Raw genomic sequence first — 115343 nt, forward strand, 5'->3', positions numbered from 1 at the left:
CAACCTGACCGTCAGATCCGGACTGATCTTGAAAAGAAGCTTGTCCCCTTTGAATTGCTGAATGGGAGGTCGAGGGTAATCTGTGGCGAGCTCGAGTACGGCAGGTTCCCGATCAAGCTGCCCGAGCCAGTATTCCTCCTGATTACGCCATCTTCGTTGCCCTCTACTCTTGTTCTCCCAAATCGCATAATCCTTATACTGCACGGCAGGGAGACTCAAATGCTTACCTTGATAGAGCAGGCTCAACTCCTCATTCAAAATATGTTGAGTCGTGCCGTCACCTATGATGTGATGCATGTCAGTAATCAAAATATGACGCTCCATCAACTCATTAGGTGTATCAAGCAGCCGGATCAGCCCAACTCGAAATAACGGTGCTTCTCCAAGATCGAATGGAGCAGTAAATAGTTGAATCAGTCTGTCTGCTTCCTTTTCATCCTCTGCATCCCAACAGATTAATGGCAGTTCTGTGAGGTCATGTACTTTTTGCACAAGCTGTCCGTCTATAAAATGGAATGAAGTGCGCAGACTCTCATGCCTCATCAGCAATGCGTTAATCGCTTTTTGCAGAGCATCCTTATCAAGTTGTCCTGTTATTATCGTCGCCGCTGGCAGATGATAAGCTGAACCAACATTTTGAGTCTGCTCGATAGCATACAGCCTTGTCTGCATAGATGAAGCAGGGTAATGAGGCTGTTTTTCTACCGCCTCAAGCAACGTAGGAACAGCAGAATTTAAACCACTGATATGTAGAGCCATGGCTTCAACTGTCGGTAACTCAAATAAAACTCTAAACGAAATTTCAACACCAAATTCCTGCTGTAATCGAGTAAGCAGCATGGAAGCTTTCAAAGAATCGCCGCCAAGCTCTATAAAACGGTCGTGAATACCGACCTGCTCTACCTGCAGCACCTGCTGCCAGATTTCAGCAAGTGCCCGCTCCACTTCATTCGTCGGTGCTACATAGTCCGCCTCCATTTGTCTGCCCATACGGGGCTCCGGTAGAGCTTTTTTGTCCACCTTGCCGTTTGGCGTAAGCGGTATTTGCTTCACCTCCATAAAGGATGATGGCACCATATAGTCCGGCAGCCTGCTGCGAATATGCTCCCGCAGCTCATGCGCTGTCCATTCCCGCCGGGGCACTACGTACGCGCACAGGATGCTTCGTCCCTCCCCGTCCGTATAGGCTACTACGGTCGATTCGCTTACCGCTCCATGCTCCAGCAGCACTCGTGCTACTTCCCCTGGTTCAATCCGGTGGCCACGGATCTTCACTTGATCATCTATTCGTCCGATATATTCTATGGTTCCATCAGGCAACCAGCAGGCCAAATCTCCAGTTCGGTACATTCGTTCCCCTTGCGCATACGGGTTGGGCACGAACTTCTCCAACGTCAGTTCTTCCTTCCCCCAATACCCTCGGGCCAGACCGTCTCCTCCGATGCACAGCTCTCCCGGCACCCCGATCGGCTGCAACTTTCCTTGTCCATTCACAATATAGATTTTTTTGTTCGCAATCGGCCTGCCAATCGGCGGATTCTCCATCTCCTCTGTGCAGATCCCCACCGTACTGCCTACTGTTGCCTCTGTAGGTCCATACGCATTCAGGAAGGTGCGACCTCGTCCCCACATCCGGACCAAATCCGGTGAGCATGCTTCACCTGCTGTAATAATCGTTGTTAAATCCGGAAGTTCCTCATAGGGTAGTGCGCGCAGAACCGATGGCGGGAAAACCACTGAGGCAATTCGATTCGCCTTCAGCCATGCGGTAAAGCCCGCTCCGCTCAGCAACAATTCTTTCCTTGCCATGTATAGAGTGGCTCCGTTCAGCAGTGTCGGGAAAATTTCACCTACCGATGAATCGAAGCTGAAGGACGAGAACTGCAGCACATGACTCTCGGGCACAATTCCGTATGTTGGAGCAATGAGACAGAAGTTGCTAACTCCCCGATGTTCAATCATCACGCCTTTGGGCTGACCTGTAGAGCCTGACGTGTAGATCATATAGGCCAGATCCTCCGCCCCATTCACTTGCACGGGGTTGCTTCGCTCCTCTTCCTTCCACTCTCCTTCATCCAGTGGAATGACCCTTCCCCTATAGGTTGCCGGCGGCTTCAACCCTTGCTGCACGAGCATATATGCTGCTCCGCTGTCCTCCAGCATGTAGGCAATTCGCTCCTCGGGATAAGAGGGATCGAGCGGCACGTACGCCCCCCCTGCCTTCAATACACCAAACACACCAATGACCATCGCCACCGAGCGATCGGCCAGAATACCTACAAAAGTCTCTCGCCCTACTCCACACGACCGCAGATAATGCGCGAATTGATTCGCTCGCTCATTGAGCTCTTTATAGGTCAGTTCTATGTCCTCAAACACCAGTGCTGTCCTTCCAGGATGCTCGCTTGCCTGACGCTCGAATTGCTGCTGCAGTGTGTCCTCCCTGAAGTAGCTTTGATCCGTCCGATTAAACTCCTCCAGCAGTTGCTTTCTTTCTTCTTCCGTAACCAGTTCAATCTCTCCCAAACATATCTCTTGCTGCTCGCTGATCTGTTCAACAATCGCTATAAAGTGATGCATCATACGGGTAATAAATTCTCCTTGAAACCGCGCTTCCTTGAATATCATCATGAGCTGCCCGCTATCCTCATTCATTTTAAACACAAGATCATAATGATCGCTTATGACTGCATCATCAAACATAACCATATGATTAAAACGTGTAGACCAATGCTCCCGCACGGAATGCTCTCCCACCTGAGAGCCTGTACTTTCCAAAGCGGCAAGGTACGCTGTATTGGTATGTACAATGAAATCAGCCACACCGTCCTCCGAGTTAACGGTAACTGCTATCGGTAGGGTGTTTCCTTTTAATAATGTGCCGAAGAGCACTTCGTCAACATGGTTATAAGCGCTTAACAATATTCCCCATGCAGCAAGCAATACAGATGATGGCTCCGTGTGGAGTTCATTAGCCGCAGCTTGCAGACGATTGATAACAATGGGCTCCAAATTTCCACGACAACTCTTAATTGCGCCCGGAGTATGTGATTCTGAAGTAAATACTGGAATCTGAGTCGCTTCCCCATGAATTTTCTTAAGCATCTTTTGCTCCCTTCTCTTCCCCTGTATCATCCTGTCCTCCTGTTTGCTGCAAGCGACTAACGCTCGGTAATTTTCATCACAATCGGATGTTGATTGTTTAGAGTTGTTAACGTCACCGGAGCTGCCTCGCAATCCCCAGTACTTGCGAAATTATATCGCTGACCGATTGCTGCCATAATCATCACCAACATATTGAGTGAAAGACCTTTGCCAATACAGATACGATTTCCTATTCCAAATGGAAAAAATGCATACTTGTCTAACTCTCTCAGAAAAGTGTCGGAAAAACGCTCAGGAATAAACTTTTCTGGCTGAGAAAAAAAATGAGGGTGACGATGCATCACATATTGGCTGAACATCACAACAGCATTTACAGGGATTACAGTATCGCCCAAAGTTATGTTTTCTGTTACAACACGTCCTATCTGATACGACGGTGGATAAAGCCGAAGTGACTCCAGGATGATCTGGTTGGTATATGCCAAATTAGTTACATCCTCTATTCCAGGCGCTTTACCCTTAAGAACCCGATCAAGTTCCTCCTGCATGCGCAGCTGCACCTCCGGATAGCGTGTTAGGAGATGCAACGTCCAGGTCAAAGCAGTTGCGGTTGCTTCGTATCCAGCCAAAAACAAGGTTCCCACATTATTTCTTATTTCCACGTTTGCTTCCTCAATGCTATCATCAGGCTTCCTCGCTTGGACTAGCATATTCAAGAGGTCGTCGTAGTGCTCAGGCTTCTCCCTCCTCTCCCTGATCTCCTCAAAGATTACAGTATCCAGACTGGTAATAAGTCTCTCAGCTTCTTCATCCTCCTGCTCTGTCAACGGGCGCTGCGTCATAAAGATCGCAAGCAGGCTGTTCAAGGTCTGACTTACAAGTTCCAATTGTTCGGCTCTTCCTTGATCTCCAAGGATATTCCGGCTAATGATCCGTATTGTCAATTCCAGCATGGCTTCAAACACATTAACAGATTGGCTGGTCTCCCAACTCGAAACGTACTGCTGAACCTCATCCCTGATACTATCTGACAATGACTCAAGTTGTTTCTTTTGGAAGACGGGACTCATCCAACGCCGTTGATTTCTGTGCTCTTCTCCGTTACTGACAAAGACGGAGTTGCCAATGAATCGCTCAAGTATCTTATTGCCATGCGGAACCTTAATCAGTTTTGATGCATTCTGTATGAGGATCTCTCCAATCAGTTCCGTATTCAATATGTAGTACATCTCACCAAAATGTTCACTTTTCACCTGCAGCAAATCATAAGAAAGATGGTTTTGCAATATCTGTTGAAAGAGGGTTACAAAATTTCCGTTCATTTCAATATCTGATAGATCAATCTGGCTTATTTTCAACTTTGATAACGATTTCATGTACATTTTCCCCCAATTCTTATTCAGGTAAATTCAGACACAATACCCATTTCTTTAACTTCTTATTGCAAATCTTAAATTATTAGTGTACTATTCAAGTAGTTCAATAATACACAGCATGGCTAATTTCTCACTCCTCTCTATGGCGTTTATTTTAATTTCAGACAAAGGAGACGATTAACTTGATGATTACAAATCAGATTACAAAATGGATATTTATTTTATGTGCGGCTACATTGGTGATTAATGGATTTCTCTACTGGGGCTTCCAAAAGAATGAACTTCTTTATGGAATCTATGGTGCACTTGGACTTGGCACAGTGACAGGGGTTTATTTACTTTTAAATCTAATAAGGAAATAGAAGTAAATAAATTGAATCAAAGTATTTTATTTCCTTATTGGATTCATGCTAACATCTTTTATAATATTTTGGCAATATTTTTAAAAAGTTTTTTATTTGAAAGTGAAATCACTGTGAACAACAGGGGAATCATTAAACACTGATTTCGGGTTAAGCAAACGTTTTATCCAAACATTAATAGTTTCGGGGTGAATTATGTCAAGCATTCCTGTACTGCAACTGAAGCGTTTAATGAAAAAGTCACAAGACCGCACTATCGTAAATGACCTTTCGCTTGACATTTACCCCGGTGAGGTGTTCGGACTCCTCGGACCGAACGGTGCAGGCAAAACAACTACGATACGAATGATCGTCGGATTATCGACTTATAGCACAGGCGAGATCATTATTGGGGGATTTAATCTAGAAAAGCAATTTGTCTCAGCCATTACGCACGTCGGAGCAGTGATAGAGAATCCTGAATTCTATAAATTTCTTTCCGGTTATAAAAATCTGAAACTATTTGCACGCTTGCACCACGGGGTGGATGATGCACGGATTATGGAAATCGTTAGAATGACTGGATTGGAGCAACGCATTCATGAGAAGGTGGAAACCTACTCACTAGGTATGAAGCAACGACTTGGATTGGCTCAGGCGCTTTTACATTCCCCCTCTGTTCTTATTCTGGATGAACCAACCAATGGATTGGACCCGGAAGGAATTCGAGAACTAAGAGATTACCTTACATATCTTGCGCATGAGCAAGGAATTGCTGTCTTCCTGTCTTCCCATATTCTCGCTGAAATGGAGTTACTGTGTGACCGTGTCGGAATTGTACAGCATGGCAAACTGCTAGAGGTTGTAGAACTCAAGGAGTTAAGAGATGCATCAACAGAGGTTCAATCGCTGGAGGAAAAATTTTTGGAGTTGACCCGAGGAAATCAGATATGATCGTTCTCTCGGCGATACGCAATGAAGTAACTAAGCTAGCAGGACAGCGATCCACATGGATTATCTATTCCTGCACATTCCTTATCATGATCTCTACCGCTATGCTGCAGCACATCGCAGGAAAGATCGAAACATCTTCATACTGGAACTACGCCATCTCGTTGTCCCAAACCAGTATTCAACTCTACTCTTTATTTGCTGTTCTGTTATCCATTCAATTGATTCAGGTGGAGCTTTCAACGGGTTCAATTCGTTTACTCCTTATTCATCCCTGCACCCGATCAAAAATTTGGTTTGCAAAATTTATAGCAGCACTTCTATTTTCCCTTGGTGGTTATGTAGTCATCGTTATGCTTTCACCACTATTAGTATTACTCCTATCCAGTTCCGAGGGATTTGCAAAGTTCGATCAGATGATCCTCTTCTTTACTGTCTCAGCCTCCAGATTACCAGATTATCCAATAGCAATTGCTAGTGCGTTTACAATGATCATGCTTACAAGAAATATGGGATTTGCTCTCATATTCAGTCTGATTGTTACGGTAATAAGTTCCAATATTTTGCTTTTCATTAGCGAATTTAGCAGTTGGATAGCTGCCGGATTTTGGCTGATATTCTTAGCAGTCATTACCATACCAGGGTGGAAGGCTTTTATAAGGCAGGAGTTTTAATCCATTATATCTGTGAGGAGTATATACCATGCGTGCTGTTCCAAAACATACGAAGCGTAACCGGATATATATTGCATTAATCGTCACTCTTCTAATAAGCGGAGGAGTTGCCTTCAACAATTTGTTTACCAATAAAATAGACAAAGTAGTCAAGGCTCCTGCCACAGGAATACAGCATCTATTGATCTATAGTCCCATGGTGGAGGTAAGACTCCATCATTCAAGCAATCGTTCAGAGATACAGGCAGTATTATCTGGCATAGCGCCTGCCATGAGTGATTTTGATTTGATTTTGGAGACACGAGATAAAACCATTGAGTTGCGAACGGTCGGAAATAATAACGGATTGGCTGTCCTCAGTACGAGCACTCAAGTTTTTGTCGATGTATATCTGCCCGATATTCGTTATGAAACGATTAAACTGTCCACTCAATTCAGCAGCATCTTCAGCGACTACAGCATTCGCGCACGCCAACTTAACTTCTCCAGTACATTAGGCGGTCTTTCACTCCACAGCTTTGAAGGTGAACAATTGCATGGTCGCACTACCCTTGGTTCTCTGCGAGTAGAGCAGCTTGATGGTAATGCTTCATTGCATACTAGTGCCGGCTCGATCGTCATTGATCGCTGGAATAGCTCACTGACTGACGACAGCCTCATTCATTCCGACAGGGGAAATATATCTATAGGAATGTCTGACCCAGAAGACATAAATCCACTGTACATCAACCTGCGTTCTAACGGGAGGGTTCAAACCGATCTGCAAATCGCCTCAACCGAACCCACTGGTGACTGGAGAACCATTGGTATGAATAAAATCTCGGGACATATCGGCAAACCAGGTAAAGCCTTATCCGAGGTATCGGTTAGCAGCAATACCGGACGCATTACACTATTAAATCTAAAGCAGTCGAATCTGTAAGAGGAGTTGTTCAATCCGAATGCACTATTGGTCTGCAATAAAAAATGAACATATCAAGCTGTACAGTAAACGTTCTACATGGATTACGCTCGGCATCGCATTTGCCTCCACACTGGTCATACTGTTATTGTTTCAGTTAAGCGGACGCCCCTCCATGAGCAGATTGGAACGAATTCTGTTTTTTATACAAACCGAAAATCAGATCATATATCTTCTATTAATTACTGCTGTATCACAAAGCGTTTGCGGCGAACTTTCTTCCGGGACGGCCAGAATGCTCTTTATCCGTCCACTCTCACGAGTGCTTGTCATACTCTCCAAATTGGCGACATCTTTGATCTATGCCGCCAATCTATTTCTGATGAGTATGATGTCCTGCATCGTTATTGCATATCTGGTGCCAGCAACTATGGAACTTAAAATGGACGATCTTGTAGAAATCATGTTTGTAACAAGTGTAAAGCTTGTGTCTATTCTGCTGTATACTTGTTTGTTCTTCTCCATCTCATTACTTGCTAGAAACATGACCATTTCCATTGTAGTCGGAATTATATTTATGAGTTCTATTCAAGCCCTGCCAAGCATGATGATATTCCCTGAAACCAGCTTCTTTATGTCATTTGTAATGTGGTTCTCACTTTGCATTGTCTTATTCATTGGCGCCGTAATTCACTTCTCTAGAAGCGATATACCTTAATATATCTGCTTAAACTGTGCTTTCTTGCTATATCCGACATTAATGAAATAAAGCACCTGCTTCAGCTATAGTAGGCAAACTCAAGCAGCTCCAACTTCAATTCGGGAGCTGCTTTCCCCATCTATGGAAGCTGATTGATAGCAATCTACACGATCCAGCGCACCGGTCGTTCACGCTCCAGAACACTAGCACCAGCGCTTTTTTCCAGGAAGTCCAATACTCTTCCCTATTCTCTCTCGCTAATTTCTTGTGACGTGCACAACGTTATGCATCGACAAAATAAGCCATCAAAATATCATCTACATCCTTGCCGCCGATTCGAAATTCAGATACAAGCCTGCCCTCGGTTATAAACCCGCATTGCTCATAGAAAGCAACTGCTCCCGGATTGCTGGACAACACGCGCAGCCTGAGCTTGCGAATACCCTGCTTCAGCGCATGCTGCTTCATCGCTTTCATTAGAGCTGTCGCCACACCGGAACGGCGATAATCGGGGTGAACTGCAATATGAATCTCATATACGTGGCGGTTCACAGGCATACCTGTCGGGGGATGAAAGCCTACATATCCGCATACCCGGTTCTCCTGAACCGCAATCAATTGACTGCCAGGCGGACAATATTGCAGATACTGCTGTCTGGATCGCCACTGCATAGGTGCAGGCGAGTTGCACGCATTCCAGACCAGCATATCCAGTTCCATCAGTTCATTCGCATCCTTCATCTCGGAAGCCCGTATCTTGTACGTATGACTGGTAAGCATGCCAATTCAACCTTTCGTGTACCCTCATTAAATATCTCTTTGATTTGCCTCATTCGGCTACTTTTTCGTGTGCTTTATTCTGTATATATTGTATCATAGCCGCTGCAAGGACTAAAATTTTGCTTGTGTTTAACCAAATGTGAATGAGACGCTTCACCTTGACGTAACGTCAACGTTTATACTGGGATTAGCGATTATCCATAAGGTAAGGAGGTAGAGCGAGTTGAACATCAAAGAAGCCGCGTCCCGGTTGGGAATATCAGCAAGAGCCATTCGTTTTTATGAGGAAAAAGGGTTAATTCAGCCTGCCAAGCAGGCTGGTAACGGATATCGCACATATACGGAAAATGATATATGGCGATTACAGACGATTGCCGCGCTGCGCGAGATTGGTATGTCATTACAGGACATCACCCATGCGCTGGCCGAGATTGATCAGGGCAACCAGCAGGGACTGGAGGAATACCTGGAGCTGCAGCAAGCGGTAATGTATGCACAGTGGGTGGAGCTGAAACGTATGATGGATACGACCCAGCGAATGATTGATCTGAACCGTCAGGACGGATCGCTGGATGTCAGTCATCTGCATGATCTGGCAGGCAGCGCACGTCGTCTGCGGGAGGCACGGCAGAACTGGCATGACCGCTGGAACTATGATAAACAAGCAGCGATCCATGATCAGCGCGTGCAGGCGGAGTGCAGCAACGATGTCAGCGCTAAATCAGGAGACCATGCTGCCCCTTCATCTATATATGTCCAGGCCCAACCCGCTTCAGCTGCAGATGTGCACACTCGACAAGTGAAGATAACGCCACCTGCAAATGCTTCTTTATCCAAAGTACACACTACAGCAGACAAGCCTTTCAATCTGTACCACAATTACGATGAAGCCCTGGAACAAATTGTGCAGTGGATCTCTCCTGTGTCTGGTAAAGCTGGCTTGGATATCGGGACTGGAACGGGCAATCTGGCTGGCAGAATGCTGAATCAGGGTGCAGTCATGACAGGAATCGATCAGTCACGGGAAATGCTGCGAACGTGCCGCCGGAAATATCCACAGATGCAGGTGAAGCTTGGTAATTTTCTGGCGCTTCCTTTTGCCGATCATTCCTTTGATTTCGTGGTCTCGAGCTTTGCCTTCCATCATCTGGGACCGGATCAACAGCAGCTCGCCCTGGAGGAAATGCAACGAGTTCTCAAGAACACCGACAAGGTTAGAATTTGCCTTACCGACCTTATGTTTACGGATTCCGCGCATCGTGACACGTACATTAAGTACGCTGCCACAGCTGGAGATATAGAACAGCAGCGAGCTTTACGCGAGCGCCATTTCCCGTTGCTGGACGATTTGTGCCGCCGGCTCGGTCACCTGGGCTACGAAACAAAGCATGTAAGGCATAACGAGCTGCTGCATACAGTGCTTGCGGTTCCAGTCAGATAAGCACCGCTATGGAGCAAGAAAATATTACGTTATTTCTTTAGGAAGCTAACGTATCTTAAATGAATCCATGAACGTTGCTGATGTGCATAGTGAAGCTGCTCCCTGAATGAACCGGTTTCCAGGATGGTGAAATTTCTGAAGTGATCCTTTAAATCCATCTCACTAAAAAAGTGAGCAAACTTTCCTGTCTTATATTCATATGTATTTGGTTCAAGCAAAGCACCTTTTCCACAGCTGCTGTCTTCGTCTGAGAATACGGTGAAAAAGCCCACTCCTCTCTCCTGAAGAAGCATGCTGCACTTGTTTATAATTACGTTTCGTTCCTCCTGCTTAAACAAATGGAGCAGGTTATAACAGAAAACAGCATCATACTTCTTAGGCAATTCAACATCCAGTACAGAAGCTTGGATCATATTTGATCGGGTATCCCATTCTCTTGCGAGTTTGACAGCCGATGCAGAAACCTCAATTCCATCTACTTTAAAATATTTAGCCAGTTCCTTCGTATTTCGGCCATATCCAGCCCCTAAGACCAGCACTTGTTTCACATCTCTTTGCTGAAATAATGAGACGGCTTGGGTTGTAATTACGCTGGGGGTCTCTCCCCAGATTTTCCCTTCTGTCTGAAATCGATCTTCCCAGTATAATCGCAACGATAATCCCCCCGTTATATATTAATCTCGATCCTCAAAGATGATGTATTAAACGTTTAGAATAACTCATACAAAAAATACACCCCTTCGCAGTGATTGGATATAAAAAATATCCTAAACGGCATGCTAAGGGGTGCTTGAGTGATCAATCCATGGTGTGAAAATCACGTTAATCTGTTTTTATACGAATACAAACAATTCGTGAAAAGCTTTTACATATAAATATCTACAATTGTGCGTTCAACCGCACCGCTTGCCTGCTTGAACGCATCCAGCGAGATGCGTACCCCACCTTGACGATAACGGTTCGCTGTACGCTCACCTTGAATGTCCTGGCCATTCACCGTCACACGGCTGACTGCTCCCTCATTCAGATGATAGATGAATGTTACCGGCTCGCCTGCATATTCGAATTCAAACTGCATGCCGTCCAGTTCAGCTGGCAATACCGGGTCGATCACCAGATTACCGCCTTCCTGACGAATACCCAGTGCATTCGAGATCAGCTGGTTCATGTAGATTCCAGGGCCGCTGGAGTAGATTCTCCATCCGCCTTTCACCTGTACTGTACCTTTGCGGAGCTGGTCAAAATGCTCCTGCGCTTCGTAACGTGTATTAAATTTGCCGTCCGAGCTGCTGAAGTATGCATTGGCTTGGCGAATTTCTGCATTAGGTACAACCTCGCCAATACCTACTGGATTGATCATCGCCAGACCATTCCATACCTGATCCGTTTTACCGAGCTTCGCCATCGCTTCCACGTAACGGATGTGGGCATGCACATATTGCAAACCGATCTCACGTCCGAAGTTGGACGCTTGCTCTGCACGTTTGAAGTGTGTGCTCACGCCGCCTGCGTATTGCGCAGGACGGTTCATCAGACGTACGCCATCCGGACACAGGAACTGCTCACGAATGAGTGCGTAATGTGCTTCTGCCTGTTCTGCATTCAGCAGCTCACCGATCATGCTGCGTGTCATCGGCAGCAGGCGGTATTGAATTCCTGTTTCGGTGTCTGTCGGATGAAGCATCAGCTTCGCTTGATCTGCTTCTTCCATATATACGAAGCCAGGAATCACATCTGTGCCCAGCATGTAACGGTTGAAGTCCTCGCGAATACCCTCTGCCAGTTCAGCAAGCTCCTGTGCAAAAGCTTCATCTTTGGCTTTCAACGCTTGAGACAATACATTCACAGATTGATACGTCAAAGCTACCGTCCAGCTGCTCACCATGTACTGTTTAAGCTGTGCATTGGCTGGCTGAAGTGTATCATCCCAGTCTCCATCTCCGTAGGAGGACAGGAACGTATCGTGCAGGAAGTGTGCACGGATGTATTCGATCTCTTTTTTCGCGTGCTCCAGTACCGTTGCTGTCTCTTCTGTGAATCCAAAGCTGTGTTTTACTGTATAAGGCACTTTCTCTTCCAAAATCGCATAATCGCGAGTTGCAGTCAGGTAATCCGCCAACACCTTCAGCGGCCATACGATAATATCGCCATGGCTTTCTTCCTGCTGAATGGCAAAGTATTTGTCAAACATGAACCACTGCGGCCAGTTGCCATCGTCCTCGTATTGGTGCGTGTAGACCATTTTGATGATATCGCGAACCTGCTCATATTTCTGAGTAGCCATGAAATACTCCACCGGGCCTTGGCATACATCACGTGTACCCCATGCTGCGCCCCCATATTGCTCCAGACCGTGAGGTACAGAGTAGTGCACCAGCATATTGTGTGTGTACCACCAGGCAAGCGCGTTGACTTTGAACAAGTCTTCCGCATCCTGGCTCTCGCCGCGAGACAAACGGAACCCGTTCATGACACCTGCAAAGAACTCACGGTACGCCTGCACTTCTTCTTCAAAAGAAAGACTCCGGATCGCTGCGTCTGCACCTTCAGCCGCCTGATCTTCCAGTACACCCTGAACCTTCAGCGTCCATTCTGCACTCTCCTCCAGGCTCAGTGTGACGAGTGAAGCAGAGCCGCTGCGAACACCGCTGGCAAGCAATGTTTCATCCCCAGCTTGTGCAACAGCACCTTCGACACTCATACGGTACTCCAGCTCTGGATATGTCCCTGCACTCAGGGATTTAGGATCAGCTTTGAAGATGAGGGTCCTACCATCCTGCGTCATGTGCAGTGGATATTCGTACTCATTCACGTTCATCGTGATCTGGTTCGTCACCAGGTAACGATAGGCTTTTCCACTTGTAGAGCGTACGTTCATGCGTACTTCTGTAGCATGCGTCGTTGTATAGTTGGTCACGATAAGCGTATCGGACTCCATTTTGTAAATCCAGCGAGCATAGTTAAACCCGATCTCGAACAAGGACGGCATCGTCAGCAGACGATATTGTCCATCGATCTCTACATAGATGCGTTGTCCAGCCGTTTTCGGCACGTTCAGAGCATTGCGGGCATTACTGATCATTTTATTAAAATTAGTGTTGCCAATAACAAGCTGTGAGTTGAACATCCCGTACATATACGATGTCGTCGTAATAACCTGTGCTCCCAGCTTTACATTGCCGCCGCTCATGAGAATATGTCCGTGCGGGCGCTCTACCAGCAGTTCTTTGGCTTTCAAAACGATATGCTCGTAAGATTCGGTAAAGAAGGACAACAGTTGATCCCCGCTGCGCTCTTCCTGATGACGATCAGGGTACAGTTCGTTAATCTCTTCTTGTGTCAGATCGAGTGCAGCCAGCGGCTCACCCAGGAAAGAGGAAAGCTTCACTTGTTCCAATACTTCACCCGGCTCTGCGTTCAACGTCTGGACTTCATTCCATGCCGCCGCAACTTCCTCTCCATACTCCAGTGCGGCAATGCCTGTTGCATGGTTTGGCTTCGCCAGTCCGTAGAATACAACCTGTGCTTCACCGTTCAGCTCCACAAGCTCGGATTGCAGTGCCGTATAAGCAAACTCATACTGGTACGTCTCATTCGCCAGGGAAGGACGGCTCAAGCTCTCCGGCTGGTTTGTTTCTTTATAAGACAGTCCAAAGAACTGGAATCCGTCCGTGGAGTAACCGACCGCTTTGGTCAGGGAACCCTGCTGCATGTAAGGGAAAGCCCCACCCTGCGGCTGGTTTTGACGCGAGCATACTACATACCCTTTCGCATCATCCTCAAACACCGTGTGGTCAATATATTGCGACAGATATGCTTCATTGCTGCGTACCGCACCCGGATCGGCCAGTCCGACATCTTGTCCATACACTACATCAACACGCTGCTGCTTCCCTGTAAGCTTCACATCCCAGAACCAGATGCCCTGTGATGCAAGCGTAAATACGACCTCATAGTTAATCGCTTCTGCTGCCAGCTTTGGCTGAACGCTGCCCTTCCAGATCAGCTGCCGATCTGCATGGGATTTGCTTGTAGATAATTGGCTGTTGGAATGCACGCCAAGCAGCGGGAACGAAGTAATCTCTCCACCCTCATGTACGCGCAGGTACAGATTATTCAAAGACCCGTCAATCGGGTTGCTCAGCATTTGATTCAGCATCGTTGTGCCAGAAGTTGCTTGATACAGATCTCCACTGTTTAAAAAAGTAAACGTCACTTCTCCGGCTGCCAGACGAATCGTTTCATTCATGATTGTTGCCATTCTCTCTATCACTCCTTAAATTAGTTTACAGCTAAATATCGAAACGTTTCGATATTATTGAAAAAGAATAGGGCTCCCTTGAACCGGTCTTTACAGCCCCGTCCTAACGATAACCCTCATTCTGCAACTCATCACGTTCACATGCTGATCGCACTTAACCTATTATGTATCCACGAAGGACGCTAGGCCAAACTGCCTCCCCACCAAGTGAACATTATTTGACTGACCCGGCTTCCAGTGAACGCACGGATTCGCGCTCCACCAAATCAATCGTTAACGTATAGGATGGATTCACGTGTTCTCCATTCAGCATCTGGAACAACAGATGCCCGGCCAGTGATCCCGCCTCTTGCTTGGGCTGACGAATCGTGGTCAGCGGCGGACGAACATATTCGGACAGCTGAATATCATCGAAGCCGATCACCGAAATATCTTCCGGCACCGAGATGCCACTCTCTGCCAAAGCCTTCAGCCCGCCGATCGCCATCTCGTCATTCCCGTAAAATACAGCGGACGGAAGCTCACCCTGCATGATCATCGTTTTGGTAGCACTGAAGCCGCCCTCGCGTACGAAATTGCCGTTCAAACGCCATTTGGACTTCTCCTCCAGCCCTGCTTCCCGCATGGCCCGGAGGTAGCCCTGATAACGCAGCGCATTATCATAAGAGTTGGCTGGCCCGCTAATATAAGCGATGTTCTCGTGACCGCTTCTAATCAGGTGGCGCGTAGCAAGGTATCCGCCCTGCTCACCATCCACCAGCACGTTCACCAGATGGTCACCGGACAGCTGGCGGTCCATAACGATGATCGGGAACCGTGTTCCCGCAGATTCCACAAGAATGTCATCGTGAATGTTATGAGCGAGCACAATGGCACCATCCACTCTTTTTTCACGTAGAAAACGTACCGCTGTTGAATCCCTTCCACCCATAGAGCTGCATGCAATCAGATCGTATCCGTTCGTCAGCGCCACATCCTGTACACTGCGAATCAGCTCCGAATAATACGGCCCGGACAGGTCCGTCAGGATGAGTGCGATCGTATTCGTCCGGCTCCGCTTCAAGTCCATGGCAAAGCCATTTTTACGGTAATTCAGTTCCCGTGCTGCCTCAAGCACCTTCGCTTTGGTTTTCGCACTAACCTTGCTGTCCCCATTCAGTGCGTAAGAGGCAGTCGAGAGTGCTACACCCGCCAGCTTAGCCACATCCTTAATCGTTGCCATTCTCCGTTCGCCCCTTCTTGCTTGCTATATAAGTTGAACTAAAGATATTACACAGCCACTCCGATGACAGAATAACCTTCCAATCGCTGTTATCCCCAGATTTTTTGGATTCCCTTCTCCAAAGGGAAAAATCCGGAGATAAAGGCGAAGCTTATGCTTCCGATGCAGCTTTCTTACAGAAAGCTTTTAGCTCCGCTTTTTCAGGTTTTTTCTGTCCTCTCCGTTCACGTGTAAATGAATAGTTCAACTTATATAGTCTGTTGTTCATTATATCTGCATCAGGCAGCATGTATGGCATACAAACCAATACCATGCATACCTGTTCACTGCCTTAGTCATTCCCTTACCCTGCACAATCGAAACGTTTCGAGGTGTTCCCAAAAAAATAATTCCTGATTGCTATGCCAGTCCCCCTGCTTATAAACAGGAAAAACATTCGCCGCAATAGGCTTGTTCATTATTATGTTCTGTTATGCTTCTAAACAAGAACACGGTCTTTGTGCTACAAACGCTAGATTGAAACGTTTCGACATAATCATTATAGTCTCTGGTGATAGCGATTTCAACCATTTTATATTATTTTCGCAGAAATAAGTACAATTTTTGACCGATAGTCCACGATGTTTTATTTTTCGTATATACTGCATAATAGTTCAGATTCAACAATTTGACCAGTACAAGAAGAGCAATACTGTATATAGCCCTTCAAGATCATGTTTAAGGAGAAGGTTACGTCATGAAAAACAACCAGCCTACCGATCCAGTCAACGCACAACATCGGCTTTCCTTAACGTACATGGAGCCTGTTCCTGATGCTCCATTCAAGCTGAGACATCTCGTGCAGATTCATGACCGTGAAACGTTTGCCCATATCGAGGAATCATGGAGCAAACTCCATGTATTATACATCATAACTGCAGGTCAGGCGCGGTTTATTGGAGCAGATGGCAAACTGACACTAACTGCCGGCTCCGCCTTCATTCGCCGGGCAGGCAGCCTGCTGCAACATGACAGCTATCGGGGTTCCCTGTCGCCAGTACAGGGTATTGCCATCGCTTTTGATTTTACCGATCAACAGCATCGCTGCTGGCCATTCTCGTCCCCAACTCCAATATCCAGCCACCTGATTGTAGACAAGGCAGCAGAACTGGCCAAGGTATGCACGACAGGCCACAATTCAAGTTCGTTCAGAGTGCACATTCTTTTCTATGAACTTCTGGATATGCTACAGGATCAAGTTGCTACTACACCTGAACCAGATCATTTCTGGCTTGATGGTGCGCTCCGCCATATTCATAAGATGTATGCACAGCCTTTGACCCGTGAGCAGATGGCTAAGGCCTCTAACGTAAGCCCGGAACATTTTTCGCGGGAATTCAAGCGCTATACCGGCCTTACCTTTGTCGAGTATGTATCCCGTTTGAGGATCAGGATGGCTCAAGAACATCTGCTGCTAGGAAGTCCTACGTTACAGGAAGTGGCCAGACTGACTGGATATAAAGATTCGTTCTATCTGAGCCGCAAGTTCAAACAAATCGTTGGTACAGCACCAGCCCATTACCGGAACACCCCGAAGAAAATTGTCTCTCTGACCTTCAACTACACGGCTTCCCTGCTGGCACTGGGCTGTATTCCCCACATAGGAGCCGTTGCGAGCTGGATGGAATCCGGTCTTGATGAGCATGTACAACACCAGATGAAGCAGTATGCCGAGCATGAATTGTTAGCGCATCCGCAGTTGATCGCAGAGGTGGATCCCGACATCATCATCGGCTATGCACCCCATCCGGCTATGGATGAATTACGAATGATTGCACCTACCATTCTGATGCCGTTTGAAGAACTGGACTGGCAGCAGCAGTTTATCCAGATCGGTAGAATGACGGGACTAGAGTCCAGGGCTCAAGCTATCATTCATCAATATCACCAGCTAGAGCAGGATGCCAATGAGACCTTGGACAACCTGATCGGCGAAAATCGCGGTTCAGCGGTATGTTTGTTCCTGTATGGGGAACAGGGGGCATACGTCTTTGGTCATAGCTGGGGCAGAGCCTCTCATATTCTGTATGAGTCTCTTGGATTTAGACCGCCGACACGAATGCTCAAGGATGGGCGGTTGCCAAACGGATACATCCATGTGCCTTTATCCGACATTCATCTGTATGCCGCAGATTACATATTTGTGGCCTATCCTGAGGAAGCTGCAGAACAGCAAGCCGTGATTTCACGAATGAATGAAGAATCATGGAGCACTCTCGCAGCCATTCGTAACGGAAATTTATATAACATTGATGCGGACATGTTCTACGGTTTTGATCCTGTATCCATAATGAAGCAATTAAAAAACATAATGCATCACTTCACATCACATCTGTCTATGTATTAGTGATCATCGTTGTCCATGTACAAATCAGACATCTTCCTCTATGTTATTAATGAGAATAATAATCATTATTATTTATGAACTGGACATAGGGGGAATCATTACATGTATGCTGTTAAAAACAGATTTTCCGGCTTGTTGCTCATGCTTGCTATGATTATGATATTGACCGCTTGTAGCAGCGGAGCAGGCGGCCCTGCGACCAAACAAACGTCGGCATCCGAATCAGAAACTACATCCGGAACTTCCGAAGCCAACACAGAGACGTCATCCGGTTCGGGTCCGTCCGAAGCTACACGAATCTACAAGTCATTAAGCGGGGATGTTGAAATCCCGGCTGAACCCAAACGCATTGTTACAGACATGTACGTAAGTGATCTGCTTGCACTGGGGATCAAGCCCGTTGGTGCTGTCCAATACTATCTGGAGAACCCGTTCTATTCGGACCAGGTGACGGGCATAGAAAGTATTGGCGATCGGAGCGCTGTATCCTTGGAAAAGGTTGCTGACTTGAATCCGGATCTGATCATTACCTACTCTAACCAGGCCCAGGAGATTGAGAATTATCAAAAAATTGCTCCTACCGTAGTCATTCCTTACGGTACATTTACGAATGTTCATGATGAAATCCGTGGTTTCGGAGAGCTTATGAACAAATCCGAGGAAGCCGAGGCTTGGCTGAAAACGTACGATGAACGGATGGAAGCCGCTCGCTCCAAAGTAAAGGCGGTCATCCGTCCAGAGGAAACCTTTTCGATCCTTGAAGTATCGGACAAGAGTTATTATGGATATGGAGACAACTTTGGGCGAGGAGGACAAGCGGTTTACCGCGCTTTGGAACTTACTCCGCTTGAGCGCACCAGAAAAGAACTGATGGGCGATACCCAATGGAAAGAGATTTCACGTGAGGTTGTTGGTGATTATGCAGGCGATCATATTTTCTTGACCGTTGGTGAGAGCAATAAAAATTATCAGGGTGATTCCATCTGGAAGTCCCTCCCTGCGGTGAAAAACAATCAGGTATACGAATTGCAGGAGGACCGGTACTGGTACTTTGATCCGATTGCAATCCAGGGACAAGCTGAAGAATTCGCAGAAATGATTGTAGAGCGCGCTAAACAGAATCGCAAGTGACGCAATAGAACGTCAAAAGCCTGGAGAGGCTTGCTAGGCCTCCCCAGGCTTTTGGTGTTTTTTATATGAAAGTATCTGTAACATATGATATTTCTGTGTAGTCACTAAGCGCTGCACCTATGCTGCATAGCCCGGTTTCACTTTTTTACCGCATGAATAAAATGGATGGTTTCGAAGGCAGACAAATCGTCTGTGCGATTTCGGAAGTATCGATCCTGAATATCCTCAGGTGTCAGGTGTTCATAGATGAGAAGACCTGCATTCTCCATCAGCAGTTCCATTTCCTTATACGTGAAGCAGGATTGCATCGGCTCCCCTCCCATTTCCGCCATTTTCACCATATGCTCGACCCGATGATATTGACCCTTCTCTTGAAAGAGATGCTCATCTGCGTAATCCAGCACAATAGAGCTTCCAGCAGGCATTTCTGTAAATATATGATACATCAGGCGGGAGATATCGCTCTTGGACAAATAATATGAAACCCCCAGCAGCGTAAACAAGGTTTTCACCTTGCCCAAGCCTGCTGCATCTGTCCAATCTGCACTTACCATATCTCGGGTAAAATCCATAGGTACAAAATGCAGATTCTGTGGAATAACCAGCTTCGCCTGGCGCAGCCGTTCCCTTTTCAATTGTTGTGTGGACGGAAGATCCACCTCGAATACATCCAGCGTATCCTCCAGTTCCGAATGTCTAACCGCAAATGTATCCATACCCGCACCCAAAATGACCAACTGCTTCAAGCCAAGCGTTGTCTCCTGCAATATGACCTGCTCACTATAGGCGGCACGAGATAAGGTGATCGGGGCGAGCTGGACTTGGGTGATCCATTTTAACATGCGATCAGATTGACCTTCGAATGTGCGATCCGCATCCGGGTGAAAAAAGTGAATACCTTGTATCATATTTCTACCAATATCCGCTAACTCCTGTGAAGTGATAAGCTCTCTGGCTGCAAAATCATTAAAAACAAGTGGTTCATCATGTTCAACATGATAGGCTCGGGCAAAAGCTGAAATCAGAGACGTTATGCTGGAAGCTTTCTGGCTCATGACATGTTCCTCCCGTATAAACAAAAATAAGGTTCCCCCTGGCCAGGAGAACCTTAGTATATACGGAAATGTTATATATGTAAATTATAGAATATATAAGTTTTTTTGTCAATCTCATTTATAGATAGATAAGATAAGTTGAACTGTTTTCCTACCTTACCCATTAATACAGATCAAGCCATTCTCCCTAGGAGTCCATGCCATATTCCCGAATTTCGCGGTTGCGATTCAACGCTGCATGCAGTGCAAATCCAAGCAGAGCAATGGCTGCCATGCCTGTCGCCAGCCAAGCCACCGCGATCAGCCCCTGCTGATCATACATGACGCCCATCATGTAAGGCCCGATAACCCGGCCAATGGAGCCGATTCCACCCGACACGCCAATATAAAAAGGGGCTGCTCTTCCGGCATGCTCGGAGATAAAAGCTGGCGTTGCCGGCGAGATCAGCATCTCCCCAAAGGTAGCCAGCACCATCGCAAGCACCATGCCCGGATAGTTGTACATGGCAATCATGACGACATATGCCAAGCCATAAAATACAGCACTGGCTGTCATCTGTGCGGTAGAGGTACGAGCCAGCGTACGTTTAACCCAACTGGTGAATGGCTGTCCCACAAAGATTAATACACCGTTAAGTGTCCAAAGCAGGCCGTACATTCGTTTTTCCATACCCTCTGCGATAATATACGGCGACACTCCCGTATTCCAGATGGAGTTGCCAAACAAAAGGAACAGCACGCCCAGACTCATGAACAGATACAGCCGGGTATTGCCCAGCAGTGCCCAGATGCCTGGACCAGCAGGTAGCGTCGTCAACCGTTTCGTCAGATGCACTTCGCCCTGCTCCGGTTCAATCCGGGATAGATAAAACCAAAAAAATACGGCAAAGCCTGCCGAGGTCACGCCGTTTAGTACAAAGCTCAGGTGATATGAAAAGTCGGCAAGAAAGCCGCTAAGTGCCGTTCCGATCGCCACGCCGATGTTGTTTGCAACATAAATAATGTTAAACAGCTCCCCGCGCCGCTCTGCAAACCGAAAGCCGATAAACGCTTGAATCGCTGGCAATGACAAGGAGCTGAACAGCCCGATCCAGCCCATCGCACAGATAAAGATAACCCAGTATGCACTGATCCAGGGCAGGGCAAACAATCCTGCAGCATTTAATACCAGCGATCCAATGATCAGCTTCTTCACACCTACACGATGGTACAATGAACCACCAAGTAGCTGTCCAACGATGCCGCCCAAGGATTGAATCAAAATGACAAAGCCTGCATTAGCCATCGTTCGTCCGAGCTCGTCAAAAACATACATCGTGGTCAGCGGCCACATCAGGGCACTGCCTGTCGCATTCACCAGACTTGCGAGCAAAAACACCTTCACTTCTTTTGGATAGTTATCCAGCCATCTCATCATTTTCGTTCAGACTCCTTATGTCCACTAGCTGTTTGCCTGTGTCCGCACAAAAGGCTCCCGCATATGTGGCAAGACCAGCCACAGCGGAAGCCTGTAAGTTACAACATATAATATGAATCTATATTACATCAAAAAAATCAGCCTGCAAGCACACTCACTGCCGCTTCACTTCAACAGTGGCCGAGAAAAAGGTGGCCCCATTCCCCATATCGGATAACCGATTGGAGGTCAGCGAGTTCGAGCGCTGCTTCTTCCCCTCGCCGTCCCACCACAAACCTTGGCTGATGACCGTACCCGGAAGCATCGCGTCTGTCACTTTGGCCGTTAACTCGATACGTCCACGTTCGTTCCATACGACAACAGAATCGCCATCCTGCACTTCACGGCGCGCCGCATCCTCTGGATGCATCTGCAATAATGGCATCTTCTCCATCCGCTGATGTTTCGCCGAATTGCCAAAGCTGGAATTCAGAAAATTATGGTTCGGCGGTGAGATAAACATCAGTGGATACGCATCAGCGGGTCCCGCCGGGTTTTCGCCATCATAGCCTTCAACCAGGTTACAGTAGGTTGGCAGCGGCGGCAGTCCCTTTTGTTCCATCTGCTCTGAATATAATTCAATTTTGCCGGATGGTGTCGGCAGATGCTCTAGAAAGGAGGCGTGTACCGACATATCGAGCCTCACAAAACGCTGCTGTTTCAAGCGCTCCAACGTTACCCCGTCCATATACGGGTTCCCCGTATCCTGCAATGCATTCTCAATCATCTGCTCCGGCGTTTCGCCAAAAATGTCCGGGTCATATCCCATTGCTTGTCCAAGCAGCGAGAACAGTTCCACATTGCTTTTGCTCTCTCCAATCGGTGCAATGACCGGCTCCTGCAGCTGAACATACTGATGCCAGTAAGAGGTGTACAGATCGGTTGCTTCAAAGGATGAGGTCGCTGGCAGCACAATATCGGCGTACTTCGCCGTATCGGTCATGAACAGATCATGAACGACGGTAAACAAATCCTCTCGTGCAAAACCTCGCTCCACCCGCTCGGTATCCGGTGCTACCACCAGCGGATTGCTGCAATACACCATCAGTGCCCGGATCGGCTGCTCTGCCTCCAGCAGCGCTTCACCAATCCGGTTCATGTTCACCACTCGCGGCTCGGCGTGCTTCCGCAAGTCCGGGCGCTCCAGCGCATCGCTATTCGTGCTCGCATAACTGTTGGTGCGCACCGCACCGCCGCCGCGCTTCAGCCACTGCCCTGTTATCGCAGGCAGGCAGGCAATGCTGCGCACGTTCATGCCGCCATTGTCATGATGCTGCAGGCCATTGCCAATATGGATATAAGCGGCCTGAGCACCGCCATACAGCTCTGCCAGCTCCACGATGGTTTCCTCGGGTACACCTGTTATACGTGCTACACGCTCCGGAGTATAACTGCGCACATGCTCGCGCAGCGCTTCGTGTCCCACGGTATATTTTTGCATAAACGCTTCATCCGTAAGTCCACGCTCAAACAGCACATGCATCAAACCCAGTGCCAGCGCACTGTCTGTACCCGGATAGAGCGGAATAAACCAGTCTGCCCATTGCGCCGTCCGGTTGCGGTGTACGTCAATGACTACGATTTTGGCTCCGTTCTTGCGTGCCTTCTCTGCAAGCACAACCTGATGCATGTTCGTACTAACGATATTCCCGCCCCAGACAACAATCAGATCGGCATGCTCCGTATCCTCAGGCAGCGTGCCGCGGTTGGCTCCCATCGTATATTTCCAGCCTGTATTGCCCGCAGCATTACAGATCGTCTGCTCCAGCACACTTGCACCCAGCGCATTGAAGAAACGCCGATCCATGCCATCCACTCCGAGTATGCCCATATTGCCGTAGTAGCTGTATGGCAGAATGCTCTCGGGTCCATAGGTTGCGGACAGGTCCTTGAACCTTGTCGTAATTTCCAGAATGGCTTCGTCCCAGCTGATCCGCTCGAACTTGCCTTCACCTTTGGCGCCGATACGTTTCATCGGATATTGAAGACGCTCGGGGTGATATACCCGCTCCGTCATATTTCGAACTTTATTACAGATCGCACCCTTTGTGATCGGATGGTCCGGGTTCCCGGTGACCTTTACAATTTTACCGTTCTCTTTATGTAACAGCAGACCACATGTGTCTGGACAATCGAGCGGGCATACCGCTGGAAACACACCATTCTCCTGATCGATCATCTTCTGGCTCCCCCTCTTTCAACAGCTATCCCTATATGATATCCCTTTTGAAGTCATACCGTAAAGAGAACAGGAACAATTCGCCAAATCTTCATGATTTCAACGCTTTTCCTGCCCTTAGTGCGAGCTGCAAAAAAAGTTTTCACCTGTGTGATTCATTCTTGAAATCAAGGGGTAAATTAAAAACAAGGCATTAGGCTAGTGTTTCCCCACTTCCTCCTCATGCCATATCATGGACCACTCCCGAAATTCGCCATGGACAGGTTTCGTTCCCCCGAACCTTGTCATGGCGAATTTATTTTGTGTTTATTTTAGGATAATACCAAAAAGATGATCACATCTCATTGCGCACAGGACCAATGGTCATGCCATGCATGAGATGAATCATCTTTTGTTAAGCTTGCATATCTGTTTGCTCACCTGCATGTTTGATTGCCTAGCCGCATGCATAGTTTCGTTTCATGAATGCTCTTCCCTTGTGTTAAGCCTGCTTGCTCCACATGCCTCTTGCATCAGCTTCCACAGAGCTGACCGCAGCAGAAGCAGTCGTCTCGGATTTCACTGCCGGCTCTGTCTTGCGCAGATAGACCATCCAGTACGCAGCCGCTACGAATAAAGCCCCGCCTGTCAGATTACCCAGCCACACTGGAATAAAATTCATGACATATTGCCCCCAGGTATAATGACCTTCGAAGATCGCTGCGGGGATCAGGAACATATTTGCTACAACGTGCTGAAAGCCAATGGCGACAAAGGCCATCGTCGGGAACCAGATCCCCAGAATTTTACCGCTCATCGTATCCGCAGCATAGGACAACCACACGGCTAGCGCCACCAGCCAGTTACAGCCAATACCGGATATAAAAGCCTGGAAGAAGCTATCGTGCAGCTTGTGCCCCGCCATATCTACCACCTTGGTGAGATACACGCCGTCTGCAGTAAGGCCCAGCACATGACCAAAGAAAAACGCAACAAACAATGCACCCAGCAGATTGCCAAGCGTCACCAGAATCAGGTTCTTCAGCATGCTTCCCGGGGTAATTTTACGAGTAATTGCTGCAAGCGGCACAGCCATCATGTTACCTGTCAGCAGCTCCCCTCCGCCGATCAATACCAGAATAAGCCCCACCGGGAACACGGCTGCTCCAATAAATGTGGCTATGCTGCCCCATTCCGCAGGCGCAGACGCGATAACACGAATATCCAGCAGAAATCCGAGCGCAATGAATGCCCCGGCCAGAAATCCGAGAATCAGCACCGAGGACACCGGATTCTGCGCTTTTTTCATCCCGGTCTGTGCTGTATATTGTGCAACCTCAAGAGGTGTTTTGGCCGCCATAAGTCATCCTCTCCTTTTTCTTCTATCCGTCTCAAAATGTAATTTTCTATCTATGTATTTATTGTATATCGGCTGAACATAAAACTTTGTGCAAATAATCACAATAATGCGTTGTTCATTATTCAGGATAGAAAAAGAAAAGACTGACGGTATTCCCGCCAGCCCTGGTTCTCCATAACTCCATATCCCGATATGGATGCTTCTCTGCTATCTGTTCTACAGCATTAACTTCTTCGTTTGAATTTGACTACCACCTTATTATCTTGCTGCTGTTGCTTGCTGCCCTTGCCTTTACACCAAAGCTGGTGCTTTGACCTCTACCGGAGGCAAAGCCTGCAAACCTGCCGTGTTCAGGAAGTTCCACGGTTTGTTGTAATGCGGCTGGAAGAAGAAGTCGATAAACGCGAGCTCATCCACCGTCATGTTGTTCTGAATGCAAACCGAGATCGTATTGATCGACTGAGTCAGGTCTACTTGAGACATAATCTGGGCGCCGACGATACGGCGGGTTGCTTGCTCATAGACCACTTTCAACAGCAGCTTCTCTGCGGTTGGCATAAATTCCGGGCGATAGCTGTCCTCCAGCACCACCGCTTCCACAATCAAGCCCTCATCGGCGGCCGATGTCTCGGTCATGCCCGTTCCTGCAATGTTTTGCTCATATATTTTAATGCCCGATGTCCCTTGTGTTCCCATATATGGAGTCGTTGGACGAACCAGATTACGTGCAACGAGTGTACCCATGCGAACCGCATTGGTGGCAAGCGGGATATAGGAAGCTTTGCCTGTTGGATTGTAATGAATCGCACAGCTGTCTCCTGCTGCAAATACGTCCTTTTGGCTGGTCTGCATATATTTGTCCACAATGATTGCTCCGTTCGGCAGCATATCCACCTGGCCTTTGAGCAGCTCCGTGTTCGGGCGGAACCCGATGCAGAGGATGACCAGATCCGTCTCGAACTCCCCTTTGGACGTGATGACTTTGGTGACTTTGCTGTTCTCGCCGCTAAACTTCTGCACGGTTTGACCCAGAGCAAGTGTGATGCCTTTTTCCGTCAAGGTGTGCTCGATTGCATCCGTGAATTCGGGGTCCAGATATTTGTTCAAAATACGATCCACGCTGTCAATCAGCGTCACTTCCTTGCCGTTCATCTGGAACGCTTCAACCAGTTCAACACCAATATATCCTGCACCAACCACGGTTACCCGTTTGGCGTCTTTTGCTTTTTCGATGATCGTATTGGAATGATTGTAGTTTTTGCAGAGCAGGATGTTGTCCATCTCAATGCCTTCCAGCTTCGGAACAACTGGCCAAGAACCTGTAGTCACAATCAGCTTGTCAAATGTATCTTCTAATTCTTCCCCGGTTTGCAGATTTTTAGCCCGCAGCTTGTGGCCTTTGGCATCCACTTCGGTAACCTCATGCAGCATTTTGGTCACCACACCGAGGTCTGCCAATTGATTTGGCGAAGAATAGAACAGGCCGTCCGGGTCTTTGACCACGCCGCCAACGTAGAGCGCAATGCCACAGGACAGGAAGGAAATATTGTCATTGCGTTCATATACGGTAATGGTTGCATCCGGGTAAAGTTTGGCGGTATTCACGATGGCTGCTGTCCCTGCATGTGTACATCCGATCACGGCGATTTTCATAGGTAGTTCCTCCTTGGAGTATATAAAAATGATGAAAGATAAATGTCATTGTAATCACTGCTTGAATAGTTGTGAAACATTTCACTATTAACTCGATGGTTTATGTGATTTATTTCACTTTGTACACTCATTATAATGTGATCTTTTTCACATTGCAAGAGATTTCGCCAAAATCTTTTTTTTTGTCATTTCAAAATTATATCTTGCTGCCTCAATCCTCTTTTTTCAGTACGCTCATTTTTCCCGAACGCCATCTCAGTTATGCCACCCAATATGTTCAATTTTCGCAGAAGTATCACAGTATTCATGAGTTCATATCCATGGAAAACAGAAAACAGATAACGTAGTTGAAGATGTCCTTTTTACGCAGACCGATAAGGCAAAATCAATTATTCATCCTGCATCATCATCTGCATCCCATCTCAGTGAAAACAAAAAAAGCCTGTCCCTCTAATTGCAGAAGGACAGGCTTTTCGTTATGAGTGACCTCACATGTCACACGTTATAACATTCGTACTATGCAAGCAGTTGCTCAATAGCAGCACTCATGGACTCTGGAGATTCCTTAGGTTCGATGCGGCCAACAACTTCACCCTCGCGGTTCACAAGGAACTTGGTAAAGTTCCATTGGATATCACTCGTTTCACCCACACCAGGCTGCTGCTGCTTCAAATATTGAAACAAAGGATGAGCACCTTCTCCATTTACATCCACTTTGGCAAAGACCGGGAAGTTCACGCCATAATTGATCTGGCAGAAGGACTCCGCTTCCTCGCTTGTACCCGGCTCCTGTCCACCAAACTGATTGCAAGGGAAACCTAACACGACCAGACCTTGATCGCGATAACGGTCATAGAGCTTCTGCAAATCACCGTATTGCGGGGTGAGTCCACATTGACTGGCTGTGTTCGCAATGACGAGCACCTTGCCTTGATACATATCCAGCGGCACTTCCTGATTCGCAGTGGTTACTGCTTTGTATGAATATACGGACATTGCTGATTCCTCCTATGACATGGTTTAATTTTTACAATATTGAAAGGCAATCGAACGATAACTAAGAAAGGCACTTGGACTATAACCAGCCTCTGATTAATGAAGCTTGAAAAGATACAGCCCGCACCTGTCTTCCATTATAGCCCTGTTCCATTGCCTACATCAAATTTACCGGGAAGCCACAATCGCCTCATATCGAATTTGCCGCTCAGCTTTACTCAGCTTGGGACAGGTATAACAATAATCCTGACCGCCATACACTTTATAATGCAAACAACAGGTTGATTTCATTAACGTTTTTTCCCCGGGTTGATAGGGACTATCAATCTCTACCGGTTTGAATTTCAGCAGGTTTTTACGCAATCCCAGAATGTCTGGCGACATCGTAATCACATGTTCATATCCCTGAACAACGGCTTCACGCTCATGATCTGTAATGTCCATCTGGGTAGCCAGCGTTTTGAACCATCTCAGGATGGATGCAAGCTGCGCCCACATCTGCCCTATATTTGCCTCGCCAGCCATTGCCACCCCTTCTATTAAAGGCCGGAGCTGGTCTCTGTAATATGATGTGAGCATAACCTGTCTTGCGGCAGAGGCTGCTTCGTTAGAAGCAGATCCACCCTCGTTCGGAGGGGCAGGATGAGCTCGCTCGGTCCGATCTGTCAGTTGAAAAAGGAATGCTGGATATCCGTCCTTGACCACCAGATGCAGCCGGATATTGTCCAGAGAGAGATCTAATACCTTATCACACATGGCATTCATATAATGAATGCCCAGCAGCAATCCGCGAACGGAATGCATAAAATACACAGCTGCAGTTTGCAAGCTGTCCGCACGTAAATGCTCGTTATACGCTGTCAGCATAACTCTCGCCTGTTCCGCGTCGCGCAGCGATGCAAGAGATGCCTCATATGCGGTATCTTGAGGAGTACTCATCGTAAAGCGTGCATACTGCTCTAGCCAGGTATAGTTGATGTCGCCCATAATGGCTGAAACCTCCCATGAATGCGAACGAGCCGCGTGCAAACAACGCACAGCGGCTTCATTCTTATTAATAGAGGACACGCAAGGTCCATTTTAATTCATTAACTGCCTGTAGCCTGAACACGATGCTGCTCTGCACGGCCTGCATGCACCATAGCACTGTTCATCACTTTTTCAGGAGTGACAGGTTTCTGACGTTCACCAGCAAGCGCATATGGCAGACAGAGTGGTACATTCGAACGCGGGTCCATGACGATGTCTGCTTCAATATTAAACACTTCACGCAGTACGTCCGAAGTCATCACTTCAACCGGGGAACCTTGTGCAACGGCTGCACCTTTCTTGATGCCAATCATATGCTGCGCGTAACGGGATGCATGGTTCAAATCATGGACAACCATGACAATGGTACGATTAGCCGTGGCGTTCAGATGCTCCAGCAGTTGTAATACTTCCAGCTGGTGAGCCATATCGAGGAAAGTCGTCGGCTCGTCCAGGAACAGAATATCTGTTTCCTGTGCAAGAGCCATAGCGATCCATGCACGCTGACGCTGTCCACCCGACAGCTGATCAATCGGACGATCATGGAATTCCGTCATGCCCGTCACTTCAATCGCCCATTCAATCATGCGTTTGTCTTCTGCACGCATGGAACCGAATCCTTTTTGATAAGGGAAACGACCATAAGAGACAAGCTCGGTAACAGTCAGACCTTCTGGTGCTGTAGGATTCTGAGGCAGAATCGCAAGCTGCTTGGCAACCTCACGTGTGGATTGCTTATGAATGGACTTGCCGTCAAGTAACACACTTCCTGACTTCGGAGACATAATACGTGCCATCGTCTTCAGAATGGTGGATTTCCCCGAGCCATTGGCTCCAACAAGTGCGGTGATTTTACCTTGGGGAATCTGGATGTTCAGATTCTCAACGATCAGTCTTTCCTCATAAGCGATATCCAGCTTGGACGTCTCCAGACGAAACATGCGATCATCCCTCTCTCATTAATCCCGGTTATGTATTCCGGCTATAGTCACGACAACGAAATTGACAATATATATTGATGTGATATTCTGCATTTTCCGACGCTTCAATCATTTACACGAAAACGATAAATTAACTATACTAAAGATACTGATAATCATTATCACTTGTCAACAGGAAATGCTCTATCTTTTGATAAAATAAGCATTTTCCTAGTCGAATTTGGTGTTCTGCAAGGCGACATGCCACTTATTATATGAGAGTATTTCTCAATGATTCCGTGCTTTTTTTCACTTCGTGAAGCTGTCCTTAGTTTGAATCAATTATTTTATGTCTATATTGTGAACAAACAAGATTATTGGGATGGATTCACCGCAGGTCTTGTTTTATTAAAAAAGATGACCCTGAAACCTGCGCTTCAGGATCACCTCCAGGTACGAATTCTGAATTCAGCTCGGCTCATACATCAAGTCGATTACGATTTTCGAGCCCTGTGCTTCATGCTGAATGCTCACGACATGCTCAGGCTGAACATTTTCCGGCAATGCTATCTGCATGCCATAAGGATACAAACGCTCCGATTCTGCCGCAGTCAGTGGTTTGGAACTGCCTGTGCTGCCGCCAGCAGTCTGACCCTCAGACGAACCCTTGTTATCGGTTTCCCCCTGCTTGCCTGCTTCTGCATTACTGCTGCCTTCCCCCTTCCCCTGATCGGCCTCAGATTGACCGGCTACGGTTGAATCCGACTTCTGTGTTGAACCATCGCTTGGCTGCTGCGTCCCATTCGTTCCGCTAGTTGTGGAATCAGCAGTATCAGCACCCGCAGCACCTTCACTTGTGCCTGACCCGGATTCATTGCTGCTGCCCGCCGAGCTGTCCGGGGACGATGCGGGATCATTCGTTGTGTCCGGCTTTCCAGCAGCGTTCAAGCTTTGCCACTGATCCGTAACGTCGAATTCCTTCATACTCTGATCATCCATGAGCAGCTGCAGTTTACCGCGTTCAAAAGGAATTCCCCCCGTCTCACTTCGAAAACGGATAACCAATTGGGCCGGAGATGCTGTATCTTCCTGCTTAGTGTCAGCAACAATGTAGGCTATATAGTCTGGCAGCTGCTCTTCAGGATTAGCCGGAACCGCAGGCTGCTGCTCGGTAGGGGACTGCGCTTGAGGTTCAGCCTTATTGCTTATCAAGGCATACGATCCACCTGCAATGCCTGCAATGAGGATAATCAGCAGACCAAGCCAACGTTTTTTCTTCCGCCCAGTCAGCATACGCATGAGCGGGGAGGCAAGCTCGGCTTTTGCCCGATCATAGATTGGCTTCATGGCTTTTCCTGCCTTGGCATAATACGGCCTGAATACTGACTTGGAACGAAACGCTTCCCGGTCATGCGACTTGAAGTAGTTGATGATTGCATCTGCATACCCTTTATGTGCATTGGAAGCACGAACAAACATGCGCTGCGAGCCGGACCATTCAAAGAAGGTATACAGGACTTCAGCTTGACCTGTATGACTGCGTACAAATTCGATTAGACCGGAGTAATCCAGCCGATTGCTTCCACTTCCCCCGCGGTAGAATGCCATGGGCAGTGCCTCATACGCTGCGGGTCCCGCATGGCTCTGCAGCTCCGCAGCCAACCAGCGGCGAGTCCAGCGCTGAAGCTCATCACGCTCGGCGAGCGAAAGGGCCTCCATGCTTTCTTCGGCCTTGCCATCCCCGCTGAGCCAGGCTCTGGCGGCCAGCATCATATTGGTTCTTGCCGCAACATCAGAGCCCTGACGTGCAGCCCAATCTCTCACCTCATCTCCATGCTGGAGAATATCAATCTGAAGCAGCTGGTCACGATTCACCCGTTCCAGATCCAGGTCCTCAATCATAAAGAGGTTAATCACATAAGCAAGCTTGTCCGCCAGCTTGGTTAATGCCTCCTGATATACAGGTTGTTTGCCAGAGGCTGTTGCAGTCGGTTGGTCTAATGAATGAGCAGGCTGCTGACCCGGACCGGCCGCAATCGCAGACTGCCCGATATATCCTGTAATCTCTTGCTCCGGTGCGTGATTCCCGGTGATTCGGTCCAGTACACTGACCCGCTGAAGGGCCTTATTGGCAGATTGAACCGGATCAGGTGCAGAGCACAGCCTTTCTCGCAGCTCGGTACAGGATCGTTCAAGTAACAGGGCCGACTGGATGACAGACGGATGAGCTGTAACCCACCGCTGAACCAGCTCAATGATACCAGCGGCGGTCTCCGTTTGTTTCAGTTGATGATCCAGATACGGTTCGAACAGCAGCTTGGTTAACGAGGCATTGGTCAGCACCTTATCAAAGAAGGCTTGATGCAGCTGTACATCACGATCCAGAATGGCATACAGCTCCTGAACAGCACGCATCCGCTTCTGCGCACGCGCATTGTTCACAGCGTAGATAAAATAATCCACAATCCGGATCTTTACCACAGGTGCAGCAACCCGGAAATACTCTCCGATGCGGGAGGCAACCGCTTCCTCGGGTACATTTTCCCGCCGTACGCTGTCCAGCTCCCGGCTGAGCAAGGTCAGAAACAGCTCGTTCAGACGTGAACGCTGCTGCTGTGCACCTTCCGGCTTCAGATACGTCAGCAAACCGCTGAGGACCTCGCTTTTGTTATTCAGATACAAATCCTCCACGCCTTGCTCCAGGCTGTAGAACACGGATAACTCTCCGTAAGCCTCAATGGAAAGGTCGCGTCCAGGCTCCATGCCTGCGAGCATCTCATCGGCAAATTCGTAGAATGCCGCTGCCCTTGCCTGATCCTGCATCAGAAACCATGCGAATTCAGCATATGGCAGCTTCGCTGCCGAAGCATCCGCATGTGTGACACGTCCAGAGACAAGATCAAAGGTGAAATCCTTCTCTGTGTTCCGATCCTTGGGACGCAGTGTGCCGCGCTCTACAAACTGAACGTGAATACCCTTTTTGGCCTGTGGCTCTTTGGCAAAGGTCATGAAGCCAAGCAGCCGGCGGAACGCATAAGGCAAAGCTCTGTACAGCAGACGCAGCAGCGCCTTGGCGGCTGCCGTCACTTCCTCCGCAGCCACATCAAGCGCGATGTAGACCTTGCGGCGTGCAGCGACAGACTGCATCACAGCATAAAGCATGCGTTTGAACATCGTCTCATCAATCTTCAAGGCGCTCAGAATCTGAACAGGTGCTGTGTTCGTTCCGAATCTTTCTTCGCTGTCTGCAGCTGGCACCGATTTTCCTGCTGTTACAGGCAGCTTGCTGAGCGCTGGAAGCTCTGTTCCCTGCTCTATATCATAGGAGGTGGCAAACATCGTATCCAGCCAGTCCACACGCTTCATATACTCTTCCATGGTTGCCGGAGATATAACGTAGTTATGAGCGAAGAAGGCGCTGCGCAGCCCGGTAAAGTCCGCAGCCTGGTACACATTTTGCCCCAGAATCGTCTCGCCGCTCTCCAGATGCAGCATATGCATGGAAGCCGGAAACTTGCTCTCATCCTTCTCTCCTCGACCCGTCAGCTCCGCAGGAGCATCATAGACACAGTAGGGATGAAGCACTTTTTTGATAAAAGAAGGGTCCAGTCCGGGCGAAGCCGCCACCGTATCGAACCCCTCCGTTGTACGGAATACCCCGCGCCGCTCTCTCGTGTACATCTGCTGTTCAATGGGCGGAGTGCTGGAGGAACGCATCATCCCACTCTCCCCTCAATGTATTTCAGCTTGTACAGCAGCCATAGAAAGGGCTCGTCTACCCGGATCGGGCTGACCACACCTTGAATTTTCATATCCACCGGATTGCTGCCCAGTGCAGATACAGCGAAATAAGCGGTGTCCTTGAAGTACACATCCATCGTGCCTTTGAACGGACGATCCACCTTCTCGATAAAACGGCGAATCTCCCCGTCAATATTTTCGAACTCGGTCAGATCAAACCACTCGCGGTGTACCATGTTGCGAAATACGTTACTGTTCGATTTGATGTAATCCCCTTCCTCATCCTTGAGGGAGTGCAGCATGTCACTTTTGGTAAGCACAACAGCTGTCGGGATATTGGTCTTGGCCTTGTCCTGATAAGCGATAAAGTCACCGAACAACGTCAGCACCACATCGCGCGGCTCATCGTATTTGGGCGTCCATTCTCCCGGCTCGCTGCCGAGATTAATCCGAATTTTGTCCCGAATGGAACGAATCTGAAGCGGGTCCACCATAAACAGAATGCCTGCCGAGTTTTTGATATGCTGTCCGTGCAAGCCCAGATAGTCCTGCTCCACCATACCTTCACCTGCCACGTCAAAAAACACCAGCGTCAGCGGCGCTTTATCCTCGTCCTTGAACACAAACTGGAAAATAAAAGGCTCTTGCAGCTTTTCCTTCTGCGTTGAATCCAGCAGATCGCCCCGCTCAAACAGCGGCTCTTCGTAATCGGCACGGAAGCGGCGGCTGATCTCGGCATTCAGCGGCATACACGCAGCATCAAAATGATCGGCTGTATAATGCTGGAGCGTATGAATCAAGGATGTCATATAGACCGATTTACCGACCTGTGATGCCCCGATAATGGATATGATATTGCTCGGGGCCTTGCCCGCCGTTACAGGCAGCTCATTATGACAGTGCGGGCACAAGCGGCGGCGTGTGACTACACCGTAACGATCATTAAGCCCCATCACGATGTTATCCGAATAGATTCGGTGCTCCTCAGGCACGTCATAAGGCGACAACACAGCTTCCATATCAAACACCGTATCCAGCCCAAAGCGCTCCCGGTATCGGTTAAGCTTGACATCTTCCCCAAGGGCGTAGTCCTCGTCATCGTCACGATGATGTGCCGCACGGAACATCACCTCTTCCGGTGAAAATTTGCTGAAGCAGTACGGACATACGATGTCGTAGAACAACGGCCGCTCTTCCGGCTGCTGTCTCTTCAAAAACCGGCTAAAAAAACTCATAGCCACTCCCCTCCCCATATCTGTGTAATACGATCGTCATGAGTGTTCAATCGGATATCAGCCGATAGGCGGCTCCGTATTTAGGGCCGTCCGTGAAGAATAACCTTACATAGTCGTCCTTGGCGACTTCAACGGGCGGCATTTCATTTTTCCCTGGCGCAAAATCACTCACAAACGGATAAACCGTCCCATCCTCCTTACTCAGCGGAACCCCTCCCTGCTTGCGAACATAACAGAGCGCTTCCTTAGGCACAGGTACTTCGGCTGTTACGGTCATGAATACGGTTTTGCGTTTCTGAAAAAAACCGCTCTTATAACGAATGGCAAAGCGGATATCCGCCTTGCCTGCACTTGCAATCCCCTGATTCTCCTCATCCTGCTGACGGATCAGCACAGGTCCGTCCTCCTGCATCAGGCACGCATACACAGTATACTGAATTGCACCAAAACCGGTAATTCGATCTGCATACCCGTTGTTGGCCTTGTATTCCTCTCTCGTATACAGCTTCAGCTTGCCTTGTGCGTGTGAGGACAACGACAAATGCCCCCTATATGAACTCTCGCTGCTGTGATCCTCACTTACTCGATCATCGTTCATTTGGTTGAGCTCAACACGTTCCACATATACCGCCTCCAGCTGTTCCGGCCACAGCCAGCGAAGCGTGCAGCGTCCATCGTCCACCGCAAGTGTCAGCTTGCGAATCCGGGGAGCCGAGGGATCAGCATCTGCATTCATAAACTGCATATTCCATTGACCTCCCCGATGTTAAAATCCTTTGCTGCGTGTGTCTCTTGGTCGTTGACCGAAGCCTTCCGCAGAAGAGGCTCCGCTTCCGGCCTCCCGGCGTCCCCGGCTTTTGCGTGGTGTGTTCTCTTTAATCGGAACAATCCAGGAGAACAGGGTAAGCACCCCTGATAGAATCAGCATTGCGCCCAAACGGACAAAAGCGTCCCCCACGTTGGAGCCGTCCAGTCCCCACTCCAGCAAAAGTCCAGCCAGCAGTCCCGATACGGCACCGCCCACACCAAAACTGAGTGCAAGATGACGGTTATCAAACACAAGTCCTAAAGACACGCCGAGAGCCACACCGATCAACAGCAAGGCGGCAACGCGGAAGATCGCCAGATATACGCTGTGTTCCATCGCACCCGTACGTTCAGTCACCAGCGTACGCTCATCAATCGTATCGTAAATTTGCTGGAACGCGACATTGAGGCCGCCTGCGTCCGGCACATCATAGTACATACCGCCGGTTTGCTGAGCAATGCTCTTGAGCAAATCCGTACCCGAAGGGTCTACCAGGCTCAAACCTACCGTATGGATGGCAACCTGCTCCTGTACATACTGCGGCAAAATGTCCGAGATATCTGCATCACTGAATCCATCGGATAACAGAATAACCACGGTACCTCGTTTCGGGTCCTGTTTTCCCTTGATTAGTTCCATGCCTTCTCTGAGCACCGTGTCAAAATTGGTTCCACCCGATGTGGTCACAATGCTGTCGATCTTGCTGTTCACTTCGTTTTTGGCGGCTTCACTGTCCACAGCAATGAACGGCTGCAGCACTTGTGGCTGATCATGGAACGTAATGACCGCCACCTGCTTGTCACTTTCCATCTGATTGATTAAACTCTTCGCCGCTTCAAACCGCCCGTTATTCGGGTCCGTTTCGCTCATGCTGCCTGAGTTGTCGATCATCAGAATGATATCTTTGACCTGCTTCGCCCCGCCCGGATTGATCTGATACAGCAGCTGCAAGCCGAGTCCAACGACCAGCAGCAGCGCCAGTGTTGCAGGGACAAGCAGCTTCCAGGACAGTCCCAGATATCTAAGCTTCCACGAAGAGCCGTTCAAACGCGGCGAGATCATCTCTGCCAGCAAGCAGAACAGTCCAACACTAAGCGCCACTACGCCAAAATATAATCCCATCAGCAGCAGGCGCGGCATCTCCCCGAGCCACTGACGCAGCATAATTTCTCCTGCCGCAAAACCCACCGCTCCGCCAATCAGGCTGAACAGGACCAGGAGAAGATTGATTTTTCGCTGCATGTCTGCATGCATCCTTTCTTAGAACCTGCCAGAAGCAGGCTGACTTGGTTAACCCTTATCGAAGCGGAGACAGCTTCTCCACAAGCTCCGCAGGGTGAAGCTCATAGCCGTTTTCGGTATACGAATCGTAATACACTTTGCCATTGCGGTAGACCATCAGATCCTCCAGGTGGAATCCGCCCATCAGATTCAGCTTCTCTACACCGCTGCTGCGTTCCTCATATACGACACCCAGCTTGTAGATTCGCGAGGTCTCCTCGGCATGTGCCGCGTAATCCATGAAGGCACTGTGATGATCGCCAAAAAAGTACTTCTCTTCATAGCGATGCTCCTGCGTATAGTCGAATACTCTGATGCGAACTACAGCCTGCTCTTCCAATGTGCGGTACAATCTGCGGAACAGATCATCCCGAGTCAGTACATCCCGATCCCGATAAGTAATCGTCACATTGGCCCGCTGCAGCAGTTCCTCTTCAAATGGCAGCCGCAGCGGCTCCGCAGAGAGCAGCAGTGCACGGCAAACATCCATAAGACGATGCAGCAAGCGGTCACTGCCGATAGCGGCGAGCTGGTTCATATCTCCCATATATCTTTCCTCGAACCATACATCCCGTCCCCGTCTGGCCTCCAGGTCTGCGATCAGTTCTTCCGTCACTTTGCCGTAATACTCCATTACGTTCTGACCGATGTATTCATCGGCAGCAGCAATGCTCTCTTCTGCTGCTGCACGCAGCGTACGCTCCAACGCTTCAAGCGAGACCGTAACCTCGCGGCTGAAGCGGTGCAGCTCTTCCATCTCCGAATCGTAGATACGAAGCAGATGCAGCTCATGTTCCAGCCGTAACAAGTCGACCTTGGGTACGTATACACGCTCCAGCAGACAATCGATCAGATTGCGTACGTTCTGTTTATCACGGAAAAGCGCTCGCTTGATCGGCTGATCCTCTACCCGCTCCTGCTGCCGCTGCTCCAGCAGCGCACGTGCCGATTCGAGCTGCATTGCCTTGTCCCGGATCAGGGCCAGCAGCGCCTCACGCACACTGCCTGGCTCACCGCCGCTCCATGCAGCCCATTGAAAGTAACCCGCCTCAGGGCGTTCCATATGAGACTGCTCTGCCTGACGACGCAGCGACCCGCTGGAGCTGCGCTCACGAACACGCTCCTGCACCGGACGAACAACGTTATCACGGAAGTAGGCTTCCGCTCCCTCTCCATACAGCGCCCGCTCCGCTTCTCGCAAGGAGAGCGGCTTGAGTTCTGCAAAGCTGCGATTATGCGTCATAATTCCGCTCATGCCGCTGATCAGATCATCCCCTGGCAGCAGACCTTCCACTTTCCGCTCCACCGAAGCCGCATCCAGCCCGAAAAAGGCCAGCTTCTCCTTCATGCTCCAGTCCGGCTCCTGCTGCATTCGGCCGAGCAAATAGCGGTACAGATGATATAACACGGTGAGTGCAATCGGTTTGTTCGGCCGCCTGATCTCGGCAAAACCTGCACTTGCATACCCGTGCTGATCGGAGGTGGTGCGGATATTATTTTTGAACGATGTATTGTTGTAGGTGTTTGCTCCTGTGCTGCCGATCGCTGCCCGAGCTTCATGCCCCTCATCCTGCTTGCGATTCTTCAGCAGACAGATGCGGCAGATGATCTCTGCATTTTCGATCCAGCCGCCGGGAACACCGGTGCCGCGTTCGTTTTTGTCGGACAGCACATACACAAGATCATACAGAGGCGCTGCGGCATGTGTGACCGGAATCGAAATCCCGTCCTCTGTCACCAGCAGGCTGCCGCTGAACGTATAGTCCAGCGACTGCATGTAGTCCAGTTCACGCAGAAAGGCAAGCCCTGCTGCGCTCGCATATCCGAAAGACTCCACCTGCTCCATCTCGCTGACCAGTACGTGCAGATCGGTCTGCACCGATTTGAAGGACTGTGCCAGAATCGTCTCGGTCAGCTTGGTGATTTCCGGAAGCAGTACATTCAGCGGATCATCTGCCCGAGTGATTACCGTCACATAAATCCGGTCGAAGGATGAATAAAGACGTCCGTATTCAGCAATACGATTGCTTACCCGCCGCATCGTGCGATTCAGTCCAAAGAGTGCCTCCGCAGACTCATGAAAGCTGAGGTGTACGTCCTTGCGCAGCGTTTTGGAAGGCCGCTGTGCCTGATAGGACGAGAGCGGAAGGTGATGGTATGCTACCTGATCATCATTCGGTGCAGAAGAACTGCCACCTGTCATTTCTTCATATGAAGCATGCATATGAGGCTCAGCCGACATTCGCCCTTCCTTGCGAGATTGCTCCCCGCTTTCTTTTTGCTGCTCCGTGCCGATGTGCACGTAAACTACGCCATCCTCGTTATCCCACTTCAAGCGGTTAATCTGCCTCACGGCAGACACCGCAGGTGCGACCAGATCACCGACAAACAGGAACAGTGCGGGATAATGGATGCTGCTGCGTCCATCCCCCAAGCTGCCCTGGCGTTCTTGTTCAGCCGCATACCGGGCCGCATACTGCTGCAGCTCTCGCTTCAAGCTCATCGCGGTGTACTTGCCAGCATCTGTCCCGGGCGCCGAAGAGCTGTAATTTGCGGCTCCCGCATTGGATCGATCATTCATACGATCAGCCACCTTATTTCAGTCTTCTGCGAATATCGTTCAGCTTCGACGACATCGTTCTGTAGAACTGATAGATGTCTTCCCCGTTCGCCAGTTCAACCCGCTCGTATTCCAGACGATCACGGGATTCCATATACAGCGCAGCCAGATCATCCAGCTTGCTCAGCAGCGGTGTAATATCCTCGGAAGCGGTCAGCTCGTTATCCCGGCGGGAAGCTTTGCGCAGCAGTGTGCTGCGATCCTTCTCGGATAACGCGCGGAAGTTGCCAAACACTTCATATTCCGCGTAGTTGCGGCTCTTCATCAAGTTAGCAAACGGCTCCCATGCGTCCTCCTCCGCATCACGGTCGTAGACGTACAGCGCACCCTTTTTAACAATCGTGTCTGTATACAAGGCTTCGATGAAGCGGTCATACCACTGCTCTTCGTCCTGGTATTGTGCCAGAATGCTTTCCAGCTCAGCCACTTTGGCGGTGATTGCGTTCATCTTGGCCAGTTCCTCACGTACCCGCGCGATCAGCTGCGGAGAGCGTACAAGATTCTCTTTTGCCATATCTTCATTAATGCTTCCGAATATATCTTTTACATCTACTCGCGGCAAACCTTCGGATTGCAGACGCTTCAGTTCAATGACGGCCCGCTTCACCTCACCAAGGTTTGGTGTGCTGGATGTGAGACGCATATCGTATGCAGCCAGCTTGGCAGACAAGTCAAACGGTTCCGTCGTTACGATCGCATACCGATTGCTCGTATTTTCATCCACCGACTTGGCGATGACGATGCGATATCCGAGCGCCTGCTCGAATTCACTGCGAACCCTTGCGTTATACTGCTTCACGCGTGCATTCTCGTACACATCCCCCCAGGATTTCTCCGGAATTGGAGACGGCAGATAGGTCCAGTTATTTTTCTCCGTCTGCACCAAATGGCGTCCAATGCCCTCTTTGTCCAAAATTGTGCGTTCATAGCTCTCTTCATAAACCTTAAGCGGTGTATAAACAAAGAGCGGTACCCCGTTGCGGGTATTCAGCCAGAAAATCCGGTTCCGCACTTCGCTCTCCTTCACGGTAAAGTGGGATTTGCCCACGGCATTGTTCTGGTAGTTGCGAATGCCTTTCAGAATGCCCGGAGCCTGTGCAGGTACGGATACAAATCCCCAGGAAGGGAAGTGCAGACTGCCTGTGCTGTTGCTCAGGTTAAATACCGGCACGGCCTCGTCATCCAGCTTGCCTGCGATGAAACGCTCCACGAATTTTTCAACAGATTCGTCTTTCCCGTATTTAATCACCAGGAAATCCTCCATCGAATGGGTAATCAGGTCACCAAACTTCTCACTCAGAAAGTCGGAGATCGAGCTGACGATATCAATCTCGTTTTCCTTCACCCACTGGCTCGAATTCTCCAGCAGCTCACGCGAGAAGTCGCGGATCAGATCATCCGTATCCCGTTTATCCAGCAGCCCGTCCACCACGCTCACAATATCCGGCACACTTACCACGTTCCAGTAATATGTCTTGTTGCCTTTATGATCCGTCTGCTCTTCGCCGCGTGTTAACAGATCACCGTTCTTGGCAAAGATCGAGCTGAGCGCATTCAGCGTCTCGGTAAATACGTTGTAAATGCGGCTGTTCTCCTGATTCAGCAGTTCATACAGGTCTTCATAGAACTCGATCATCTGGTCATTGCGTTCCACATCGGCATGCAGCCAGTACTCGTGAATTTTAGCTTCTATATAAGCATTCTTTTTCTTCTCTTTGGAGACAAAAGCACTCTTCGCATCACCAAGCTTCTCTTCGGACTGCTCCTGAGCCGCTTCAATATCCCGTGGAATACGGAAGGCATTCTCGCGCAGCGTTTCGATGTACGACTGAATCATTTTCAGTACACAGAAGCCTTTTTCGGTATAAATCAAACGAGATACATAGAATGGCCCCTGTTCAGGATGCAAAAACATACGCCGGATCTGCTCTGTGAATTGACCCGCAATCTCGCCCGGCAGCTGTTTCTTCGCCTTGATGTATTCCTCACGGGCACGTGCCAGGAAGTTCTGCTCCAGCTCTGTATCCATGTTGACGACCTGGGATTTCACCACGTTGCCGTACGATAATCGTTCGCTGTTCTGGTAACCCGGCAGCGGTTCAGGTACACGGGATTCGAAGGCCTTGACCACACTTTCGAGATCGATGCCCAGCTTGCGGGCAAACTTCTCGGTATCCTCCTGATTCGGTGCTTTGGAGAACATGGTGCTCATTTTGTCAAACATCCGGTACGCCAGATACGTGGTCATCTCTTCAATCGGCAGTACAGCAGACGAAGCACCGATGATATTGTAATCATAGTTGGCCGGGTACACCTTGTTCATCTGTGCGATGTTCGTGCGAATGTTGCTGATATAGTCATGGATGGCAAATTCCTCGCCTGACTGCTTCTCTTCGCTGGAGATAAAGTTGGTGATATTCTCCGCGGTAACGTTCATGCAGTAGTCGTATGCGTTCTCCAGCAATTTGCCCTCTGTATTCGTCGCCGAGATCAGGTGACACAGGTTAAATGGCGGCAGCGGCGAGTTTACAGTCAAAATATTGCCGTACTTCTGCGTAAACCGCTCACCGCGGCTGTCCACGTTCATCCAGTAATCCAGCTCTTTGAGCGCAGCATAACCGTTCTTGCGAATATACTCGCGTGTGTGCTCGCTCAGGCTTTTGTTGGACAGGTTCACGTCCGGCGTGAACAAGTAACCGAGCGTGTTGACGCGGTCAATACCAGCCGAGCCGTGATCCCGCTCGATGATGCCGCGCACGATATAGGAAATATCGAGGAAGCAGCCGCTGCCTGTACCCCCGGATAGACCGGTGAGCAGGAATACCATCAGTTTTTTGTTTGTGCCAACGGACAGCGTCTTAATTTTCTTATCGATGGCCTGTACCACTTGATTAATCTTTGTAAACAGCAGCAAACGTCCTGCCTGACGCACCCCTGCTGCTCCGTTCATGCCATCTGTAATGCTTAGCTCAGGGGATAGCCAGTCCGTGATATACGGCTCCAGCACACTGCGATTCTGCAACAGTCCTCCAATCTCGGCATTGGACAGCAGTACAAATTCGTTGATCGGATCAAGTCCGATACCTCTGTATTTCTTCGCCCGATCCTGTTCGTTTGTCTCGAACGCCAGAAATTCAACGTTGTCGGGCTTCTCCATCTTTTTCTTGGACACCGGGTCCTGCGGCAGCTTGAAACGGCGGTTAATCTGGTATTTCAGACGCAACAGCGCGTCAATCCCCGTTCCGCCCAGACCGATAATCAGAATCGGGTTATCAATCGTATCCACTCTGATTTTCTCACTGACAATACCTCCGCCCAGTGATACATCCAGCTGTTGAATATGTTCTCTAACAATCGGTTTCATTCCATGTCCTCCCTTATTTAACGATGAATACTTCAATTAAAAGATTAGAAATGTCATTTACACTTGCCACTCCGATGACAGAGCAACCTTCCGATCGCTGTTATTCCCGGATTTTTTGATTTATTTTTTAAAATGTGAAAATCCGGTAATAACGGCGAACGCTCCGCTTCTTCAGGTTTTCTCTGTCCTCTCCGTTCACGTGTAAACAATTAGCCCAACTTATACTGGTATTCCTTTAAATCAAATCATCCATTTAAAACAAATAATCAATTTAAACCAATATACCTAACAATCAATTTACACCAAATATTCGATCAAAATCGTTTTATCCGCCTGTTGCAGCGGGATGCTCAGCCGATCACCGTTCTTCAGTTCAACGCCTGAGCTTGCATCTACTGCACGCCCGGATTTCTCCAGCGTACCTCCTGCGGTATTGCGGATGATCAATCGGTCTCCATTGCCAGGCGTGAAAATATATTTCTCGGTTTCCTTCAGCTCAGGGTCAAGCTGCAGCAATTGATGCAGGTGGAACTTGCCCCGGAAGGATGCCAGCTTCTTGTATTGCGGATAAGACTTGTCCCCTGTGTTCTCATCCCGAACCTCAACGATGATCTGACCTACAAAACCGCGGTTTTTGCGTTTCAGCCAGCCCATCAGGAACCAGCCTCCTACCGCCACCACGATCAATGCGATCACGCCCAGAATGACAGGCATCCAAGGGAACGGCTTGTCATTGGCAGTCGCTGGCGTTGTCGGCTGTGCCTGACTTCCGCCCGCTCCACCAGCGTTAACGATGATCGGTGTACTTTCACGGTAGAAGCTGTCTTCCTCCGCACGAATAATCAATTCATAGTTATGATTGTCAGGCACCTCGAATGTGCCAGTAAAACCGGAGCCTGTGTTTTTGAGCGACTGCTGCTCGGTCTTGCCTGTATCCTTGTCCTGGACAACCAGCATCGCCTTCATATCCGCATACAGGTCATTATCCTGAAGCGGCTGTCCGCCGTTTTCCAGTCTCGCGGCCAGATCAATCTTGTCGCCTTTCGTATAGGACTTGGTCTTAATTGGGTCCGCAACGAGCTGAAGATCGTAGTTAAACAGCAGGTTGATATCAATGCTGTCTTTCGGAGCCCCTTTAACCCGAAGCTTCCAGTCACCCTCCTGCGGCTTCAGCAGCTTCACAAGAGAATAGCTTTTGGACGTCGACAGCTTGGCTTCTTTGGAATTCAGATTAATGCTCTTGCCGGAAGGATCGGTTAACTGTACCTGTACCGGCTTCGAGGACATGATGGAAATATTGGCTTCGAGCACGCTGTCGTTTGGTACGTTCACGGTAACTTCCTGATAACTGCCGTTTGCGGTTACGGAGGGCAGCTTCACCACATTGAGCTTGGCATGATCGGCAAAGATTTCACTTAAAATCTGAGGCAAATCATCCGGTGTATCGGTAATGAATGACTTGCCTCCTGTTTGCTTGGCAAGGTCTGCAAGTGCATTTTTGTTCAGCTTGCCATCCGCATTCAAGCCAATCGTGTAGACTGGGATACCTTTGGCCTGCGCATCCTTGACGGCTTTCGCCAGATCAGCATCGGATTGAGCCTGTGTGCGTCCTTTGCTTTTGTTAAAGTCGTTGTTGCCATCGGCCAGCAGCACGATCATCGGTGAATGAGACGGATCAGCGCCATGGTTCAAGATGTTCATGGCCTCCGCAACGCCTACTGAAATATCGGTGTAAGGCCCTCGGCCGAGCTGGTCGATGAAGTCCTTCAGATTGCTTTTGTCTGCATCCGACTGAATTTCCAGCATTGCCTTTTCCCGCTCCACCTGATCGGTGTAAGCAACAATGCCTACTTTATCGCCAACGGTTGGCAGCATATCTATAAACATTTTCATCGCTTCGTTACTGATCTTGTCGCGATCACTTGTATTCATGGAGTTACTGACATCGGCGACCAGCACCGCGTCAATTCCACTTGTCTGCGTCTGAGCCGCTTCCGCTTGGGGAAGCAGGGCTGAAGGCAGCAGCAAGGTCAATAATGCCAGCAGAACCAGAGTTCCGCTGAGCCAGCGTATTTTGCGTGTCCGCAGCATGGGGTGTACTCCTTTACGTTTGAGATTAAAATGGGAATAGTTTATTATAGGCGTCAAGCCTTAAAGAAATCTTAACAGTCTTCTAATAAAATCTGAAAAGCACCCCTATTCTGAGTTACAGTTTTGTAATGTTTGACAAAAATCGACGATTCTAGGTCTTTTGTTGGAACTAATATTCCAACTATGGAAATATGATATAGTTATTGCCACCAAACTGCAATATAACAGCGCTTGGTTTCTCAAGCCTTGGAAAGGGACGGATTATGGTTACATACGTATGCCTCGCCATATTGTTTCTTTTTGTCGTTATCAAAATGATCACATTCCAGCTGCATCGCCGGAAGCCGGTTTCCCGTGAAGATACGGACCGCACCCTATACAACATTCTGAATGGCGGGCGTGATGGAGCATGAGCACGAAAAAAGTAGTTTCTATCCGGCCATTTAACCGAACGACATATGCCTTCGAAAAGTTGCACGTATGCAAGCGCTGCGGGCAGTATACTTGCCTCTGGGAAGATCACTGCACCTCCTGCGGGCGCAAAACACTTGTTACCATACAAGAGAAAGCAGGTTCCCGGGTAAAACGCCGCATGGTGCGTGATGTTTTGCTGGTTATGCTCATCGGCGCAGCTGCCGTTTATTTCGGTGAGACGCTGGACCAGTCCATGATTGCTGCTACAGTGACTTTGCTGCTACTCGGCGGCCTGATCTTCTTGCAGCAGCGTGCCTTCCCGATTGAAAAGCTGCGTCAGATGAAACGTATGCTGCAGCTGAACGAAGAAGGCGTGCGGCAGGGCATCAACCGCAACTGGGCTTTGGTTGCCGAAGCCCGCAAAGAGGACGAGGTCCTCGCCTACGAGATGCTGCGCGAGATCGGCTCGCTGGTCAACAATGACCGGATTCGGCTGCAGCAGGTGGCGCTGCTGCAATCGTTTGTCCTGCGCAGCGACATGGATCTGCAGCTCCGGCCACTTCTGCTCCAAAACTTCGAGCGGCTGCTTGCCGAATATATCGGCGAAGTTGCAAAGCTGAAGCCGGAGCTGGTTCGTGAAGACGCGATTCGTTATATCGCGACGTATGAGGTTCACATTTTACAGCTGCATAACGGTATCCAGATTCTGACCGCCGTCGCCGCAGCTGCCGTACGCAAAAGCAAATATATAGAACTGTTTCCCAGCCTGATTACCCGTTACGCTCGCTTTATGCCGAAAGACCGTTTTATGCGGCTCTATCACACCATCGAGCGTTATCCATCCAAAGCACGCGGAGGTCTCGCCGAGTCCGTGGGCCGAGTGTATAACGAGAAGTACCGGGATTCGTATGCCGATGTTCAGATTTGATGAGCAATCAGCCAAGGCTGGCAAAATGGCAGAACACTACGAATGTAAACGGAAGCGTATCATGTCAAACAAGTGAAATAATGCAAAGTTACTCCCTATATATAGACGAGCCTATCACTCCGTATCCCTGCATCCTTGCGATTGTTCCATCCTTAATCATATAAGTTCCAAGCAGAAAACACCCCGTCCTTAGGTCTAGGATGAGGTGTTTTGTTACCTAGACCTGAGAATGAGCTATTTAGTGAAAAAGGGCCGATTGCCGCATGATCGTTGTAATCAGTAATGATTAAACAGATACGGGGATGCGGAAAAAGCGGAACTTGCGAGGTACGTAGATGATGGAGTGCCTGGGGATTGCGAAGCACGAGAAAGCCGCTGGATGGTGGAACGCACAGGATTGCTCAGTTGGGGATGATGTTGGGGGGAGGAGTGCACTGAATTGCCTGGCTTGGGGAAAACCTTGGGGGAGGAGAGTACTGAAATGTTCGGCTTGGGAAAGACGTTAAGGGAGGGGCACAGGAATTGCTTGGCTTGGAGTTGACGTTGAGGGAAGGGGTACACTGAATTGCTAGGCTTGGGGAGAATGTTGAGGGGAGCGGTACACTATCGCTCGGCTTGGTGATGAGTTGGGGGAGGGGGCTCTGAATTGCCAGGTTCGGTGAAGGCCGTTGGGGAGGAGCGCTCGGATTTAGTTTCTCTTTCGGACGCTAACGATTCGAGAACACCTTATTTGCGCCAAATCTGCCTCCTGAAAATTGTAACGATTCTCAGTAACCTTATTTATCCAATATGACCTCATTTTTCTTTTCTTTCGCCCGATATTCGCCAAATAGCGCTCCTACGAATCGTTAAAACTCCCCATCCCCCAAAAATGCCTAAATAAGACTTCTGGGGATCGTTAGCGCTCCAAAGTTCGTTTGGATGAGGCGCATACTAAATTGCCCGGCTTGATGAAGGGTGTTGGGGGAGGAACGCAAGGGATTTAGTTTCTCTGCGGACGCTAACGATTCGAGAACACCTTATTTGCGCCAAATCGGCCTCCTGAAAATTCTAACGATTCTCAGTAACCTTATTTCTCCAAAATGACCTCATTTCGCCCTCCTTCTGCCCGATATTCGCCAAATAGCGTTCCTACGAATCGTTAAAACTTCCTCCCCCCAAAAAATGCCTAAATAAGACTTCTGGGGATCGTTAGCGCTCGAAAGTTCATTTGATGAGGAGTGCACTAAATTTGCTCGGCTTGGGATGACGTTGGGTGGAGGAGCGCTCTGAATCGCTCGGCACGGTGGAGGTCGTTGGGGGAGGAGTAATGTGAACGAAGCTGCGAGATACCAAGGTAATTGTGGAGGGATTATGAGTTGTTACGGGAAGATGTAAAACGGATCAAAGCTCAGTGATTACCGATATAAAATACGATGAGGGTATGGCGGTCACGGCTTGGTCAGATGCAAGGGTTGTGAGCTGGAGCAATATTTACCTGTGTAAATAAATGCATGTGTGTTTGTAAAAAAAGGGCCGCGACGTGGCTCCGTCGCGACCCCTGGTCCGAGCGTTCGGTACATTTTGTACACGAACACTCTCGGTATGTGCCATGCTGCACCCGCTAATGCGGTGGCATGGCTAAGCTTGCTGGCGCAATGTGCGGCTGCTGCCGCTTGCGCCCAAGAAGTTACCGCCCGCGACGAGAATCGCGGCGGTCGCCCCTGCCCGGACCGCGTCCCGCGGAGTCCGGGCGGCCAGTGCCAGCGCCGCCGCGCCCAGCGGTGCGCTTGTCGGCGCTGCGGCCAGCCCAGCCGCTGCTGCTGCGCTCTTCGCCGCGGCTTGCACCACCGCGGCCACCTTGGCCCGTGCCGCGGCTGCTGCCACTGCGGCCCTGGCTTGCGCCGCCGCGACTGCTGTCGCTGCTGCGCGCCGAACCGCGGCCCGCGCTGCGCTCTTCGCCGCTACGGCCGCCACTGCGCCCACCGCTTCGGCCGCCTGCTCCGCCGCGAGAACCCCGGCCGCTGCGACCACCGTCTCTGCGGTCGTTCCGGCCAGAGCCGCGACGGGCACTGCCTGTCCCGGCAGAGCGGCTGCCACGCTCCTCATCGCCTTCGCTATGAATGGAGCGGCGTGCGGCTCCCGTAGAAGCCACTGGACCTTCACTTGTCCACTGGATACGGTTCAGCTTCTGATTCGTGCCTTCCTCAATGCGGGCAAGCTCCGGTCTGTCATGCTGGGTGGCAAATGTCACCGCAAGACCTGTACCGCCCGCACGTCCCGTACGGCCGATCCGGTGGATATAACTTTCCGCATCATGAGGGATGTCATAATTGAATACGTGAGTAATTCCTTCCACGTCCAGTCCACGTGCCGCAACATCTGTAGCGACAAGCACCTGCAGCTTCGCATCACGAAACTTCTTCATGACATTTTCACGCTTCGCCTGCGACAAGTCACCATGAAGCTCATCACTGTCATAGCCTGCTTCACGCAAATCCTCGTTCAGCTTCGATGCCCGACGCTTCGTCCGGCAGAAAATAATCGCCAAATACGGACGATACGTATCAATCATGCCGCAAAGCGCAGCAAACTTGCCACGATCCGTGCATTCCAGCACCTGCTGGCGAATCTGATGGATCGGGATCACTGACTTGGAGGAAACTTTCACGTCCTCCGGGTCCTTCATATAGTTTTTCGCCAGCACACGAATGCCCTTCGGCATCGTTGCCGAGAACAGCATCGTCTGACGTTTATGCGGCAGTTCACGAAGAATCGTCTCCACATCGTCCAGGAAGCCCATGTGCAGCATCTGATCCGCTTCATCCAGCACCAGTTTTCTCACATTATCCAGCTTCAGCGTACCGCGGCGCAGATGATCCAGCAGACGGCCCGGTGTTCCTACAACGATCTGAGTTCCGTTATTCAGCTTGCGCAGCTGCTTCTCCACATCTTGTCCACCATATACGGCAAGCACATGAATCTTGTCATCGTTCGCTGTCAGCTTCTTCGCTTCTTCCGTAATCTGCAGCGCCAGCTCACGCGTTGGAGCAATGATCAGCGCCTGCGGGGAGCGGTCGGATACGTTAATTTTCTGAATGATCGGCAGCAAAAAGGCGAGCGTTTTGCCCGTGCCCGTCTGTGCCTCGGCAATAATATCACGTCCACCCAGCAGTACCGGAATGGAGCGTTCCTGTACCGGAGTCGGCACGGCAATGCCCTGATGCCTTAATACCTCGCACCATTCCGGGCGAATGCCTAATTGTTCAAAGTTTGTCAATCGTTACACCTCTGTATGTTCATTTAGATAAGTTCATTTCATAGAAAAACCCAGTGACCTGAGACATGATGCGCAAGGCATCCCGTATTGACTTGAATTGTCTATTTCCGCGGCTAATTTCCGAATACGAGCATGCACTTATTGCTTACGCCGGGTAATGTAACGCTAGTCACATCTATATCTGTTTCGGAAGGTATACCCACGTTCAAACTAGTTTTCCTGAATTCAACGCTGCTTATGAAATGAATTTTTAAAAAGCAATCCACCGTTGCTCTTCTTCTCCATACCCTGTAGTTTACACGTTCATCCATCAAAACAAAAGCGAAACTGAGCTACCGCACCAACTTGTAGCAAAAGAGCTTACCTGCTCCGGCCATTTTTACAATAAAGTTCAATCCGTCAGATGTAATCAACTCGTACCATGGGCAGCAACGGAAACAAACCGTTAGATGGATAGAGAGTTGGTCACCAGAAGTGAAAAGCATGGGATTGCAGTATAAAAAAAGATTATCTTCGCAGGCCGATGCATTTCGCTGACTGCCCCCTATAAAGGTTCTTGCTGCCTAGCAGCAGCTTGAGATGCTGGTCATACAGTTGTCCGGAAAACGGATTATTTTAGCATTTATTTTGTTCTCCGGAGGTAACTTAACCCGGTAAAATTGCGTTGATTTTAATGTAAGGTCAGCCAGCATACGCCCCTAAAGCCAGTTTTCTCAGTGCAAGTCACCGTTATGGCTATAAGCTGAACCATTTTATTTACACGTTAACGGAGAGAGAAAAAAGCTGAAAAAGTAGAGCTAAAAGCTCTCTGCAGAGAAAGATGTATCGGAAAAATAAGCTACGCCTTTTATTACGGACTCCCCTTCAGAATAGGAAATCGAAAAAATCCGGGGATAACAGTGATTACCGTGATTGAAAGGTTATTCTAGTCATTGAAGTAAACTGTGTAAAATCCTTTAGATATAGAATGGAACAGGAGGAATATTGTTATGCACAAAAACAGTCTACGAAGATGGTTGATGTGGGGACTCCTCGGCATTGCCTTGATGATCTTTCTTAGTTTACTATCCATCCTGAACAATGTCGGTTACAGCAATGTAAAGCAAATCATACGTTTGGAGACCAGCGGCCCTTCCATGATCCGCATCGAACATCCCAAGGAGGGGATGGAACGTTATCTGACCAAAGATGAAAATGACCCTCAAGAGCGATTGAAGTCACGTATGTCACGTGAGGGCTGGGCATATGAACAGCAGGAGGGCTCCGGTTATTTTTTCACCAAAGACGGTCAGCAAACGATTGTGACCCTGAAAAGATGGAACCATTTTTACGTTATCTATAATATCAAGGCGGGAGTTGTGAACCTGGAGGGGTAGCTAAATGAAGTATTGAACCAGCAGGTAAGTTCTAACGATCCCCACAAACCTTATTTGCCTCATTTTTGCATGATCCACAATCTAACGATTTCCAGAAGTCTTATTTCGCTAAAAATATGAAAAAAAGCCCCCGATATCAGCAAAATGAGCTAAATAGCGTCTCTGTGAATCGTTAGAAAATTAACATGCTTGAATTCGCCCAAATAAGGCTTCTCCTGATCGTTAGCGCTCGTGGCTCACAAAAAACGGCCCCCTACCGGGCCTAAACCCGGAAAAGGAACCGATAGAACACCATATGACGTGTTACACCTACCAATCTTGTGCCTGTCAAAACCTGATCCTCTGTTAATTTGTTAATTTGTTACTCGTCTGAATTGTTATTGTTCGTGTGTCCGACACTCTGGCACCTGGTTACTTTAATACTTAGACTTTAATACTCGGTTAATTGTTGTTTGCTCGAAACTTGAACATTTGGGCATTTGGTTACTTTGACACATTGTTACTTTCTTACTTGGTCTAGTGTTATTCTTCGTGTGTTCATCACCCGGACACTTGGATACTTAGATTTTGATACCCGGTTAGTTGTTTGTTTGCCCTAAACTTAGGAACTTGAATATAATGCATTATTTTCCCTTTTGTTCCCACACTCGAGCTACTGCTATTGTTAGTTACTCCCCTACCCAAGCTATTGCTATTGTTAGTTTCTCCCCTACTCGGGCACTTGTTCACTTGGTCAATTCGCTGCTTGCTTCCTTGCCCACCTTGTTGGTTTGTTCCCGACCTGAGCATATCACCTAACTGTAGCTGCGACGTACCATTTTTGCTGCTGAGTCAACCTAACCTGCAACAGATTGCTTACGCACCATGCCCTTCAACACCCGCTCCCGAAACTGCGAAGCCGCTGCGCTCCAGCAGGCGAGAGCTTTCTTCGTTCAAGCCGCGTAGATGTACGGTTTTGCCCAGCTTGGCGTATTTGAATTTGACTTTGCCTATCGCGACAACCGCCGTGTTATCCCAGATATGTGAACCGCCAAAATCGATCGTGATTTCCTGCGGATCAGCCTCTGCGTTAAATTCATCCACAAAATGGGACGAAGAACCGAAGAAGAAAGGTCCATGCACACGGTATACCTTTTGGCCCTGTTCTTTCTCGGCCTGTACACGAATTTTGGTCTGCTTCCAGCCAAAATGAAGCACGCTGAGCACCACACCCACCAGCACCCCAAGGGAGAGATCATGGGTGTAGACAACGATCGCTACAGTTACCACCATGACGATTGCTTCCGCACGGGGCACACGGGCAATATTTTTAACAGAGCTCCAGTCGAAGGTACCAATACACACCATAAACATAACCCCAACGAGCGCTCCCATCGGCACCTGCTTCACCACACCGCTGAGCAGTAACAGCAAAATAGCCAAAAACGCACCAGCTGTAAATGTCGACAATCTTCCGCGTCCACCTGACTTCACATTAATGACCGACTGACCGATCATTGCACAGCCGCCCATGCCGCCAAACAGCCCGTTCACAAAATTTGCAATGCCTTGACCGCGTACTTCACGGTTTTTGCTGCTCTTGGTCTCCGTCATCTCATCCACAATGGTTGCAGTCAGCAGCGACTCCAGCAAACCGACCAGCGCCATCGTAAACGAATACGGCAGCAGAATCATCAGCGTATCCCATGTCCACGCAATATTCGGCAGATGGAACATCGGCAGTGTGCTTGTCAGATTCCCCATCTGGCCTACCGTTTTCACATCGAGATGAAAAACAACCGTAATAATGGTCATAACAATAATCGCAATGAGCGGAGCCGGAACGGCCTTGAAAAAGCGTGGCAAAATATAGATAATCGCCAGTGTGCCCGCCACCATCACATACATGATCCAGTTTGCTCCTGTAAAATGCGTCAACTGCGCCATAAAAATCAGAATCGCAAGGGCATTCACAAACCCGGTCAAGACCGAATGGGGCACAAACGTGATGAATCTCCCTACTTTAAAAATGCCTAAAATAAACTGAATGACACCCGTCAAAATCGTCGCTGCGAAGAGATACTCCACGCCATAATCCTTGACGAGCCCTACCATTAGTACCGCCATTGCTCCTGTAGCTGCCGAGATCATGCCCGGTCTGCCGCCTGCAATGGAAATGACGATGGCAATCGTAATGGATGCATATAACCCGACCATGGGATCAACTCCTGCAATGATCGAGAAAGCGATGGCTTCCGGAATAAGCGCCAGCGCTACCGTAATGCCTGCGAGCACATCTCCGCGGATATTGCCAAACCACTGTTGTTTTAACGTATTCATATATTGTTGCCTTGCCTCCTAATGTATATCTCGTATTTGCACGAGCGATCCAGCTGAAGAATAACAGAAGCCGTAAACACCTGATCGATCACACGACAGAACCTCAGGTCGTCCACTGGCATAAACAGCACAAAATTAAGGACGAGCTGCGCAATCAACGCACACTGTCCTGAGTTATCACAGACTGCCCCCATAAAGCTTAGCTATACCTATTAACCCAGAGAGGGTTATACAGCACTACGGAAACAGAACCGGAATCGTTAAACTCTCCAGCTTCCCTATCCATGATACATTATGCCGACCGAGCTAACTGTTGGTATTGTTTACGTTTGATATCGCTCTGTATGTTTGGTATTGCTCTGTACATGCAGCATGGTCCACACTTCTACATTCCGTTCCGCAAACGTTTGGTAAAAGCCACCATACCATTGCCGTTCCTGGTTGTACTGACTGCACTTCCATTAAACTGTTCAGCTGCGCTCCTGCTTGTAACATCATTGAATATGGGTTTGACCTTATTCCTTAATGAATATTGGCTCGTCCCTGTCCCCTTAGTGACTGTTGATTCACTTCTATCCCGTCAATGAATGTTGGTTTGCCCCTGTTCCTCCAATGATGTTCTGTGGTTTTCCTCTTTCAGAAAAACCGGGTCCGTTCATCTACTGACCTATTATTATAGTCATATCTGTCCATATGTACGAATGCGTTTATCTGCAAAAATAACCCCTCATCTTCTCTTATCTCTACGTTGCGAGCATTATCTCTTTATTTCGATATATATCTATACTATCACTAGTCTTATTCCTATGAGTTTATATGAGGTCAATGGTGCCTCCACAGCATCCAAAAACAAAAAAACGCAAGGAACCTCTCCAAGAGATTGTCCTTGCGGTGTCTTATTGCTGTATACATGAACGATCTGGCCTTCTGTCAAAGATCTGTAAAAACACAGTCCCATGCATGCGACCACAGTAGCTCAGTAGCTTACCACATTATCATGAACATAACGCCGGGGAGCAGCATGTGCCGGGAGCTGCACGCTGTGCGCCCCTTGCTCTTACACCTCTCCACCATACTACACCCGGCTAGAACCTGCCCGATTTAAATATCGAATACAGCAGAAATGCCACCATAAGGATCGCCACGAGAAAACCAAGCTCAATCACCGGAATATCCCACAGCATCGTGGACTGGTGACTGATTGAAGAACCGATAATAAGTCCAACCATGATGATACAGAATGCCAGCAGGACGATGCTGAATGATAAACGATTACTGATCTGATCCAGTCGGCGCATAAGCAACTCCAGCTCGGGTACACTGATCTCCAGCCTGAGCTTGCCTTTACTAATAATGGAGGAAAGCTGGCGCAATTGCTCTGGCAGTCCCATGACACTTTCCGCCATATCTGCCGCGCTGCGGAACAACCGACTTTTGATGCGTCCTGCGCTAAAACGTTCCTTCAACAGCTTTCGCCCGAACGGCTCCGCCATATCCACGATACTCAAGGTAGGATCAAGATGTTCAATAACCCCTTCCACGGTCAGCAAGGATTTGCCCATCAGCAGAATGTCGGCTGGCATGACCACGCGATGCTTCTGCGCAACGCCGAACAGGTCATTCAATGCCTGGCCCACACTGATTTTGGAAAAAGAAATATCATAATACTTGGAGCGCAGCTTGTCCAAATCACCATGCAATCCGCGTATATCCATATCATCCGGCATCATGCCAAGCTTCTCAATTGCCCGGATCATGCTGTCGGTGTCCTTGCGCATCAGCCCGATAATCAGCGAAGCAAGATGTTGTCTCATTTCTTCACTCAGACTGCCCACCATGCCGAAGTCAATAAAAGCCAGGCTTCCGTCCTTGAGCACCATCAGATTGCCTGGATGCGGGTCGGCATGAAAGAAACCATGCATAAAAATCTGATTCAGCAGTGCATCAACCAGCCGCTGTGCAATGTTGTTCAGATCATGACCTCGCTGGATCAACTGCTCCCGATCATTCAGCTTGATGCCTTCAATGTATTCCATGGTCATTACGCGAGAAGACGTCTGATCCCAGTAAATGACCGGAATTTTCACCTTGTTATCCTGTAAATATTGCTGCGCGATCTTCTCCGTGTTACGCCCTTCTACTGTGTAATCCAGCTCTGCCAGCAGTGCCTGGGCATACTCTTCAACCATCTGGGGAATCTGATACTGCTTCACCCAATCCCAGCGCTTCTCCGCCATCGCGGTCAGTTCACGTAAAATATCCAGATCACGCTGCACGATCCGCGATATACCCGGGCGTTGAATTTTGATCGCGACAGCCTCACCGCTTCGAAGCTTGCCCAGATGCACCTGACCGATGCTGGCCGCTGCCACCGGGGTATCCTCGAACCGGGAAAAGATCTCCTCCAGCGATGTATCCAATTCCTGTTCCAAAATACCCCGTGCCGTCTCTGAAGAGAACGGCGGGACCTGATCCTGTAATTTTACCAATTCATGAATAACAGACTCCGGCAGCAGATCTGCTCTTGTACTCGCAAGCTGCCCCAGTTTGACGAATGCTGGCCCCAGCTCCTGAAGCACCAGCCTGATGCGCTCGCTCAGCGTTTTGGTCGGCTGCGCTTCACGCGACATCCATCGTCTTGGCAGTGCGAGCAGCTGGAATAATCCAAGCTCCTCGACCATATAACCGAAGCCATGACGCACCAGCGCCATGGCAATTTCCCGGTATCTGCCGACATGTTTGATCCGCACAGCCATCTATTCGATCTCGTTCCCTTTGAGAGGAGGTGAATCTTCGGAAGGAGCCGGGGTTTCATTACCTTGAAGCTGCGGGGTCTGACTGTGACCGAGTTCAGCCAGCTTTTTCTCAAGTACAGCCACGCGCTGCTCCAGACTGGTCACGTCACTCTCCGATGCAACGCCTGCTTCCTGAAGCACACGTTTGACCTGCTCCTGAATGACACGTTTCAGCTGGCTCTGTTCTTCATCTCCGCGCTCCATCAACCGTTCAATAAAGGCTTTGGATTCACCAGGCGCAAGCTCTCCTCGTTTAACCAAATCATCCACGGCTTTTTCGATTTTTTCCTTGCTGACTACGGTAAGACCAAGACCTAACGAGAACGCCTTCTTGAACAAATCGCTCATCTTATTCATCCTCCTCTTTGTTGTTTATATATTATACCTTTTCAACCCCTGCATGCAAAAAGGAGACCGCGATTACACGTACCGTGCTGCCCATTTGCCTGCCTGCAATACCAAACGACGATACATTTCATTAGAAAAGGATGGAACAGAATGTCCTGGCATTAAATATACGATTCGACCAAGCCCATATTTATGAGCCCAGGCTGCCGGCTTTGGACCTTCTTTGGACTGATACTCCAGCAAAATTTTCGTTTCGGCAAAGGAGCCAAATTCAAACTCGTACGGCTCTTCTTCCATTGTGAAATCGGATATGCCCTCCGTGACCGGATGACTCTCCGCTGTCACCGTAAACTCCAGCGGTGCGTAAGGCGGATGATGCAGAAACTTGGCACCGATCATCTGCTTTAATTCATAACGATTCTGGAGCGAAATTCCGTTATGTAAAATAACCAGCCCGCCCCCGTTGCTCACATAGGATAACAGCCCTGCTGTCTGCTGAGGGGAGACTTTCCCTCTCCAATCGTCCATGTATGAAATACACACATCAAACCCGGAAATATTTTCAAGCAGAAGCATGTTGCGGTTCTCACTGCACTGAACTGTAATTGTATCCTGAAAAATCCGGCTGATCTCCGCATCTACCCCTTGCAGCGGATGCCAGTCTGGATGAGTATAATCCCCTATTAATAATGCCTTTTTGCGATGATCCATCATCATCATCTCCTTTCATGTCGTCCCGGCTCGTCTGAACTCTTCTTCATCAGCACCATCGGTAATCTATCCGTAAAGCACACGTAGAAGAACCACTACCAGGGCAGCCTTTCCCCTCTGTAATCTACATATGCGGGCTGTTCTCCCTTGAATTGTTCATGGGTCGATCCGTGCTGCAATATGCTGTGCTGACGCACCAGGTGTCAGATCAGCGGAAGCATCCAGTTTGCCCCTCATATAACTCTGTACCCAGCCCGGATGCACCAGTATCACTTGTCCGCCCTCTTGCTTCAGTCTATTGTGTATCAAACGTGCCTGCATATTCAAAGCCGCCTTCGACACGCAATAGGCAAACCAGCCATCCCGGCTGCACTGCTTAATACTGCCTGCCTCGGAGGAAATATCGACGATCAGCTTGGTCTGGCCTTGAAGAAGGAGGGGCAGCATCGCTTGTGTGACACGCAAAGAACCCAAGGTATTGACGTTAAATACCTCTGCCATCTCTGCTATGTTAAGCGGTCCGCGGATATGATCGGTAATACTTCCTAGTATAGCCGCATTATGGATCAGCATATCCAGATGGCCGGTATCCAGCTCACCGTTTCTGTGAGGAACAATGTCCCTCCTTCACCAGATACTCCATCCCTAACACATTCCACATGCTAAACCAAAAACCTCTAATCCCACAAGCTGCAAGCCAACTTCACGACCAAAGTCTCAGGAATGCAGCGCAGGATGCATACGCCATACGTCCCTTGTCGAAACTCGAGCTAAAGGGGAGAATCCTTACCCATGCACGCAATTACAGCAGCATTACGAGTACAGAAGCAATAAGGATAAACAAGGACAAACAAGCCGAATTAATCTTTGAGCTGAACAAACTAAAAATAAGATACATGAATGAGAAGATGGATCATCGTATCATAGCAATTCTCAATCAGGTGACTATAGCGTCCGCTGCTGGCGATATTCCTGGCAGTGATGCACCCAGCGCTGTGCCGCTGCTGGATACGAGCCAAGATGAATATGGGTGTACCCTGCCACAACACTGCCTGCTGCGTAGCCCTCCTGCTTCAAACCACGCAGTCCCTTTGTCTCATATGCGTAAGGAATCTCGTCATCTGCACGGTAGGTCATCGTAGAATAATGGAACTCATGTCCCCGAAGCACTTCACCTTGTTTCAGCAAAAAGGAATCCTGAACCGCACTCGCCTCCCGGTACCCCAGCGCAGCTCGCTTCTTCTGCATCTGCACCTGTGCAGGAATAATGCCTGCCATGGTATAGGTTACGCCTTCACGGTCTGTGAGCGTTTCGCCAAGCACCATATAGCCGCCGCACTCCGCAAACAGCGGCATCCCTGAACGGACTGCTTCGCGCAGCCCTTCCAGAAAACGTTCGTTTCCGGCAATCACTGCCGCAAACTCCTCGGGAAAACCACCGCCAAGGTATATACTGTCTGCTTCAGCCGGTATGCTCTCACCCGCCAGCGGACTGAAATACTGCAGCCGGGCTCCGGCCGCTTCCAGCAGCTCCAGATTATCGGGATAATAGAAGTTAAATGCCGCGTCCCGCGCTACGGCGATAACGGGCTGGTACGTGTCTGATGCGACATGCAGCTCGATGGATTGAGAAGTAGCCCCAACCTCGTTCGCATGAACAACGTCTTCTGCGCTAATTTTACTTCTGGTGCGAACTTCGCCAGCCGCACCAGCCAGGTTGAGTATGCCGCTGCTGTGAGCAGTGTTATTTGCACGGATCGAACTTGCTTGGTCACAGCTCTGACCAGCTTGATCTGAACTGCTTGAACTCGCTGTGTCACTGTTGTGAGCGGCACTGTTGGCCGTATCGACGAGGCTCACATCATTCGTACTCGCAGCATGAGCTGTATGATCTTCATTAGTAGTACCAGCTGTCTTTGAGCGGTCTGCACCATACTCGCGTCTTTCTGTACACTGGAGCGGTGAAGCACTTGCTGCCAGCTCCAGCAGCAGATCCAGATCCGTGCCTTCCAATAGCACATTGGCTGCCCGCTGGAACAAAGGCTCCAGTTCACCGCGTTCAATTGCAGGCACCAGTCCGAGATGTCTCTCCGGGATGGACATGTCCTCATCACGCTTCAGCCAACCCACGACCGGAATGCCGCACATTTGCTCAATGGCTTTTTTGACAATCGTATAATGCCCTGCACTTCCGCATCGGTTCACAATGACACCTGCGATATGCAGCTCGGGCTCCAGCTGTTGGAAGCCCAGGACGATGGCCGCTGCACTGCGCGCCATACTACGCACATCCACTACCAGAATTACAGGGGTTTGCGTGACCATGGCAATCTCCGCTGTAGAGCCTGTGTTGCTGAGCGGGTCCTTGCCATCGTAAAGTCCCATCACACCTTCAATAATCGAAATATCATGTCCCGCGGATGCTCGTGCAAACGTCTCCCGCACATAGTCTGGCGAGGTCATCCAGGCGTCCAGATTACGGGAAGCTCGGCCTGTAACTGCCGTATGATAGGTCGGATCAATATAATCGGGGCCACATTTGAAGCCTTGTACGCTCAATCCGCGCTGCACAAGTGCCTTCATTAGACCGAGCGTAACCGTTGTTTTGCCTGCACCACTGCCCGTACCTGCGATGATTAGCCGAGGTGCGGCTTGGCGATCGGAAGCTGTCGTACCTGCTACTTCGTTCGTAAATGTTGCTGGCACGTTCTGATTATGAGAGATATTCCTCTCGGCTTGGTTATTGCATGTTGTGGTACCAGCCTGACTGCCTGATATCGTTGTCACAGCCTGGTTACCAGATGTTGTTGTGACAGCCTGGTTGTTGGATAAAGTAGTTTTAGTGTTCATCATGAATCCCGCCTTTGACCTGAATATAACAAATAGACCATCCCATATCGGTTCCAACGGCCTGGGACGGTCATTTACATGAGGTGGTATAGCATCATTTTTTAGGGTGCACGCTCTAACGATCTCAGATGACGCTATTTGGCGCAAAATGGGGGAAAATAAATTCTAACGATTCCTACAGACGTTATTTGATCCTTTTGGGCCGTAAATAGCCATAATTGAGGCTTTTCTTCCCAAATAGCGTTGCTCAGAATCGTTAGAATTGAAACGTGTGCTTTTTTCACGAAATAAGGTCTCTGGGGATCGTTAGCGTTGGAGGGTGGTGCATCAATGTATAGCAGGTACTCGGTAACACCAGCCAACAAAAGCCTGTTAAGCCGAAAGAATATTCGTTGTCTGCAAAGCCGGTTCTCCAAGGCATACAGATGGGTGCACACGCCGCCGCTACCCCCTCTTAATCAAATGCAACTCTCGCTACGGAAATAGTCAGGTTACCGCTCTTTTTCTTTTCCAGCAGCCAGTGGTCAGCCCCTGAAGAAAGCAGCGCAGCAGGTTCACTCACGCCATAGGCTCCAGTATATTTAAACACCGTTTCCGATGGATTCGGCAGATTGACTGTATTCAACTCTGCAGGTGTATAGGTTACGAGTTCCCAGCCGTATTTGGCACATAGAGCGAGCAGGCCTGCTTCATCCTTTTTCAGATCAATCGTGGCAATGTTGCGCACGCTCTTCACGGATAGGGACAGCTCTTCCAGTGTCGCCAAAACTTCCTGCTCCAGCTCTTCCAGTGCAGTGCCGCGATTGCAGCCCATGCCGAGCACAAGACTCTTCGGGCGATACAGCACACCGTTTGCGAGAAAACGTTCCTCTTCGGCAGCCGTAAGCAGACGATCGCTGACCACCAATGCAGCATTAAACGCAAATGTTTCAGCCTCCTGCATGCTGCGGAAGACCCGGATATGATCCGGCACAGGTTTGTTGTACCGCCACCAGTTGCGTTCACCCGTCTCTTGAATGAGCGCAACCGGCTCCTCGTTCACCACCGCCGCACTCACCGGGGTTGCTTTATCAAAGCTGTCCACGATCCAGCCCAGCTCACGTCCGAACATATCCACCGGGATCGTGCCCTGCACGTCCGAAGCTGTCGTGATAACTGCACGCGCACCAAGCACTTCAGCCACTTGACGCGTAAGTTCATTGGCACCGCCAAGGTGACCGGACAGCACGCTAATGACGTTCTCGCCGCGGTCATCGATGACCAGTACAGCAGGATCGACTTTTTTGTCCACCAGCAGCGGAGCAATCATGCGTACAACGGCACCTAGAGAGATAAACAGAATGATGCCGTTATATCGTTTGAACAGGTCTGGCAGAATCAGCTTCACCGAGCCTTCGAACAACGTGTATCCCAGCTGCTCTTCATCCCCACGCGCAAATTTGCTCATATAATAAACGTCTGTGCCCTGAAACTGTCCTTCCAGATTACGCACCATCTCCACACCATGCTTGGTAATCGCTACAGCAGCAAATGGATTACTCACCGGACTTCACTCCCTTGCGGTAGCCGTGGGTGAAAGACTTATCGTAGAGCTTCGAGCGGTGTGCATCCCGGTTGACCAAATCAGGATCTAGTGCCCAGCCTGCCAAAATCATCGCATGCATCGTAATGCCTGCGGCACGCAGATCCGCAGCCAGGTTGGCCAGCGTGGTACGCACAATTTTCTGATCCGGCCAAGTTGCCCGCTGCACCACCGCGACCGGTGTATCTTCACTCCAGCCTGCGGCGAGGAATTCCACCACGACTTTCTTTGCCAATGTTGCACTCAGGAAGAGCGCTACCGTACAGTGGTGGGATGCCAGATCGCGCAGCTTTTCCCGTTCAGGCACAGGCGTACGTCCTTCAGCACGTGTCAGGATGACGGTCTGCGTGAGTTCGGGTACAGTCAGTTCCGCTCCCAGTGCTGCTGCTGAAGCAAATACCGAGCTAACGCCAGGAATAATCTCGTATTCCACACCCTGCTGCTTTAACAGAACCATTTGTTCCAAAATCGCACCATACATCGCCGGATCGCCTGTATGTACACGAGCCACACTGCGTCCTGCCCCGACTGCGTTGCACATCAGCTCAACCTGCTGCTCCAGATCCATACCTGAGCTTTGCAGCACCTCGGCTTCGGGTTTGGCTGTCGCAATCAGTTCGTCATTCACGAGGGAATCCGTGTACAGAACGAGATCGGCATTTTTCAAAATATTCGAACCCTTTACCGTAATCAGCTCGGGGTCTCCCGGACCTGCACCGACAATGTAAACTTTCGGTTCCAATGTTTTCATTTGCTCACCACCATCAGGCTCAAATATTCCAGCTCCTGCCCTTTCAGTTCACGTGCGTCACGCCAAACCAGTTCATAAGGGGAAGTGACTTTGGTGACCACCGACGCTTTGCCGCCCAGTCCCATCTCGTCCAGCAACTCCAGCATCGGGTCAAGCACCTTCGCTACTTTGATAAACACAATTGTATCGTGATGCTCAATCGCCTGCCGCATCGCTTCTTTGTCCGCTGTAGCCGGAATAATACCAACTTGCTCATCCCCATCAGCCAGATGGATATCCAACGCTGCCGCCGCACCAAGGACAGAGGAAATGCCAGGGATCGAGCTGATTGGCACTTCAGGATGCAGTTCACGCATCAGACGTGCAAGGTGAATAAACGTACTGTACAGGTTCGGATCACCTTCCGTTACAAACGCTACGTCCTTGCCTTGCTTCAGCGCCTCCCAGCAAGCTTCCACGGTTTTGCCCCACTCCCGCTCCAGCACAACCGGGTCTTTGGTCATCGGAAAGATCAGACCCAGCATCTCTTTCTCATCTGGATTCACATAGAGTTCCACGATCTCGTGAGCGTAGGATTTACCGCCTTTGCGTTTCTTCGGGTAGGCGACCACCGGGCACTCGCGGATCATCCGGTAGGCTTTGACCGTAATCAGCTCCGGGTCTCCCGGCCCAACGCCCACGCCGTACAGCGTGCCAATCGTTTTGCCCTCCGATGGTGCAGCTGCCGGTAGTTCTGACAACGCAGCCGCAACTGAGGAGGACGTGTTTGCAATCGCGCTGTCAGTTGTGCCGACAACAGATCCAGCTCCTGTTCCTGGCACGCTCTCCGTTTCGCTTGCTGCTCTTCCTGCTGCGCGACCTTCCGAGTTCATTTCTGTGATGCCTGCTGCACCGCTCGCAGTTTCGCTTACGGCCGCAGTGCCATGTGCTGCCACATTACCTGACGTATCCCTTGTGTTGTTTCCTGTTGTTGTGCTAATGCTTCTCTCCCCCTTTGGTTCCTTGCCAAAAAAACTACTCTGCTCCGTTCACTGCTTCCGCTTCGTCTACTGCGATAACTTGCCCTGTAATCACGTAGATCGGGTTCAGTCCGTCAAAACGGGTCATGTTCAGGATCGGCTTGCTCCGCGCCGTCTGCAGCAAGGTCACGGAGGCGTCCATGCCCGCATCGCGCATCGCCTTCATGCTGTCATGTAGGGTTTCGATGGTCGCTGCATTGACCACGAGGCGTCCCTCGGGGCGCAGCCGGGACGCACACAGGGCGATCAGCTGCGCGAGTTCGCCGCCGCTGCCGCCAATGAACACCGCATCCGGATCGGGCAGTTCGTCCAGCCCCGCTGGTGCTTTGGCATGCAGGACGGTGAAATCGGTCCGGAATTTGACACGGTTGGCCTCGATATTCACGAGGTCACCCTCGTTTTTTTCGATGGCGAAGACCTGGCCCCGCGGCGCCAGCCGCGTGCACTCCACCGCCACCGAGCCCGAGCCTGCGCCGATATCCCACACGATGCTGTCCTCGCCCAGTTTCAGCTCGGACAAGCTGAACGCGCGGACTTCACGCTTGGTGATGAGGCCTTTTTCGGGTTTGCGCTGATGGAATTCTTCATCTGCAAACCCGAAGCCTTTGCGCGGCGCCGGTGCATCCTTGCGGCGCAGCAAAATGACGACGTTCAGCGGGCTGCACTCAGCTGCTGCCAGCTCGTCCAGGGTGTAGTGGCGGGCACGTTCATCTGCCGCGCCCAGGTTCTCTGCAACGTAGGCATCATACTCGGTCATGCCGAACTGTTGCAGGTACGCCCCGATTGCAGCGGGGCTGTTGTGCTCGTCCGTAAGCAGCGCGACTTTGGCTTTGCCATCGATGCGCTGGGCGAGGCCTTTGAGCGGGCGACCGTGCACGCTTTCGAGCACGGCGTCGTGCCAGCTCTCGCCAAGCTTGGCGAATGCCAGCTGCAGCGAGCTGAGATTAGGCCGGATGTCCAGCTGATCCGGGCCAAGCTTACGCGCGAAATACCCGGCGATGCCGTAAAACAGCGGGTCTCCCGAGGCGAGCACAACGATGTTGTGTGAGTCCTGCAACGCTTTTATTTTCACAACGAGATCGTTCAAACTGCTCTTGATCACAATCTTCTCTCCCACAAACGCCGGGAAAAATTGCAGCAAGCGCTCGCCGCCTACAAGCACATCAGCCTCCTGAATGAGATTCAGGCTCTCCGCTGTCAGTCCCGCTGCGCCTTCTTCGCCTACGCCAATGATGCGGATGTTACGATTCTTTGCTCCAGTTGTTGTGTTCGAGTTCACTGATTTCCGCCCTCCCCAGTTCCATTCCTTTCATGGTGACCAGCACCACTTCCACCGTTACGCCGCCGCCCGCATGTTCCAGACAGTGCTGGCAGGCATATAGGCATAACTTTTCAAAATAAGGCAAATATCCCGCTTCGGTCATCATATCCGCCACCTGAGTCGCCGTGTTGGCTTCCTCGATCGCTTGCGCCAGTTCATCTCCAGCCCCGGTCTCGCGAGCCACGGACGCAAGAAATCCAAAATCCACCGGCGCACTCTTGGAGTGCACCATCATGACCCCTTGAGCCACTTTGGCAAATTTGCCCGGCATCCCAACCAGACTGATGCGTTTCATGCCCAGCCGTTTCCCATGTTTGATCGCAAAGCCGACAAAGTCGCCCATCTGAATAAAGGCTTCCTCCGGCAGTTCGGGCATCATTTTCATTGCATACTTCTCACTGCTGCCGCCTGTTGTCAGCACAATATGCTCGCAGCCGGAAGCCTGAGCAACGGAGATGGCCTGCACCACACTGGCTTTGTACGCTGAAGTAGAGAACGGAACCACCACGCCGCGTGTGCCTAAAATGGAAATACCGCCTAGAATGCCAAGCCGCGCATTGAGCGTTTTTTTCGCAATCTCTTCGCCGTCCGGCACGCTGATCACTACTCGCACCCCTCTCGCGGTGCCATGTTCGGTCAGCACTTGGGTCACGGCTTCGGTGATCATACGCCGCGGCACGGGATTAATTGCTGCTTCGCCTACGGGCACGGGCAATCCCGGTTTGGTGACACGGCCTACACCGATGCCGCCATCCAGCTCCACTCCAGGCTCGTCCCGCCAGGACACATGTGCAATGATCTTCGCCAGATGGGTGGCATCCGGGTCATCCCCGGCGTCTTTGATCGTGGCACAGGTTGCCGTGCCGTCCGTCATCAGCCCCTGCTCGATCAGCTCGAACGAGTGGTCAAAGCCTGCAGGCAAGGAAACCACGGCTTGCGCAGGGATATGTCCCGTTAACAGGAGCTGTGTCGCGCCTTTGGCAACCGCCGTAGCACACGCCCCCGTCGTAAAGCCGGAACGCATCGGTTTATCCGGGTCTGGTGCTTCTCCGCTTTTCATGCGTTTCTTTTCCATAGCTTTGAACCTCCCGTCCTTCTTTTTACTGTTTTTTGTTGGTCTTGCGTCAATGGTTGGTTGGTAACACACACTACTCTCACGCCTACGCGCTAACGATCCCAGATGACGTTATTTAGACTAATTTTCCCTCGCTGTAATTCTAACGATTTCAGGAGACGCTATTTCACCAAAAAGGTGCAATTTGCAGTGCTTTGGGGCGTTTTTCAGCCAAATAGCGTTCCTCAGATTCGTTAGAATTTGAAATAGGCGATTTCACCTCAAATAAGGTCGCTAGGAATCGTTAAAAGTTGCTGGACTGGAAGAAGTGGTACTAACAGATGCGGACATCGCTTTGCTCCGACCTTCGACTTCTACAATGAGGACAGCCTGAGTACTCCCGCCGATCTATGCCTTCACAGCCATAAGCGAAATGGCGTTAAGAGCAGCCACAACGATGGTGCTGCCGCCTTTGCGGCCGATGTTGGTGATAAACGGAATGTCCAGCTTGCGCAGCTCGTCCTTGGACTCGGCGGCGGATACAAAACCTACCGGCATGCCGATGATCAGACCCGGCTTGGCCTCGCCCTCTTTTACAAGACGAATTAACTCCAGCAGCGCAGTTGGTGCGTTACCGATGGCGTAGATACCACCTTCATACATCTGGGTTGCTTTGCGCGTAGAGATGATAGCACGGGTGGTGTTAAGACGTTTGGCTTCCTCCATCACGTCCGGGTCGGAAATATGCACATGCACGTCACCGCCAAATCCACGAATGCGATCCTTACTCACTCCCGCCTGAATCATCTGCACATCAGCAATGACCGATTGGCCTGCACGCAGCGCTGCAATTCCTGCCTGAATGGCATCAGGGTGAAATACCATGCTGCGTCCCAGTTCAAAATCCGCCGAAGCGTGAATAACACGCTGTACAACTGGATATTGCTCCTCTGTGAACGGATGCTCCCCCAGTTCCTCGGTAATCATTTCAAAGCTTTTGCCCTCGATCTCCTGCGGCTGCACCGTCAGTGGTTTAAACTCCGTTTTGAAATCCATGTACTCACACCACTCCCTGTAAAATATTATTGGACCAATATTATCATCATATAGGTACTGTCCCACGCTTCAAGCACGCCAACCCTTCAAAGCTGAACTATTCAAATTAGGCCTATCAGACAGAGAACTACTCCCCTAAAATTCCTCTGAGCTCGTGTAATACACCGTCAAAATGATCAAACACCGTGCCAAACTCCGCCTCCGGACGTGAGATCAGCACAACATGAATACCAAGCTCCAGTGCAGACTGGATTTTCTCGTCCACTGCTCCGGTTTTGCCGCTTTCCTTGGTGACCATCACGGTCGTTGCATAATGCTTGTAAAGGGCCTCGTTCATTTCTCGGGAAAAAGGTCCCTGCATCGCAATAATATTGCGCTGCTCCACGCCCAGCTCACCGCATTTCTCCATATTGTCGAGACGGGGGAGCATGCGTGCAACAAGGCGTATATCCGGATCACCGAGCAGGTGCTTGGTGAAGATTTGCAAGGTTTTGCTGCCTGTCGTCAGCATGACAGAGCCTTTGAGCTCTTTGGCTTTGAGCGCCGCTTCATCGTAAGATGACACCACATGCAGCAGTGCATGGTCATCGTAAGCAAGCCCGGTACGTTCATAACGAATGTAAGGGATGCCCGCCTGCTTCGCGGCTTCCATGGCATTCGCATGGGCTTCCTCGGCAAAAGGATGGCTTGCATCCACAAGGACAGGGCTGTTTTTTTCACGAATCAGCTCGATCATTGCCTCTACTGTCAGACGGCCCGTACGAACCGGGAGACCGGCTTCTGTCAGACTTTGAGCTGCGCTTTCGGTTACAACGGAAGTCAGCACGTTATGGCCTTGCTGCTGAATTCGAATCGCGAGCTCGCGCGCATCGCTGGTGCCACACAGCATAAGGATCATGAGCGTTTCACCTGCTCTGAAGCTGATGCCACCTGTGCCTGAGCGGAGGATGGGTCAAGTTGTGCTTTTGATGCTGCGTGCTCTGCCTCCAACTGCCTGCTGTTCCGGTTGCCTTCATGCTGTGGATGCGCAAGGTGCAGTTCTTCATCATGGTCATGATGGAAATCAGCCGTGCGGTGAACAGCAGTCTTTGCAGTGTGATCATGTGCATGCTGTTGTTCTTGATGTTTCTGGTTCGAGTGTATATGTTCCGCTCCTGAGTCACCGTGATCGTGATGCGCGTGCCCATCATGGCTGTGGACATGCCCGTGCTCGTAGTGGTCGTGTCCATGGCTGTGGCTGTGATCATCGTGGTGATGGTCATGTCCATGCTCATGAGTATGATTCTGATGATGGTGTTCATGGTCATGTCCGTGCCCATGACCGTGGTCATGGTGATCGTCATGATGGTTGTGCTGATGTTGATGGTCGTGATGGTGATGATGGTCATGGTCGTGTTCATGATCGTGATTGTGGTGATGGTCGTGCCCGTGGTCATGGTCATGATGGTGGTGGTGATGCTTGGCTGCTTCAAGTCTGAATTGGCAGTTGTCACAGTTTGCTGTAACCCGCCCGTATAATCCCTCATGCGCACGCTCCAGCACCAGCTCGACCAGCTTCGGATGGAAACCGAAATATCCGCCGATTTCAACCTGGATGTCAGGGTGCGCGGCTGCAAATTCAGCCGTCATCTCATCAATGCGTTTAATCAGCACACCGGTAAAGAGGAAGTACGGCATGATGATGATTTTTTTCGCACCCAGCAGGAGACAACGCTCCAATCCATCCGGGAAGGAGGGCTGGGTTACCCCGATAAAGCTGCTTTCCGCCCATCTGTACGGCAGCTTCTCCCACAGCATGCGGGTCATTTTGAAAAAGTCACTGTTGGCATCCGGGTCACTGCTTCCCCGTCCAAGCACAAGCACGGCGGTTTCCTCATCCGTTACGGTTACGGGAGCAGGAGGGGCAGCAACGGCTGTGGCGGTTCCCCCTTCACTGTGAGCTGCAATCCGCACAGGCTGCGCTTCTTGCAGACGGGTCTGCATGATTTGCACGACTTTTTCATGCACACCAATCGGACGACCATATATAAACTGCACCTGCGGATAACGTGCTTTGGCACGGTCAATCGCATTCGGAATATCAATCTTGGCATGACCGGCTGCAAACAAAATAATCGGTACCAACACGACACGTGTCGCCCCTCGGTCCACACAAGCAGTCACACCATCAGCAATACTCGGTCTGGTTAATTCCAGAAAACAGGTCTCCACCAGTGTATTCTCTGGCGCTTGTTCAGCAACCTCACGTGCAAACTCCTTTAACTCGCGATTCCCCTCAGGATCACGACTCCCGTGTCCCACCAACAAAATTGCATCCATCTTCTTATTTCCTCCCCTGCCCGATCCACAGATCAGATTTCTCAAGTCCGATTTCAATTCCATATATTTGTAAGGCTCTTCACCCGGTTCCAAGGAGGAGCATCTATTAAGACATATATCAAGTGACCCATATTAGGTTAATTACCAAGCTTCTACTGAGCTAGTAACGAGCTTCTTATGAGTTTCAATTTAGCTTCTATTGAGATTCTATTGAGATTCCATAGAGCTACCACCGAGTTTTTACTAAGCTTTTACTGATTCTTACTGAGCTTTTATTGAGCTTTATTGCGCTTTCACTTATGGGGAAACGTAAGTCTTCTCCGCGGTTGTCTACGACACTTGTGATTACCTGCACTAAGCTTTTACGATCTACTACCGAGTGCTCGCTGCGTATCTACTGGGATTTTCTAGTTTTCTACTGGTTTTAATCAGGCTTTTGGAGTTTCTACCGGGATTCTACTGAGTTTTCACTAGACTTCTACTTGGCTTTTACCACTACTAGATCATCCAGGAACACCGTATCTCTCGCGCTAACCGTCAACCATCTCACTTACTTCAAACCACTACGCTCACACCCCCGCGCTAACGATTCCAGATGACGTTATTTGCACCGATTTACCCCCGCAGGAATTCTAACGATCTCAGGAAACGTTATTTCACCAAAATGATGCCTTTCACCCCAACTTTAGGCGGTTTTTAATGAAATAGCGTTCCTACGATTCGTTACATTTTCAAAAAGGCCTTTTTTCGCGATATAAGGCTCCTAGGAATCGTTAGCGCTTCGGGACGCGTTCCGGTCTAAATAAAACTCGGCTGCGCCGGTAATTGACCAGTACCTTCTAACTCCCTGATCTTCCTAGTCGGTGATCGAACTGTATCCTCCGACTTCCTGATCCTCCTAGTCGATGATCGAATCGTATCTCCAGCTTCCTGATCCTCCTGGCCAGTGAACAAACTTTGTCATCTATCTCCTATCTTTCTTTCTATCTTCTATCCTGTATCCTCGTTCTCTTAGTTATCACATCAGTTACTGCATTAGTTACTACATCAGTCACCGCATACCGGGTTAACTTCCACGGTGACTGGTGCATCCACGTGGCGGAAGCCTTGAATGATACCCACCCGTTTGAAAAACTTGTGGAATCGCTCGTTTGGATGGCCTTTTTCTTTGTACTCCGCCACAATACGTTCTACGATGCCGCCAATCTCGTCTCCGGGAATTCCTTCTGCTACGGGCTGAGCCGGGTGCGCGTTGCGCCCGAACTTTTTGCCGCCAAGGAACAGATCGTACGCGCCTTTGCGGTAGACGATGCCGATGTCCTCCAGCACCGCCCCGTAACAAGCCATGCCGCAGCCGTTCAGCGCTACACTTGTTTCCTTGGGAGCGGATAAACCGCCAATGACTTCCTGCAGATGATTAGCCATCGGTACAGCATCGTCCTTCTCCAGGTTGCAGAAGTCACAGGCCTTGACCTTGATGACATCACCGATCGGCACCACGATAAAGTTCGCGGCACGCAGCTGCTCCACAAGTGTGTCCGGCTCAAACGTCGGCACCCGCAGAATAATTTGGTGCTCGGGTGTATACTCCAGCTCGCCGTCCTCGTTTGCACACTGCGCCAGCAGGGCCATCTGGGCGGCGGTGAACTTTTTGTTGCCCACGCCGGGCGATACGCCGATCTCAAAGAGCGGCGCCTTGCGCCCCGGCACGGGCCGAGCTGCGGTGCCAACCGCCGCAGCGCCGCTGGCGCCTTGCGCGCCTGCGGCTGCCGGGCCTGACGCAGCTGCGTCCAGCCAGCGGCTTGCCGCTTCGCCCGCGAGCGCGCCGCCTGCCGCGAGCCGCGTCAGCGCCTCGGCGGCGAGCTCCGCTGCGCCGGCGCGTGGCGCCACAGCGGCTGCGCGCGGTGCGGCCTCCGCCGCCGCGGACGCGGGCCGCTCTGCGGCAAGCACGGCGGTGCCAGCGGCAGCGCTCGCCGGGCTTGCCGCAGGCGTGGCGGCCGCCCATGCGCCTGCGGGCGGCGGCCCTTGCGGAGCCGTGCCCGCTCCGGCGCTGGCGCCGCGCAGGGCTGGCTCCGCCGATGGCGCGGCTTGCGCAGGGCGCGCCGCGTTATCGCCCGCTGCCTCGCCGGAGGCGGCAGCGCGGGCTTCCCGAGCGCCGAGCGACCATGGCTCGGCTTCGGTGCGCAGCCGCTCATGCGGTCTGAGCGGCTGTTCCGCGGAGTTCAGCGTATATTTCCGCTGATATCCGCGCGGGGTGACCATGATGCCTTCGTACATCATGGTGGAGGAATTGCCGATAATCACGGTGGTCAGCATGCCGATATCGTGATTCAGCATATCCTCCAGCGTGGTCATGACCACGTCCTGACGCTCGCGGTATGCACTTTTGACCAGACCAACAGGTGTCTTCGGATCACGATAACGCAGCAGCATCTCCTGCGTCTCTACAATCTGGCGTGTACGCCGTCCACTCCGGGGGTTGTACAAAGCAATGACAAAATCAGCCGCTGCTGCCGCTTCAACCCGGCGAATAATCGTCTCCCATGGTGTCAGATGATCGCTAAGGCTGATCGTACACGCATCGTGCATGACGGGTGCGCCAAGCAAGGAAGCACAAGACTGAATCGCAGATACACCGGGAATTACCTCGACAGCTACCCCCGTATCCGGTGTCCAGCCCTGCTCGATCAGCACTTCATACACCAGCCCGGCCATACCGTATACCCCTGCATCTCCACTGGAGATAACCGCTACGATATGACCTGCCTCAGCCTGCTTGACTGCCTCCTGCGCTCGGCTGACCTCCTCCGTCATGCCTGTACGTACGATGGCTTGTCCGTTCAGCAAAGGCCGAATCAGATCAACATACGTGTTATATCCGATGATGACCTCGCTTTCCTGCAATGCATCCAGTGCACGCTTCGTAATATGCTCCATCGCACCCGGACCAAACCCGATGATGAGCAGCTTGCCTTGCTTTTGCATACTACTTCCTCCCTCATTCCACTTGTCTTGCTGTTCATGTCCCTTGCCGATCGATCTGAACATGCCAAAACTTCTACCCGCCTCTCCAGGCAGCCGATGTCCAATATTCCGAAATGCACTGCACTACTCTTCTTCGGATACAGCCCCGATTCAATAGCTCCCATGCATTCAGCATCACTTGTTATTTCAAATATCCCGATTGTGTCCATCATTTTACGATGATAAAAACAAAAAAATCCCATCCTGATCACGGATGAGATACGCATGTACGTACACTCAGGAAAGCCGGCCTGGGCTTCCCTCTGAAGGAACACACACAGCCACGAGGCCCCTGTGGGGCCTGCTGAAGCAAACCGATGTTTGCCCATTTCCTGAATTATCGTACACCACTCCTTTCCGCGAAGGGTTTGGTGACACATGCAAGGTAGGTCTCCTGGCTCTGGATCATCAGCTGTCTTTTCTGTCTTCCCCGTTCAATTCGAGTGACTTGTATCGAAAAGTGCTTCACCATTACAGTGGCGGGACCGCTCGGGACTTGCACCCGATTCCCTGTTACCTCTTGCTTTATGCAAGAGCACCTTGCTGCTTTCATATTGTCTTCATCATAACATCGGTCAGGAAATAATGTCCATGCTTGTCCTGATTACAATTCATGCCTGTCCTGATTTACAATTTATGTATGAAACACTTCACTTTCATACCTTTCCTGATCACTCATTATGAATAAAACAAAAAAGATTCCGATCCGCCAAACGGACCAGAACCTCAACTTCTTCAGATATAACTACTCCTTAAAATCTTCCATACACTCTTCCTAGAAATTCTTCCATAAAGTTATTCCTAAAAATTCTTCCATATACTATTCCTTAAATTCTTCCATAATGCTATGAAAACATCTTTCATAATATCATATCAGAAAACATCTTCGATCTGTCATCTCCGAAAACCATCTTCCATTTACCTGTGCTTTAAACCACTGCCGTATGCTATTTCCCAAAACCATTTTCTATATCTTACTCCCGGACACCCACCGGATGTGCTGCGAAGTAACGACCAAGCTCAACAATTAAGGCGCCCATCTTCTCTTCCTCAGGTACAACGATGGCTTCAATGCCTTCCTCACGCATTGCATTCGCGGTTACCTTACCCACAGAGGCCGGGACTACCCCTTCCTTGAAAGCTGTCAGCATCTGCTGCAGTTTACCTTGAGCAGCTGCATATTCCGTCAAGAAGCGAACCTGCGGACCGCTGGTAAAGGCTACTGCATGCAGCTCATGCCGAATGATCTCATTCAGTAACTGCTCAAGCTCTGCTGTTTCCGGCGGTACATGACGATATGGCAGCACCTGCCTCACGGCAGCCCCCTGCTCCTCCAGCCAGGCCACCAGCTTCGGAGCGGTTTCACCGTGAAGCTGCAGCATGACCTTTTTACCAGCAAGATCATGTGAGCCAAGCTCACGAATCAACCCGTCTGTACTGCCATCATCATCCCGTACGAGCGGTGTCAATTTCAGCTTCTTGAGTGCATTGACCGTTTTATATCCTCTGGCTGCAATACAAGATGCAGCAATGACATCCCGTAGCTGCGCGGCAACATCCATATCCTCAGCCATGTTAAACAAAGCGTCCAACCCCATGCCGGTCGTAAAAATGGCCCAATCCGGCGGATCGGATATCCAGGAGACCAACCCGTCTCTAATATTGCGATCATCCAGAAATACCGTCCCCTGTGCAGGCCGCACGAGTGGAACTCCACCCATCTTCTCTACCAATATAGACATCTCTTTGGATTTTCGCGGTCCGGTTAATGCAACACGTACCCCTGCCAAATGCTGTGCCATGTAAGCTCCCCCTGTTCGTTCAGCCGAATGTTCATTAGTCTGACTACAGTATACAGGCTGCTTCTGCGGAGGGAAACCATGACCGCTCTCTTTTTGCCCTCATCAGCTATAACGATTTTTTATGGTATATATCAGGAAGGCTGCAGATTTCCGCCACCAAGGGTATCCTTGCGTTTCTGATCTCCAGGCTTTTCGTCCGTCTGATCATCCGATTCCATTGATTTCTGCTCACGTTCCTGTCCGTGCTGCTCGCCTTTAGACGTACGCTCCCCGGAATCAGAATGCGGGGCATGCTGTGCTTCCTTTTTACGTGGACGCAGAAACAGAAAGAATACCATCGGAAATATTACCTCAAATACAATGGCAATCCATGTCCACTCCCGGGTAAATCGATTCAGCTGTATCGCATTGCGGAAAAACCAGAATGCACAGACAAAACCCATCAATGCAATCGGCCCTGTCAGCACCTTGCCTGACACTTTGGGAATCATTCGTTTCAGTCCCCAGCACACAAAGTACAGGTCAAACGCAATCTTCGTTATAATACAAGGCAAGGTTGCCGCCGCAAGCGCCAGATCAAACCGATCCAGGAAATCACTGATCTGCAGCTGCCTTGCCAGTTCATACGATGGATACACAAGTCTGGAGGCAATCGGGACTCCAATCGAAGTAATCGTTTCAACAACAATTAACATCATCAGCAGTCCCGTGATCACGTTACCTGAGAAAATCGACTTTACCTTAAAGTCACTGCCCCTGACCACAAACGGTAAAGCAATCATCTCCCCGTAAAACGAGAACAGATACCAACTTCCCCTTCCCAATCCTGCGAAATCAATATCAAAATAGGGTTTCAGGTTATCTATATTGATCTGTTTAATCAGCATAAACGGCACAATGATGGAGTTTAACAGAAAAAGAGCCACATACAGCTCCACCATCCCGATCAGGGAACCCAGACCCCCGCGCACAATAAATATAGCCATCACAATCAAAGAAAGCACAATAATGGATATAGGCGTAGTTTCCAGCAGTGTGATGCTTACATAGTCACCCGTCAGCCGAATATCTCTTGCAAATACAAAGAAAAAAAACGCAATGTACATAAATCCGGCGAGCCTTCCCAAAAAAGGATATCGCGTCACAAGTGATTCAAACAGATCCTTATCTGGAAAGCGCCGCTGCACACGACTAAGCATCCACATCGACGTAAACATAATTAGAACAACGGGTACGTAACACAGATAAGCATGCTGTTGTGCATAGAAAATCGCTTGTGCATGAGGCTGCAGCAGTGTACCCGTAATACTCAGCAGCATAATGATTAACACCATTTGCCGGTGGGTTACCTTCTGATTCATTCTGCCTCCTCCTTTCTCTCAGGGTAACGGAAGCAATCGCTGAATGATATGACTCATCCATACCGATAGAAAAACCGTTTTTTTCAATGTCGTCACATAAAACCAGATGCCTGTTGCCAGGACGATGATTCCGTAAGACAGCCAGCGATTAACGGGGGCCGCCTGCTTCAAATGGCGAAAGTCCAAGATCAGCACGACCACTACCATGGCCAGATACGTGTACAACAGAGGTTTAATCATGCACAATATCCTCCTCTACGACCCCGATTGGTTTATTGATAATGCCTACATTTTCAATAATGACGTGTGGTACCACATGTACCTGAACGTCCGGATAGATGACATCCCATCGATCCTTGATTTTGTCCCACTCTTTGGGTAAATGCTGGTGGATGGAGCGGCCTATACCGAGAATGTCTGCTTTGAATTTCTTCTGAACCAAACGAACGCCTTCCTCAATATCTTTTTTAATCTTCAGATGTATTTCTTCATTTAGTTTCATAATTTCATTCTCACGCCGGTCACCGTAATCAGATTCATTGTCCACGATGACACCTTTGGCATAGAGCTGAATCGTCACACTCACCTTGCCATTAACCACTTTGGGGTGAAGAGACGAGTTATTCTCATTCAGTTTAATGAACAGATCACCTTTCCCGCGCGGGGCTTTAACCATAACCTCAGGTTCATTGGCTTCACCCATGGCCAGAATGAGCGCATCAGCAGGAGCCTTGTCCATCATGCCCACCAGCTTGTCTTTTTTGAAAATAGCCAGCCCGTCGAGCTTGATATTGGTTTTGGAGTCCTTCCAATCCTTAGGCACACTGTCCGAGACGGACGCGATGGGCAGGAACGGGTCCACTCCATCGCTTAGTATCGAATCGATGAACGTTTTGAGCGAACGCGGATTTCGCATGTTGAGAAAACATAATTCCCGTACCATCTCGGAGGGGAACTTTTCGATCGGTGCATCCGTATCAATGACCTTATACGCTTCTCCACGTGTAACGACCGGCAATGCAGACAACCGGTTAAGAGGGTATCTTGTAAACAAATCCAGCATGGGAGCAACACCGTCACGTGCAAGCTCCTCACCAATCAGGATGGTGCGGCGGTGCGCATAATAAATTCTGCGCGAGAGTGATTTCTGACCTTCCAGCGATGTCCCGCGCAGTGTGCTCGCTGTATTGGAGAGGATAAACCATGGTTTGTCACCGCTTGTTCCACCACCGCCACCCTCGCTTCCGGATGCCCCGGATTGTCCAGGAAGAGCAATTTGCAGACTTGATCGGTAATCATCATTTTCCTTATCCACAGCTATGCCAATGACAAAAGCAATATCATTGATCTCTTCACGATCCCAGCAGCCAGCAAGCAGAGAGGTGCATAGGAGGAGTGCAGCGACAGCTCTGTATTTTATTAAAAAACGCATGGGATTACCATCCTTCCTCCGCTTCCGGCGAACCATTAATATCTCTAGTCATCCGCTTCCGGTCCCGATTGACCGTTGAAGGACGATTGATCATTTTCCACCAAGGCACACGAACCAGAATGTCTTTGGTATCTTTTTTGCTGTACGGGCTAACACCTGACAGATACGGCACGCCGAATGACGTCATCTGTGTGAGATGCACCGAGATTAGCACAAGACCGATGACGATACCGTACAGCCCCAGCATACCTGCCAACAGCATGATCGGAAATCGCAGCAGCCGAACAGTGATCGCAAAGTTGAAGCGGGGAATCGTAAACGAGGCAATACCCGTCATGGATACGATAATCACCATCGGTGCCGATACTATACCTGCCTGCACAGCGGCTTGCCCAATCACGAGGGCACCGAGAATACTGACAGCTTGACCGACTGTCTTGGGGAGCCTTACCCCTGCCTCTCGCAAGGCTTCAAAGGACAGTTCCATGATAAGTGCCTCGATAAGTGCCGGGAAAGGGATAGCTTCCCTTGCACCAGCTATGCTGAGAATCAGTGTAGTCGGCAGCATGTCCTGATGAAACGTTGTAATTGCAATGTAAAGGGCCGGCAGGAACAGGGCAATCGCAACAAATAGAAAGCGAATCCAGCGAATGAGATTACTAATAAAAAAGCGTTCATAATAATCCTCGCTGGCCTGTAACATCTGCCACATCGTCACAGGAGCGATCAAGGCAAAGGGTGTACCATCCACCATAATCGAAAAACGTCCCTCCAGTAGGTTCCCGGCTACGGTATCAGGGCGTTCCGAATAATGCATCTGTGGAAACGGAGAATACGGATGATCCTCTATAAGTTCTTCGATATATCCTGACTCCAGAATGCCGTCAATTTCGATCTTTTCCAGACGTTTCTTGGCATCCTGAATCATTTTGGGATCAGCGACGCCCTCCAGATAGATCAGGACCACATCTGTTTTGGTATCCGTGCCCAGCGTCATACTAACCATTTTAAGTGCAGGAGTCTTCAGCTTGAAGCGAAGCAAAGCCGTATTCATCCGCAGCGTTTCCGTGAAGCCTTCTCGTGGTCCACGAATAACGGACTCTGTCTGCGGTTCCTCTACGCCCCTTCTTACTCCGCCTTTCACATTGAAAAGCCATGCTTCACTCTTGCCATCCATCACCAGCAGTGCGGAGGAAGCCAGTACACCTTCTGTTGCAGCATCCCATGTCTTGACACGTTTCACCTGGGTCAACTCAATGCGTGTATCATCAATGGGCACATCCGGTTCATCCGATCGCTGCTGCACAAGTCCATGAATCAAGGGACGGAGCATGTGCTCCTGAATATCTGACGAATTAACGATACCCTCCACGTATACCATAAGGCCTTGCGTCTCCGGTGAAATCATGACATTACGGAAAACCACGTCCGAGCAATCCGAGAAAATCTCCTTTAACGCCTGAATCTGATTGGAATGAACCGCACTGATGGGCTGTTTCAGAATAGGCGGAGACGGCAGCCCCAGTGGAACATATTGGCCATGATTGGAGACCGATCCCGAAGCTTTGGATTTGTTACTGCCCGATGATGATTTATCTGCCATATGCCGCCCCTCCATTCTTGTTTTTATACAAGGTAGCTTGTGCCAGAGGGCAAGGAATTATGTGGTCTTTTTTCACAAAAAAAAGCCTTCCCTAAGGAAGACTTGTTGAACAAATGTGCAGAGCACACATGTTTTATTTTGATACCGGTTTAGGACGTGTCTTGAAACCTACTGAAGTGCATCTTTTACCGCCTTTTCGCCCCCTGCTGCGTCACTTTCCCTCGACGTGCCCCGGCACGCCTGCGGAAAACTTCCTGGCTTGGAACGAAAATTCAGCAAAATTGGCTTCCTTCAGCGTTTTCAGACACGCTCTAGTCAGCAAAATAATCATCTGGAATATATTCAATTTCCGATTTGGCGTAAATCGTGAGTGTACACCGCTCGCTGTCATACGTGACACGGTCGCCATCGACATAATACCAATTCTTCGTCAGCGGGCGATCTTTGCGTTGTACAAAGCGAAATACGTTCAACTCCTGTTTCAGGTCAATAATCCTGGCAACCGTCTGCTCGTCCAGCCCCGTTACGGTGAACACGTAACCCGTGCCTTGCTTCTGAAAGCGATAAGACAGTTCTGCATCTGTTTTACTGTTCGCCAGGCCGCGCCCGGTTACGCCGTGCTTTACCATAAACCATTCCTGCTGTGCCATAGGTGTGTTTCCTCCTTTGATCTTGGCGTGAGAATCAGTCCTTCTGCTTGTTACGGCAGATCAATCAACATATAAAAAGTGTCCTCATGTCCTTCCAGCTTCATCGAAGGGGTCTGCTCCACTCTTGCCGTATCTCCTGTCTGCAGCACATGTTCATTTTGCAGACCAAGCTTGCCCTCAATGGAGAAAATGTACATCCGGCGTCCGGCATGCTGCTCAAAATCAAGCGTCTTTCCTTTAGCCAGACGCCCAAGATAAATCGTCATATCCTGATGCACTGTGGCGATTCGTGGCCCTCCCTCGGAAGATGCAACAGGTACAAGAGCTCCCTCCAGAGCTGCTGTATCAAAGGAGGTGGTTTCGTAGGATGGCTGCAGCCCTTTGGTATGCGGCATAAACCACAGCTGCAGCAGTCTGACATCTTCCGTATCGGAGGCGTTGTGCTCGGTATGAATCACACCACTTCCTGCCGACATTCGCTGAATGCCGCCAAAGCCGGTTACAGCCACGTTACCAAGACTGTCTTCATGTCTCAGCTTGCCATTCAGTACGATGGATACAATCTCCATATCACTATGGGGATGTGCACCAAAACCGCGACCGGGGGCAATGACATCATCGTTAGCAACCCGCATCGGTCCAAAGGCCGTATTGTCCGAATCGTAATACTCACCAAAGGAAAAGCTGTGGCTTCCGCGCAGCCACCCACGGTCAAAACTGGAACGTGCTTCAGATGGAATGATCTTAATCATATCGTGCAACCTCCTCATATCTATTGTAATGCCTGTCTTATTTTTTCTAATGTTTTGCCTGCTGGTTTGTTCTTATCTACTCTTATTTTTTCTTAGTAGCATACTTATTCTCATTATATCAGACATCAAGGGCATTCGTCCAAACATCAGATACTATTGCATGAACGAAAAAAAGCCCTTGACCCCTCCATTCGATCAGGCAAACCTCGTTACCTGATTGAATGATTAGGTCAAGAGCATCATTAAGCTGGCAATTCCCTTTTCCAAAGGGAAAATCCGGTGCTAAGCGTATGCTTCCGATGCAGCTTTCCTCCAGAAAGCTCTCTTGCAGAAAGTTTTCAGGCGACTGGTCCGCTTTGCCAGTTTCTTTTCTGCACTCGCCTTACACAGATCAGGCGCTCACGTTCTGTCGTGCATTCCCTTGTCTGTTAAACAGATAATCCACTGCCAAGAAACGACTCCCGGTCAGAAGCAGCGTTAACGATCCTGCCATCAGCATATAATCCAGCTCTGTCCCATTCAGGAACGGCTGACCTGCCTTGGCCGTGAACAACGCTCCCACCATTACAGCGATGAATAAAGCTGCAAATATACGTGTACCCAGACCAAGAATAACTGCTGCACCACCTGCAAGCTCAATAATAGCAACGACAGATGCCATAAAACCCGGAATGCCTATACTTTCAAAGAAACCTACCGTTCCGCTAATTCCACCCTCGAATTTGCTCCATCCGTGCAGTACAAAGATCAAACCAATCATAATTCGTAAGAAAAAGAGGCCCATTTCAATACTTTTGTTATTCATCATTCATCTCCCCGTTTCATTCATATTTAGTTCATTATGTCTCTTTCGTGATCCAAACACTCCTATCCGATCGACCAGACAAACAGAATGGACAGCAACAGAAATACCGTTGCCGAGATGAGAATCGCATAACGCGGTAAACGTAGCTTAACATCCCGTTCAGGGTCCAGCAGCCGTGAGATGCGCACGTTCACTGACGTATCGGCAAACGAAGACTGAATGATCTGCGTTCTGTTTTCTCCCGTTGATGGTGAACATGCACGCAGCAGCTTCAGGAGAGCACTGCCAATACCAACCGCATTCCCTGTTCGTTCAATGGCTTCGTTGTCTGCCAGAATCTCTCTCACAATGCGATATTGCTGTGACGTATGCTTGAGCACAGGGATATAAGGCATCATCGCAGCAAAGACGGAAAGCAATGTCGTTTTGAGTGGATCACGATGCCACAGATGATGAACCTCGTGATATACGACTGCCTTCTCTTCTTCCGTATCCAGCATGTGCAGCAAACCTGTGGAGAGCACAATGCAAGGCCGCCACAACCCGATCGTAAAAGCAACCGGAGAGGACTGTTCTACCACAAGAAACCGCGGCCTTCTCAGATGCTCATATCTGGCATTCAGCCTTGCCGACCAGATGTGATTCTCCATTGAACGCAGCTTGGTCACCGCCGCGCGTGTTTGAATCATTCGTACAGACAGCAGCCAGCTTGTCCCGGCAAACGTCAGCAGCACCAGCAGCAGCAGGAAATGTCCTACGGACATCCAGCCCATGCGGCTCATCCAGTGATTGCACAGCCACAACAGATTGAGCCGGATGTCCCACCCAAATAATTTGTACATCGCATACATAAACATCTGCACCAGCACCAGCAGCGGAATACCAAACCCGACGGTGAACAACATCTTGGAGCGGGTCCTCCACATATTACTCGTTATCCTTTTTCCACTGTTTGATCTTCATTTCGAGTCGTTCAATCAAACCCTCGTCAGCTTCTTCGAGCGCGTCCAGCATATGATTCAATGCCAGCGTCCCGAATTCGTCCACCAGTTCCTGGGACAATTCCTTGGATTGATCGTTCATAAATGCCTCCTTGCTCTGAACGGGCTGATACAACGATGTGCGGCCCTTTTGTGTTTTGCCGAGCAATCCCTTATCCACCAAACGATTCATTACGGTCATGACGGTATTAAAGTTGACGTCTTTGTCTTGTTCCAGTGCAGTCTGTACTTCGCGAATGCTGCTGCCGGGACGAGCCCACAGAATGTCCATAATCCTGGCCTCCAGCGGACCAAAGAAACGGTTCAGCCCACGCTCACCCACTTTGAAATTGTGTATTCTCATATTCTGACACCCCTCACACTACCCATTGTAGTGTCCATAGATAAGAAGTCAACCTCTATGTCAGCTATTTTTATGTAAATGATTAGTAAAATTGTTTTTCATTTGAGTAAAAACAATGCAAAAAACCGGGCCGTTCCGCACAATGCGGTCCTGCCCGGTGCATATGACAAACCTTGATGTATTGTTCTGAACTTTCTTTAATGGATGCCTTCGTGGGAGCGTTACTTCGGCATATGCCCTGAAATGTCTACACCCAGACCGTGAGCGAGTCGCCCACCAAGCTGTGCATCCGCACGGAAGAAGTGGCACAATGCTCTCATCTGAATATCGACCGGCACTGCTTTAAGATCATTCGTCAGATTATCCAGCAGATGCTGCTGCTCCACAGGTGTGAATGAACGGAACAGTTCCCCTGCCTGCGTATAATCATCTGTCTTCTCGATTTTTTCTCTTGTTACATGACCGTGTAAAGGAACCTGGCTATCCCGGTAAGCCGGGTCCTCCTGCGGGCTGCTGCCAGAGCTGTTAGGCTCATAGTTCACCGGGGACGGGTCCTGATTCACATTCATCAAGCCATCGCGCTGGTGATTACGGACTGGCGCATAAGGGCAGTTAACCGGAATCTGAAGATAGTTCGGTCCAAGACGGTGACGCTGTGTATCCGGGTAAGAGAACAGTCGGCCTTGCAGCAATTTATCCTCAGACGGCTCAATACCTGGCACAACTGCACTTGGTGAGAACGCCGCCTGTTCCACTTCCGCGAAGAAATTCTGCGGATTGCGATTTAAAGTCATCGTGCCCACGGTTTGAAACGGAAGGACGTCCTCTGGCCATGTCTTGGTCGGGTCCAGCGGGTCAAACGAGAAATCATTCATCTGTTCCGGCTTGAGCAGCTGCACCTGCAGCTTCCACTGCGGATAATCCCCGTTTTTGATATGGTCATACAAATCACGTGTTGCATGGTTAAAATCCTGGCCCTGAACTTCAGCAGCCTCCTGACGGGAGAAGGCACGAACGCCTTGGGCAGATTCCCATTTGTATTTTACATAGTGCACTTCGCCTTGGGCATTGATCCATTTAAAAGCATGCACTCCGAAACCATCCATCTCGCGGTAACTTGCCGGAGTTCCCAGATCAGAGAACAGCCAGGTCATCATATGCGTGGATTCCGGTGACAGCGTCATAAAATCCCAATAACGTGCCGGGTCCTGAATGTTGGTATCTGGAGCCGGCTTGAGTGAGTGAACCATATCCGGAAATTTAATCGCATCCCTAATGAAGAAAACCGGCAGATGGTTTCCGACAAGATCATAATTGCCTTCATGTGTATAAAATTTAACGGCAAATCCGCGCGGATCCCGCGCAGTCTCGGGAGAACCTGTGCCGTGGATAACGGTCGAGAACCTTACAAGCACATCTGTTTCGATACCCGGCTCTTGCAGAAAGTCAGCTGTAGTATACGCCTTCATGCTCTGCTCCAGCTTGAACACCCCATGTGCTCCAGCTCCTCTTGCGTGTACAACGCGCTCAGGAATGCGTTCACGGTCAAAGTGTGCAATCTTCTCGATAAGGTGGTAATCCTCTAACAAGGTTGGCCCTCTTCTGCCCGCTGTTCGTGAATTCTGGTTATCTCCTACGGGCGCTCCCTGATTAGTCGTCAAACGATCTGTCATCCTGTCGTCCTCCTCTGATTTGGATATTTCTCTGTTGTATCTATCTACTGATTCAAATCTTATTCATCATCTAATTCCAATCATATTCGTCATCGGCTTAAATATACATTTAGACTTGATCTAACTGTTAAATTGATTCTAGCATGTCCTATGCTCACACTGCATGAGGTTTACATGAGGTTAAGATGAGATTGCTTCACCAAAAATGAATGAAGTATGAAGGGTCTGAACAGACATGCTGTCATCTCGTGAAACCTATTCTAAAATATAAAAAAGCGCTGATCGTTATTACACGATCAACGCCAGGTTCAAACCATCTTTTCACTATGAAAGGTTAATCCGCAAGGCGGTAACCTACACCTCTTACCGTAACGATGTACTGCGGCGAAGACGCATTATCACCCAGTTTCTTACGCAAGCTCTTGATATGAACATCGACTACGTTGCTTCCACCCGTAAAATCAGTCTCCCAAATGTCACTGAGCATCTCTTCACGCGAGATGACTGCACCCTTGGCATCAATCAATTTGAGCAGCAGATCATATTCCGTCTTGGTCAGATGAATCCGGGTATTGTCACGCTGTACGCTCATCCGTTCCCGATCCAGCAGCAGATCCTTAAAGCCGATTCGCTGTCCCTCTTCCGGCAGGAATGCACGCTTTGGCAGGACAGGACTGCTGCCAATCATGCGCTGGACCCGGTAAAGTGCTTCCTGCGGGCGTGCCGGCCACACGAGCAGCTCCTCCTGCAGCATAGGTCCGCTAGCACTGCCAATCATCTTCTCACCAACCAGGTAGAGACAAGGTGTCGTATGCTCGGCCTCACGATTCAAACGACTGCTGATTCCCGTAAACGCATCAATAGTTCCGGCCACGGACAAATCATAGATCAGCAGATCAAATACCAAGCGTTCATGTAGGTCCGGTTCCCAGCGATGGAACACAAGCACGTCAAAGCAGCTGTCGGTCAAGGCTTTCACCAGTTCATGCACTTGACCAGGCATTGGACTAATCAGGATGACACGTCGGGTAATCGGACAATTATCCACTAACGGTGCAGGCTCGGTCTCAGCCAGGGCAGGCTTGACCCGGAGTGGGAGCCGGCGGCCCGACCATTTCACTTTTACTTGATCCGTTTGTTTCTGCATTCCCCGCAGACACCTCCAAATACCACATGAGCGTGATCAATTGCATAACCGGTCTCTGCAGCAACCTGCTGCATCCATTGTGGAGGGACCTCTGTCATCACCTCGTCCACTTTACCACATACTTCACACATAATATGCTGGTGATCGTCCATCCGGGCATCATATCGGCTTGCTGTTTCGCCAAGCTTAAGCTCTCTGATCAGCTCTTTATCTGTTAAATAACGAAGTGAATTATATACCGTACCATAAGCCAGATTATACCCTTGCTCAACCAGCCGATTCATCACATCGGCAGCGGTCGGATGGTCCTCTGATTTACGCACGACATCATATACGGCTTGCCGCTGTATTGTCAGATTTAATGTTTTCACAACCCATACCCCTTTATATTATTTTCAGAAAATATATCGAATTTGAACATTCTTATCGTTAATTTACTTATCTATACACAACATTTATTTATTTTGATTTAGATTAAGTATAAATCTTAATGTATATCGAGTCAATATTGTGCTGTTTATATTTGCTTTTGGAATTTTATAACGACTAAGAACCAAACCCTTCAAACATTTGGGATTATATGGTTCGCTAGAGTACCGATTTTCAGATAAAATAGAGTGATGTGCGTAAAAGGGGGGATGCTGGTTGTTAAGCACGTTTTTTGTAAATCTCTGTGTGATAATTACCTTTATGTACTTGTCAGGAATTGTCGCTAAATTCTACAGCATTCGGTTGCCTTTTCCCTCGCTGCGCGTTCAGATGATTGGCGGATTGTTATTTGGTTTATACGGTACTGTTCTTATGAACTACTCCTTTCATATAAATGACAGCACCCTTGTCGATCTGCGGCATTTGGCTGTTGTGACTGCAGCAGTATATCTTGGCGGACTTGCTTCCGTTATTTCTGGTGTCATTATCGCGATTCTTCGCATCCTTATGTTTGGCATAACCTCATCTGCTATTGATGGAGCATTCATCATGATACTGCTTGGACTATCGGGCGTATACTTCGCCTACGCTTCATGGTCCAGATTAACCAAGATTATCACCATGAACCTGCTAGGCATGATGCTGATTTTTGTCGCGCTCCTGATGAATACGAACAGCATGAGCACCTTAATGAAGGTTTATCCCATACAGATGACCATTGCCTTTGCCGGCGGTATTTCCATTTATTTCATTGCCGAATTCATTAACAGATCCAATGAGATGTTATTTATGCTGGAAAGACGAGCATCAACGGATCACCTGACAGATTTGAGCAATCGGCGGCAGTTTGAGCAGTCCCTTCGGGCTGAGCTCCAGCATGCAAGACATTATCATCAGAAGCTGTCTCTGCTGGCGATTGATATTGACCGTTTCAAAATAGTAAATGATACTTACGGTCACTCTGCTGGAGACGCTGTACTCAAGCAGCTCGGGCAGCTTCTCGTTGCGCATGCACGCTCTACTGATCTCGTCTCTCGCCATGGCGGGGAAGAATTCGCCATCCTGCTGCTCGATTGCGGATACCATCAATCCATAACCATTGCAGAATCTGTGCGGAAAGCTGTCGCCAGATTTTTGTTTGCACTGCCTGACGGTCAAACCGTAAAGCTGACTGTCTCGATCGGTATCGCCGTCTACCCTGATCATTGTGACGATCACGACGACAATGATCTGTTTGACCAGGCTGACCGTGCTCTGTACGAAGCCAAAAATACGGGACGTAACAGGGTGTGTTCATTACCCCCTCGTAATACTATCGTTGCTGACGAAGACTGGTTATAGAATCTGAATTTTTTCCACAACAAAAGGGATGCCATCTGCCTATTCACAGGCAGATGGCATCTCTTTTATACTTCATTACACTCTTTTTTTTCGTATATATAATCTGCCTCGCTTCTTATCTTAAACCAGAATCTGTTCAATCCTCTCAATCACAGAAGCGTCCAGCTTCACTCCCGAAGCGGCTGCATTCTCCTTCACCTGCTCCGGGCGGCTGGCCCCGACCAATGCACTGGAAACATTGCTCTGGCGAAGAATCCAGGCCAAAGCGAGCTGGCCTACCTTCAGATTCAGCTGATCTGCAATCTCAATCAATTGACGAATCTTGCCGATTCGATCTGCGCTGATCTTGCCTTCATCCCAGCCAAGCTTCGCAGCACGGCTGTTCTCCGGAATATCTGAGACCGATGTATATTTGCCTGTCAGCAGCCCCTGTGCGAGCGGGGAGTATACCACTTGTCCTATGCCTTTACGTTCACCCAGAGGAATAATTTCTTTCTCAATGTAGCGGTCAAACATGTTGTATACCGGCTGGTTCACCACAATGCGGTCTAATAGCAAGCGGTCCGCTGTACCTAGTGCATCCTCCATCTGAGCTGCTGTCCACTGGCTAACGCCGACATACAGCACTTTACCATGCCGCACCAGATCATCCAGTGCACGAAGAGTCTCCTCAATCGGCGTCTCCGCATGATAGCGATGGCAGTAATAGATATCAACATAATCCGTGCCGAGGCGCTTCAAGCTGGCCTCACACTGCTCCATAATATGTTTGCGGGACAATCCGTGATCGTTAGGCCCATCACCCATTTTGTTAAAAACCTTGGTTGCGAGCACATACGAGCTTCGCGAGTATGCTTTCAACGTTTGACCCAGCAGCACCTCGGCAGCTCCCCGTTCATAAGCATTAGCCGTATCAAAAAAATTAATGCCTTCATCAAATGCAGTTTCAATTGATTTAACCGCATTCTCCCGTTCAACATATCCGCCGTACGTCAGCCAGCTGCCCAAGCTGATCTCGCTGACTTTCAATCCGCTTCCACCCAATCTACGATATTCCATTGAATGCTTGTCCTCCTCTTCATGAGATGATGAAGTCCCACATCCTATTGTAACCTAACTGGAGCATCGTGAAAACGTTTGCAGTAATAAACGTAACAAAGGAGAGCACCGAAGAACACATTCAGATTGAATGTGCCGCTTTGTGCCCACAGACTCCAGGGACCGACAGAGATCTTCGCCGAGCAGCTCATCGATAACCGCTTCTATGGCAAAATACTACTTAGTGCATTCAACAGTTCGGTCTGTCTCACCGGTTTGGTTAATACGGCATCAAAAGCCTGCGTTTCATGCAGATCCATATGCATCCCATAGGGAACAAGCATAATGACAGGCAGAGCTTCAACCTGCCGTTTCAAGTCCATAACGAAATCGACCGTAATTCCTTCACGCAGACCCATGTCCACAACGGCAACGTCCGGCTTGAAGCCTTCTTTGAGCCACTGGTAAGCAGCAGTGGAATCAGAAGTCATGTGCACATCCATCTCCCATCTGCGCATCAAGGAGGATACACCCTGCAAAATATCAGGGTCTTTGGCAAGCAGCACTTTTTTCCCTTTTAATCGTTGCTGTACACTGGTGACTTGTGGCAAATCCCAATATCTGCGCAAGTGAAGGGAAATCTGAAATTCGGTCATCATCCCATCAAGCGTATTTACCTGAATACGTCCATGCATCAAAATGGCCAGGTTCTGACTGACAGCCAGCCCCAGATTACTGCCAATGAGCTTTTCCGTGCTTACTGTCTCCGCCGTTTTAGCAGTGGAAGCACGCAGACGATTGTCCGATATCATCTGCCCTGTATATCGAACCCGAAGCAGGAGAACATCTGTATCCTCGTTTGCCTCTTCATCGAGATCGGCTGTCACAAGCACAGCACCCTCCCGGGTGGAATCCATTGCGTATTGCATGACATGACCGAGCAGCTGACCAAGCTTGATCTCATCTCCAATGAAAACCTGCGATACATTCAGATTCAGGTTTAACCCCAGTTCTATATTTTTGCTGGTTGCTGTACCGGCATAAAGATAGACCGTGTTCTCAATTGTGCTGACCAGATCGAAGGGGTCATCATGAATCACCGTTTTGCCAGCATCATTCGTGTTAAAGTTCATCATATTGTTAAGCAGCGAGAGCAGAATGTTACCGCTCGTTTCGATCATGTTGACATACTCGGCTTGTTCCTCCGACATATCGGGAGTACGCATCAGATCCGTCAATCCCAAAATTCCGTTCAGCGGATTACGAATCTCATGGCTCATCAGCTTCAGCATCTGTGTCTTGGTCAACGCTTCGGATTCGGCACGTTCTTTCTCCGCTTGCAGCTTCTCCTGCAGCTGTTCTGAATCGCTCAGCTTCTGCTCCTGAGCTCGCAGCGTACTCTCCAGATCAACTACATATCCCAGAAACACGGCCATCGCTTCCAGGGTCTTCATGTCCTTCTCATGGATCACATATCCTGGATCATCCATTATGCATATTGTGCCGAAGGCTTCACCTGATCTTCGCATGATCGGCACACCCACAAAAAATCGGTTCCCCAGTCCGGTCGTAACATCCATTGAACGTGTGACAGAATGCTCACAGGTATTCTGAATCGTAACAACACTGCCGTTATCCTTCAATACCAGGCTGCAGTACGATTCCATAAATGGAAGTGCTGTTCCTTTAACAACTAGTTTCTCCTTACGGTTGAAGGCTTCAAGAATGACATTGGTCACTCCGTCATTCGTGGCTACGAAGATGGTATTCACTCCTAATATGCCACTTAATACGTCCACGATATGGGCCGCTGCTTCTTCAATGTTTTTATAGAAGCCTTGGTGTCTGCCTTCTACCGTCTCCATGATCCACCCCACTTTGTTTGTCTTGGCTGCTATATTTTAATTCACGAATCAGACTTTTACATAACATGCAGGGCTCTAGCGGATTTATCACAAACTATACTTATATGTTTAACACCACAGAAGTATAAGAGAACCATACTGATATCCATAATCTGTTTTATCATTAAAGCTCTGTTTATAACATTTCATTAAAGCTCTCTTCAAAACATTTAATTAAAGCTTTTTTAAGCACTCCAATAAAGCGTTTGTACAAAACACCCCGATAAAGCGGCTCGGTTCGCGTACTTTAATCTATGATCTCTGACGTGGAAGTTTATACTTGCAGGATAAGTAGAGATTATACGCCTCCGCTTCAATTTTGGAAACCTTTAAACCCGCATCAGTTCAAGGCAAATGCTGCCTCCTCATTAGGAGTGTGATGATAATCACACCCAAAAATCCACATATAGTTTATAAATGGATAATATCAATCTACATCTAGTATATAACATCCATATTTATCGTATATAACGCAAATGTTTATAAGCTTATACAATCTCAAAAAATCCATTTAGGAGGCACGTTACATGACTATGCTTGAGTATGCCGCACCACCGGCACCTGATCTATTATCCGACCTGGGAAGACGTATTATTGGCGCTGAAGATGCCGATACGCTGAGAGAGAATGCCAATCTGAACGGAGATTCCTTCAGCGGAAAAATGAGCAGGCTCGGTTCGGAGACGGCAAAATGGCATGCGATGCGTCATGTGCTGCCTGAGGCGCTTGCAGAAGCCGTTGAACAAGGGGATTTGTATGTGCATGACCTGGATCAGTACGCCCTTGGCACAACCAACTGCATCTTTATTCCGTTTGATCGACTGCTGGCTTCCGGCTTCAATACAGGCAATGGCTCCGTCCGCACACCACAGACGATTATGTCAGCCATGGCCCTTGTCGCTATCATCTTCCAGTCCCAGCAAAACAGTCAGTACGGCGGTGTGTCTGCCAACAAGATCGACTGGGACCTCGCCCCTTATGTGAAGCGTTCATTCGTCAAACATTTTCGCAAAGGGCAGCGGCTCTTTAACGAATCTGCCGTCCTTACAGATGAGCAGCTGCATCTGGACAGTACGGCAGCCAAGCAGCAATGTCCACGATCCTTTGCGTTTGCTTGTGAAGAGACTGAAGTCGAGACTGGACAGGCTGCAGAATCTCTTATACATAATCTCAATACGATGAGCAGCCGGGCAGGGGGCCAGATTCCTTTTACCTCACTCAACTATGGAATATGCACCTCGGCAGAAGGACGGCTCGTCTCCCGTTCCTTGCTGGAGGCCACGATTCGGGGACTGGGTCATGGGGAAACACCTGTGTTCCCACAGCATATCTTCCAGTGCAAGCAGGGTGTTAACCAGGCTCAAGGTGACCCCAACTATGATCTGTTCCGATTGGCGGTAACCTGCTCCTCGCGGCGCATGTACCCTAACTTTGTCAATGTGGATGCTTCGTTCAACTTGCCTTATTACCACCCGGAGGACCCGGATACAATCATTGCAACGATGGGCTGCCGCACACGCACCCTTGCGGATCGGTTTGGACGGAATCGTCAGAGCGGCAAAGGAAACCTCTCGTTTAACACCGTTAACCTGGTCAAATTGGGCATTCGATATGGTATCTGCCGGGGAAACCGGGCTGTCGCGGATCGGGATGGCTTCTACGCGGCATTGGAAAAGGTTATGCATACGGCGGTAGACGGCTTATTGCACCGATACGCTATTCAGACAAAACAGCCCGCCAAATCATCCGATTTCATGATGCGGGAGGGAGTGTGGGAAGGGGGCGAGCAGCTCGACCCCAATGAACCTGTTGCGGATCTGCTAAAACACGGAACGTTATCGCTCGGTTTTATCGGGCTGGCTGAGTGTATGACGGCCATGTATGGACGACATCACGGACAGGATATGCATGTGCATCGCGAAGCGCTAAACATCATTCGTACGATGAGAAAATTCTGTGATCTCATGAGTGAGCACCATAACCTCAACATTACCCTGTTTGCTACTCCCGCAGAAGGTTTGTCTGGCAAATTCACCAAGTTAGACCGGGCACAGTATGGCCCCATCACTGGCGTAAATGACCGTGAGTATTATACCAACTCATTCCATATTCCGGTCTATCATAATCTTCCGGCCTATCGCAAGATCGAGCTGGAGGCTCCGTTCCATACCTTATGCAACGCCGGAGCGATCTCTTATGTAGAGCTTGATGGCAATGTACGGGCCAACACGGCAGCCTTTATGCGCATCGTGCAGTATGCACTCGCACAGGATATCGGTTACTTTTCCATCAATCATCCGATAGATCGCTGCCCTGAGTGCGGGTATGAGGGGGTTATCGGGGATATCTGTCCGGGATGCGAGGTTCATGAAAATGAAGTGCACTTCCAGCGCCTGCGCCGCGTAACCGGCTATCTGACAGGTGACTATAAGGTACGCTTCAATGCTGCGAAGCAGGCCGAGGTGCGGGATCGGGTGAAACATCGGTGAATCTGTACGGTTACATCCCCGAGTCAGTCAATGAAGGCACGGGCCTGCGTGCTGTATTGTTCATCAGCGGATGCAGACACGCTTGCCCAGGCTGCTTCAGCCCGGATTCATGGAGCTTTCGAGCCGGCGAACCCTTTACGGAAGAGCGACAGCAGCAGATTTTGCAGGAAGTGACGAACCATCCCCTGCTGGATGGCGTGACATTATGCGGCGGTGATCCCTTTTTCTCCGCACCAGGCTGCAGCCGCTGGGTTCGACAGCTCCGGGAAGCGCGCCCTGACCTGACGGTGTGGGCTTATACAGGATTCGAATACGAGGAACTCGTTGCCGATCCGGGAAGAGCCGAGCTTGCACAGCTATGCGACGTCATTGTTGATGGACGTTACCTTGCAGCGGAGCGCGATGTGTCCCTGCCCTTCCGCGGAAGCCGAAATCAGCGTTTAATCAATGTGCGTGCCACCCAGGCCGCCGGAAGCATCGTTACATTGCAGCTGGATGCAGTGTAACGATGTTTTTGTTGTCTTTTAATAACAAAAAAACAGGCTCTGCCACGATTCAAGTGTTCAGAGCCTGCTTTTATATAGCTGTATCGTATGTTACCTGTATAACCTGCTTGTTACACCTGGAACCTCTGTATCACCTGATTCAGCTCGTATGCCAGGCTTCTCAGCTCTTCGGACAGACTGGATACTTCCTGCATCAAAGCAAGCTGCTCCTCTGAAGAAGCACGCGCTTTATTCGCGTTGCCAGATGAGTCGGCTGCTGCGATACCCAGCTGGGCCAACGAAGTAGTAATCTGATCACTGCTGGCAGACATTTGCTCTGAAGCGGCAGATACTTCATAGACCTGGCCCGAAACCTTTTGAATCGCGTCAACGATCTGGCGGAAGGTTTCAGCCGTGACTTCAGATGTCGCAGCACCTTTCTTGGCTACCTCAACCGATTCTTCAATAGAGTCTACGGCTCGTTCTGTATGATGAGATATCCCTTTCAGAATCTGGTCGATCTGATCGGAGGAATCTTTGGATCGAGCGGAAAGCTTTTGAATCTCCTGGGCGACCACAGCGAAACCTCTGCCAGCATCTCCTGCTCTTGCCGCCTCGATGGAAGCATTAAGTGCAAGCAGGTTCGTTTGATCCGCAATTTCACGGATCATCGACATAATTCCGGCAATATTACTGTTCAGCTGCCGCAGATCATGAAGAACCGTAACTGTGCCTGACATGTTATGTTCAATCTGCTGCATCTGCTCCACCATCGATGTAATATCGGCTTCACCCTGACTGGCACGATCCGTGGTGTCCGCGGCCAGCTCGGCAACCACCTGACTGGACTCCGCAACACGCCGGATACCGGTGACCATCTCGTTAATCGAGACCTGGCATTCATTCGTAGACTCGCGTTGCAGCTCGGCCCCGGAGGAGACCTGCAGCATGGATTCCGTGATCTCTTGTGATGCTTCAGTCGTTCGTGCTGCACTTAATTGCAGGTCCGACGCTGAGCGTGTCACATTGGAGGAGGTCGACTGGATTCCCGTAATCAATTGCTGCAGGGCACCAATCATGTGGTTAAAGGCTTTCGCTGTCTGACCAATCTCGTTCTGATTGCCTACAGTCAGGCTTACAGTCAGATTTCCTTCCGCAGCCTGATTGGATACAACCGCCAGATGCTGTAAAGGTCGAAGCACAATACGCAGCAGAATGATCACCAGCACGATCAGCACTGCTGCTGCAAGCAGTCCTCCGCCCAGATTGTACAAGAACATCCACAACTGATCCTGTTTTACTTTGGCCGCATCCAGATCCAGACCAAATATCGCTATAGCTTGCCCTCGATCATCCTTAATCGTGCTCAGATAGGTTACCCAGGTCCCTGCACTATCCGTGTACGGTTCTGTCAATGCGGTCCCCTGCTGCAATACAAGCTTGTATGTATTTTGAACCAACGCCGGAATTTCATATTTTACACCGGGCACCATATCCAGATCATAAAGGGCCTGATTGACTTGTAACCCCGTGAGAATTTGCTTGCCGTCTTGCTCCCTAATCGTGGATTGAAAAATATACGCGTTCGCGATGGAAGCAACGCCAGTCATGGCGTCCAGTTGTTCCTTGAGCGCCGTTAGCTCGGGAGATGATGGCTTAGCTGAAGCTGACAGCTGCCGGTTAGCCTGCTCTACCTGTCCGTGGTTGACTTGAAGCTGATTCGACAGCGCTTTGCCAACCTGATTAATCTCTTCATAATAAGCCTGCTGACTTTGCCTGAAATTCATATAACTCATGGCAACGATCAGAATAAGCAAAATACATGCAATCAGGACAGAACTCGTAACAACCAAACTTCTATTGCGAAAGTAGCGTAACATCGGAGATTCCCCTTTTCCTTAACTTATATAGCTTACATATCTGTCCTAATGAAAAATCAGACCGGTATCCCCCTGCTTCAACTTGGCATCCCAATAACGATATAAGAACATGATATAAGAACATATAGTATATATCGTTATATAAAAGCTGTTTTTGAATGGCATTATGTAAAAACAAAAAGGCCAACCCGCATATGCAGGCTGACCCTCGTAATATCTAAGTTCAATGAGGCAGAATCTCCTCATAACATTGGCAATAATTTTAACGAATCTCAAAATGACGAACGCGCACACCTGCTGACATCAGCAGAAAGACATCCTGTACTCCCGCTGGAGCGGTTAGCTCAGCCTTCACCGTAGACCACTGTTGGGCCCCGCTTGCTGTCAGCTCTGCATGCCCTGCGAGTGTACCGTCCGGCGCACCCAGCCTCACTTCCAGCACAGCTCCCGGCTGTTCTGCGGATACACGCGCTTCGAGGACAGATGCACCACTGCCAAGGTCTGCATCCTTGAAGGCAATCCATGCCTGTTCTCCGGTCACGCGGACAGCTGTCCCGCCTTCTTTGCACTCATCCAGCTCCACATTCCGGTAAGCATCATAGTTCTCGGCTCTTGTGGTCACACTCAGATTACGTGCAGGGATAGTCTCACCTGCAACCTTCAACTCTGCTACCAGCTGCACATCCGAAGAGGACTTGGCAGCCATGATGGAGTAGATGCCCTCCTCCACAACATACCGATCACGCGTAACGTCCCAGATCGCCAGCTCCTGAACAGGCAGGTCAAAACGTACTGTTGCCGTTGCTCCGGCTTCGATATGCAGGCGGCGGAAAGCCTTCAGCGTTTTCAGCGGACGTTTCACACGGGACTTGCCTGCACGTACATACAGCTGCACCACCTCGTCACTGGCAATCGAACCCGTATTCGTCACGTCCACGCTAATTGCAACCTGCTCATCCTGACCCGTTTCCGCAGGGGTTACCTGCAAATTGCTGTATTTAAACGAAGCATAGGTGAGCCCGTGTCCGAACGGATACAACACATTTCCTTCAAAATACTGATACGTACGGCCCGACTGTATAATGTCATAGTCCTTGATGTCTGGAAGTTGATCCTCCGATTGAACCCATGTCATGTTCAGCCGGCCTGCCGGTGCATAATCCCCATACAGCACATCCGCCACTGCGTTACCCAGCTCTTGTCCTGCATGTGACGTATACAAAATCGCCGGAATGTTCTCCTGAACCCAGTTGCACGTAAAAGGATAGCTGCCAACGATGACAACAATCGTGTTCGGATTGGCTTCGTATACGGCCTGAATGAGACGCTGCTGGGATTCAGCCAGGTCCAGGCCGGGGCGGTCAATCTCTTCCTTACCGTTGACAAGCGGATTATTGCCGACAAATACAATCGCCGTCTCCGCTTCCTTGGCTGCGGCTACAGCTTCCTCAAATCCATCCACTACGACATTGCGCTGGAAAGTCTCGGCTGCACCGAAGGTTTGCTGATCTTGGCATACCTTGAGGGCATCGTGACCCTCATTTGCTGCTGTCACGATTTTGCCATTCCATGTCGTCAGTCCCACACTGCCGTCCGGCTGCGGAAGAAGGTGGAACACTTCTTTTACGAACCATCCATATACTTCACTCGCTGACGCCGTAACAGAATCTTCATCTGTCGTTACATATTTGCCATTGCTTTCGGCCTGCAGAGTACAGCTGCCAAAACCCCAATCCGTCACCCTGAACGTCTCCGCTTCCTCCGAGGCTTTAACCACCATCTCTGGTGAATTCTCGGCTCTGACAAGCCCTATTTTCTTGCCGCTTGCTGCGGATGTAAGTGTGATGCGATCGTCACCGTCTCTAAACGTGACATTGTCACTGCCCACCTTGCTGCGGATGCCGTCCACAGGGGTTACACGGTACGGCAGCGTTCCTGCATACCAGTCCCGGTAAACGGTACCGCCAAGCTGACCGATCACAGCTACTTTGCCTGCTTTGGTCTTGTCCAGTGGAAGAGTTGCATTGTCATTTTTAAGCAATACCACTTGTTCTCTCGCCGCTCGAAGGGACAGCGCTTTGGCTTTATCCGTCATCATGGCCTCCTCTCCAATGCCAGCATACGGATTGCCTTCTTCCGGGTCAAATTCGCCCAGACGGAACCGCACGCGGAACGTGTTAAACAAGGCTTTGTCGATATCCTCCATCGTAAGCAGTCCTTGCTCCAGCCCTTCACGAAGCGCTTGCTTGGACAGCTCCGCATCATCGGTGATGCTGTCGATGCCTGCTTTGACCGACTCCACCGTACCCGGTGTGTGCGAATCATAGTAATGGTGATCATTTTGGATACCCATCACGTCGCCAGCGTCACTAACGATGAAACCGTCCATGCCCCACTCCCCTTTAACAATCTCGTTCACATAAGGATGCAGGAGAGCCGGTGTACCGTTTATCGAGTTGTAGGCTGTCATCATCGACTGTGCCCCGCCCTCCTTAAAAGGCTTCTCGAATGCTTTCAAGTAATATTCACGCATATTACGTGGATCAATGCTGGATGAGCCGCTGCCCCGGTCCACCTCGTTGTTGTTGCCGAGGAAATGCTTGAGTGTGGCCACTGCTTTGTAATACTTGGGATGGTCGCCCTGAATGCCCTTAACCAACGCTGTGGTCAGCTCCGCTGTCAGTTCCGGGTCCTCGCCATAAGCCTCTTCATTCCGTCCCCAGCGCGGATCACGCTCCATGTCCACCGTTGGCGCCCACAGCGTAAGACCGTTAACGGCGGGGTTTCGTTTGTAAAATACACGTGCCTCATCTCCAATTACAGAGCCGATCTGCTGCATGAGCTCCGTATCCCACGTACATGCCAGCCCGACAGGCTGTGGGAAGGATGTCGCTTCACCAAGCCAGGCCAGACCATGTGCAGCTTCGGTTCCATGCTTGTAGGCTGCAACGCCCAGACGCTCAACGGCTGGCTGGTATTGCAGCATGGATTCTATTTTTTCATCAACTGTCAGACGGGATACAAGGTCCTCCACCCGGGTATCGAGCTCAAGAGCTGTGTCTTGAAACGGATATTTCGTTTGATGAGTTGTCATGTGTAATCTCCTTCGATAAATGAATTTATAATCGTTATGATAGCGAATACATTTTAAAAGGTTAAAAACAAGCGTATCTCTTGAATTACATCTCGGAAATATACGTTAAAATCCCGAACACAAGCACTTAATTAGAATAAAATCAATTAGACGAAATTAATCTAAAACGATTTCGTTAATCCTACTATAAAACATATTGACCCAAAAAAACAGAGGTACGTCTCAGGAAAATATAAACCTTCCTCCCGTTAAATATGCATATACTCGTTTTTTTCTGGCACACTCTGGCAATCCTGATGAGAAAGCACAAGGACACAGGCCCCTTCATGTCTTAGTGTCCTATATTATGGTCTGATCAAGATCGAGGAGGAAGAGAATCAATGAGTGACAATGAGCCGTTAAAAACAAATCTACCGCCAGCTCCGGAGTCTCTATGGCGTGCAGCGAATACATTCGATACCTATCCCAAGCTGACAGAAGATACTACGGCAGACGTAGCTATTATCGGAGCGGGAATTGCAGGCATTACGACAGCCTATCTGCTTGCACAGTCCGGGCTGAGTGTAGTTTTGCTTGAAGCGGGGAAAGTGCTTGACGGTACGACTGGTCATACGACGGCCAAAGTATCCGCACAGCATGGAATGATCTTTGATGAAATTATGCATCATTTCGGGCATGAACAGGCACGGATGTACTATGAAGGCAACGCCGCGGCCGGGGATTGGATGCGCAAGCTCGTTAAGGAAAAGCAGATCGAATGTCAATGGGCCGATGAGGATGCCTACGTCTATATTCAGTCAGAAGATAACATCAAAAAGCTGGAGGTGGAGCTGACCGCGTATGGCAAGCTGGGTGTTCCCGGAGAATGGGCAGACCCGCTCCCCATCCCGGTTCCGTCCAGAGCAGGAATTCGCATGCCGGGACAGGCCCGATTTGATCCTCTTGCTTACCTGCACTACCTTTTGACATCAGCTGTCAAACAAGGTGTACGTGTCTATGAGCATACAACCGTAACCGATGTAGAGGAAGAAGCTTCGCTGCGTATCAGAACGTTTGGCGGCTCATTTGTCACAGCAGAGCATATCGTGGTTGCTTCTCATTTCCCTGTATACGATCCGGGGTTTTACTTTACCCGGCTGCATGCCGAGCGTTCCTATGCGGTAATGGTTGAACCCGAGAAACCCTATGCAGGGGGCATGTACATCTCAGATGATAATCCGGCCCGCTCACTCCGCGCTGTCATGCATAACGGCAAAGAGCATATTCTCTTCGGCGGGGAAAACCATAAAACCGGACAAGGCATCTGCACCTTCGGACATTATGAGCGGCTGGAGCAATACGCGGCGGAAACCTTCGGTATTCGCAACATCCCGTTCCGCTGGTCCGCACAGGATCTCATCTCCATTGATAAAGTGCCTTATATCGGACCTATTACCGGGAGACATGAACGAATCTATGTCGCTACCGGTTTTGCCAAATGGGGGATGACTACAGGCACGATGGCTGGACATTTGATGGCTGATCGCATTACCGGACGGCATAATCCGCATGCAGACGTTTTTGATCCCGCAAGATTCAAGGCTGACCCGGGCATCAAAAACTTTATTGTAGAAAATGTAAATGTGGCGAAGGAGTTAATCGCCGGCAAGGTCGGCATCGTACACAAAAATATAAATGAGCTTGGCAGCGACGAGGGCGCTGTCGTGCGTTATAACGGCAAACGTGCTGGTGCCTATAAAGATAACAGCGGCAAGCTGTTCCTTGTGGATACAACCTGCACCCATCTGGGATGTGAGGTCGAGTGGAATAAAGGCGAGCGTTCCTGGGACTGTCCATGTCACGGCTCGCGTTTTAATTATGAAGGCCATGTCATTGAGGGACCTGCGATAGAAGACCTGCCCCTCCTGGATGTGCAGGAACAGTAATCTTTTAAGCAGACGTAACTGACTGCAGCATCAAGATGAACATCCCAGCTTGGGCAGCCAAAATAGACACCATGTGCAAAAAATGTACGGACTACATGCGTACATTTCATCTCTTAGACCGGATCGGTTCTCCGTCTCCAGACGGAAGCAAACGATCCGGTTTTCTCGTATGCTTAATTCTATAGGTGAGCAGCAGCAGCCAAAAATGATTCAGAACTAATTTATAGACACTACCTTGCATTAAATAGTACCGGGTGCTATGATGACTCCAACACTACTGAATAATACATACTAGTATCATTGAATCAACCAAGGAGGAACCTGTGTGAACGTAAATACCCAGTTCAAAAAAGGAGTGCTGGAGCTGTGCGTCCTGGTCTTGATCCATCGTCAGGATCGGTACGGCTATGAACTGGCCCAGGCGGTCTCCAAGCATATCGAAGTGGCCGAAGGTGCACTATATCCTTTGCTTCGCCGGCTGGTGAATGAGGGGTACTGCACGACCTATCTTCAAGAATCAAGCGAAGGTCCTCCGCGCAAATATTACCGCTTGTCTGATACAGGCCATGAATATATGACGGCACTATCAGCAGAGTGGAACGCCTTTGTGCGCAGCGTGACCAACCTAATGGAGGAAGGAAATCAAGATGAATAAAAAACAATTTATGCAGTCGATGGCCCTGTATTTACGTCCGATGGACGAAGCCGAACGATCTGAACTGCTCGCAGATTACGATCAGCATTTTGCCCTTGGGCTGCATGAAGGCAGAACCGAGGAAGAGATCGCACGGGAGCTGGGGCACCCGGAGCAGATTGCACGAGAAGCACTCGGTGACCGTTATGATGCATACATACATGCTGACTTGCCTGCTACGGACCCTTTCTACGCATCAACGTTCAAAGAGATGAAACCCGCGAGCAACCCTACAAGAGCCACCCGCAATTTCTTCACAGCTGTCGGACTGCTTTTTCTGAATCTGATGTTCGGCATCCCCATCGGTTTAACCCTGTGGTCGGTGTGGCTCACCATTGCAGGCATGTCTTTGCTGGCTCTTGCCCCTGTCGCTGCCGCTGTAGATGCTCTATTTCTGAGCCAACTTGAAAAAGCAGAAATTTTCGTATCCATTGGCCTGTTTGGTCTCGGCATTCTTTTTGCGATTGCATCCAAATATGTTTTCAGAGCATTCAAAGTCCTTACTATAAGCTATATTCGATGGAATCAAAAAGTAATGAAAGGGGATGCTCCTGCATGAGCACGAAAAAATGGCTGGCACTCGCAATCATCTGTATCGGAATAGGTTTGTTTGGAACGTCTATGTACGGCTTTCAGTTCGGAGATGAACGGGAGGCATATAACAAACGGTGGGATTTCAAGCCTGGGGAGCTGCAAAATGTCCGAATGGATGGCGACTTTAATGCCGATATCGAATTCATGGTCAGCCCGAATCAGAATGCGTATATCGAAGTGGATGGCCAATGGGATCAGGATATGATCAAAAGTTTCGAACAAGCGAAATTTGCCAATGGTACATTTGAGCTCTCGCAGAATCAGCGCATACGCTGGCAATTTTTCAACCTGAATTGGGATAAACAGGAGGCACGGATTACGGTAGCTTTACCAAAGGGATATCCACTGAATGATGTTGTCTTGAAATCCTCTTCAAGTGACTGGAATCTGACCGGGCTGAATGCTCAATCACTGGAGATGAAAAACTCGTCAGGCTCCATTCGTTTACAAGAATTAAATGTGCCCAGAATCGAATTGTCACTCACCTCTGGAGACATCGCAGCTTATACCATTCATGGCGATATGACGGTCGAACAAACATCTGGCAGCTTCAATGCAGAACAGGTTACGGGAAAGGTGAACAGCCAGATTCATTCAGGAGATATCGAGATCACCCGATTAAACGGTGCTACTAATGTCGAATTCACCTCGGGCAGCATTTATATTGAGCAGTCACAATCCGCTCCCGTAAATGTATCAGGAACATCGGGAGATATCTTCATTCAGGCAGCGCCTGATTTTGACGGTATTTATGATGCCAGAGCGACTTCAGGTGAGGTTAACGTGCCGGAATCCCCGATGGTAAGTCAGGAACTGATCAAAGCACGTACCACCTCAGGCAGCATCAGGATTGTGCAGTCACGCTAGATTGTTTTATGCAGTTAAGTTAGATTGTATTGTACAGTCCGCATTAGATTGTAATGACGCATATTTCCGATCGTTGGGTAAAGTATAGTATAATCAAAAGCCAACCCAAATGCTGAGGAGGATTATTCCCATGGAACTTAAAAATAAAACAGCCATTATTACTGGAGCAGGTAAAGGCATTGGCCGTGCCATCGCTGAAGCACTTGCCAAGGAAGGTGTACATCTTGGACTGATCGCCCGCACAGCTTCCGATCTGCAGGCCCTGCAGGAGTCTTTAAGCAAGGAGTATGGCGTGAAGGTAACAAGTGCAACAGCCGACATCTCCGATCGTTCACAAGCCGAAGCCGCTGTAGCAGCGATTGAACTGGAACTTGGAGCCGTCGATATCCTGATTAACAATGCAGGCATCGGCAGCTTTGGTACGCTGCTGGATATGGACCCTGAAGAGTGGGAACGCATCCTGCATGTCAATGTGATGGGTACATACTACGTGACACGCGCCGTTCTTCCAAGCATGATCAAGGAGAGCAGCGGCAGCATCATTAATATTGCTTCTACTGCAGGTGAGCGTGGATTCGCTACAGGCTCTGCTTACTGCGCTTCCAAATTCGCAGTACTTGGCATGACCGAAGCCCTGATGCAGGAAGTTCGCAAATCAAACATTCGTGTAACGGCACTGACACCAAGCACGGTGAATACTGAGCTCGCTGTGAATGCCGGACTGAAAATCGGAGATGAGGATCGCATGATGCAAGCCGAAGACGTAGCCGAGCTTGCGCTGGCAACACTCAAGCTCTCCGACCGTGTCTTCGTAAAAGCGGCAGGGATCTGGACAACCAATCCACAGTAAGTTTCAAGTGCTTTTTTGGATTAAAAGAATGAAGCTACCACTAGAACTCTGGTTGGTAGCTTCATTCTTTTGTTATATATGTTACAATCTGAAACTGCATTTGATATAATACTGAGATAGGTATTAGTGTACGAAAGGTGGGCAAGCTAAATGAATATAAATGTTGTAAAACGTTATGAGAAGAGGGTTTTGTCCGTGAAAAAATACACTCATAAGAAAAAGCTTATCGCATTTATGAATGCCAAGGCCTCACTTGCAATTGAAGGGATGCATCTTACACCTTCAGAAGAGAAATTAATATTGGAAAGATCAAACGGTAAGATGAAAAATGATGAATTCCTTGCTCACGCAATAGAACTTGCACGAAATGTATGAGCAAAGCCATTCAAAATATTGTTATCCCGACAGTGAAGTACTAATAAATGTTCCTGGTTTCAAAGAACAAAAGCAATTAGATGCTTTTGACAGGATATTAACAATGGATCGGCTTAGATTATTACATTTAAAACCGTTAAAAGGTAATTTTGATCGTTTACACTTATGTAATATTCATAAATTTTTATTTGAAGGTATATATCCTTTTGCTGGTGATTATCGAACTGAGGAAATTGGGAAAGGTTCCTTTCGGTTTGCAAATGTACACTATTTAGTACCTGAAACTGATCGATTACTTCAGGAGCTAAAACTTGAAAATTTCCTTATAAATTCAACTTATGATGTATTTACCGAAAGATTAGCTTATTATCTTACTGAATTAAATGTCCTTCACCCTTTCAGGGAAGGAAACGGAAGAACACAACGAGAGTTTATTCGTACGTTGGCTCTTGAGTCTGGTTATCATCTTGATTTTACGTCTGTTAAGGCGGAGGAGATATTGCAGGCTATGATCGAGTCTCCTTATAAAAATTATAAATTAATAGATATTTTCAGAACTATCACTAAGAAATTAGATGAGTGATTCTCTTAATTATTGGTGATTAAGATAACAGAAGGTGAGGGGCAGACGTCTCTCACCTTCTGTTATCTTAACTGTGAGCCCGACTTCGTTTGCAGAACAGAATACAGTATTTCCTACCATGTTTCTCTCCCACCCCTGCACTTACCTATCCAACAGATGATCCAGCTCCAACTCCTTGGATACCGCAATCAAGACCACCGCTGGCTCATCACCTATATTGGTAACCTCATGAGGTACGATCGCATTCCACGTAAATGAATCTCCCGCTTCCAGCGTTTCCTCATCTTCTCCCTGTTTGGCCCGAATCACCCCTTGCATCACCAGATGGCTTTCCTCTCCCGCATGTTTGCTGATACCTGTAGAAGCCCCTGGCGGTAGTTCTACTATCGACATGCGCATAGCACCTTTCGCTGTTAACTGCTGTACCTTGATCTGCCCGCTGCCTGCTGTGGTCTCTTTACGCTCATGCTTGCGCACTACATTCATACGCTGCTCCTGCGTTAACAGCAGGTAAGGCAGCGGTACGTCGAGATAGTCCGCAATGCTTTCCAATGTAGCAATGGACGGTGAGGTTTTGTTATTTTCCACGTTGCTGATAAAACCTTTGGACAATCCTGTCCCCTCACAGAGCTGCATAATCGTAATCTGTTTCTGTTTGCGTATCGTTCGAATGGCCAAGCCAATATCCATGTTACCGCCCTCTCTTCTATCTTACTGCCGTTTCCTTGGAATCAAGATTCAACCGTTGACTCTACAAAAACAAGGCGATTGCCGAATGGATCAGTAATGGTCATTTCCCGTGAATCCCAAGGTGTTTCTTCAATACCAGGTCTCGCATATTTATATTTTTGCAAAGAAATCCGCTCATGCAGCTCCTCCAGATGCTCCGTCTCAATGCGTAAGGCTGCACCAGGAGTACAGTCTCCGTGATGTTCGGACAGATGAATGACAATATCATCCTGAGAAACCTGCATGTACAGCGGCATATCAGCCTCAAAGCGATGTTCCCAGTCCACTTTGAACCCCAAGTAATCCGTGTGAAATTCCCTAGCCTTCGCTTCATCAAAAATTCTAAGAATAGGTACGATATGTTTCATCATCTTCTTCACGTCCTCCTCTACAGAAATAAAAGTACAATACCGATGTTCGTTCCAAGTTCCCTAATACAAAACATATTTTCATCATACAAAATAAGTGTTGACCCTACAATGAAATCATGATAAATTTTGTTCATCAATAAGAATATTATTTTCACATCAGTGAACTTTATGCTACAGGTCTATTTGTTCAATCGGCATTGAAGTTGCTTGTTTTATACAAAAAACTCACACATAACCCTTATTCCATCAGGAGGTGCATTGGTTTGAGCTCTTCTTATATTCATGAGGTGAAGCTGCCTCTTCATTACGATAAAAACAAGCAGTATCCGGTTATTTTTGCGCTGCATGGCATGGGATCGGACGAACGGGACATGCTTCAATTAATGGAGCCTTTGTCTTCCGATTTCATTATCATTGCCATCCGCGGTCCTCTTGTACAAGGCGGAGGATATGCATATTTTCAGATTAAAAGTATAGGAAACCCTATCCGCGAGCTGTACGATGCCTCGGTTCAAGGGCTACAGCACCTCATTCTTGAGCTGTCGGCTCAATATGCAATCGATCCTGCTCGTCGTTATATTGTTGGCTTCAGTCAGGGCGCCATCATGGCGATGACGCTGTCCCTGATCATGGGGGATGCCATTAAAGGCATCGTTGCTATGAGCGGATACATTCCGCAGTTCGTAAAAGAGGAATATACGTTGCAGCCTTCTCCTAACCTGTCCGCATTGATCTCACACGGCGATCAGGATCACCTTTTCCCGTTACACCTGGGTGAAGATAATGCTGCATTTTTCCGTAGCTACACCAATCATGTCACTTATATGCCTTATAAGGGCGGTCATACAGTCACTCCTGAATTATATGCCAAACTCCAACACTTCCTTCGGACGGATGCTCAGGTAACTGCCGAAGATACGAAAGGAATGAACGAATGATGATGCCATCCCTATTTATTGCTCATGGCGCGCCTTCACTGGCGCTGGAGGAGAATGTATACACTGAGTTTTTGCAAAAGCTTGGACAGGAGCTGCCGAAACCGAAAGCCATTGTCCTGTTCTCGGCACACTGGGAATCGACTACACAGCTTGTATCGTCAGTCCCTGACACCTACGAAACCATCTATGATTTTGGCGGTTTTCAACCTGAGCTGTATCAGATCAAATATCCGGCTAAGGGTCATGCCGAGACAACGTCCGAGGTTGTGAAGCTGCTCACCGAAGCAGGCATTTCTGTACAAACGGATGATACCCGCGGCCTGGATCACGGCGCTTGGGTTGTGCTGCGCCTGCTGTATCCTGAAGCAGACATCCCGGTGGTTGCCCTGTCCGTCAACCGTTATCTGACGGGTGAACAGCAATATCAGGTCGGGCAAGCTCTCGCTGCTCTGCGTGAACAGAATATTCTTGTCATTGGCAGTGGAGGTACGGTACACAATTTGCGCCGCCTGAATTGGGAAAGTCAAGGCGTTGATTCATGGGCCATGGAATTCGACAGCTGGATTCAGGATAAGCTGGAGCGCTGGGATACGGAAGCCCTCTTCGCTTATGACAAACTCGCTCCATCCGCTCAGGCAGCGGTCCCTACACCAGAGCATTTCGTGCCGCTTCTGCTGGCAATGGGTGCAGGTGATGAGAAGAAACAGGCCTCCCTCTTGTTCCGGGCGTATCAGCTCGGTAACCTGAGCCTATCCTGCTGGAAATTTGAATAAATAAATTACATGTGAAAACGTGAGTTGCAGGGTTTCCCTGCTGCTCACGTTTTTTTGGATTGTTTGGAGATGAGAAACTACCGATGACACCGACTTCAGCTGCACTTTTACACATTCCCATTAGTTCATTCTATAGAGGCACCACTTGGGTCTATAGTTTCTTGTACGTGCTTTTGGAGTAATTCTATACTAGTAGAGAGAAGATCATGCTGTAGATGAACCGCCTGAACCAACTGAGCTAGTATGGATAAAATTATTGAATGATCTGAAAATCACTCTCTCGGGGAGGAATGCATGATGTCAGGACCAACGCCAGAACAACGTATGGATGAACTTATGGATGAGTTGCTGGAGCTGCTGGAAGAGAAGGTACAGGACGAGGAAAACCTGGAATTGCTCGAAGCCTACAGGGAACGTGAAGGGGCAACAGACGAGCAGCTGGATGCGTTCGAGCAGCATTACGGCATTCGTCTGCCAGCAGATTTACGGGCATTTTACAAACGCAAAAATGGCAGCGGATATGCCTTTCATGTCCTGTTTCCAGGCGATGCGGCACAGAATGAGGACCACGTCTTCTATATGTTATCGCTGGAACAAATGCAGCAGGAAAATGACGGTACGGTTGAGATTCGTATGCAAGACTATTTTACCCCGGATGAGATGCATGAACTCGATCCCCGGATCAAGCCCTATCTTCATCAGAAATCGTGGATTATCTTTGGCAAGCTTGGAGGCGGCTCGCTGTATCTGATGCTGGATTTTGACCCGACAGAGCAAGGAACGTACGGGCAGATCATTATGTTCGAGCATGACCCTGACTTTGTCTATTATGTCGCTCAAACGTTCACGGAGCTGCTGGAGCAATCCAATCGCAATCTGCGTGAGATAGAGATGATTGAATATTAACTTGAGGTAACTGGAGAATGCCTATGTCGAACAGATGATGATATGACCATTTTTTCATAATGCTGGGAGATGTAAAGGCGGTTATAATAACATTTAGTGGAAATGCACAAGCTACCGGAATAAAGATTGTCTTTCTACATCAACTACATCTCTGGGAGGAACTACCGAAGTGGCTGAACAACCGAAGTCTGAGAGCTTTATGTCTCTCGTCAAAAAAGGAAACACATCCTCCGCTGTAGCCATGGCCGGAAACGCCATACTTGCGCTCTGTAAAGGGGGAGCCTTTTTGCTCAGTGGCAGTGGCGCCATGTTTGCATCAGCAATGCACTCTCTGGCCGATGCCATTAACCAAGGGTTTGTTTTTGTCGGCAGTGTGTTATCCGAAAAGCAGCCTACACGCCGCTTCCCGACCGGATTCGGACGGGTCATCAACATTTTCTGCATGATTGCTGTCATTGTGGTGACCATCATGGCCTATGAAACGATTCACGAAGGCATTCATCTGCTCCGGCATCCTGCCGGGCACTCGGGGGATGGTCTGTGGATCAACATTGGCGTACTTGTGCTGAATATCCTGATTGATGGGGCTATCCTCATCAAAGCGATGAAGGAGATTCTCAAGGAAGCCCGTGCTCCGAAAGCAGCAGGCTTCGGACTCGTTCCGGCCGCAATTAAAAATGTAGGACGCGCCGCGCCTCCAACCCGCCTCGTATTCTACGAGGATGTCGTAGCTGTACTCGGGGCAACCCTTGCGCTGGTATCTGTCGTGGTCATTGCACTGACCAACTTTGCCCTGCTGGACGGTATTGTCACGACCATCATCGGATGTTTGATGATCGCTGTAGCTTTCCGTGTCGGCTATGACAACATGATTGGTCTGATCGGTGTCGCTGCACCGCAGGATATCGAGGACAAAGTGTCCCAGATCATTCTGGCAGACAGCCATGTGGCTGATATTCAGATGATGCGTATCGTTCAGGAGGGCCGCTATTACCATGTCGAGGGCCTGATTGAGCTGACGAAGGGACTCACCTTGGCCGATGCCGATGATATCAAATTCCGCATACAGGAGAAGCTGATGCTGGACCCTGATATTGCCGACGCGGCGATCTCTATTATTGAGGATGACGGCGTAAGCAGCTGGGACAAGAAATCTTCGGATATCGAAAAATAAAGAGATCACTCACCAGCGCCCTGCAAGCCGCTGAATAACGTGAGATGATCAACAATCTGTACGGAGGACAAAGAGACGAAACAGGCGCTTTATCCTGTATCGTCTCTTTTCTTTTACGTTCCACTCTCTTCGCGCAATTATCGCCCCTGCTTCATACCCATTTGCATCACTTTATCCAGCCACTTCTGCCGGAATGCTTCCGTGGAATTGCGGACTGGACTAATGTCGGTCACGCGTACCGGGGATACACCGCTGAATTTAAGGATGTTGTTTTTCATGAGTCTGTGACCCGCGTTTCCGTATACCAATGCATTGTACAAGCGGGGCGTGTCGGAAGTTACGATGAGCTGTGCAGACTTGCCTTTAAGCAATTTGTCCCAAAGCACTGAGTTTTCCCGATATCTCATGGCAAATCCGGGCAGGAATATCCGGTCAATAAACCCTTTCAGCACAGCAGGCATCGTTCCCCACCACATCGGATAAACAAACACCAGATGATCCGCCCAGCGGATCAATTCCTGAGCTTTCAGCAGATCGGGCTCCAGCTCTGTCCGCTGACGATAGCCATATCGCAAATTTGGATTAAACTCGATCTCGCTGAGATCGATCAGTTCCACAGACGCTCCCGATTTTCTTGCTCCCTCTGCGTATGACGTTGACAGTGCTTTACAATAACTTTGCGGGTCAGGGTGACCGTTAATGATCAGAATTTTATTTGCATTCATCCTTGTGTTCCTCCTGTATAATAGAGTTCATAAAAGCCGATGAAACGGACATATCACAAGCATAGAATGAACGAAGGCATATACCAATGATCAACGGCGCTGAATCATTGCGGATTCGCGCAAACGGAGGAATTATGAAACATCTCAATCAAAGCGTCTCGATTAGCATGGTGTACCCCATTCTGAAAACGCTGGTGCACAAAGGCTTCGACCCCGAATCTTTTTTCAGAGACATGGCAATTGATCCTGTCATGACGGAGAACCCCGATGCACGAATTCCCGTCAACGAACTGGAACGAATCATGCGCCGCGCCGCCGAGTATACAGATGATCTGTATTTTGGGTTAAACCAGGGGCTAACGTTGGATTTTGCGGACCTGGGCCTGCCCGGATACGTCATGATGCATTCCAAAACGATCGGGGATGCGCTATCAGCTTATCAGCGGTATAACGATATTATATATAGTGGATTTCAACTGGAGTGGGAGATAAATGGACCGGATGTAATCATTCAGCTGTCTGTGCAAAATGACAATATGCCCATGTCCCGTCATTGTGTCGAGGATATGGCTGTTTCGGTGCTGCATCTGATCAACAAGCTGGCTAATCGCCGGGCAGTCGTGAAAGAGGTGCTTTTCTGTCATGATGCGCCTGATGCTGCTGGTGACCTGTCTCCTTACATCACTTCATTCGGGGTCACCCCTCAATTCGGTGCTGCTCACACGCGCCTGCGGTTGTCCCGGGATATTCTGACACAGCCTGTATTGTATTCGGATGCCAGAATGCTGAAGGTTTTTGAATCTATGGCGGAGGAGACCAAAGCCGATTTGTATGCTTCACATCCCTTCTCAAGCAAGGTGAGTGGCTGGATCATGGAGAGTCTGCCCTCCTTCTTTCCCACATTACAGCATACCGCAGCGCATCTTGGCGTGAGTATTCGCACACTTCAGAGCAGATTGCGTGAAGAGGGCACCACCTTTAACGAAATTTCTGTCCAGGTACGGAAACAAATCGCACTTCGATATTTACAACGAGGAACCTACTCTGTCGGAGATATTGCGTATGCCCTGCATTTTTCAGAGCAAAGTGCCTTTCAGAATGCGTTCAAAAAGTGGACTGGACAAACCCCCGGACAATACCGGGCAAGTCTCGTCAAGACCGGGCTGTAACGGTCTGGATGCACGTCCAGTCGTTATAATTAACGATACAAGTTGAACGATTCATTAACAGAGTAACGAAGAGGAGCAGAACATCAGGACATATGATGGGGCGATTACAGATACGGCATGACTTCAGGCAGCTTACCTAGACTTTAGTCTAGGTTAAGTTTAACGCCAAAGACGGAGGTTGTTGTTTTCCAGTCCATGGTATGCTGTGAGTAACGAAAATCATAAATACATACGTACGGAACGATGATTCCATATTCAAAAAAAGGAGAGACATTATGGCTAAACGTACAATTCTCGCGCCTGTCCTGATTCTGCTTGGTGTATACCTCATTCTGAATCAAGGGGGCAGCCTGGGGCCGGGCACGATCTTTGCGACCTTCTGGCCCACACTGTTTGTTATTCCGCTCGGACTGTTCTTTCACTGGATGTACTTCTCCATGATCGGCCGAGGGGTCGGGATGCTTGTTCCCGGCGGCCTGCTTCTGACCGTAGGTATCGTCTGTCAGATCGCAATGCTGTTTGATAACTGGGGTACGATGTGGCCGGGCTTCCTTCTGGCACCAGCTGTAGGTCTGTTTGAGCTCTATTGGTTCGGGGGGCGTAATAAATGGCTGCTCATTCCGATTAACATTCTGACGGTTCTTTCGCTGTTATTCTTCACTGTCATGTCCATCGGCTCGGTATTAAGCAACATGAGCTATGTTCAGCCTTTTGTGGCTATTGCGTTGATTGTGGGTGGGGCTTGGATCATCATGGGCCGCAAAAAGCATATGTAGTGGCAATGATGTAAGATGCAAAGGCTTAATTACACTAGGCCACTCCGCGCGCAGAGCAATCTTCCGATCGCTGTTATCCCCAGATTTTTCTGAATCTCATATCATATGAGAAAACCCGGGGATAAAGGCGAACGCTTCGCTTCTCCAGCTTATCTCTGCCCTCTCCGTTAACGTGTAATTTCTCGTTGAATCTAATATCGCACTTCAATGCTTTTTGCTCTGAAGCAGGGTAAAAGAAATGGGGGGCTGTCCCAAAAGGTACCGACGGATAAGCCAGTCCCAAACGTTGAACGAAAAAACCTTCAAACCCACTGCTAAAGTGGGTTTGAAGGCTTCTCTATTGCTTGGAATCCTGTCTAAAGTGGGGGCTGAAAAATCATAAAATGACTTTTGGGACAGCCCCTTTTGTGGTTATATGAGCCCCATTGGCGTGGGAATTACCCTTGACCTTTGATTTTGTCTCCATCCGTGCTGCTCATTCCTGAAGGGTTTGAGCTTTACTTTAGTCGATCATTATAACCTTCCAATCCCCTGATGCATCCTTTTTAAAATTGTACATAATCCCCGTTTCCTTAAAGTTCTCTCCCACTTCAGACCCTTTTACCCTATATCTTACACCAACATCAATACGGTCTTTATCTTCCTGCTCTATTATGGTCGGTTTCCCTACAAACTGGTACCGATCCTGAGTATCCAGAAAGAAGCGGTTACTTTCAAAATCCTTTTGGGATAGAAATGTTTTTTCAAAAGCAACAGCATCTTTTTTTACCATAGCGTTCATGTTACTTTCCAACGTTTGCAGCAGCTCCTTATATTTTTGTTCGTTCTTATAGGCAGAAACATCAATCATCACACCTTCTCGAAATGTGTCTGTTTTTTTGTCTACTACCGTCTGCGGCGAAGACTGTCCGACTTCATCCGTATTCTTTGGCGTTCCTGCATCAGGATTGTGTTGGGAACAGCCGGTCCCAATAACGAGTAACAGCGTTAAGAGAAAGATACTGGACCTGATTTTATTCTTTTTCATGCATCCACCTCCACAGTTATATTTACAGGAACAAACAACATTTTTTATCTATAAGTTTACTATGAATTCTGTGAGCTTTTGAGTAGCTATTAATAACCGTGCATGAAAAAAACTAAACGAAAATACAAAGAAGCAGCCCCCCCATTGATGCAGGAGCTGCTTCTTTTTTGACAGAATATATCCGAAAGCTGAAGGTCAGCAGTCAGACGTTTGTTGCTGGACTCTGTCTGGCATTTTAGATGATCTATATTGCCAGCTATTTGCTGTGCATTTTAAACTCCAGAAACAGGTCGTTATAATGTGACAGCATTTTTTTGCCCAGGTTGTTGTAGACCTCCAGCTTGCTTGTCAGCGTCTCGTCCGGGTAGAAGCGCTCATCCTGCGAGATATCTTCTGGCAGCAGCTTGAGTGCCTCCGCATTTGGTGTGGAGTATCCAACATACTCGGCGTTGCGAGCAGCATGATCCGGGTCCAGCATGAAGTTAATGAACTGGTGTGCACCCTCTACATTTTTGGCTGTTTTCGGGATGACCATGCTGTCGAACCAGAGGTTGGAGCCTTCCTCCGGGACCTTGTAATCCAGCTTGTCGTTCTCATCCATAATCTCGGACGCATCGCCTGACCATACCAGCCCGACTGCCGCTTCTTCATTGGCGAGAAGCATTTTGATCTCATCCCCGACGATGGCTCTTACGTTTGGCGTCAGGGTTGATAATTTTTTCAAAGCAGCCTGAAGATGATCCTCGTTGGTATCATTGAGCGAGTAGCCCAGACTGTTCAGGCCCATGCCGATAACTTCACGAGCACCATCGAGCAGCAGGATCTGGTTTTTCAGACGGGGGTCCCACAGGTCATTCCAGCTGTCAAACGTCAAATCACCCACCAGCTCCGGGTTGTATACGATGCCAACCGTTCCCCAGAAATACGGGATGGAGAATTGGTTGTTTGGATCGTAGTTCAAGTTCAGGAACCGGGCATCGATATTTTTCAGGTTGGGCAGCTTGTTGTGATCGATCGGAACGAGCAGGTTTTCTTCCTTCATTTTGCTAATCGCATACTCGGAAGGAATCGCCACATCAAACGTCGTGCCGCCCTGCTCAATCTTGGTCAGCATCGCTTCGTTGGAGTCAAACGTCTGATAGATGACCTTCAAGCCTGTCTCAGCCTCGAATTCCTTCAATAGCTCAGGATCGATATAATCGCCCCAGTTGTAGATCGTCAGCGTGTTGCCGCCGGAATACCCCTGGCTTTTGTTGAGATAGGAAGCCAGAATCATCAGGGCAAAGGCGGCCACAAACACAAGTGCAAATGTCCGTACCAGCTGTTTCATGGACGCAGCCCCTTTCCTCCAGGTGGTATGCGTGTTGCCCGGCGGTTAATGAAGTAATATCCAACCACCAGCAGCACCGTGAGCAGGAACAGCAGAGTGGACAACGCATTGATGGAAAGTGACACACCCTGTCTTGCTCTGGAGTAAATTTCCACTGAAAGCGTGGAGTATCCGTTGCCTGTCACAAAAAACGTTACAGCAAAATCATCAAGCGAGTACGTCAGTGCCATGAAAAATCCGGCAAAAATGCCGGGCTTCACATAAGGCAGCACGACACGCGTCAGTATCTGCCATGACCCTGCGCCGAGATCGCGAGCCGCATCCATCAGGGTTGGACTCATCTCCTGAAGCTTCGGCAGCACCATGATGACCACAATCGGCACGCTGAATGCGATATGTGACAGCAGCACGGACGTAAAGCCCAGCTTGATGCCAATCATCGTAAACAGAATCAGGAATGATGCACCGATAATGACATCCGGGCTAACAATCAACACGTTGTTCAGGGATAACAGCGTATTTTTGGTGCGTTTGCGACGTACATGGTAGATCGCCAGTGCCCCCGCCACACCCAGAATGGTTGAAATAGCCGAGGACAGCAGCGCGATAATAAACGTATTTAAAACAATAATCAGCAGCCGGGTATCCGCAAATACTTCCCTGTACCATTCCAGCGTAAAGCCTTCAAACCCGCGCATATGCCCGCCGCTGTTGAAGGAATAGAAGATCAGATAGGCAATCGGTGCGTACAAAATGGCAAATACGACGGCCAGATAGACGTTAGACAGTTTACCGTTTCTTCCCATTTCGCACCTCCTTCTTGCCTGATCCGGTCAGAAACATAATGACTGCCATGGCGATAATCAAAAAGACGGCAATCGTCGAGCCCATGCCCCAGTCCTGGGTGACAAGAAAATGCTGCTCAATCGCTGTACCCAGCGTAATAACACGGTTCCCGGCGATCAGACGGGTAATCATAAACAGGGACAGGGCCGGGATAAATACCGCCTGACAGCCCGATTTCACACCGCTCAGCGTCAGCGGGAAAATGACACGCCGGAACGTCAGCCATGAGGAAGCCCCAAGATCCCGTGCAGCATAGATCAGGGACGGATTCATCTCTTCCAGCGCGTTAAAGATCGGCAGAATCATAAACGGAATGAAGATGTACACCGAAACAAAGATAAAGCTGAAGTCGGTGAACAAAATCTGCTGTGTGCCAATGCCCACCACTTCCAGCAGGGAGTTGGTCAGCCCGTATGTACCGAACAGGCCGATGAAGGCGTACGCTTTTAACAGCAGGTTGATCCAGCTTGGCAAAATGATCAGCAGCAGCCACAGCTGCTTGTGCTTGGTCCGGGTCAGCATATACGCTGTCGGATAAGAGATGAGCAGTGAGAAGGCTGTAATCAGAAACGCATACCAGAACGAGCTGAGCGTCATCTGCATATATACCGGAGTAAAGAACCGCGCATAGTTGCCGAATGTGAAATTACCCTCCACATCAAAGAACGAATAATAGATCACCAGCAGCACAGGCGCTACAACGAACAACACCATCCATAACACATATGGAATCAGATACGCATTGCGCGTGCCGGCTTTAGTCTGCATGAGCGGCCTCTTGGTAGGCTTCGAGTCGTCTGTCGAACTCTTCCTCGGTTTCATTGAAACGCATTACATGAATGGCTTCCGGGTCAAAATAAAGCCCGATACGCGATCCCACGACCGCTTTCTTCGTGGAATGAATCAACCATTCGTTACCTGCGTCATCGTAGGTGGAGATTTCGTAGTGCACGCCGCGGAACAGCTGGGAATCCACCTTCACCTTGAGCTTGCCCTGTTCCTCCGTAGTAATCTCCAGGTCCTCTGGCCGAATGACAATCTCAACAGGCTCGTCCGGTTGCAGCCCCTGATCGACACATTCATACTGTGCCCCTGCAAACTCAACGACGAAGTCCTGCTTCATCTTGCCTGCCACGATATTCGACTCGCCAATAAAGTCTGCGACAAAGCGGTTAATCGGCTCATCATAAATATCGTTCGGCGTGCCGCTCTGCTGAATGACACCGCCATTCAAGACAAAGATTTCATCAGACATTGCCAAGGCTTCCTCCTGGTCATGCGTGACAAAAATAAATGTAAT

At 49.3% G+C, this 115343-nt stretch carries 88 protein-coding genes, 1 pseudogene and 1 riboswitch (2 of these 90 cut by a window edge); of the genes and pseudogenes, 27 read left to right on the top strand and 62 right to left on the bottom strand.

All coding sequences use genetic code 11. The features are described from left to right. On the bottom strand, positions 1–3105 hold the 5' end (the start) of the coding sequence (locus ACQSGY_RS12685; RefSeq protein ID WP_427052135.1) for an amino acid adenylation domain-containing protein. The gene continues 3792 nt to the left of window position 1, outside the view; 3105 of the gene's 6897 nt are visible here — the first part of the coding sequence; the start codon lies at positions 3103–3105; the stop codon falls past the left edge of the window. 56 nt (positions 3106–3161) lie between these two features. After that, entirely contained in the window at positions 3162–4481 is a 1320-nt protein-coding gene (locus ACQSGY_RS12690) for a cytochrome P450 (RefSeq protein ID WP_427052136.1), read from the bottom strand. A gap of 182 nt (positions 4482–4663) precedes the next feature. Between ACQSGY_RS12690 and ACQSGY_RS12695 the strand changes: the two genes are divergently transcribed. The 5 genes from ACQSGY_RS12695 to ACQSGY_RS12715 all read left to right on the top strand — a co-directional run bounded on the left by ACQSGY_RS12695 (position 4664) and on the right by ACQSGY_RS12715 (position 8066). After that, positions 4664–4843: a hypothetical protein gene (locus ACQSGY_RS12695; RefSeq protein WP_427052137.1), complete on the top strand. Its 180-nt coding sequence runs from the start codon at positions 4664–4666 to the stop codon at positions 4841–4843. A gap of 231 nt (positions 4844–5074) precedes the next feature. Further along, the gene (locus ACQSGY_RS12700) at positions 5075–5776 is read left to right on the top strand and encodes an ABC transporter ATP-binding protein (protein WP_427052138.1); all 702 of its coding nucleotides are present in this window, start codon (positions 5075–5077) and stop codon (positions 5774–5776) included. Further along, positions 5773–6447, top strand: a complete 675-nt coding sequence (locus ACQSGY_RS12705; RefSeq protein WP_427052139.1) for an ABC transporter permease — start codon at positions 5773–5775, stop codon at positions 6445–6447. Before ACQSGY_RS12700 ends, ACQSGY_RS12705 begins: the two co-directional genes overlap by 4 nt. Before the next feature lie 28 nt (positions 6448–6475). Further along, positions 6476–7369, top strand: coding sequence for a hypothetical protein (locus ACQSGY_RS12710; RefSeq protein WP_427052140.1), 894 nt, complete (start codon positions 6476–6478; stop codon positions 7367–7369). 19 nt (positions 7370–7388) lie between these two features. Continuing rightward, entirely contained in the window at positions 7389–8066 is a 678-nt protein-coding gene (locus ACQSGY_RS12715; protein ID WP_427052141.1) for an ABC transporter permease, read from the top strand. A gap of 264 nt (positions 8067–8330) precedes the next feature. Here ACQSGY_RS12715 and ACQSGY_RS12720 read toward each other — a convergent pair whose 3' ends face one another. Beyond that, complete coding sequence (locus ACQSGY_RS12720) at positions 8331–8828, bottom strand: N-acetyltransferase family protein (RefSeq protein WP_427052142.1); 498 nt, start codon at positions 8826–8828, stop codon at positions 8331–8333. Positions 8829–9051: 223 nt separating this feature from the next. Here ACQSGY_RS12720 and ACQSGY_RS12725 point away from each other — a divergent pair, with 223 nt between their 5' ends. Further along, entirely contained in the window at positions 9052–10269 is a 1218-nt protein-coding gene (locus tag ACQSGY_RS12725) for a methyltransferase domain-containing protein (protein WP_427052143.1), read from the top strand. Positions 10270–10298: 29 nt separating this feature from the next. Here ACQSGY_RS12725 and ACQSGY_RS12730 read toward each other — a convergent pair whose 3' ends face one another. From ACQSGY_RS12730 to ACQSGY_RS12740, 3 genes are all read right to left on the bottom strand, one after another. Beyond that, positions 10299–10817 carry a class I SAM-dependent methyltransferase gene (locus ACQSGY_RS12730; RefSeq protein WP_427052144.1) on the bottom strand — a complete coding sequence of 173 codons (519 nt, stop codon included), beginning with the start codon at positions 10815–10817 and terminating at the stop codon, positions 10299–10301. Positions 10818–11134: 317 nt separating this feature from the next. Next, on the bottom strand, positions 11135–14530 hold the full coding sequence (locus ACQSGY_RS12735) for a GH36-type glycosyl hydrolase domain-containing protein (protein WP_427052145.1): 3396 nt from the start codon (positions 14528–14530) through the stop codon (positions 11135–11137). A 214-nt stretch (positions 14531–14744) separates the two neighbouring features. Further along, positions 14745–15752: a LacI family DNA-binding transcriptional regulator gene (locus ACQSGY_RS12740; RefSeq protein WP_289376648.1), complete on the bottom strand. Its 1008-nt coding sequence runs from the start codon at positions 15750–15752 to the stop codon at positions 14745–14747. A gap of 736 nt (positions 15753–16488) precedes the next feature. Here ACQSGY_RS12740 and ACQSGY_RS12745 point away from each other — a divergent pair. Together ACQSGY_RS12745 and ACQSGY_RS12750 are read left to right on the top strand one after the other, a co-directional pair. Further along, a complete protein-coding gene (locus ACQSGY_RS12745; protein ID WP_427052146.1) occupies positions 16489–18138 on the top strand; it encodes a helix-turn-helix domain-containing protein in 1650 nt (549 codons plus the stop codon). 102 nt (positions 18139–18240) lie between these two features. Beyond that, on the top strand, positions 18241–19269 hold the full coding sequence (locus ACQSGY_RS12750) for an iron-hydroxamate ABC transporter substrate-binding protein (protein ID WP_427052147.1): 1029 nt from the start codon (positions 18241–18243) through the stop codon (positions 19267–19269). 137 nt (positions 19270–19406) lie between these two features. Here the strand turns inward: ACQSGY_RS12750 and ACQSGY_RS12755 are convergent, their stop codons facing one another. The 15 genes from ACQSGY_RS12755 to ACQSGY_RS12825 form a co-directional block, all read right to left on the bottom strand. Further along, positions 19407–20324 (bottom strand): class I SAM-dependent methyltransferase, encoded by a 918-nt coding sequence (locus tag ACQSGY_RS12755; protein ID WP_427052148.1) that lies wholly within the window; start codon positions 20322–20324, stop codon positions 19407–19409. A gap of 187 nt (positions 20325–20511) precedes the next feature. Further along, positions 20512–21738, bottom strand: coding sequence for an MFS transporter (locus ACQSGY_RS12760; RefSeq protein WP_427052223.1), 1227 nt, complete (start codon positions 21736–21738; stop codon positions 20512–20514). Between the two features lie 157 nt (positions 21739–21895). After that, positions 21896–23959 carry a molybdopterin-containing oxidoreductase family protein gene (locus ACQSGY_RS12765; RefSeq protein ID WP_427052149.1) on the bottom strand — a complete coding sequence of 688 codons (2064 nt, stop codon included), beginning with the start codon at positions 23957–23959 and terminating at the stop codon, positions 21896–21898. 481 nt (positions 23960–24440) lie between these two features. Further along, a complete protein-coding gene (locus ACQSGY_RS12770) occupies positions 24441–25298 on the bottom strand; it encodes a formate/nitrite transporter family protein (RefSeq protein WP_427052150.1) in 858 nt (285 codons plus the stop codon). Positions 25299–25589: 291 nt separating this feature from the next. Then, positions 25590–26951, bottom strand: a complete 1362-nt coding sequence (locus ACQSGY_RS12775; protein ID WP_427052151.1) for an FAD-dependent oxidoreductase — start codon at positions 26949–26951, stop codon at positions 25590–25592. A 516-nt stretch (positions 26952–27467) separates the two neighbouring features. After that, complete coding sequence (locus ACQSGY_RS12780) at positions 27468–27947, bottom strand: glutathione peroxidase (RefSeq protein WP_111268999.1); 480 nt, start codon at positions 27945–27947, stop codon at positions 27468–27470. 168 nt (positions 27948–28115) lie between these two features. Further along, positions 28116–28934, bottom strand: coding sequence for an IucA/IucC family C-terminal-domain containing protein (locus ACQSGY_RS12785; protein ID WP_427052152.1), 819 nt, complete (start codon positions 28932–28934; stop codon positions 28116–28118). Positions 28935–29035: 101 nt separating this feature from the next. Continuing rightward, entirely contained in the window at positions 29036–29917 is an 882-nt protein-coding gene (locus tag ACQSGY_RS12790; protein WP_188593872.1) for an ABC transporter ATP-binding protein, read from the bottom strand. 447 nt (positions 29918–30364) lie between these two features. Further along, positions 30365–33616, bottom strand: a complete 3252-nt coding sequence (locus tag ACQSGY_RS12795; RefSeq protein WP_427052153.1) for a hypothetical protein — start codon at positions 33614–33616, stop codon at positions 30365–30367. Continuing rightward, positions 33613–34872: a TRAFAC clade GTPase domain-containing protein gene (locus tag ACQSGY_RS12800; protein WP_427052154.1), complete on the bottom strand. Its 1260-nt coding sequence runs from the start codon at positions 34870–34872 to the stop codon at positions 33613–33615. Before ACQSGY_RS12800 ends, ACQSGY_RS12795 begins: the two co-directional genes overlap by 4 nt. A gap of 46 nt (positions 34873–34918) precedes the next feature. Beyond that, complete coding sequence (locus ACQSGY_RS12805; protein WP_427052155.1) at positions 34919–35617, bottom strand: beta-mannanase; 699 nt, start codon at positions 35615–35617, stop codon at positions 34919–34921. Positions 35618–35638: 21 nt separating this feature from the next. Continuing rightward, positions 35639–36922, bottom strand: coding sequence for a vWA domain-containing protein (locus ACQSGY_RS12810; protein ID WP_427052156.1), 1284 nt, complete (start codon positions 36920–36922; stop codon positions 35639–35641). A 55-nt stretch (positions 36923–36977) separates the two neighbouring features. Beyond that, entirely contained in the window at positions 36978–39464 is a 2487-nt protein-coding gene (locus tag ACQSGY_RS12815) for a transcription initiation factor TFIID (RefSeq protein WP_427052224.1), read from the bottom strand. A 91-nt stretch (positions 39465–39555) separates the two neighbouring features. Next, positions 39556–42945 (bottom strand): tubulin-like doman-containing protein, encoded by a 3390-nt coding sequence (locus tag ACQSGY_RS12820; protein WP_427052157.1) that lies wholly within the window; start codon positions 42943–42945, stop codon positions 39556–39558. A gap of 297 nt (positions 42946–43242) precedes the next feature. Continuing rightward, positions 43243–45036, bottom strand: coding sequence for a vWA domain-containing protein (locus tag ACQSGY_RS12825; protein WP_427052158.1), 1794 nt, complete (start codon positions 45034–45036; stop codon positions 43243–43245). Positions 45037–45299: 263 nt separating this feature from the next. On the opposite strand from ACQSGY_RS12825, the gene ACQSGY_RS12830 reads away from it, so the two are divergent. Next, a complete protein-coding gene (locus ACQSGY_RS12830; protein ID WP_167433930.1) occupies positions 45300–45449 on the top strand; it encodes a hypothetical protein in 150 nt (49 codons plus the stop codon). Continuing rightward, positions 45446–46378: a hypothetical protein gene (locus ACQSGY_RS12835; RefSeq protein ID WP_427052159.1), complete on the top strand. Its 933-nt coding sequence runs from the start codon at positions 45446–45448 to the stop codon at positions 46376–46378. Before ACQSGY_RS12830 ends, ACQSGY_RS12835 begins: the two co-directional genes overlap by 4 nt. Before the next feature lie 1669 nt (positions 46379–48047). Here ACQSGY_RS12835 and ACQSGY_RS12840 read toward each other — a convergent pair. Continuing rightward, the gene (locus ACQSGY_RS12840) at positions 48048–49637 is read right to left on the bottom strand and encodes a DEAD/DEAH box helicase (protein WP_427052160.1); all 1590 of its coding nucleotides are present in this window, start codon (positions 49635–49637) and stop codon (positions 48048–48050) included. A 989-nt stretch (positions 49638–50626) separates the two neighbouring features. Here ACQSGY_RS12840 and ACQSGY_RS12845 point away from each other — a divergent pair. After that, positions 50627–51013 (top strand): hypothetical protein, encoded by a 387-nt coding sequence (locus ACQSGY_RS12845; protein ID WP_145404493.1) that lies wholly within the window; start codon positions 50627–50629, stop codon positions 51011–51013. 855 nt (positions 51014–51868) lie between these two features. On the opposite strand, the gene ACQSGY_RS12850 is transcribed toward ACQSGY_RS12845, so the two are convergent. From ACQSGY_RS12850 to ACQSGY_RS12985, 28 genes and pseudogenes are all read right to left on the bottom strand, one after another. Continuing rightward, positions 51869–53332: a SulP family inorganic anion transporter gene (locus tag ACQSGY_RS12850; RefSeq protein WP_427052161.1), complete on the bottom strand. Its 1464-nt coding sequence runs from the start codon at positions 53330–53332 to the stop codon at positions 51869–51871. A 1085-nt stretch (positions 53333–54417) separates the two neighbouring features. Then, positions 54418–56088 carry an ABC1 kinase family protein gene (locus ACQSGY_RS12855; protein WP_427052162.1) on the bottom strand — a complete coding sequence of 557 codons (1671 nt, stop codon included), beginning with the start codon at positions 56086–56088 and terminating at the stop codon, positions 54418–54420. Beyond that, positions 56089–56475, bottom strand: a complete 387-nt coding sequence (locus tag ACQSGY_RS12860; RefSeq protein WP_188594164.1) for a phasin family protein — start codon at positions 56473–56475, stop codon at positions 56089–56091. It lies immediately after the preceding gene. Between the two features lie 72 nt (positions 56476–56547). After that, a complete protein-coding gene (locus ACQSGY_RS12865) occupies positions 56548–57186 on the bottom strand; it encodes a ThuA domain-containing protein (protein ID WP_188594163.1) in 639 nt (212 codons plus the stop codon). A 156-nt stretch (positions 57187–57342) separates the two neighbouring features. Beyond that, positions 57343–57804 (bottom strand): SDR family NAD(P)-dependent oxidoreductase, encoded by a 462-nt coding sequence (locus tag ACQSGY_RS12870; protein ID WP_427052225.1) that lies wholly within the window; start codon positions 57802–57804, stop codon positions 57343–57345. A gap of 327 nt (positions 57805–58131) precedes the next feature. Further along, a complete protein-coding gene (locus ACQSGY_RS12875; protein ID WP_427052163.1) occupies positions 58132–60039 on the bottom strand; it encodes a cobyrinate a,c-diamide synthase in 1908 nt (635 codons plus the stop codon). A gap of 451 nt (positions 60040–60490) precedes the next feature. Further along, positions 60491–61579: a cobalt-precorrin 5A hydrolase gene (locus ACQSGY_RS12880; protein ID WP_427052164.1), complete on the bottom strand. Its 1089-nt coding sequence runs from the start codon at positions 61577–61579 to the stop codon at positions 60491–60493. After that, positions 61572–62369 (bottom strand): precorrin-4 C(11)-methyltransferase, encoded by a 798-nt coding sequence (cobM, locus tag ACQSGY_RS12885; protein WP_427052165.1) that lies wholly within the window; start codon positions 62367–62369, stop codon positions 61572–61574. Before cobM ends, ACQSGY_RS12880 begins: the two co-directional genes overlap by 8 nt. Then, a complete protein-coding gene (gene cobI, locus ACQSGY_RS12890) occupies positions 62366–63067 on the bottom strand; it encodes a precorrin-2 C(20)-methyltransferase (protein WP_427052226.1) in 702 nt (233 codons plus the stop codon). The genes cobM and cobI overlap by 4 nt, the downstream gene beginning before the upstream one ends. A gap of 316 nt (positions 63068–63383) precedes the next feature. Continuing rightward, entirely contained in the window at positions 63384–64667 is a 1284-nt protein-coding gene (cbiE, locus tag ACQSGY_RS12895) for a precorrin-6y C5,15-methyltransferase (decarboxylating) subunit CbiE (protein ID WP_427052166.1), read from the bottom strand. Continuing rightward, positions 64630–65784 (bottom strand): cobalt-precorrin-5B (C(1))-methyltransferase, encoded by a 1155-nt coding sequence (locus ACQSGY_RS12900; protein ID WP_427052167.1) that lies wholly within the window; start codon positions 65782–65784, stop codon positions 64630–64632. Before ACQSGY_RS12900 ends, cbiE begins: the two co-directional genes overlap by 38 nt. Positions 65785–66171: 387 nt before the next feature. Next, positions 66172–66819 (bottom strand): precorrin-8X methylmutase, encoded by a 648-nt coding sequence (locus ACQSGY_RS12905; protein WP_184181180.1) that lies wholly within the window; start codon positions 66817–66819, stop codon positions 66172–66174. 127 nt (positions 66820–66946) lie between these two features. Then, entirely contained in the window at positions 66947–67717 is a 771-nt protein-coding gene (gene cobK, locus ACQSGY_RS12910; protein ID WP_427052168.1) for a precorrin-6A reductase, read from the bottom strand. A gap of 362 nt (positions 67718–68079) precedes the next feature. Further along, positions 68080–69138, bottom strand: a pseudogene (locus ACQSGY_RS12915) (sirohydrochlorin chelatase); the annotation flags it as partial. A 1047-nt stretch (positions 69139–70185) separates the two neighbouring features. Continuing rightward, entirely contained in the window at positions 70186–72123 is a 1938-nt protein-coding gene (gene cobJ / locus ACQSGY_RS12920) for a precorrin-3B C(17)-methyltransferase (RefSeq protein ID WP_427052227.1), read from the bottom strand. Between the two features lie 406 nt (positions 72124–72529). Further along, positions 72530–72720, bottom strand: a riboswitch (cobalamin riboswitch). A 416-nt stretch (positions 72721–73136) separates the two neighbouring features. Beyond that, the gene (locus ACQSGY_RS12925; RefSeq protein ID WP_427052169.1) at positions 73137–73964 is read right to left on the bottom strand and encodes a uroporphyrinogen-III synthase; all 828 of its coding nucleotides are present in this window, start codon (positions 73962–73964) and stop codon (positions 73137–73139) included. A gap of 131 nt (positions 73965–74095) precedes the next feature. Beyond that, positions 74096–75325 (bottom strand): GerAB/ArcD/ProY family transporter, encoded by a 1230-nt coding sequence (locus ACQSGY_RS12930; RefSeq protein WP_427052170.1) that lies wholly within the window; start codon positions 75323–75325, stop codon positions 74096–74098. Between the two features lie 18 nt (positions 75326–75343). After that, complete coding sequence (locus ACQSGY_RS12935) at positions 75344–75565, bottom strand: hypothetical protein (RefSeq protein WP_427052171.1); 222 nt, start codon at positions 75563–75565, stop codon at positions 75344–75346. Continuing rightward, on the bottom strand, positions 75558–76757 hold the full coding sequence (locus ACQSGY_RS12940; protein WP_427052172.1) for a Ger(x)C family spore germination protein: 1200 nt from the start codon (positions 76755–76757) through the stop codon (positions 75558–75560). Before ACQSGY_RS12940 ends, ACQSGY_RS12935 begins: the two co-directional genes overlap by 8 nt. Before the next feature lie 4 nt (positions 76758–76761). Continuing rightward, a complete protein-coding gene (locus tag ACQSGY_RS12945) occupies positions 76762–78360 on the bottom strand; it encodes a spore germination protein (protein WP_427052173.1) in 1599 nt (532 codons plus the stop codon). 311 nt (positions 78361–78671) lie between these two features. Further along, positions 78672–79010, bottom strand: coding sequence for a hypothetical protein (locus ACQSGY_RS12950; RefSeq protein ID WP_216515065.1), 339 nt, complete (start codon positions 79008–79010; stop codon positions 78672–78674). 50 nt (positions 79011–79060) lie between these two features. Further along, positions 79061–79762, bottom strand: coding sequence for a pirin family protein (locus ACQSGY_RS12955; protein ID WP_427052174.1), 702 nt, complete (start codon positions 79760–79762; stop codon positions 79061–79063). 391 nt (positions 79763–80153) lie between these two features. Next, entirely contained in the window at positions 80154–80570 is a 417-nt protein-coding gene (locus ACQSGY_RS12960) for a DoxX family protein (RefSeq protein ID WP_427052175.1), read from the bottom strand. 59 nt (positions 80571–80629) lie between these two features. After that, positions 80630–81472: a M56 family metallopeptidase gene (locus tag ACQSGY_RS12965; RefSeq protein WP_427052176.1), complete on the bottom strand. Its 843-nt coding sequence runs from the start codon at positions 81470–81472 to the stop codon at positions 80630–80632. A 22-nt stretch (positions 81473–81494) separates the two neighbouring features. Next, the gene (locus tag ACQSGY_RS12970; RefSeq protein ID WP_216515067.1) at positions 81495–81911 is read right to left on the bottom strand and encodes a BlaI/MecI/CopY family transcriptional regulator; all 417 of its coding nucleotides are present in this window, start codon (positions 81909–81911) and stop codon (positions 81495–81497) included. A gap of 221 nt (positions 81912–82132) precedes the next feature. Next, entirely contained in the window at positions 82133–83584 is a 1452-nt protein-coding gene (locus tag ACQSGY_RS12975) for a catalase (protein WP_427052177.1), read from the bottom strand. 334 nt (positions 83585–83918) lie between these two features. After that, the gene (locus ACQSGY_RS12980; protein WP_184181150.1) at positions 83919–84731 is read right to left on the bottom strand and encodes a winged helix-turn-helix transcriptional regulator; all 813 of its coding nucleotides are present in this window, start codon (positions 84729–84731) and stop codon (positions 83919–83921) included. Next, entirely contained in the window at positions 84707–85102 is a 396-nt protein-coding gene (locus ACQSGY_RS12985) for a Fur family transcriptional regulator (RefSeq protein WP_111272302.1), read from the bottom strand. The genes ACQSGY_RS12980 and ACQSGY_RS12985 overlap by 25 nt, the downstream gene beginning before the upstream one ends. Positions 85103–85406: 304 nt before the next feature. Between ACQSGY_RS12985 and ACQSGY_RS12990 the strand changes: the two genes are divergently transcribed. Beyond that, positions 85407–86501 carry a diguanylate cyclase gene (locus tag ACQSGY_RS12990; RefSeq protein WP_427052178.1) on the top strand — a complete coding sequence of 365 codons (1095 nt, stop codon included), beginning with the start codon at positions 85407–85409 and terminating at the stop codon, positions 86499–86501. A 120-nt stretch (positions 86502–86621) separates the two neighbouring features. On the opposite strand, the gene ACQSGY_RS12995 is transcribed toward ACQSGY_RS12990, so the two are convergent. Together ACQSGY_RS12995 and ACQSGY_RS13000 are read right to left on the bottom strand one after the other, a co-directional pair. Continuing rightward, positions 86622–87560, bottom strand: a complete 939-nt coding sequence (locus ACQSGY_RS12995; protein ID WP_427052179.1) for an aldo/keto reductase family protein — start codon at positions 87558–87560, stop codon at positions 86622–86624. Between the two features lie 203 nt (positions 87561–87763). Continuing rightward, a complete protein-coding gene (locus tag ACQSGY_RS13000; RefSeq protein WP_427052180.1) occupies positions 87764–89404 on the bottom strand; it encodes an ATP-binding response regulator in 1641 nt (546 codons plus the stop codon). 566 nt (positions 89405–89970) lie between these two features. Between ACQSGY_RS13000 and ACQSGY_RS13005 the strand changes: the two genes are divergently transcribed. Beyond that, entirely contained in the window at positions 89971–91932 is a 1962-nt protein-coding gene (locus ACQSGY_RS13005; protein ID WP_427052181.1) for an anaerobic ribonucleoside triphosphate reductase, read from the top strand. Further along, the gene (nrdG, locus tag ACQSGY_RS13010; RefSeq protein ID WP_427052182.1) at positions 91929–92438 is read left to right on the top strand and encodes an anaerobic ribonucleoside-triphosphate reductase activating protein; all 510 of its coding nucleotides are present in this window, start codon (positions 91929–91931) and stop codon (positions 92436–92438) included. Before ACQSGY_RS13005 ends, nrdG begins: the two co-directional genes overlap by 4 nt. A 110-nt stretch (positions 92439–92548) precedes the next feature. Here the strand turns inward: nrdG and ACQSGY_RS13015 are convergent, their stop codons facing one another. After that, on the bottom strand, positions 92549–94297 hold the full coding sequence (locus ACQSGY_RS13015) for a methyl-accepting chemotaxis protein (RefSeq protein WP_427052183.1): 1749 nt from the start codon (positions 94295–94297) through the stop codon (positions 92549–92551). Positions 94298–94559: 262 nt separating this feature from the next. Next, positions 94560–97391, bottom strand: a complete 2832-nt coding sequence (locus ACQSGY_RS13020) for a glycoside hydrolase family 3 C-terminal domain-containing protein (RefSeq protein ID WP_427052184.1) — start codon at positions 97389–97391, stop codon at positions 94560–94562. A gap of 380 nt (positions 97392–97771) precedes the next feature. Between ACQSGY_RS13020 and ACQSGY_RS13025 the strand changes: the two genes are divergently transcribed. The 7 genes from ACQSGY_RS13025 (at position 97772) to ACQSGY_RS13055 (ending at position 103279) form a co-directional block, all read left to right on the top strand. Beyond that, complete coding sequence (locus ACQSGY_RS13025; RefSeq protein ID WP_427052185.1) at positions 97772–99316, top strand: FAD-dependent oxidoreductase; 1545 nt, start codon at positions 97772–97774, stop codon at positions 99314–99316. Between the two features lie 325 nt (positions 99317–99641). Continuing rightward, complete coding sequence (locus ACQSGY_RS13030) at positions 99642–99971, top strand: PadR family transcriptional regulator (protein WP_248063169.1); 330 nt, start codon at positions 99642–99644, stop codon at positions 99969–99971. After that, positions 99964–100569 carry an HAAS signaling domain-containing protein gene (locus tag ACQSGY_RS13035; RefSeq protein ID WP_427052186.1) on the top strand — a complete coding sequence of 202 codons (606 nt, stop codon included), beginning with the start codon at positions 99964–99966 and terminating at the stop codon, positions 100567–100569. Before ACQSGY_RS13030 ends, ACQSGY_RS13035 begins: the two co-directional genes overlap by 8 nt. Continuing rightward, complete coding sequence (locus ACQSGY_RS13040) at positions 100566–101471, top strand: DUF4097 family beta strand repeat-containing protein (RefSeq protein ID WP_427052187.1); 906 nt, start codon at positions 100566–100568, stop codon at positions 101469–101471. Before ACQSGY_RS13035 ends, ACQSGY_RS13040 begins: the two co-directional genes overlap by 4 nt. A gap of 130 nt (positions 101472–101601) precedes the next feature. Then, the gene (locus tag ACQSGY_RS13045; RefSeq protein WP_427052188.1) at positions 101602–102321 is read left to right on the top strand and encodes a 3-ketoacyl-ACP reductase; all 720 of its coding nucleotides are present in this window, start codon (positions 101602–101604) and stop codon (positions 102319–102321) included. A 150-nt stretch (positions 102322–102471) separates the two neighbouring features. Next, the gene (locus ACQSGY_RS13050; protein ID WP_427052189.1) at positions 102472–102696 is read left to right on the top strand and encodes a hypothetical protein; all 225 of its coding nucleotides are present in this window, start codon (positions 102472–102474) and stop codon (positions 102694–102696) included. Then, the gene (locus ACQSGY_RS13055) at positions 102689–103279 is read left to right on the top strand and encodes a Fic/DOC family protein (RefSeq protein ID WP_427052190.1); all 591 of its coding nucleotides are present in this window, start codon (positions 102689–102691) and stop codon (positions 103277–103279) included. Before ACQSGY_RS13050 ends, ACQSGY_RS13055 begins: the two co-directional genes overlap by 8 nt. 141 nt (positions 103280–103420) lie before the next feature. Here ACQSGY_RS13055 and ACQSGY_RS13060 read toward each other — a convergent pair whose 3' ends face one another. Beyond that, positions 103421–103969 (bottom strand): helix-turn-helix domain-containing protein, encoded by a 549-nt coding sequence (locus ACQSGY_RS13060; protein ID WP_427052191.1) that lies wholly within the window; start codon positions 103967–103969, stop codon positions 103421–103423. Between the two features lie 41 nt (positions 103970–104010). Further along, on the bottom strand, positions 104011–104379 hold the full coding sequence (locus ACQSGY_RS13065; RefSeq protein ID WP_427052192.1) for a glyoxalase superfamily protein: 369 nt from the start codon (positions 104377–104379) through the stop codon (positions 104011–104013). A 263-nt stretch (positions 104380–104642) separates the two neighbouring features. Between ACQSGY_RS13065 and ACQSGY_RS13070 the strand changes: the two genes are divergently transcribed. From ACQSGY_RS13070 to ACQSGY_RS13085, 4 genes are all read left to right on the top strand, one after another. Next, complete coding sequence (locus tag ACQSGY_RS13070; protein WP_427052193.1) at positions 104643–105317, top strand: alpha/beta hydrolase; 675 nt, start codon at positions 104643–104645, stop codon at positions 105315–105317. Then, entirely contained in the window at positions 105317–106090 is a 774-nt protein-coding gene (locus ACQSGY_RS13075) for a DODA-type extradiol aromatic ring-opening family dioxygenase (protein WP_111270622.1), read from the top strand. The genes ACQSGY_RS13070 and ACQSGY_RS13075 overlap by 1 nt, the downstream gene beginning before the upstream one ends. A 294-nt stretch (positions 106091–106384) precedes the next feature. Further along, positions 106385–106996: an SMI1/KNR4 family protein gene (locus ACQSGY_RS13080; RefSeq protein WP_427052194.1), complete on the top strand. Its 612-nt coding sequence runs from the start codon at positions 106385–106387 to the stop codon at positions 106994–106996. A gap of 199 nt (positions 106997–107195) precedes the next feature. Continuing rightward, entirely contained in the window at positions 107196–108170 is a 975-nt protein-coding gene (locus ACQSGY_RS13085) for a cation diffusion facilitator family transporter (RefSeq protein WP_253299142.1), read from the top strand. Positions 108171–108307: 137 nt separating this feature from the next. Here ACQSGY_RS13085 and ACQSGY_RS13090 read toward each other — a convergent pair whose 3' ends face one another. Beyond that, entirely contained in the window at positions 108308–108895 is a 588-nt protein-coding gene (locus ACQSGY_RS13090) for an NAD(P)H-dependent oxidoreductase (protein ID WP_427052195.1), read from the bottom strand. Positions 108896–109029: 134 nt separating this feature from the next. Between ACQSGY_RS13090 and ACQSGY_RS13095 the strand changes: the two genes are divergently transcribed. Both ACQSGY_RS13095 and ACQSGY_RS13100 read left to right on the top strand, forming a co-directional pair. Further along, on the top strand, positions 109030–110064 hold the full coding sequence (locus tag ACQSGY_RS13095) for an AraC family transcriptional regulator (protein WP_427052196.1): 1035 nt from the start codon (positions 109030–109032) through the stop codon (positions 110062–110064). A gap of 275 nt (positions 110065–110339) precedes the next feature. Continuing rightward, on the top strand, positions 110340–110840 hold the full coding sequence (locus ACQSGY_RS13100) for a hypothetical protein (RefSeq protein ID WP_111270627.1): 501 nt from the start codon (positions 110340–110342) through the stop codon (positions 110838–110840). A gap of 502 nt (positions 110841–111342) precedes the next feature. Here the strand turns inward: ACQSGY_RS13100 and ACQSGY_RS13105 are convergent. The 5 genes from ACQSGY_RS13105 to ACQSGY_RS13125 form a co-directional block, all read right to left on the bottom strand. After that, entirely contained in the window at positions 111343–111867 is a 525-nt protein-coding gene (locus tag ACQSGY_RS13105; protein ID WP_427052197.1) for a hypothetical protein, read from the bottom strand. 256 nt (positions 111868–112123) lie between these two features. Next, positions 112124–113197, bottom strand: a complete 1074-nt coding sequence (locus ACQSGY_RS13110; RefSeq protein WP_427052198.1) for an ABC transporter substrate-binding protein — start codon at positions 113195–113197, stop codon at positions 112124–112126. After that, entirely contained in the window at positions 113194–114003 is an 810-nt protein-coding gene (locus ACQSGY_RS13115; RefSeq protein WP_110895773.1) for an ABC transporter permease, read from the bottom strand. The genes ACQSGY_RS13110 and ACQSGY_RS13115 overlap by 4 nt, the downstream gene beginning before the upstream one ends. Continuing rightward, positions 113987–114811, bottom strand: a complete 825-nt coding sequence (locus ACQSGY_RS13120) for an ABC transporter permease (protein ID WP_145404555.1) — start codon at positions 114809–114811, stop codon at positions 113987–113989. Before ACQSGY_RS13120 ends, ACQSGY_RS13115 begins: the two co-directional genes overlap by 17 nt. Then, positions 114801–115343, bottom strand: partial view of an ABC transporter ATP-binding protein gene (locus tag ACQSGY_RS13125; protein WP_427052199.1) — the end only. The gene runs 567 nt beyond the window's last position; 543 of the gene's 1110 nt are visible here — the last part of the coding sequence; its start codon lies off the right edge, out of view; the stop codon is at positions 114801–114803. The genes ACQSGY_RS13120 and ACQSGY_RS13125 overlap by 11 nt, the downstream gene beginning before the upstream one ends.

The organism is Paenibacillus sp. TC-CSREp1, assembly GCF_050171015.1.
In the GTDB taxonomy this organism is placed as follows: Bacteria; Bacillota; Bacilli; order Paenibacillales; family Paenibacillaceae; genus Paenibacillus; species Paenibacillus silvae.

Excerpts from the sequence above, each read along its gene's own strand:
- ACQSGY_RS12690 (WP_427052136.1), bottom strand. The coding sequence starts at position 4,481 with ATGAAATCGTTATCAAAGTTGAAAATAAGCCAGATTGATCTATCAGAT.
- ACQSGY_RS12700 (WP_427052138.1), top strand. The coding sequence starts at position 5,075 with ATGAAAAAGTCACAAGACCGCACTATCGTAAATGACCTTTCGCTTGAC.
- ACQSGY_RS12705 (WP_427052139.1), top strand. The coding sequence starts at position 5,773 with ATGATCGTTCTCTCGGCGATACGCAATGAAGTAACTAAGCTAGCAGGA.
- ACQSGY_RS12710 (WP_427052140.1), top strand. The coding sequence starts at position 6,476 with ATGCGTGCTGTTCCAAAACATACGAAGCGTAACCGGATATATATTGCA.
- ACQSGY_RS12715 (WP_427052141.1), top strand. The coding sequence starts at position 7,389 with ATGCACTATTGGTCTGCAATAAAAAATGAACATATCAAGCTGTACAGT.
- ACQSGY_RS12720 (WP_427052142.1), bottom strand. The coding sequence starts at position 8,828 with ATGCTTACCAGTCATACGTACAAGATACGGGCTTCCGAGATGAAGGAT.
- ACQSGY_RS12735 (WP_427052145.1), bottom strand. The coding sequence starts at position 14,530 with ATGGCAACAATCATGAATGAAACGATTCGTCTGGCAGCCGGAGAAGTG.
- ACQSGY_RS12740 (WP_289376648.1), bottom strand. The coding sequence starts at position 15,752 with ATGGCAACGATTAAGGATGTGGCTAAGCTGGCGGGTGTAGCACTCTCG.
- ACQSGY_RS12745 (WP_427052146.1), top strand. The coding sequence starts at position 16,489 with ATGAAAAACAACCAGCCTACCGATCCAGTCAACGCACAACATCGGCTT.
- ACQSGY_RS12750 (WP_427052147.1), top strand. The coding sequence starts at position 18,241 with ATGTATGCTGTTAAAAACAGATTTTCCGGCTTGTTGCTCATGCTTGCT.
- ACQSGY_RS12755 (WP_427052148.1), bottom strand. The coding sequence starts at position 20,324 with ATGAGCCAGAAAGCTTCCAGCATAACGTCTCTGATTTCAGCTTTTGCC.
- ACQSGY_RS12760 (WP_427052223.1), bottom strand. The coding sequence starts at position 21,738 with ATGAGATGGCTGGATAACTATCCAAAAGAAGTGAAGGTGTTTTTGCTC.
- ACQSGY_RS12765 (WP_427052149.1), bottom strand. The coding sequence starts at position 23,959 with ATGATCGATCAGGAGAATGGTGTGTTTCCAGCGGTATGCCCGCTCGAT.
- ACQSGY_RS12770 (WP_427052150.1), bottom strand. The coding sequence starts at position 25,298 with ATGGCGGCCAAAACACCTCTTGAGGTTGCACAATATACAGCACAGACC.
- ACQSGY_RS12775 (WP_427052151.1), bottom strand. The coding sequence starts at position 26,951 with ATGAAAATCGCCGTGATCGGATGTACACATGCAGGGACAGCAGCCATC.
- ACQSGY_RS12780 (WP_111268999.1), bottom strand. The coding sequence starts at position 27,947 with ATGTCCGTATATTCATACAAAGCAGTAACCACTGCGAATCAGGAAGTG.
- ACQSGY_RS12785 (WP_427052152.1), bottom strand. The coding sequence starts at position 28,934 with ATGGGCGACATCAACTATACCTGGCTAGAGCAGTATGCACGCTTTACG.
- ACQSGY_RS12790 (WP_188593872.1), bottom strand. The coding sequence starts at position 29,917 with ATGTTTCGTCTGGAGACGTCCAAGCTGGATATCGCTTATGAGGAAAGA.
- ACQSGY_RS12795 (WP_427052153.1), bottom strand. The coding sequence starts at position 33,616 with ATGATGCGTTCCTCCAGCACTCCGCCCATTGAACAGCAGATGTACACG.
- ACQSGY_RS12800 (WP_427052154.1), bottom strand. The coding sequence starts at position 34,872 with ATGAGTTTTTTTAGCCGGTTTTTGAAGAGACAGCAGCCGGAAGAGCGG.
- ACQSGY_RS12805 (WP_427052155.1), bottom strand. The coding sequence starts at position 35,617 with ATGCAGTTTATGAATGCAGATGCTGATCCCTCGGCTCCCCGGATTCGC.
- ACQSGY_RS12810 (WP_427052156.1), bottom strand. The coding sequence starts at position 36,922 with ATGCAGCGAAAAATCAATCTTCTCCTGGTCCTGTTCAGCCTGATTGGC.
- ACQSGY_RS12815 (WP_427052224.1), bottom strand. The coding sequence starts at position 39,464 with ATGAGCTTGAAGCGAGAGCTGCAGCAGTATGCGGCCCGGTATGCGGCT.
- ACQSGY_RS12820 (WP_427052157.1), bottom strand. The coding sequence starts at position 42,945 with ATGAAACCGATTGTTAGAGAACATATTCAACAGCTGGATGTATCACTG.
- ACQSGY_RS12825 (WP_427052158.1), bottom strand. The coding sequence starts at position 45,036 with ATGCTGCGGACACGCAAAATACGCTGGCTCAGCGGAACTCTGGTTCTG.
- ACQSGY_RS12830 (WP_167433930.1), top strand. The coding sequence starts at position 45,300 with ATGGTTACATACGTATGCCTCGCCATATTGTTTCTTTTTGTCGTTATC.
- ACQSGY_RS12835 (WP_427052159.1), top strand. The coding sequence starts at position 45,446 with ATGAGCACGAAAAAAGTAGTTTCTATCCGGCCATTTAACCGAACGACA.
- ACQSGY_RS12845 (WP_145404493.1), top strand. The coding sequence starts at position 50,627 with ATGCACAAAAACAGTCTACGAAGATGGTTGATGTGGGGACTCCTCGGC.
- ACQSGY_RS12850 (WP_427052161.1), bottom strand. The coding sequence starts at position 53,332 with ATGAATACGTTAAAACAACAGTGGTTTGGCAATATCCGCGGAGATGTG.
- ACQSGY_RS12855 (WP_427052162.1), bottom strand. The coding sequence starts at position 56,088 with ATGGCTGTGCGGATCAAACATGTCGGCAGATACCGGGAAATTGCCATG.
- ACQSGY_RS12860 (WP_188594164.1), bottom strand. The coding sequence starts at position 56,475 with ATGAGCGATTTGTTCAAGAAGGCGTTCTCGTTAGGTCTTGGTCTTACC.
- ACQSGY_RS12865 (WP_188594163.1), bottom strand. The coding sequence starts at position 57,186 with ATGGATCATCGCAAAAAGGCATTATTAATAGGGGATTATACTCATCCA.
- ACQSGY_RS12875 (WP_427052163.1), bottom strand. The coding sequence starts at position 60,039 with ATGATGAACACTAAAACTACTTTATCCAACAACCAGGCTGTCACAACA.
- cobM (WP_427052165.1), bottom strand. The coding sequence starts at position 62,369 with ATGAAAACATTGGAACCGAAAGTTTACATTGTCGGTGCAGGTCCGGGA.
- ACQSGY_RS12900 (WP_427052167.1), bottom strand. The coding sequence starts at position 65,784 with ATGGAAAAGAAACGCATGAAAAGCGGAGAAGCACCAGACCCGGATAAA.
- ACQSGY_RS12905 (WP_184181180.1), bottom strand. The coding sequence starts at position 66,819 with ATGGATTTCAAAACGGAGTTTAAACCACTGACGGTGCAGCCGCAGGAG.
- cobK (WP_427052168.1), bottom strand. The coding sequence starts at position 67,717 with ATGATCCTTATGCTGTGTGGCACCAGCGATGCGCGCGAGCTCGCGATT.
- cobJ (WP_427052227.1), bottom strand. The coding sequence starts at position 72,123 with ATGCAAAAGCAAGGCAAGCTGCTCATCATCGGGTTTGGTCCGGGTGCG.
- ACQSGY_RS12925 (WP_427052169.1), bottom strand. The coding sequence starts at position 73,964 with ATGGCACAGCATTTGGCAGGGGTACGTGTTGCATTAACCGGACCGCGA.
- ACQSGY_RS12930 (WP_427052170.1), bottom strand. The coding sequence starts at position 75,325 with ATGAATCAGAAGGTAACCCACCGGCAAATGGTGTTAATCATTATGCTG.
- ACQSGY_RS12935 (WP_427052171.1), bottom strand. The coding sequence starts at position 75,565 with ATGATTAAACCTCTGTTGTACACGTATCTGGCCATGGTAGTGGTCGTG.
- ACQSGY_RS12940 (WP_427052172.1), bottom strand. The coding sequence starts at position 76,757 with ATGCGTTTTTTAATAAAATACAGAGCTGTCGCTGCACTCCTCCTATGC.
- ACQSGY_RS12945 (WP_427052173.1), bottom strand. The coding sequence starts at position 78,360 with ATGGCAGATAAATCATCATCGGGCAGTAACAAATCCAAAGCTTCGGGA.
- ACQSGY_RS12950 (WP_216515065.1), bottom strand. The coding sequence starts at position 79,010 with ATGGCACAGCAGGAATGGTTTATGGTAAAGCACGGCGTAACCGGGCGC.
- ACQSGY_RS12955 (WP_427052174.1), bottom strand. The coding sequence starts at position 79,762 with ATGATTAAGATCATTCCATCTGAAGCACGTTCCAGTTTTGACCGTGGG.
- ACQSGY_RS12960 (WP_427052175.1), bottom strand. The coding sequence starts at position 80,570 with ATGATGAATAACAAAAGTATTGAAATGGGCCTCTTTTTCTTACGAATT.
- ACQSGY_RS12965 (WP_427052176.1), bottom strand. The coding sequence starts at position 81,472 with ATGTTGTTCACCGTCGGGTTTGGTATTCCGCTGCTGGTGCTGGTGCAG.
- ACQSGY_RS12970 (WP_216515067.1), bottom strand. The coding sequence starts at position 81,911 with ATGAGAATACACAATTTCAAAGTGGGTGAGCGTGGGCTGAACCGTTTC.
- ACQSGY_RS12975 (WP_427052177.1), bottom strand. The coding sequence starts at position 83,584 with ATGACAGATCGTTTGACGACTAATCAGGGAGCGCCCGTAGGAGATAAC.
- ACQSGY_RS12980 (WP_184181150.1), bottom strand. The coding sequence starts at position 84,731 with ATGCAGAAACAAACGGATCAAGTAAAAGTGAAATGGTCGGGCCGCCGG.
- ACQSGY_RS12995 (WP_427052179.1), bottom strand. The coding sequence starts at position 87,560 with ATGGAATATCGTAGATTGGGTGGAAGCGGATTGAAAGTCAGCGAGATC.
- ACQSGY_RS13000 (WP_427052180.1), bottom strand. The coding sequence starts at position 89,404 with ATGGAGACGGTAGAAGGCAGACACCAAGGCTTCTATAAAAACATTGAA.
- ACQSGY_RS13005 (WP_427052181.1), top strand. The coding sequence starts at position 89,971 with ATGACTATGCTTGAGTATGCCGCACCACCGGCACCTGATCTATTATCC.
- ACQSGY_RS13015 (WP_427052183.1), bottom strand. The coding sequence starts at position 94,297 with ATGTTACGCTACTTTCGCAATAGAAGTTTGGTTGTTACGAGTTCTGTC.
- ACQSGY_RS13020 (WP_427052184.1), bottom strand. The coding sequence starts at position 97,391 with ATGACAACTCATCAAACGAAATATCCGTTTCAAGACACAGCTCTTGAG.
- ACQSGY_RS13025 (WP_427052185.1), top strand. The coding sequence starts at position 97,772 with ATGAGTGACAATGAGCCGTTAAAAACAAATCTACCGCCAGCTCCGGAG.
- ACQSGY_RS13035 (WP_427052186.1), top strand. The coding sequence starts at position 99,964 with ATGAATAAAAAACAATTTATGCAGTCGATGGCCCTGTATTTACGTCCG.
- ACQSGY_RS13040 (WP_427052187.1), top strand. The coding sequence starts at position 100,566 with ATGAGCACGAAAAAATGGCTGGCACTCGCAATCATCTGTATCGGAATA.
- ACQSGY_RS13045 (WP_427052188.1), top strand. The coding sequence starts at position 101,602 with ATGGAACTTAAAAATAAAACAGCCATTATTACTGGAGCAGGTAAAGGC.
- ACQSGY_RS13050 (WP_427052189.1), top strand. The coding sequence starts at position 102,472 with ATGAATATAAATGTTGTAAAACGTTATGAGAAGAGGGTTTTGTCCGTG.
- ACQSGY_RS13055 (WP_427052190.1), top strand. The coding sequence starts at position 102,689 with ATGTATGAGCAAAGCCATTCAAAATATTGTTATCCCGACAGTGAAGTA.
- ACQSGY_RS13060 (WP_427052191.1), bottom strand. The coding sequence starts at position 103,969 with ATGGATATTGGCTTGGCCATTCGAACGATACGCAAACAGAAACAGATT.
- ACQSGY_RS13065 (WP_427052192.1), bottom strand. The coding sequence starts at position 104,379 with ATGATGAAACATATCGTACCTATTCTTAGAATTTTTGATGAAGCGAAG.
- ACQSGY_RS13075 (WP_111270622.1), top strand. The coding sequence starts at position 105,317 with ATGATGCCATCCCTATTTATTGCTCATGGCGCGCCTTCACTGGCGCTG.
- ACQSGY_RS13080 (WP_427052194.1), top strand. The coding sequence starts at position 106,385 with ATGATGTCAGGACCAACGCCAGAACAACGTATGGATGAACTTATGGAT.
- ACQSGY_RS13085 (WP_253299142.1), top strand. The coding sequence starts at position 107,196 with ATGTCTCTCGTCAAAAAAGGAAACACATCCTCCGCTGTAGCCATGGCC.
- ACQSGY_RS13090 (WP_427052195.1), bottom strand. The coding sequence starts at position 108,895 with ATGAATGCAAATAAAATTCTGATCATTAACGGTCACCCTGACCCGCAA.
- ACQSGY_RS13095 (WP_427052196.1), top strand. The coding sequence starts at position 109,030 with ATGAAACATCTCAATCAAAGCGTCTCGATTAGCATGGTGTACCCCATT.
- ACQSGY_RS13100 (WP_111270627.1), top strand. The coding sequence starts at position 110,340 with ATGGCTAAACGTACAATTCTCGCGCCTGTCCTGATTCTGCTTGGTGTA.
- ACQSGY_RS13105 (WP_427052197.1), bottom strand. The coding sequence starts at position 111,867 with ATGAAAAAGAATAAAATCAGGTCCAGTATCTTTCTCTTAACGCTGTTA.
- ACQSGY_RS13110 (WP_427052198.1), bottom strand. The coding sequence starts at position 113,197 with ATGAAACAGCTGGTACGGACATTTGCACTTGTGTTTGTGGCCGCCTTT.
- ACQSGY_RS13115 (WP_110895773.1), bottom strand. The coding sequence starts at position 114,003 with ATGGGAAGAAACGGTAAACTGTCTAACGTCTATCTGGCCGTCGTATTT.
- ACQSGY_RS13120 (WP_145404555.1), bottom strand. The coding sequence starts at position 114,811 with ATGCAGACTAAAGCCGGCACGCGCAATGCGTATCTGATTCCATATGTG.